Origin of the sequence: Microbacterium sp. USHLN186, from assembly GCF_037145155.1 — a bacterium.
GTDB lineage: Bacteria > Actinomycetota > Actinomycetes > Actinomycetales > Microbacteriaceae > Microbacterium.
The window spans coordinates 1-113788 of record NZ_JBBCYA010000006.1 but is presented as its reverse complement, the minus strand read 5'-3'; the positions used below and the strand labels follow the sequence as shown (position 1 = coordinate 113788).

Here is a 113788-nt window from a genome sequence, read left to right as displayed (position 1 = left end):
CGCGTCGAGCGAGCCGAATCCCTCGTCGATGAAGAGAGTGTCGAGCCGGATGCCGCCGGCGCGTGCGGTGACGACCTCTGCCAGCCCCAGCGCAAGGGCGAGCGACGACAGGAATGTCTCGCCGCCGGACAGTGACTTCGCGGGGCGCGTGTGCCCGGTGAAGGCGTCGAAGACGACGATGCCGAGCCCGGATGCCGCTCCGCGCGCCGCCAGCGCGTCCGAGTGCCGCAGCTGGTAGCGACCATCGGACATGGCTCCCAGCCGCTGATTGGCCGCCGCGACGATCTCCTCCAGCTCGGCAGCGAGCACGAACGTCTCGATGTTCATCTTCCGGGTGTTGCCGGCTCGCCCGGCCAGCGCATCCGCGAGCCCGCGCAGCACCTCGAACTGCGCCGCGTCCTCGGCCGACGCCGCGTGCACATCGACCGCCGCCTCGAGGGTGGCCGCCAGACTCTTCTGCACGGCGCGAGCCCGGCTGTCGGCGTCGACGGCGTCCTCCCAGTCCCGGCGCGCACGCTGTGCTGCCGCCGTGGCCGGTGCGAGATCGATGCGCTCCTCCGGCAGCATCCGCATCTCGAGATCCAGCAGCAGCGCACGCTCCTTTTCCCGCGCGACGGCGTGCGCGGTGACCCGCTGATCGAGCGCGGCGATGTCGGCGGCCGCGAGCATCGCCTGCTCGGCCTCCGATGCGTCGGCGAAAGGAGAGGCCGCGATCGCGGAGCGCATCTCGGCATCGGCTTCCGCAGCGGCACGCGCGCGTTCACGGCGCTCGTCGATCGCGTCGGCGGCGCGCACGGCCACCGTGATCTGCTGCTCGGCGCTCTCGAGCCGGGATGCCACGCTCTCGTGATCGCCGCGCGCACGGAGGATGGTCTGGTCGGCATCGGCGATGCGCTGCTCGATGAGCGAGAGGGTGGTGCGCGCCTCGGCGAGCGCCGCAATGGCCGCCGCGCGCTGCTCCACGAGTCCGGCGGCGGTCTGCTGCAGCTGCGCGACCTCGGCATCGAGCCGGATGGTGCGCGCGGCGGCGGCTTCGGCCGCCTTCTGCACGGCGAGCGCCTGCGTCAGCTCGCCCTCCGCCTGCACGCGGCTGCGCCCGTCGGCGCGTGCAGTCGCCGCCGCATGCGCGGCCGTATGCGCGGCGAGCGTGCGCGAGACGGTGCGTTCAGCGGCCGCGGCGGCGTCGCGGATGGCCTCGGCCGCGGCGATGTCGTCGGCCGAGACCGGATCGGTGTGCGCGGCGGGGGAAGGATGCCGCACAGAACCGCACACCGCGCAGGGCTCGCCGTCGACGAGCGCCGTGGCCAGCTCGCCGGCATAGCCGTCCAGGCGCCGCCGGCGCAGCGTGCTCAGGGCGTTCTGAGCACGGGTGTGCTCCTCACCGGCGTCGACCTCGGCGCGGGCTGCGGCGGCGACCTCCGCCTCGAGGCGCTCCGCCTCGCGCGCGCCGTCGAGGCGCTGACGGGTCGCATCGACGGCGTGGACGGCTGCGTCGACACGATCGCCTTCCCGTCGCGACGCGTCACGCTCGCCGATCAGCGCGGCGATGCGGTCGGGCAGCTGCTCCTGCTCGCCGGTGAGTTCGTCGACACGGGCGGATGCGGCCGCCATCGCCGCGACCGCGTCTGCACGCTCCCGCTCACGTGCAGGTGCGTCGGCTTCGAGCTGCGCGGCCTGCTGCCAGGCGCCGCTCTCACGGGTACGCGCTGCGGCGAAGGCGCGCAGCGCCTCCTCAGACGAGAACTCATCGACAGAACCCGCGAGGACGTCGCGGGCGGCGTCCAGCGTGCGGCGCTCGTCCAGTTCGGCAGTCGCAAGCGCCTGCGCGGCACGGGCGGCAGCGGTGAGCTGGCTGCGCAGCGCCTCCGCTGCCCGGCCGTGATCGCGCCGGGCGGCGGCATCCGCGATCTCCTCCGCCTGCGCGTCAAGCGCCCCCAGCGCTGTGCGGGCGCGGTCGCGGTCGGCCTGTGCGCGCTGCTGCTCGCTGAGCACGGTCAGTGCGGTGTCCGCCTCGGCCAGCGCGTGCTCGGCCCCGCCCCGTTCGGCTGCGCAGCGCTCGACCCGGTACCCCGCCCGCGCCACCGCACGGTCGATTCGGGCGATGCGGTCCTCCGTCGTGAGGGTCGCGGCATCCCGGCCGTCGGCCGCGGGCGCCGGATCTGCCGGGACGCTCCTTGCGCTCTCGGAATCCGTCGTCGCAGAGGACGCCGCGGCGGATGCTGCACTGTCGCCGAGCTCCGCGTCCGCGACGAGTCGCTCGGCCTCGTCCAAGCGGGCGTGGACGAGGGCCCGCCGTCCGCCCAGCGCCTGCTCGGCCTGGCGGCGGCGCTCATCGAAGCGGGCCTGATAGTCGGCGAAGCGCTCGGTGCCGAACAGCCGACGCAGCAGCGCCTGGCGCTCTTTGCTGTCGGCGAGCAGGAAGTCCGCGAATCGGTTCTGGGCGAGCAGGATGACCTGCAAGAACTGCTCCTGACTGAGCTGGAGGATCTCGGCCAGTTCGGTGGCGACGTCGACGACGCGCGCCGCGCGTCCCACCCACTGTCCGTCGACGAGTTCTTCCAGCAGTGCCGACGGCTGCTGGGTGGTCATCCCGCCGCCGCGCTTGGCCGGGCGCTCGTACGCCGGCGAACGGGTGACCCGGAAGCGCCCCGCGACAGTGCTGAACTCGACGACCACCTCGGTGATCTCATCGGGTTCGCAATGGTCGCTTCTCAGCCGCTTCTCACCGCCGTCGTAACGCGGAACACCCCCGTAGAGGCCGAAGCAGACCGCGTCGAGGATGCTCGACTTGCCCGCGCCGGTGCGGCCGCCGATGAGGAAGATGCCGTCGGTGGTGAACGCGTCGAAGTCCACCGACTGCCGCGTCCGGAACGGTCCGAAGCCCTCGACCTCGAGGCGGTGCAGCTGCATCAGACGAGCGCCTCCGCGCGCACCCGATCGTCGAGGACGTCGCCGATCAGCTCGGCCTCGCGCTCGTCGGCGCCGTGCCCGGCCCGCACATGCACGAGGAACGCCTCAATGCGCTCCACATCGGTGACTGCAGTGCGCAGGCGCTCGGCGTACGACTCGCTCTCGTCGGCATCCGTCCGCTCCGGCTGGTGCTGCACCAGCGCGCAGAACGGGAAGCGCTCGCGCAGGCGGCGCATCGGCTCGTGCTGGGGCACCGCGTCGGTGTACACCGCGCACACCCAGTCGTCGGCGTGCCGCGACACGTTGGGCTCGGCGAGGATCTCGTCCAGCGTGCCGGTGAGAGTGACCAGTGCCCTGGGTACGGGCAGCGCGAGCCACTGCACCTCGGCCAGGCCCGCGGCGTCGAGCTCGACCAGCCACGACCCGCGCTGCTTGTGCTGCTCGCCGAAGCTGTAGTGCAGCGGAGCGCCCGAGTAGCGCACGCGGTCGCTGAGCTGCTGTCGCCCGTGGATGTGGCCGAGCGCGACATAGTCGGGGCCGTCGAACGAGCTGAGCGGCACCACGTCGAGTCCGCCCTGGCGCACCTCGCGCTCGAGGCCGGCGGTGGGGTCGACGCCGGCGGCGAAGCAGTGCGCCACCGCGACCGACCGCCCCGGGTGCTGCGCGAGTCCGGCGCGCACCAGCTGCATGGCGTGGTCGGTGACCTGAGCCTGCGTGCGCAGCGCGGTGGCCGCGTCGGGCCAGTGCTGGCGCACGATCGCCGGCTCGAGGTAGGGGATGCCGAAGAAGTGCACCGGACCGTGCTCGTCGTGCACGGTGACCGGGGTCGCGACCGCACGAGGATCGGTGAGCACGTGGATGCCGTCGCGCAGCAGCCGGGAGTGGAAACCGAGCCGCGCGGCGGAATCGTGGTTGCCGCTGGTCATGATGACGGTGGCGCCGGCGTCGTGCAGTGCGAGGAGCGCGTCGTCGAGCAGGGTGTAGGCCGTCGCCGCGGGTGTCGCGGAATCGAACACGTCGCCCGAAATGACGACCACGTCGACCGCGTGCTCGCGCACCTGCGCGACCAGGGCGTCGAGCACCGCGGACAGCGCCGTCAGGGTGGCGTGCCCGTGGAAGGTGCGGCCGATGTGCCAGTCCGAGGTGTGCAGGATGCGCATGCTCACACGCTACGGAGCACCACCGACATCGCGTCCGAGGCGTGCCGCTCTCGCTCCACCCCGGCTGCTCAGGTGGGCCGGATCGCTGCCTTCCGCACTCCCACGCGAGCAGACCGGCCACACGAGCGCGCGCCCGCGCTGACGGTCAGCGTCGACGCAGCAGATGCTTCTTGTCGGGATGCGCGTCGAACCAGTCCGCGACGTACCAGCACACCGCGTCCACCGAACGGTCGCCGCGCGCCTCGAGGTCGGCCACGGCGCCCGCCACCACGCGCGCCGCATGGCCCTGACCGCGATGGGCCGGCACGGTGTACGCCCGTGTCATCGCGACCGTGTGCCCGTCGTCGCGGTAGTCGAGCACGCTCAGCAGCACGCCGCCGCGCGTGAGGGTGTAGCGCGAGGCGTCCTTCTCGTCGAGGAACACGAAATCGAGGTCGTCGGCAGTTGAGGTCACCCCACAACGTTACGCCGTGTTTCACGCCCGGGATTGTCACGTTTTGACATGAGGGGTCATCGTGGGAAATAATCGCCCCCATGACCACCAACGCAAGCCCTTTGTCCGCCCAGGAGGCGAACGGGACTGCCGGGATGATGATGCCCGGTCGCGTTGGCATGTGTTGCCGAATGTGTTGCTAAGGCGCAACCGCCCTGTCTGACTCGCTGATTTCTCCCGCCATCTGAGGGACGAGTCTCGGAGCGCCCACCCCTCGCGCTCATTCCCACCGGCTCCGCCCGGTCATTCATGCAACGCATCCAGAGCCCCTCCGGCTCAGCATCCGTGAAGGATCCATCATCATGTCGAACACCGCCCTCCTCGAGCGTCCCGTCACCGCCCCCGTCCGCGTCGTCTCTCCCGCTGACGCCGCCGCCGACCTTCCCTCCGTACGCTCGCCGCGCGGCTTCGCCCTGTACGTCGGCATCGACGAGATCAAGGCGGCATCCGCCGGGGTGAGCCTGCCCGTGCTCGTCGACGCCCTGCGCCGCACCCTCGCCGAGCTGGCCCCGAACGCCGAGACGCACGCCACCGTCGCCCTCGCTCCGCAGTCGGCCGGCGGCCGCGACCTCGACGTCGTGCGTCTCGCCCTGCACGAGCCCGGCGCGATCGCCCGCGCCAACGCTGCGGTCGAGGAGGAGAAGGACGAGGAGTCCGGCGTCGTCGTCGACATCTCCCGCAAGCGCGTGCTGCTCGACGGGGAGTCGGCCTCGTTCACCTACAAGGAGTTCGAGCTCCTGCAGTACCTCGTGCTGCGCGAGGGCCGCACGATCGAGCGCAGCGAGCTGGTCTCGGCGCTGTGGCAGGCGTCCTCCGATGAGGAGGCCCCCGGCGAGCGCACCATCGACGTGCACGTGCGCCGCCTGCGCGCCAAGCTCGGCCGCCACGAGGACATCGTGCGCACCGTCCGCGGCGTCGGGTACCGCTTCGACCGTCACGCCGACGTGTCGATCCGCTACGGCCACGGCACTCCTTCGCCCGACCGCTTCTGACCTCCCCTCTCCCTCTTTCGCCGAGACCCCCACTTCCCGCCGAGACCCCTGGGTACGGACGTATGCAGGTGGGGGTGTCGGCGACAGGTGGGGGTGTCGGCGGTCTGAGGACGCGTCCGAGAGGCGATGTCAGGGGCGGCGCGTAGGGTTTTCGCATGACCCTGACGACGGATGCCGCCGCGCACGCCGCTGTGGGGGCGCGCGAATCCGTCTACCGCCCCGCTCGCCCGGTGGATCTGATCCGAACGGTCGGGATGCTGCGCCGCGGCGGGAGCGATCCGACGGTGGTGATCGAGGCGGGCCGGATCTGGTTGGCGTTCCGCACGGATGCCGGTCTCGCGACGCTCTGTCTGCGGCGCGGCACGGACGGCATCCACGCCGCTGCGTGGGGACCAGGGGCCGAGGCGGCGCTCGACGCCGTGCCGCGGCTGTGCGGAGCCGACGACGATGACGACGGGTTCGTCATCGATCATCCGCGGCTCGAGGAGGTGGCGCGCCGGCATCCGGGCATCCGGATGGCCCGCACCGACCGTGTCTTCGACGCCCTCGTCTGCGCGATCATCGAGCAGAAGGTCACCGGCGTGCAGGCGTTCGGCGCGTGGCGGTATCTCGTCAGCCGCTTCGGCGAGCGTGCGCCGGGCCCGACCCCGCGGCCGATGTTCGCCTCGCCCTCGCACGAGGTGTGGCGCAGCATCCCGTCGTGGCAGTGGCACCGCGCTGCCGTCGAGCCGCCGCAGTCGCGCACCATCGTCACCGCGGCGCGACGCGGCGCAAGCGTCGAGCGCGCGGCTCTCGCCGCCGTCGACGGGACGGACCGGGATCGCGTGCTGACCAGCCTGCACGGCGTGGGCGTGTGGACCTCCGCCGAGACACGCATCCGCGCGCTCGGAGATCCTGATGCGGTGAGCGTGGGCGACTACCACCTCGCACACGAGGTCGGCTTCGCGCTCACCGGTCATCGCACCGACGACGACGGGATGCTGGAGCTGCTCGCCCCGTGGAGCGGGCACCGGCAACGCATCATCCGGCTGATCTGGGCATCCGGCTCCCGTGAGCCGCGGCGCGGCGCCCGCCTCGCCCCCGAGGATCACCGCGACCGCTGACGGCGCCCACCCCGCCCGCGCCCGCCCCTCGCCGCCGCCCCTCGCCGCTGAGAAACCACCTGCCGCATGAGAAACACGTGCACGCCGGGTTTCTCATGCGGAACGCGGTTTCTCACGCGCGACGCGATTTCTCACGCGGGATGCGAACGCGGCTCAGTAGTACACGGCGAGGGGGCCGTGCGGGCCGTCGATGACCTGCACGGGCGTCTCGAACACGCGGGTGAGCACCTCGTCGGTCATGATCTCGGCGGGCGCGCCGAACTCGACCACACGGCCGTCCTTCATGGCGCAGATGAGGTCGGCGTAGTGGCCGGCGAAGTTGATGTCGTGCAGCACGATGACGATTGTGCGACCGAGCTCGTCGGCGGCACGGCGCAGCTGCGCCATCATGGTGACCGCGTGCTTCATGTCGAGGTTGTTCAGCGGCTCGTCGAGCAGCACGACATCCGTGTCCTGGGCGAGCACCATCGCGACGTACGCGCGCTGACGCTGACCGCCGGAGAGCTCGTCGAGGTAGCGGTGCTCGAGCATCCCGAGGTCGAGGAAGTCGATCGAGCGGCTGATGACGTCCTCGTCCGCCCTGGTCAGCCGGCCCTTCGAGTGCGGGAAGCGCCCGAAGCCCACCAGCTGGCGCACCGTCAGCCGGGTGACGAAGTGGTTCTCCTGCCGCAGGATCGACACGACCTTGGCGAGGTCCGCCGATTTCGTCGATGCGACGTCGAGTCCGGCGATCGCGATGGAGCCGGCATCCATCCCCATCAGCCGCCCCACCATCGTGAGCAGCGTCGACTTGCCGGCGCCGTTCGGACCGATCAGCGCGGTGATGCCCCCCTCGGGGATGACGAGGTCCACCGGCCCGATCGCCACGTCGGCCGCGTAGTCGCGGCGCACCTTCTCGATGGTGATCACAGGCGGCCCTTTCTGAGGATGACGATGAGGAATACGAGGCCGCCGACCAGCTCGATGATGATCGAGACGACGCCCTGCGCGTAGAAGATGTTGCGCATCACGAAGTACGCGCCGGCGAGGATCGTGAACGCGGTGAGAACGGCGACGGGGAACACCAGCCGATGATCGTCCGACCCGGCGAACTGGTATGCGAGCGTCGCAACGAGGAATCCGAGGAAGGTCATCGGCCCGACCAGCGCCGTCGAGGTCGCCATCAGCACGGCGACGAGGAAGAGGGTGATCATCAGCTCGCGCCGGTGATTCACGCCGAGTGCGTTCGCCGTGTCGGCGCCCAGCGCCATCACGTTGAGCCGGCGGGCGCGCAGCCACAGCAGGGCGGATGCCACCGCGCACAGCGGAACGGCGACGGGAAGGTACGACGCGTCGGCGTTGGAGATGTTGCCGAACAGCCGCGCGGCGAGCACGTCGAACTCGCTGGGCGTGAGCAGTCGCTGCATGAAGGTGGCGATGGCGCCGAGGCCTCCGCCGATCACGATGCCGATCAGCAGCATGATCTGCAGGTTGGCGTAGCGTCCGGTGAGCAGCCAGCCGTAGAGCAGCATCGCGAGAGCGACCATGATCGCGATCTGGATGCCGAACTGCAGCAGCCCCTGCAGGGCGACGAGTCCCGCGACGCCGAACAGGTAGACCGACGAGGTCTGCACGGCCCGGTACAGCGACTCGAAGCCGAGGATCGACGGGGTCACGATGCGGTTCGTCGCGACGGTCTGAAAGCTCACGGTCGCAACGGCCTGGCAGACGGCGACGATGATCATCACGAGCACGTTGGTGAAGCGCAGTTCGGCGATTCGCCAGAAGCCGTCGGTGCCGAACGGCATCGGATTGTCCCAGGCGAGCAGCCCGATGCCGAAGCCGGTCGACAGCACGATCAGGATGGTGAGCGCGATCAGGTAGCGGCGCCGGGCACGGGCATCGGCGAACCAGCCCGCGGGCGTCCGCTGCGCCGGCGTCGGGTCGGCCGAGACGCCGGCTGTCGGCATCCGGTCGGTCAACGGCTGCGGCATCCGCTTCTCCACCCGCCTAAGCACGGCGACGCTGCCGCAGCAGGAGGAGAACGAACACGACCGCGCCGACGATGCCGAGGATGAGCGACACCGGCACCTCGAACGGCATCACGATCGTGCGGCCGATCAGGTCGCAGAGCGTGACGATGCCGACGCCGAGCAGGCACACCCAGGGCAGGTTGCTGCGCAGGTCGTCGCCGCGCAGCATCGAGACGATGTTGGGCACGATCAGGCCGAGGAACGGCAGGTTTCCGACGACCACGGTCACGACGCCCGTGACGACGGCGATCAGCGCGGTGCCGAGCAGCATGATGCGGTCGTAATCGAGGCCGACGTTGGTGGCGATCTCCTCGCCCAGCCCGGCGACGGTGAGCCGATCGGCGACGACGAAGACGATGATGCCGACGAGGGCGACGATCCACAGCATCTCGTACTGTCCGCGCAGGACCGAGGTGAAGCTGCCGGCGAACCAGACGCCGAGGCTCTGCAGCGTGCTGGTGGCGAGTGCGAGGTAGGTCGACACGGCCCCGACGACAGCGCCGAGCATGATGCCGACGATCGGCACGATGAGCGACGAGCGCAGCGACACCCTCTTGAGGAAGAGGAAGAAGATCATGGTGCCGATGAACGCCGCCACCACGGCGCCCGCCATGCGCAGCGGCAGCGAGGGGTGCGGCACGAGCACCATGATCGTCAGCAGGCCCAGGCCCGCCCATTCCGTGGTTCCGGTGGTGGTCGGCTCGACGAAGCGGTTCTGCGTGAGCAGCTGCATGACGAGGCCCGCCATGGCCATCGACGCTCCGGCGAGAACGAGCGCGATGGTGCGCGGGATGCGGGTGATCTGGAACATCTCGGCACCGTCGGCGGCGCCTGCGATGTCGTAGACGCCGGTGAACAGCGAGGCGACGAGCAGGGCGGCGACGACGACGAGGCCGATCATCAGCTTGGCGTCGAAGAGGCGTCCGTGGGTCGCCGCGCTTCCACGCCGGGCGGGTGCCGAAGCGGGCGCCGAGGGTCTAGCCGGAGTGGGTGCCGGAGTGGACTCGGACAGAGGAGGAGTGCGTGTCATGGTGCGGTGACGCGGTGGCATCCGGAATCAGCCGGATGCCACCGCGCGGGAATCACTTCGCGGACTTCTCGAGCCTGTTGGCGAAGTCGTTGAGGAACGTCGTGTACGTCTGGATGCCCTCGTTGAGGTAGGTGTCGGTGGGCATGTAGACGATCTGATCGTTCTTGACCGCGGTGACGGATGCCAGCGCCTCGGAGCCCTCGAGGATCTCGGCGGCCTGCACGTAGTCCGGCTCCCGGTCGGCGAACACCGCGTCGCGGTCCATGACGAGGATCCAGTCGGGGTCGGACTTCGCGATGGCTTCGACCGAGATGTCGTCGCCCTGGTGGTCGTCGGTGGCGCCCTCGACCTGCAGGGCCGGCGTCAGACCGGCGATGTCGAAGATGGGGCCGAGCGTGCGACCGACGTGGGGAGCGATGTAGCCGATCTGCCCACCGGAGGTGGTCACGGCCATCACCGAGTCGGCCTCGTCGTAGGCGTCCTTCACGCGCGCGATGGCGGCGTCGAAGTCGTCGACGAGCTTCTTGGCATCCTTCTGCTTGCCGAACACCTCGCCGAGCACGGTGACCTGACGCTTGAGCTCGTCGTCGAACGGCTCGCCCTCACGCGGGTCGAGCTCGAGGATGGTGGCTTCGGGCACGAGGGCGGCGAGCTTGTCGTGGTGCTGGGTGAAGCGCTGCCCGTTGACGATCAGGTCGGGCGCGACGGCGACGACCGACTCGAGGTCGGGCTCGTTGTGATTGCCGAGGTCGATGATGCTGCCGTCGGTCTTGTAGCCGACGGTCGCGGGCATGAGCGCGACGGCGCCGGCGCTGAGCTCGATGCCCCAGTCGCTGAGCGTCTGGAACGTGCGGTTGTCGGTCGCGACGACGGAGGCCGGCGGGGTGGAGATCTTGTGCGTGCCGTTGTTGTCCTCGATGGTCACGGTGCCGCTGGTGGGCGTGGGCGCTGGCTCTTCGGCTTCTGCTGCCGCGCCTGCGGAGCAGCCGGCGAGGGCGAGGATGCCGGCGAGACCGAGTGCGGTTGTGCCGAGGGTTCGGGGCATGGACATGGAGAATCTCCTGTTCTGCGGGGCGTGCGCGAGATGCGCGGGGCGAGCACGAGGTCGGCGTCGCCGGAACTTAGGTTAGCCTTACTTTATGAGCGATGTGAAATCCGGTTTCTCGATCGAACGAGAGGGACTCGACCTGCGCTTCCGCCCCGCCACCCTCGCCGAGCGGGAGTGGCTGGCCCCGAACTACGTCCGAGTCCGCCTGATCGGCGACCAGCTCTCCGGTTTCACGTCTCTCGGCGCCGACGACCACATGCGGCTGTTCTTCGCGGACGCGCCGACCGACTCCGTCGAGGAATTGCGCGCCGCGCCTAGCCGGGAGTACACCCCGCTCGCCTGGGGCGAGAGCTGGCTCGACGTCGAGTTCGCGGTGCACGGCGGCGAGGGCGTGGGAGCGCGCTGGGCGGCATCCGCTCCCCTCGGCTCGTTCGTCGGCGTCGGCGGACCGCGTGGTTCGGCCGTGCTGACCGGTGCGCCGGGATCGTGGCTGCTCGTCGGGGACGAGACGGCCATTCCGGCGATCCGCCGGTTCGCGGCGATGATCCCGTCGGGTGATCCCGCGCGCATCGCCATCGAGGTCGCGTCAGAGGTTGATCAGGTGACGCTCGATGCGCCCGTCGCCGTCGAGTGGCTGCACCGCGGGGATGCGCCGGCCGGATCATCACTGATCGCTTGCCTCGACAGCCTCGGAGAGACGGACGCCGTCGGCCCCGACCCCTTTGTGTTCATCGCCGCGGAGCAGTCGATCGTCAAGCCGGGCCGCGCACTGCTCACCCGCTGGGGCGTCGACGTGTCGAAGGCCGTGGTGAAGGGCTACTGGAAGCGCGACGAGACGGAATACCACGCGCCGCATTGAGCACGGGACCTCGCCGAGTGCACGGTGGCATCCGCCAGACTGTGGAAATGGCGACTTTCGATCACCTCGGCATCACCGTCGATGACGTGCCCTCGGCATCCGCGCAGTTCCATCCCGTGCTCGAGGCGCTGGGGTATCGGCGCGCTCACGATGCCGCCGATCACGCGTACTGGCTGCTCGACGATGAGCCCGAGATCCTCCTCTACGCGGCACGCGAGGAGGGCACCGGTCCGCACGAGCACGGCCGCGTCGGCTGGCAGCATCTGGCGTTCGCGGTCGACTCGCGCGACGAGGTCGAGCGCATCCAAGCGATCGCTCTCGACGCGGGATGGACCGAGGTGCGTGCACCCAAGGAGTATCCGCGCTTCACCGCCCGGTACTACGCGGGATTCGTGGAGGATGCCAACGGCATCCGGATCGAGATCATGCACAATCCGCCGCGCGAAGCCGACTGAACGCGCACCCCTTCTCGTCGCGGAGACCGGACGCGCCCTCGGCTCCGGGAGAATGGACTGGTGAGTCTGTTCGCCTTCGGTCCCTCCCGCGGCCCCCGCTGGCAGCTGGGGCTGCAGGCGGCGCTGGGTATCGCCGTGCCGATCGCCGTGATGACGGTGCTCGGCCAGCCGATGCTCGGCTACATCGCGGCATCCGGAGCGTTCACGGTGCTGTTCGCCGGATCTCTGCCGGTCGTCGAACGCGCCGTCATGCTGCCGTTCGTCGCGGCGGCGCTCATCGTCTGCGCGGCGCTGGGCGTCGCAGTCGCGCACGCTCCTCTGCTGATCAGCATCGGCATCGTGCTGGTGGCGACCGTGACTGCCGGGGCGGCCTTCGGGTTCCGGCTCGGTCCCCCCGGCCCGCTGTTCTTCGTGCTCGTGTTCGGCCTCTCCGCGACGGTGATGAGATCCGCGCCGATCACGCGGATCGGCTATGTCGCCGCGATCGCCGCCGGCTGCGCGTTCTCGTACCTGATCGCCGTGTCGCCGCTGGTGATAGCGCGGGTGCGCGCGCGGCACGCCCGCTCGCTGCGCGAGTTGTTCCCCGGCCCGTCGTGGGATGCCGATGAGCGGATGCTGGTGCTGCGCGTCGTGATCGTGAGCGTGCTCGGCGTGCTGGTGAGCCTCTTCCTCGACCCTGCGCGGGCCTACTGGATCGTCGGTGCCGCGGTCGCGGTGATCGGCATCGCGTCGAGCAGACGGGCGGCGCTGCAGCGTGCGATGCACCGGATGCTCGGCACGATCGCCGGCGCCGGCGTGTACGCGATGCTCGCGCTGCTGCATCCGAACGGACTGTGGCTGGCGGCGCTGCTGGGCGTGCTGCAGTTCACGATCGAACTGGTGGTCGTGCGCCACTACGCACTCGCGCTGACGCTCATCACGCCGCTGGTGCTGCTGCTGCTCGGCGCTGCGACGGGAAGCACGGGCGACATGTCGATCGCCCTGGAGCGAGTGATCGACACCCTTGCCGGCGCAGCGCTGGGTGCGCTCTCGGGTCTGCTGCATCCCCGCATCCAGCCCTCCGCCTGACCGACCGCCCCTGCCCCACACCAGAACCGCCACGCCCCACAGCAGAACCGCCCCTGCTTCCGGTATGACTTTCTGCCGCCCGAACGCCGATGAGGCAGCACGAACTCATACCGGAGCGAGAAGCGGTTCCGGGTTGGGCGGGGCGGGGGCGGCGGCGGGGCGGGGTCAGCGGAGGGCGTGCTCGGCGACGAAGGCGCGCAGCGCCTGCTCGTCGTCGGGCATTTCGGTCACGCGCTGCGGGGCGTCCATCATCGCGCGCAGCTCGGGTGAGAACTCCAGCTCGACGCCGATCGCCTCGGTGATCGTCTCGGCGAACTTCTGCGGCTTCGCCGTCTCCAGAACGAGCATCGGCACATCCGCCTCGACGTACTCGCGGGCCACCTTCACGCCGTCCGCGGTGTGCGGGTCGATGATCTCGCCGGTCTCCTCGTACACCGCGCGAATGGTCGCGAGCCGGTCGGTGTGAGTCGACGTGCCGCTGACGATGCCGAACTCGCTGTCGAAACGGGCGAGATCCGCCGAGAAGTCCACGAAGCCCTGCTCGTCGAGCTGCTGCCACGCCGCGACCACGCCCGCCGCATCGCGCCCGACGAGGTCGAAGATGAAGCGCTCGAGGTTCGAGGCCTTAGAGATGTCCATCGAGGGGCTCGAGGTGGCGTGGGTGTCCGCCGCGGAGCGCGGGCGGTAGATTCCGGTGCGGAAGAACTCGTCGAGCACGTTGTTCTCGTTCGCGGCGAGCACGAGCCGGCGGATCGGCACGCCCATGCCCTTCGCGAAGAACCCGGACAGGATGTTGCCGAAGTTGCCGGACGGCACCGTGAACGAGACGTCGAAGCCGGACCGGAACTCGGGCTCGACGGCATCCGTGACCCGCAGCCACGCCCAGAAGTAGTACACGACCTGCGCGGCGATGCGGCCCAGGTTGATCGAGTTGACGGCGCCGAGGTTCTGCGTCCGCTTGAACTCGAGGTCGCCGGCGAGCTTCTTGACCAGGTTCTGGCAGTCGTCGAAGACCCCGTCGACGGAGATGTTGTGCACGTTCTCGTCCTGCAGGGAGTACATCTGCGCGCGCTGGAAGGCGCTCATCCTGCCCTTCGGCGAGAGCATGAACACCGAGACCCGGTCCTTGCCGCGCAGCGCGTGCTCGGCCGCCGATCCGGTGTCGCCCGAGGTCGCGCCGACGATGTTCAGCACGCGATCCTTCTTCTCGAGCACGTATTCCAGCACCTGTCCGAGGAACTGCATGGCCATGTCCTTGAACGCCAGCGTGGGCCCCTCCGACAGGCCGACCAGGGTGAGGCCGCCGCCGATGGACCGCAGCGGCACGACCGCATCCGGGAAGTCCGCATACGCGGCCTGCGTCATCCGCGCGAGATCCTCGCGGGGGATGTCGGGGGCGAACAGCGAGAGCACCTCGGTGGCGAGCTGGGGATAGGTGAGCGCACGCCACCGCTCCAGCGTCTCGGCGTCGACCCGGGGCAGCTGCTCGGGCACGGCCAGACCGCCGTCGGGCGCGAGGCCTTCGAGCAGCGTCTCACTGAACGGCTGCGGCTGCATGCCGCCGCGGGTGGAGATGTACAGCACGAGGGCTCCTCGGGTCGTCGGATGCTCCATTCTCGCAGGACGGCCGGTGGCGCGAGGCCGGATGACGTCTGTCACACTTCCGCTCTCGTCGTCGACACAGAAGCAGAGGCGGATGCCCGGACGAGAGGAACACCATGACCAGGATCGACATGACCCGCACGAACAAGCTCGGCTACGCCGCGGTGATCGGGATGGAGGCGTATGCCAGCCGGTCGGTGGAGAAGCGCCTGTATGAGCTGATCAAGCTGCGCGCGTCGATCCTCAACGGCTGCGGCTTCTGCCTCGACATGCACGCCACCGCCGGCGCGCAGCACGGCATCCCGCAGCGCACCTTGCACGCCGTCGGCGCCTGGCAGCACGCGAAGAATCTCTTCGAGCCGAAGGAGCTCGCCGCTCTCGCGCTGACCGACGCGATCACGAAGCTCGGCCCCGACACGGTGACCGATGAGATCTGGGATGCCGCGGCCGCGCACTTCGACGACGCGCAGCTCGGTGCGATCGTGATGGCGATCTGCACGATCAACGTGTGGAACCGCATCGCGATCGCGACCGAGATGGCACCGCCGGTCGACGACAAGCACCCCGTCGTGTGAGCGGAACACCAGGTCGTGCGAGCGAGGCGCCAGACCGCGTGGATGCGGCAGCACTCGGCGAGCGCGGCGCGGTAGCGTGAAACACATGACCGCCGTCACCACCGCCGCGCGGGCATGGGAAGCCGAGCGCGGCCGGCTGATCGGCATCGCGTACCGCATGCTCGGCGACTTCGGCCACGCCGAGGATGTCGTCTCGGAAGTCGCGATCGAGGCGCTGAAGGCGGAGCGGGCGGATGCCGACGCCGTGCGCTCGTGGCCGGCGTGGCTCACGACGACCTGCGTGCGCCGATCCATCGATCGGGTGCGCGCTCTGGTCGCCGTGCGGGAGGAGTACACCGGGCACTGGCTACCCGAGCCGGTGGCCACGGAGCAGCTGCCAGAGGATGCGATCGCCGACCGCGAGCTGCTCTCACTGGCGCTGCTGCACCTCGCCGAGCAGCTCTCCCCCGAGGCGCGCGCGGCAGTTGTGCTGCACCGGGCCTACGCGATGACCGCGGTGGAGATCGGCGAGGTTCTCGAGAAGTCCCCGGCGGCAGTGCGCCAGCTGATCTCCCGCGGCGAACGCCGGCTGCAGATCGACGAGCACTCGCCCGCACCGCACGCGGCCGACCCGGCAGCCCTCGCGAGCCTGCTCAGCGCGGTGCAGAACGGCGACCTGGACGCCCTGCTCGACCTGCTGACCGACGAGAGCATCCTGTGGACCGACGGCGGCGGCGTGGTCGCCGCCACTCGCAACCCGATCTTCGGTGCTGACAAGGTGCACCGCTTCTACGTCGGGGTGCGCGAGAAGGCGCGGGCGTTCGACCCCCAGCATCCCTTCTCCGTCACGCCGATCGAGGTCAACGGCGAGTTCGCGCTGGCGCTGAGCCACAGCGGACGCACCGACGTGCTCACGCTCGAGTTCGATCGCGACGGCCGGATCCGCGGCATCCGCCAGGTCTGCAATCCGCACAAGCTGACTCACGCGTTCCCGCGGTCGCAGGCTTAGCCGAACGAGCCCAGCTCGCCGAACTAGCGCAGCTCGCCCCGCTCGCCCAGCTCGCCCAGCTCGCGCCACAGGTGCGCGATCGATGCGGCGCCGCGCTGCAGCATCCGCAGGTCGACGCTCTCGTCGCTGGAATGCCAGTGGTCTTCGGGCAGTGCCGTGCCGAGGAAGAGGATGGGCGCGTCGAAGGTGCGCGTGAGCAGGTCGGCGGGTCCGCCGCCCGCGTTGCCCATCCGTCCCCGCAGCGGCGTCGCATATCCCTTCTCGAGAGCCCGCTCGAGCGCCTCGAGAAGAGCACCGCGCGGGGTCTCGTACGGTTCCTGCCCGAGCGCCTCCTCGACGATGAAGCGGTACTCGGCTTCGGCGGGGATGACGGTGGCGAAGAAGCCGCGCAGCTGTTCCGCCACCGCCGCGATGCGCTGGTGCGCAGCGATTCGGATGCTCAGGCTCGCCGTCGCCTCGCGCGGGATGACCGAACGCGGCAGCCCGACGGGGTCGCCGGCCAGCAGCGACATCACCTCGATCGTCGGACGCGCCCATAACCGCTCCAGCGCGCTGTACCCCTCCTCACCGGTGACGACCCTCGTCTCGGTTCGGCTCGTCCATTCCTCCTCGTCGAACGGCAGGGCCGCGAACTCCGCCCGACGCTCGTCGGTGAGCGGCGCGACATCATCGTAGAAACCCGGTACCGCAATCCGACCCGCGTCGTCATGCAGCGCGGCGAGCGCGCGCGCAAGCGTGGTGGCGGGATTGACGGTGGCGCCTGCGACCACTCCGCTGTGCACGTCGCGGTCCGGGCCTCGCACGGTGAGCGTGGCGTTGACCGTGCCGCGCATCGACGTGACCGGTGCGGGGGCGTCCACGCGCCACTGGATGGTGTCCGAGAACACGATGACGTCGCAGGCCAGCCGGTCGGCGTGCGCGGCCAGCAGCGCGGCGAGGTGCGGCGAGCCCGCCTCCTCCTCCCCCTCGATGAGCAGCTTCACGGTGACCGGCACCCGGCCGTCGACGGCGATCAGCGCGCGCAGCGCCCAGACGTGTGCGAGTGCCTGCGCCTTGGCATCCGATGCCCCGCGGCCGTACAGGCGCCCATCCCGCTCGACCGGGACGAACGGCGCGGTCTCGCGCCACTCCTCGGGTTTCACCGCGCGCACGTCGTGGTGGCTGTACACCAGCACGGTGGGTGCGTCCGGTTCGCCGGCGAGCTCGCCCAGGACGGCCCAGGAATCCCCGGATGCCACGACCGACGCCTCAACACCGGCGTCGCGCATCTCGCCGGCGAGCCAATGCGCCGAGCGGGCGAGATCGGCCCGATACTCGGGGTCGCCTGCGATCGAGGGGATCGCCACCCACTCCTTGAGCCGGCCGGTCAGCTCACCGAGATGCTCGGCGAGGTGCGTGTTGATGGCGTCCATACCGGCGCTCCTGCGCTCACCGCTCGGCCGGCGGAGGATCGACGTCCGTCAGATCGCCCCTCTCCGGGTGCCCGCCGCGCGAGCCGAGTGAATCGCTCTCGGCGAGGTACGACAGTCGGCGCAGCGTCTCGCTGTTGCGCCAGCGGATCACCGGCGCGGTGAGGAAGGCCGGGATCGCCGCCCCGATGCCTCGCACCGGCGTCTCATGGATCGACACCAGGCAGCCGCCGGGTGCCGGCTCGACCTCGACCACCACGCGCGCCTCGCCGATCGGCCAGCCCTTCGCCTGCATCACCGCGCGGTGCGGCGGCGCCCACTCGACCGAGTCGGTCGTGCCGTTCAGCAGGAACGGCCAGGTGCCCACCGAGTGACTGAGCGTCGCGTCGGGGGCCGGCCAGGAGGCATCCACCTCGCGCATGCGCGCGGCCGCCACCACCCACGCCGGATACAGCCAGCCGTCGCCAAGCACGCGGAACACCGCCTCCGGTGCGCAGCGCAGATACCGTCGATTCGTCGCCATGATGCCCTCCTGTCGCAGGATTGTCGCAAACGCCGCTCCGGGCCGGAACCCCCTTGCCCCGCGAGCCGTCGCTGGGTTGTGATGGGGCTCTGTCGTGGGTGCGGAGGAGGTGATCGGGGTGGGTGAGAGGGCTTCGCTGCAGAGCATCCGCTCGTCGGTGCGAGGGGCGGTCGCGCGCGCCCGGCTGCTGTTCGCGTTCAAGACCGCGCTTGCGGTGGGCATCGCCTGGAGCATCGCCCCGCTCATGCCCGGCGCGGCCGATCAGTATCCCTACTACGCGCCGTTCGGCGCGCTGATCAGCATGTACCCGACGCTGATGTCATCGGCGCGTTCCAGCTTGCAGACGCTGCTCGGCCTCGGCGCGGGCGTCGGGCTGGCCGCGCTCGTGCTGCTGACGGTCGGCCCCAGCCTGTGGTCGATCGTCGCCGTGGTCGGGTTGGGCACGTTGATCTCGGGCACGGGATGGTTCGGCATCGGCAAGGAGTACATCCCGATGGCGGCGCTGTTCGTGCTGATCATCGGCGGATCGGATGCCGAGGACTACTCCTTCGGCTACGTGACACAGACCGCGGTGGGAGCCATGGTCGGGCTGGCCGTGAACCTCATCATCCCGCCGGCCCCGCTCGTGTCGGAAGCGGCCGCGCAGATCGACGCGTTCCAGCAGCGTCTCGCCGTGCATCTGCACGACATCGGCGACGCGCTGACGGAGTCGTGGCCGCCGACGCATGACGAGTGGATGCGGGATGCGAGCGCGCTCGCCGAGACCAGTCGATCGCTGCGCGGCGCGCTGTCGGAGGCCGATGAGAGCCGCCGCGGCAATCCGCGTGCCCGCCGGGGACGCGGCGACACCGAGCACGAGCACGCACGGCTGGAGATGCTCGACAGCATCGCCCATCAGATCCGCGACATCGCTGGCTGCCTCAGCGACACCATCTCGCAGCGTCCGGTGGCCTTCCCGCTCGACCCCGCACTCGAGCAGCCGCTCTCGCGGGCCTGCCATGCCGTGGCCGAGCTGCTCGACGCCGACGAGCACCCCGATGACCTCCACGCCGAGGCGTCGGTGGCCGTCGACGAGCTGCTGCGCACCGTGCACAGCCGTTCCATCGAGTCCGACTCGGTGCTCGGGCCGGGCGTGCTCAGCGCCATGCACCTGCAGCGCATCCTGCTGATGCTCGAGCCCGCCGAGGAAACCGCGGGAAAGGCCGTTGAGAAGACGGCGGAGAAGGGCGGCGAGGCGAGCTCTGAGGACCAGCGCAGCCCCTGATCCAGCGCCTAGTCCAGCCGGTAGTGCAGCAGCAGCTCGTCGCCCGCGCGCAGCACGCTCTGCAGTCGCGCACCCGTCGGCAGCGCGCCGGCGACCTCGCCGTGCACGATCCGCCCCGCCTCGCCGGCTTCCAGGCTGGGCGCGAGGGTGAGGTGCAGAGCGTCGACGACACCCGCCGCCAGCAGCGCGCCGAACACATGCGGGCCGCCCTCGGCATGCATGCGCCGCAGCCCCCTGGCACCGAGATCGTCGCGGATGCGACGCGGATCGGCATCCGTCTCGCCCACCACGACGACATCCGCGACGTCCTCGACCCTCGTGCGGGCGGCGTGCGAAGCGGATGCCGTGGTGTACACGATCGGACGCACGGGCGCGTCGGAGAACAGCCGTGACGCCGGGTCGAGGTCGAGACTGCGGCTGATCATCGCGAGCGTCGGATGCGCAGGCATGCCGGCATCCGTCCGCCACACGACCGACGCCTCATCGACGCGCAGACCGCCGTACTCCTCCTCGCGGAGGGTGCCCGCACCGACCAGCACGACGTCGGCGGCGCGGCGCAGCAGCGCGAACAGGCGCTGATCGGCGGCGTCGCCCAGCCCTTCCGAGACCCCGTCGCGGGTCGCGGCCCCGTCGATGCTCGAGACGAAGTTCGCCCGCATCCAGCTGCCCTCGGCGGGGAAGCACGTCGCCTCGAGCAGCGCGTCGTCATCGAGGTCGGTGGCGGGATCCGGCCACAGCCGGTCGATGGGGATGCGGTTCTCGGACACGGCTCTCTCAGACGTTGCGGGTGGGGTGGGTGTTGTGCTCCAGTCGCACCGGCGCGCGCCAGCCGAGGATCGCCTCCAGCATCCGCACCGCGTCGACGCTCTCGGCGACGTCGTGCATGCGCACGATTCGCGCGCCGGCGAGGATGCAGGCCGACATGGCCGCGAGCGAACCCGGCAGCCGACGGCCCTGCGGCCGATCGAGGGTCTCGCCGATGAAGTCCTTGTTCGACACCGCCGCGAGCAGCGGCACCCCCAGGGCGGCGATCTCACCGAGCCGGCGGGTGAGCTCCAGCGAGTGCAGGGTGTTCTTGTCGAGATCGTGCCCGGGGTCGACGATCATCCGCTCGCGCGGCACCCCGGCCCGCTCGGCGCGTGCCAGTCGCGCGGAAAGGAACTCGCGCACCTCGGTGACGACGTCGTGGAAGTGCGCGGCGGGCTTCTCCGCGCGCGGCGGTCCGACGCTGTGCGTGATGACGACGTGCGCGTCGCCGGCCGCGACGACCTCGGCCATGCGCGGATCGCCCAGCCCGCTGGTGTCGTTGATCACGGCCGCCCCGACGGCGAGCGCCCGCTCGGCGACCACCGCGCGGTTCGTGTCGACCGAGATGACCAGCTCGGGGCGCGCGGCGCTGATCGCGGCGACCACCGGCACCACTCGCTCGAGCTCCTCGGCGACGCCCACGGCGCGGCCACGGCCGAACGGCACCCCGCCGACGTCGACCCAGTCGGCCCCCTGGTCGGCGGCTCGCAGGGCGGCGGCGACAGCCTGATCGAGCGCGAAGGTGGCCCCGTGGTCGTAGAACGAGTCGGGTGTGCGGTTGATCACCGCCATCACCGCGACCTGCCGCGAGAAATCGAAGTCGCGCCGGCCGATGCGCCGCCGCAGCGAGGGATGAGCGACGCTGGAGCCCGCGGCAGGGGCGCCGACGTGTGCAGCGCCGGCAGCACCCGCGGCCGGCGCCCGCACGGCGGACGTACCCGTGGCCGGTGCGTGCAGGGCGCTCATCGTGCGGTGCCGACGCTGTCGCGCACCGCGTCGGAGGAGTCCCAGTCATTGGCGTGCATGGCCGCGCGGACGGTGCCGTCCTTCACCCAGTACGCCCGGAATGCTCCGCCGTGCGCGACGTCGGTGTCGCCATCGATGTCGACGCGGTCGTAGCCCTCGGGTCCGACGCTGCCGAAGTACTCCATGCCGAGATCGTACTGATCGGTGAAGAAGTAGGGCAGGTGCGTGTACGGCTCCTCTTCGCCCATCAGATTGCGGGCGGCGACCTTGGCCTGCTCGATCGCGGTGTCCCAGTGCTCGACGCGGATGCGTCGGCCCAGCACCGGATGCTGCTGGTTGGCCACATCGCCGATGGCCCAGACGTCGGGTGCGGAGGTGCGCAGCTGCTCGTCGACGAGCACGCCGTTGTCGACGTCGATCCCGCCCTGCTCGGCGAGCTCGGCCGTCGGGATCGCCCCGATGCCGACGACCACGACATCGGCATCCGCCAGTGCAGCCTCATCGACCGCCGTGCCGAGGCGCAGGTCGACGCCGTGCGCGCGGTGCAGGTCGGCGAACAGCCGGGCGACCTCGGGCCCGAGCACACCGACGAGCGGCAGGTCGCCGCGCTCGTACACGATGACCTCCGCGCCCTTCTGCCGTGCCGCGGATGCCACCTCCAGGCCGATCCACCCGGCGCCGACGATCACGACGTGCGCGTCCGGTCGCAGCGCGGCGCGCAGGCGCGCGTTGTCTTCCACGGTGCGCAGGTAGATCGGATCGGCCACCCGGTCGGCGACGTCGAAATGGCGCGCCGTCGCGCCGGTGGCCAGCAGCAGCCGGTCGTAGGAGTGCTCGGTGCTCGCGCCACCGGCGACGGGCTCGGCGCGCAGTGTGTGTGCTGCCGGGTCGATCGTCGTGACCTTCGTGCCGCGTTCCAGTCGCACCCGATGGGCGGCGTACCAGCCCTCGTCGTGCACGATCGCCGAGTCGATGTCCTTCTCGCCGAGCAGCACGGCCTTCGACAGCGGCGGGCGCTCGTAGGGCAGGTGGTCTTCTGCGGCGTAGATCACGACGTCGCCGTCGTATCCTCGCTCGCGCAGTTCCGCGGCTGCCGTGGCTGCGGCGAGTCCTCCGCCGACGATGGTGATGTTCATGGTGTTCCCTTCCGTCGACCTCTGTGGGGGGCGGCTTCTCGTGGATGCGAGTGCGACCGTTCAGCGTGCGCGGTCGGTGGTGAGCGCGAAGAACTCCGCCCGCGAGCGGGGGTCGTCGCGCAGCGCTCCGCGCAGGGCGGATGTGGTGGTGGCCGTGCCGACCGCTCGCGCACCGCGCAGGGTCATGCACGTGTGCGTCGCCTCGACGACGACGCCGATGCCGCGCGGCTGCAGCCGCACCGCCAGCGCGTCGGCGATCTGCACGGTGAGGCGCTCCTGTGTCTGCGGCCGACGTGCGTAGTGGTCGACCATGCGCGGGATCTTCGACAGCCCGACGACGCTGTCGCCGGGCAGATAGGCCACGTGCGCCACTCCGGTGAAGGGCAGGAGGTGGTGCTCGCACACCGAGTGCACCGGGATGTCGCGGATCAGCACGAGCTCGTCGTAGCCCTCGGCGTTGGCGAAAGTCGTGAAGTCGAAGGGCTCGGGCGAGAGCAGTTCGGCATAGGCCTCGGCGAAGCGCCGCGGCGTGCGCGCGAGGTCGGGGGCGTCCGGGGCATCCGGATCGATGCCGAGCGCCCGAAGGAACAGACGCCCGGCGTGCTCGGCGGCGGCGAGATCGACCGGCCGCGGCGCTGCCTCTATGCGAGTGCGCTGGGGTGCTCGGGGAAGGAGCACCGCGTCGACCGGGGACACCTGTGCAGGTTCCACCGCGCCATCAGTAACCGCTGTCATCGTCATGGCGACCTCCCGTGCGTCTCTCTTCCATGAGACACCCGGAACCGTCTAAAAGCAAGCATCATGTTTTTTAGAACCGACAGGACCTCTTGTCCAGAGGGGCTGTGGATGCTAGCCCCTGCGTCGCAGCATGACAATCCCGTGGCAGAACGGACTTCTTCCGTCGTAGCGTGGGCTTCATCAACAGCCAGAACGACCACTCCGGACGTGAGGCAGTCGAGACAGGAGCCGTCATGTCTGCCGCAGCCAGATCATCCCGGGGCACCCACGCGCCCACCACCCCGCGACGGGAGGCGACCTCCGCCCCCGCCCCCGCCGAGCCGCAGTACGAGCTGGTCGACATCGACCGGTACGTGGTCCTCTCCGACGGACCGGTCGGCTATGTCGAGGTGATCCCGCCGCTCTTCATCTGCTACTCCGGCCACCCCTACCCACGGGCGGTCGAAATCGCGCAGATGTTCGAATTCGAGCAGGCGGTGCGCCGCGTGCTCGACAGCGCCCCTCGCCATCAGGGCGCGGGACCGCACGGCTACGGACTCTCCGCAGCATGAATCTGGAGGTGTGGCCGGGATCCGCGCATCCCCTGGGCGCCACGTTCGACGGTCAGGGCACGAACTTCGCACTGTTCAGCGAGAGCGCCGAGCGCGTGCAGCTGTGCCTGTTCGACGAGGACGGCAACGAGCAGCAGGTCGATCTGGTCGAGGTGGACGCGTACGTGTGGCACGGCTATCTGCCCTCGGTGCAGCCCGGTCAGCTGTACGGCTACCGCGTGCACGGGCCGTACGACCCGTCCGAGGGCAAGCGCTTCAACCCCAGCAAGCTGCTGCTCGACCCCTATGCCAAGGCCGTCGCCGGCGAGGTGCAGTGGGGTCAGGCCGCGTTCTCGTACGACTTCGGCGACCCCGACTCGCACAACGTCGAGGACTCCGCCGCGATCATGCCCAAGAGCGTCGTCATCAATCCGTTCTTCGAGTGGGCCGGCGACCGCCAGCCCAAGACGCCCTACGCGCAGACCGTGATCTACGAAGCGCACGTCAAGGGGCTCAGCATCCGGCATCCCGAGGTCCCCGAAGAGCTGCGTGGCACGTACGCCGGAATCGCGCACCCGGCGATCGTCGATCACCTCACCCGTCTCGGCGTCACCGCGATCGAGCTCATGCCGGTGCATCAGTTCATCAACGACAGCGTGCTGCAGGACAAGGGGCTGTCGAACTACTGGGGCTACAACACGCTGTCGTTCTTCGCCCCGCAGAACACCTACTCCTCCAGCGGCGAGCACGGTCAGCAGGTGCAGGAGTTCAAGGCGATGGTGCGCGCGCTGCACGCGGCGGGCATCGAGGTCATCCTCGACGTGGTCTACAACCACACCGCAGAGGGCAACCACCTCGGACCCACCCTTTCGATGCGCGGCATCGACAACGAGGCCTACTACCGCCTCGAGGAGGACCGTCGGTACTACACCGACTACACCGGCACCGGCAACAGCCTCAACGTCGGCAATCCGCACGCGCTGCAGATGATCATGGACTCACTGCGGTACTGGGTGACCGAGATGCACGTCGACGGATTCCGCTTCGACCTGGCCTCCACGCTCGCCCGCGAATTCTACGACGTCGACCGCCTGGCGACCTTCTTCGAGCTGGTGCAGCAGGATCCGGTGGTCTCGCAGGTCAAGCTCATCGCCGAGCCGTGGGACATCGGCCCCGGCGGATATCAGGTCGGCAACTTCCCGCCGCAGTGGTCGGAGTGGAACGGCCGCTACCGCGACACCGTGCGCGACTTCTGGCGCGGCGAGCCGCAGGCGCTCGGCGAGTTCGCGTCGCGCCTGACCGGCTCGGCAGACCTGTACGAGCACTCCGGGCGCCGCCCGGTGGCATCCATCAACTTCATCACCGCGCACGACGGATTCACGCTGCGTGACCTCGTCAGCTATGCCGAGAAGCACAACGAGGACAACGGCGAGGACAACAACGACGGCGAATCGCACAATCGCTCCGACAACATGGGTGTCGAGGGCCCGACCGACGACCCCGACATCAACCGGCGCCGCGCCATGCGGCAGCGCAACATGCTCGCCACGCTGCTTCTGTCGCAGGGCGTGCCGATGATCTCGCACGGCGATGAGCTGGGACGCACGCAGCACGGCAACAACAACGGCTACGCCCAGGACAACGAGATCACCTGGATCGACTGGGAGTCGGCGGATGTGCCGCTGATCGAGTTCACCGCGGCGCTCACACGGCTGCGCGCTCTGCATCCGACGTTCCGGCGCAGCCGCTTCTTCGACGGCCGCCCAGTGCGCGTCGAGGACGGCGCGCACGTGCCCGACATCGAATGGCTGCGCCCGGACGGCGGCACCATGCAGCCCGAGGACTGGGAGTCCGGCTTCGGCCTGTCGATCGGCATGTTCCTCAACGGCCGCGGCATCCGCGAGCACGACCGGCGCGGTCGGCCGGTGTCGGATCTGAACTTCCTGGTGTACTTCAACAGCGGCGACGAGGGCGTCGACATCGTGCTGCCGGATGCCCGGCGCGGCGCCTCGTGGGATGCCGTCGTCGACACCGCCGGCGAGCTGACGCACGGCGAGCCCCTCGCGGCCGGAGCTGGGACACGGCTGGAGGCCGGCTCGATGCTGGTGCTGCGCGAGGTGGACGGCGAGGAGCAGCCCACGGACGACTCGGTGGAGGCGTCGCTGCGCATCCAGGTCGAGAACGCCGGCACCAGGGCGCCCGCACCCGCACCGGAGGCGCGGTCATGACCAGCCGCCCCGTGTCGACCTACCGGCTGCAGATCACCTCGCACTTCACGCTGGACGACGCGGCGAAGGTGAGCGGGTACCTGCACCGGCTGGGCGCCTCGTGGGCGTACCTCTCCCCGCTGCTGGCGGCGACCGACGGCTCGAATCACGGGTATGACGTGGTGGATCACGCCCACGTCGACGAGAGCCGTGGGGGCGAGGCGGGCCTCGCGCGCTTCGCCGCAGCGGCACGCGAAGCGGGCCTGGGCATCCTCGTCGACACCGTGCCGAATCACGTCGGGGTCAGCGCGATGCGCGAGAGCCGGTGGTGGTGGGACGTGCTGCGGCTGGGCCGCGCCTCCGCGCGCGCCGTGGCGTTCGACATCGAGTGGGACCGCGCCGATGACCGGGTGCGGCTGCCCGTCCTCGGCTCGAGCGTCGACGAGGTCCTCGCCCGCGGCGAGCTCGTCGTCGACCCCACTGCGGCCGAGGACGCTCCCGACGGCACACTGTCGTACTTCGAGCACGTGCTGCCCCTCGCGCCGGGGACGGCGGCGCTGCGCGACGACCTGCCGGCGCTGCTCGACGCGCAGCACTACGAGCTGCGCTACTGGGAGGACCAGAACGACGAGCTGAACTACCGGCGCTTCTTCGCCGTGTCCGAGCTCGCCGCGATCCGCGTCGAGCTGCCCGATGTGTTCGCGGATTCGCACGAGGAGATCGTGCGCTGGGTGCGCGAGGGCCTTGCCGACGGCATCCGCGTCGACCATCCCGACGGCCTCGACGACCCGGGCGGGTATCTCGAGCGGCTGGCGGATGCCACCGGCGGCGCCTACACGCTCATCGAGAAGATCCTCGAGCACGGCGAGCAGCTGCCGCCGTGGTGGCGCACGGACGGCACCACCGGCTACGACGCGCTGGCCGAGATCGACCGGGTGCTCATCGACCCGGACGGGGTCGCCGCTCTCGACGAGTTGGACCAGCGGCTGCGGCGCGAGACGCAGCTGCCGCCGGCGCCCGCCTGGCCGGATCTCGTGCACGACGCGAAGCGGATGATCGCCGACGGGCTGCTGCAGTCGGAGGTGCGCCGCCTGGTGCACGACCTGCCCTACGGCGTGGTCGGCGCCGCCGACGCGCTGGCCGAGCTGCTGGCCTGCTTCCCCGTCTACCGCTCCTACCTGCCCGCCGGCCGCGAGCACCTGCGTCACGCCGCGCAGGAGGCCGTCGCCCGTCGCCCCGATCTCGCCACCGCAATCGGCGAGCTCGAACCGCTGCTCGCCGACCCCGACCTGCCGGTCGCGCGGCGCTTCCAGCAGACCTCGGGCGCCGTGATGGCCAAGGGCGTCGAGGACACCGCCTTCTACCGGTGCACGCGGCTGGGCACGCTCACCGAGGTGGGCGGAGACCCCGCGGTCACGGCGCTCACCGTGGCTCAGTTCCACACGGCTCAGCAGCAGCGCCTGGCAGCGTGGCCGTTCTCGATGACGACGCTGTCGACCCACGACACCAAGCGCTCGGAGGATGTGCGCGCGCGGCTCAGCGTGCTCGCCGAGCTGCCGGAGCGCTGGGCCGAGGTACTCGGACAGCTGCGGAAGGTGGCGAGCACCGGTCACGGTCCCCTCGACAGCCTGCTGTGGCAGGCGGCGGTCGGCGCGTGGCCCATCTCGGCGGAGCGACTGACGGACTACGGCCGGAAGGCCGCCCGGGAGGCCGCAGAGGCGACCGGATGGCAGCATCCGGATGCCGATTTCGAGACGGGCCTGGAGGCGCTCGCCGTCGCGGCGACCGAGGGCGCAGCGGGCCCCATCGTCGAGGACTTCGTGAACGAGATCGTCGGGTTCGGGCGCTCGAACTCACTGTCGGCCAAGCTGCTGCAGCTCACCGGGCCCGGCGTGCCGGACGTGTACCAGGGCAGCGAGCTGTGGGATCTGTCGCTGGTGGACCCCGACAACCGACGCCCGGTGGACTTCGCCGAGCGGGAGCGGATGCTGCAGCGCCTGGACGAGGATGTGGCGCGCGGGGAGCTGCCGCCGATCGACGACTCCGGGCGGGCGAAGCTGCTGGTGACCTCGCGCGCGCTGCGGATGCGGCGCGATCACCCCGAGCTGTTCAGCACCTACCGCCCAGGCGTCGTGGTGGGTGAGCGGGCGGAGCATGCGATCGCGGTCGACCGCGGCGGCGTGATCGTGGTCGCCACGCGTCTGCCCGTCGGTCTGGCGCAGGCGGGCGGCTGGGGCGACACCCTGCTCATGAACTCGGAGCTGCCGATGGTCGACGTGTTCACCGGCCGGCGCTTCGGCGCGGGTCCGGTGCCCCTGGCCGAGCTGCTGGCCGAGTATCCCGTCGCGATGCTGGAGGAGCTGCGATGAGCGATTCTCAACCGGGCGGGGCCGCGCCCGTCGCACTGAGCTCGGCCGCGCCCGCCGCGCCGGTCGCGGTCGCGCCGAGCGCGGTGTGGGCGCCGCGCACCGAACGCGTGCGTCTGCGGCAGGTGGCGGATGACGGCACCGAGGTCCGTGATCACGAGATGAACGCCTGGCCGGAGCATCCGGGGTGGTGGCGGTCGGATGCCGTGCTCGCCGACGGCGAGCGCTACGGGTTCGTGCTCGGCGACGGCGACGAGCTGCGACCGGACCCCCGGTCGCGGCGCCAGCCCGACGGCGTGCACGCGGCATCCGCGGTGTTCGACGAGAGCTCGTTCGCGTGGACGGATGCCGGCTGGACCGGCCGCCCACTGGCCGGGGGCCTGATCTACGAGCTGCACATCGGCACGTTCACCCCGGAGGGCACCCTGGACGCCGCCGTCGAGCGGCTCGGGCACCTGGTCGAGCTGGGTGTGACGCACGTCGAGCTGCTGCCGATGAACGCGTTCAACGGGCAGTGGAACTGGGGCTACGACGGCGTGCTCTGGTACGCCGTGCACGAGGGGTACGGCGGCCCCGCGGCGTACCAGCGCTTCGTCGATGCGGCGCACGCGCACGGACTCGCGGTGATCCAGGACGTCGTCTACAACCACCTGGGACCCAGCGGCAACTACCTGCCGGAGTTCGGGCCCTACCTGCGCGAGGGCAGCCGCAACACGTGGGGCGACTCGATCGACCTCGATCAGGTCGACGTGCGCGAGTACATCATCGAGAACGCGCTGATGTGGCTGCGGGACCGGCATGTGGACGGGCTGCGGCTGGATGCCGTGCACGCGCTGCACGATGAGAGCCGCGTGCACATCCTCAAGGAGCTCGCCGAGCGCGTGGATGCGCTCGCGGCCCACCTCGGACGCCCGCTCACCCTCATCGCGGAGTCGGACCTGAACGATCCGACGCTGATCATGCCGCGCGAGGCAGGCGGGTACGGGCTCACCGCGCAGTGGTCGGACGACTGGCATCACGCGGTGCACGTCGCGCTCACCGGTGAGACCTCGGGCTACTACGCCGACTTCGCCGCACCGGATGCCATCGCGAAGGTCACCGACGGCGGCTTCTTCCACGACGGCACCTTCTCGTCGTTCCGCGACCGGGTGCACGGCTCGCCGATCCCGCACGAGGTGCCCGCCTGGCGACTGGTGACCTTCGCGCAGGATCACGACCAGATCGGCAACCGCGCCGCCGGCGATCGGCTCAGTGCCATCCTCTCGCCGGAGCGCCTCGCAGTGGCGGCCGTGCTGACGCTGACCGCACCTGGCACCCCCATGCTGTTCATGGGCGAGGAGTGGGGTGCGTCCACGCCGTGGCAGTTCTTCACCTCGCATCCCGAGCCGGAACTCGGCCGGGCCACCGCCGAGGGACGCGTCGCCGAGTTCGCGCGCATGGGCTGGGACCCCGCGCAGGTGCCGGATCCGCAGGACCCCGAGACGTTCACGCGGTCGAAGCTCGACTGGGCCGAGCTGTCGCAGCGTCGTCACGCCCGTCTGCACGAGCTCTACCGGCAGCTGGCCGCGCTGCGTCATGCGCGGACGGAGCTGACCGATCCCGGCCTGCGCAAGCCGTCGGTCGAGCTCGTCGTGGCGAGCGAGGACCCGGCGCAGCGGGCGTGGCGGATCGACCGCGGCGGTGTCAGCATCCTGGTCAACCTCACCGTCGAGGACGTCGAGTACGACCTCGGCGGGAAGGTCCTGCTCGCGACGCGAAAGGTGGACTCGTCCGCGGGGCGGACGACCCTGAGCCCGGAGACAGCGGCGGTCATCGAGCGCTGATCCGCCGCACGAAGCCGACCCCACGGCTCGCGTAACCGGGTACTGCCCGCGGCTCAGCGCCTCAGCGCCTCAGCGCCTCAGCGCCTCAGCGCCTCAGCGCGGAGGGTCTGGGCAGACCGAGCTCTTCGATCAGGTCCCCGAGCGCCCGATCGAGCTCGGCGCCGGCCTGGGTGATCTTGTTGACGCCGAACCCCGCGAGCTGAGCGCTGGGCACCTCGAAGCTCAGCGTCGTTCCCGGGCGTTTCGTGGTGTGCGCCTCTACGCGCAGCGGGGAGTAGAGCATCGCGCCGGGGTCGTGCCGGTACAGCCGGGCGGTGATCGCGTGATGCGAGATCATCCACACCACGCTGCGCGCGGCGCTGCCCGCGTGCTGCATCAGCTCGTCGGGACGCGAGGTCCACACCCGCACGAATCCGCTCGGGGCATCCCACTGCAGCCCGCGCACGAATCCGGCCCAGTCGCCGCCGCGAAGCTCGCCGAGGGCCTGCTCCTCGGACAGCGCGGGAACCGCCCGCTCGAACGCGGCCGTCACCGCGTCGAACTGCGCGTTCGTCTCCAGCCTCAAGCGGCGTCCGGCATGCTCGAAGAGCGTCTCCTCAGCGTCGTAGCTCACAAGAGCCATCCTCCCGCAGCCTTTGCAGTGCGGGATCGCTGCGTGCGGTCGGAGCCGATCTCATCGACGGCTCTCATCGGAGTCGGCAGTGAGTGAGACTGCGGACCGCTGAATCTCGCGGGTGACGGACCGCGCGTCTTCTATCCGTGGCGGTATGCGCACTACTCCGTCTAGTGCCGGTGATGGGAAAGCAGGTGGCGTAGAAGCTCGTCGGGGCGTTCTTCTGCGATGAAGTGACCGCAATCAGGAATTGCCTCTCCGAATGCGCGTGGCGCGTAGGGCATCCATGCTCCGATCACGTCGCCTCTGCTCGGGAGGCCCTTTTCGCCCCACAGCACCTGCACGGGGATGTCGATCACGTGGCCCGCGTCGTGATCTTCACGATCGTGAAGGAGGTCGGTTGGCGTGGCCCGGTAGTCATCGAAGCCCGCGCGTAGAGCCCCGGTGCGGCTGAATGCTTCGATGTACTCGGGAATCGCGTCGGCAAGACCTGCGTGGTTCACCGTCCAGGCGTCGAAGAAGTGGCCGAGGTAGCCCGCTATGTCAGGAGAAACCAGTCGCTCCGGCAGATCGGGCTGTTCGTGGAACAGCCAGTGCCAGTAGCCCACAGCCGCGCGCGAGCCACCGGCGCTCATGGTGTGCAACGTCGGGGCGATGTCGAGCATCGTCACATGCGTTACCCGCCCGGGGTGATCGAACAGGAGCCGGTGCGCGACGCGTGCGCCACGATCGTGGCCGACCAGGCCGAACTGAGAGTGTCCCAACGCGTCGGCGAGTTCAACGATGTCCTGCGCCATCCTGCGCTTCGTGTAGTCCCCGACGGGCTTATCAGACCTGCCGTACCCGCGCAGGTCCGGTGCCACTACTTCGAAATGCGCGCTCAGTGCGGGTGTCACGTGTCGCCAGCATGCAGATGTCTCCGGCCAGCCGTGCAGGAGGACGAGGAGCGGTCCGGAGCCGGCGCGCTCGTAGTGCATGGTCACTTCGGAGAGGTCGATGGAAGGCATGCAGAAAACTAACCACGTGAACAGGTTAGTTTCAACTCGCTCCCGGTATCCTTGAACCATGCGGGGTGTGGACTGGATCATGGATGGCGGCGCGCTGAGCGTCGACTTCGTGAATACCCTGCGCGATCGCTGGTCGGATGTCCCGCGCGAGACGCTTCCCACGAGTCGATCGATGATCGGTTGGATGCAGTCCGCGGGCGTCGCCGTCTCGTCCAGCGCTGATGCCGACTACTCCACAGCGCTCGCCCTTCGCGGAGCATTGGAAGCCCTATTCGAGCACCGCGCATCGGCCGCTGAGATCGCACTCATCAACGACCTGAGCCGTGACGCCCCACGCGCAACTCTCGTTGGAGCCGGCACGGACATCACCGCGAAGATCGACGCACCCGCTTCTTTCCGCGGCGCGCTCGGCCAGATCGCTGCTGACGCGGTCACACTGGCCACCAACGGCCTCCTGCCTCGCGTCACTGTCTGCCACCACGAGCGCTGCGGCCTGCTCTTCGTCGACACCTCCCGCGGCCGCCGACGGCAGTGGTGCTCCATGCAGCGCTGCGGGAACCGTGCGAAAGTTGCGCGCTTTCAGGAACGACACCGATAACATCCTCGTCCGGCAAGCCACATCGACCAGTCAGAGCGGGAATCACGCGACGAAATTCGTGACCAAACCGTTGCATTCGTTATCTCGCCGTTATACACTCATCGCACGGTGAATGTTTGCTGTGGCATCCACCGCATGTGATTGCAGGACACTCTTGGTGCAAGGGACAAGGGCCGGTCGGAAGCCTCTCCGACCGGCCCTTACTGCTGCCCCGCGAGCATCCACACCCGGACAGTACGCTGAGAACCATGACCGACCGCCAGCTCGCCCTGCAGGCCTGGGAGAGCCTCTTCCGCGCGCAGCACGAGCTCTTCGTCGAGATGGCATCCGACTTCGACGACGCCGAGATCACACAGGCCGAGTACGACGTGCTCCTGACCGTCACGCGCGCCGAGGCGATGACCGCACGACTCCGCGACATCACCGCCAATTCGCTCACGAGCCAGCCGAGCGTCTCCCGGCTCGTCGACCGTATGGTCACGCGCGGTCTGGTGAGCAAGCGCGTCGACCCCGATGACGGTCGCGGTGCGATCGTCACCGCGACGGATGCCGGCGCGCGCGCATTCCGCCAGATGGCCACCGTGCACGGGCGCACGATCGCCGAGCGCATGTCGCCGCTCTCAGACGACGAACTCGCGGCGCTTCTCGCGCTGACGGAGAAGCTGCGCGGCAGGCCATAGAGCGCCTTTCCCCGGATGCACGCTGCTGTTTCTGCACAGATCGAACGACTGGCGAGTTATCCACAATTATCGAAGATATGTTTGAATGTCGTTTCGTCTCGAAGTAAACTGAGTGAATGACGAACCACCTGAGCGGACTGCACGAGGCGATCGACCGCCTCGACGCGGCATGGTCGGGAGCCACCGATGCTTCCGGCATGACGCGGCAGCAGCTCGTCGAGGCGAATGCGGCCCTCGGCAGGCTCCGTCGTCTGGTCGATGCTCTGCACTCCGAGGTGGCCGCAGGCATCGCTCACGAGTCGCGGCCGGCACTCGGGCCGGACTCGCTCGCCAAGCAGCAGGGTTTCCGCAATCCCGCCCAGCTGATCGCCACCACTTCCGGCGCCACTGCCGGCGAGGCGACGCGGCTCGTCAAAGTGGGCGAGGCCACGGCGCCGCGCATCGACCTGCTCGGCGAGCGCCGTCCGGCGAAGTACCCGGCCGTGCAGGCAGCACTCGCCGCCGGTGCTCTCAGCACAGCGGTCGCGGGGCTGCTGATCGGCCTCCTCGACCGCGTGCGTCTGAAGGTCGATCCGCAGTCGCTCAGCGAAGCGGAGCGGATGCTCGCCGAGAAGGCCGTCGGCCTGTCTGCCGACGAGGTGCGCAAGCTGATCGCACATGCGGAAGCCTGGCTGGACCCCGACGGTGTCGCACCGCGCGAAGAGGAGATCCGGGCGCAGCGGTCGGTCACCCTCTTCGAGCGCGACGGCGCCGTGCACCTGAACGGCGTCTTCGACATCGAGACCGCCGCACCCATCCGGGCGGCGATCAACGGGTACGTCTCGGCCCAATTCGCCGCGCGGAAGAACGCGATCGACCCCGACGCTCCCGATGCCGATCACCGGTCGGTGCCGCAGCTGCAGGCGGATGCGCTGAGCGCCCTGTGCGCGCACGGGATCGGATGCGACAACGGCGCTCCTGCCCTCGCCGGCGCGACCGTGATCGTGCGGGTGAACCTGAACGACCTGAGCGCGGGTACGGGCTTCGGCACCGTCGACGGCTCCAACCAGCCCGTCAGCATCGGCGCGGTGCGGCGGATGGCCGCCTCGGGTGGTGTGATCCCCTGCGTCCTCGGCGCCGACAGCGAGATTCTCGACTGGGGCCGCCGGCGGCGCCTGTTCACCACCGCGCAGCGGCTGGCACTGGCCGAACGCGACGGCGGATGCGCGATGTGCGGACTGCCGCCCGAGATGACGCGGGCGCACCATATCGCGTGGTGGAGCCGCGACGCCGGCCCCACTGATCTGGCGAACGGCATCCTGCTCTGCGAGAGCTGCCACCATCGCATCCATGACAACGGCTGGGAGATCCGCATCGACGGCGGCGGCACGGCCGCGCGGGTGTGGTTCATCCCGCCGCCCTACGTCGACCCCACCGGCACCCCGCGTCCGGGTGGCGCGAGGCGATACTCCCTGGCCGCGTGACTGCCCGCACTGAAGGGCGAGGACTGTGCGCGCCGCGCCGCCCATCTGGCAGGGTGGTGAGCTGAGGCCCTTCAGGGGGGAAAGGAAGGTCGCCATGGAGATCGCCGGAGCAGTCGGCATCCTGGTCATCATCGGAATCGCGCTCGTCGCGGTCATCGTCGTCGCACTCGTCCTGCTGCTGTTCGCACGCAGCTGGATCAAGGTCGCCCGCGCCGACGAGGCGCTCGTGATCTCCGGTCGCAAACAGAAGGTGCAGCGCGCCGTCATCAACGCCGATGGCAGCACGAGCTCCGAACTCGGCGAGTCGCCGGTGACGGTGATCGTCAACGGCAAGTCGCTGGTCAACCCGATCACGCAGCGCCACGAGATCATCTCGCTGCGCTCGCGCCAGGTGCTGCTGAACGCCGAGGCGCAGTCGCTCGACAGCGTGACCCTGAACGTCGACGGCGTCGCGATCGTGAAGATCGGCTCCGACCCGCTGTACGTCCGCCGCGCCGCCGAGCGTTTCGCCTCGCAGGACAAGGCGATCGAGCAGTTCACCACCGAGCAGCTCGAGGGCGCGCTGCGCGGCATCGTCGCCACCCTGTCGGTCGTCGAGCTGATGCGCGAGCGCAAGAAGTTCTCCGACCAGATCGCGGCAGACGTCTCCAATGAGCTGGCCGATCAGGGACTGATCCTCGACTCCTTCCAGATCAAGGGCATCACCGACCGGGTCGGCTACATCCAGTCGCTCGGCGCACCCGAGATCCAGGCGAAGCGCCAGGCGGCCGAGATCTCGCAGACCAACGCCGACCGCGCGATCAACCAGAAGAACATCGCCAACCAGGAAGCGAACCTGATCGAGCAGACCGCGCTCGACACCAACACCGCCAACGCCAACGCCGGCATCGGCCGCGCCCGCGCCGAGGCCGAGCAGGCCGAGCAGCTCGCCCGCGCACAGGCCGAGCAGGCCGTTCTGCAGCAGCAGGCCGAGAACCGGCAGGCGCAGCTGGACGCCGACGTCAAGCGCGTCGCCGACGCCCAGCGCTACGAGGCCGAGACCCGCGCCCAGGCCGACCTGTTCACGCGCGAGAAGGCGGCCGAGGCCGCCGCGATCGAGCAGGTCAAGCAGGCCGAGGCCCGCACCCGCATCGCCGAGCAGCAGGCGCAGGCCGACCGGGCGCGCGCCGCCGGTGAAGCAGCCGCAGCCGAGGCGAAGGCCACCGGTGACGCCAACGCGCTGCGTGCGCAGGCTGAGGCCGAAGCCGAGGCGCGCCGCCTGCGCGCGAACGCCGAAGCCGAGGCGATCCGCGCCGAGGGTGAGGCGCGCGCGGCCGCCGTCGAGGCCGAGGCGAAGGCCATCGCCTCGAACCAGGAGGCGTTCCTGTCGCAGCGCGTGCTCGAGGTGCTCCCCCAGATCATGGCGGAGTTCGCCAAGGGCTACTCGACCATCGGCAACGTCTCGATCATCGGCGGCGCCGGCGAAGACGGTGCCTCCACGGTCGTGGGCGGCGACAACGCCAAGGCCATGCGATCGGTGTTCGACAGCGTCAGCGCGGCCACCGGCCTCGACCTCGCCGCGATCATCCAGGGCCAGGCGGTCGGTCGCGGCTTCGGCGCGGGGGTGGCGCAGGCGACGGATGCCTCGTCCGCGGCATCCGGTGACTCCCGCACCTCCACGGCGATCGTCGAGCGCACCCTCGCTGACGCCGACGAGCCCACCTCGGGCACCTGACCCCCGGCAGACTGGAAGCGTGAGCTCTCCCGCGTTCGACCTCGCCCGCATCGGGGCGGGACTGTCGTTCGCGGGGGCCCTCGCCGACGTGGATCGCGCCCTCGACGCGAGCACCGGGCTGGTCGTGAGCGCCCCGCCCGGCACCGGGAAGACGACGCTGGTGCCGCCGCTGCTCGCTTCTCGCGTGACCGGACGCGTGATCGTCACGCAGCCGCGACGGGTGGCCGCGCGCGCGGGCGCCCGACGTCTCGCCCAGCTCGACGGATCGCCGCTCGGCAGCCGCGTCGGCTTCACCGTGCGCGGTGAGCGACAGGTCGGCGTCGGCACCCGGGTGGAGTTCGTCACCGCCGGCGTGCTGCTGCGACGGATGCTCGACGACCCCGGCCTCGACGGCGTCGACGCCGTCATCCTCGACGAGGTGCACGAGCGCGCCCTCGACACCGACCTGCTCATCGGGCTGCTGGGCGAGGTCCGCCAGCTGCGCGACGACCTCACGCTCGTCGCGATGTCGGCGACGCTCGACGCCGACCGGGTCGCCGGTGTCATCGGCACGGATGCCGCGCCGGCGCCGATCATCGCCCACACCGTACCCGCGCATGCGCTGACCGAGCGGTGGGCGCCGAGCCCCGTTCCGCGGCTGGATGAGCGCGGGGTGACCCGGGGTTTCCTCGACCACCTCGCCGATACCGCGGCCTCCGCGGCGCGGGAGCTGCAGCGGGCCGATCCGGCGGGCGACGTCCTGGTCTTCGCCCCCGGTGCCCGCGAGGTCACCGAGATCGCCAGACGCCTGGCCTCGGCGATCCCGGATGCCGACGTGCGCGAGCTGCACGGGCAGCTGTCATCCGCGGCGCAGGACGCCGTGATCCGCGGTCGCGCACCCGGTGGTCCTCGGCGCGTCATCGTGAGCACGTCGCTCGCCGAGTCGTCGCTGACCGTTCCCGGGGTGCGCGTCGTCGTCGACAGCTGTCTTGCCCGGCGTCCGCAGCGCGACGCCGCACGCGGGATGACCGGCCTCGTCACCTCCGCCGCCTCGCGCGCGTCCTGCGTGCAACGCGCAGGACGCGCCACGCGCGAGGCGCCCGGCACCGTGATCCGCTGCGTCGACGAGCGCACCTATGCCGCAGCCCCCGCCCGCACCGCGCCCGAGATCGCCACCGCCGACCTCGCCGATGCGGCCCTGCTGCTCGCCTGCTGGGGCTCCCCCGGCGCGGCGGGACTGCGGCTGCTCGACCCTCCCCCGGCCGAGAGCATGCGCGACGCCGTGGCAGTCCTGCACGGGCTCGGTGCGGTCGACGACGAGGGGCGGGTCACCGATGCGGGTCGTGCCCTCGCGCACATCCCCGTGGACCCTCGACTGGCCCGAGCGCTGCGCGACGGTGCCGAGATCGCCGGCTCGCAGGTGGCCGCCGGGGTGGTCGCCCTGCTGAGTGCGGACATGCGGATGCCGGATGCCGACATCGCCGCGACTCTCAAAGCGCTGCGCCACCGCCGCGACCCCATAGCCGCAGCATGGCAGCGCGAGGTCGACCGGCTGCAGCGGCTCGTCCCCGCTCACCGGCCGACGACGGCAGGCACCGACGAGGTCGGGTTCATCGTCGCTCTCGCCCACCCGGCGCGGATCGCGCGGCGGGTGGAACGCAGCGCCGACGGCGCGACGTTCCTGCTGGCATCCGGCACCCGCGCCGGCATCCGCGGCCCCCTCGCCGACGCAGAATGGCTGGCCGTCGCCGACGTCGCCCGCGCCTCGGGTCGAGCCGCGGCCGGGTCGGGCGCGCTGATCCGCGCGGCGGCGCCGATCACCGAGGCGCAGCTCGAGCGCGCCGCCGATCATCTGCTGACCGATCGTGTGGAGGCGCGCTTCGACGGCGGCCGGGTCTCGGCCCGGCGCGAGCGTCGCGTGGGCGCCATCGTGCGCACGACGGTGCCGGTGCGCCCCACGCCGGAGGAGGCGGCGGACGCCGTGCGCCGCGCGGTGCAGGTCGAGGGGCTCGGCCTGTTCGACTGGTGTGCCGCCGCCAGCGCGCTGCGTCGACGGCTGGGGCTTCTGCACCGCGAGCTGGGCGAGCCGTGGCCGGAGATGTCGGATGCCGCTCTCGTCGCGCGACTGGATGACTGGCTCGCTCCGGAGCTGCGGGCACTGGCCAGCGGCATCCCGGCGGCGCGCGTCGACCTGGCCGCACCACTGCGCCGCCTGCTGCCCTGGCCGGCCGCCGCCGACCTCGACGCGCTCGCTCCGGAACGGCTGGAGGTGCCCAGCGGCTCGCACGTGCGCATCGCCTACCCGCCGCTGGACGAGCCCGATGCGCTGCCCGTGGTGGCGGTGAAGCTGCAGGAGTGCTTCGGCTGGGCCGACACTCCGCGACTGATCGGCGGGCGCGTCCCGGTGCTGTTCCATCTGCTCTCTCCGGCGGGCCGGCCCCTCGCCGTCACCGCCGACCTCGCCTCGTTCTGGTCGGGACCGTACGCGCAGGTGCGCGCCGAGATGCGCGGGCGCTACCCCAAGCACCCGTGGCCGGAGAACCCGTGGGCGGCGGCGCCCACCCGGCACACCACGCGCCGCGCGGCACGCGAGTGAGCACCGCTGCGGCCACGATCCGGCCACCCGTTCACGGTGTGCGGCGGCGCAGGGTGAGCGGGGCGAGGACCAGGCATCCCACCGCGAACGCGGCGACGATCAGCAGCGGCGCACCGACATCCCAGCCCTCCTCGCCCGCCGCGACGGCCTGGATCGCGTCGATGGCATGGCTCAGCGGCAGCCAGTCGGAGATGGCGTAGAGCACGTCGGGCATCTGATCGCGCGGCATGAACAGCCCGCCGAGGATGATCTGCGGAAACACCAGCACCGGCATGAACTGCACGGCCTGGAACTCGGTCTGCGCGAAGGCGCTGGCGAGCAACCCGAGGGCCGTGCCGAGCACGGCGTCGACGACCGCCACCGCGCCCAGCTGCCACAGCGGCCCTTCGACGTCGAGCCCGCACACATACACCGCGAACGCCACCGTGATGGCCGCTTGCACGAGCGCCACCAGCGCGAACGCCAGTGCATAGCCGATGAGGAAGTCGGCCTTCCCGAGCGGCGTCGTCATGAGCCGCTCCAGCGTGCCCGAACGGCGCTCGCGCAGCGTGGTGACGGAGGTCACCAGGAACATGACGATGAACGGGAACAGGGCCAGAATCGCGCCGCCGAAGCGGTCGAACACGCCCTCCTGATCGGCGAACAGCCATGCGAACAGCCCCACGAGCAGGCTCGGGGCGACGAGCATGAGCGCGATGGAGCGCGGGTCGTGTCGCAGCTGATGCAGCACCCGTCCGGCGGTCGCGAGGGTGCGCCGGACGTTCACGAGTCCCTCCTGCGCAGCGCCCGGCGCGTCGGCAGTCCCGGCTCGAGATCCGCACGGTGATCGCTCTCGCGTTCGACGTCGCGCTGGATGAGCACCAGGAACGCGTTCTCGGCGTCGGTCTGTCCGGTCTCGGCGAGCAGCTGTTCGGGGGTCGTGTCGGTGATGATCTTTCCGCTGCGCATGAGCAGCAGACGATCGCAGCGCAGCGCCTCGTCCATGACGTGGCTGGACACGAGCATGGTGGTGCCGGCATCGGCGATCTCGCGGAACAGCTGCCAGAGCTCGGCGCGCAGCACCGGGTCGAGGCCGACGGTCGGCTCGTCGAGGACGATCAGCTCGGGGCGCCCGAGCAGGGCCACGGCCAGTGACACCCGGTTCTGCTGCCCACCGCTGAGATCCGCCGCCTGCTGGCGCGCCTGCGCACGCAGCCCCACCTGCGAGAGCACTCGATCTACTTCCCCCGGCGGTGCCCCGAGCACTGACGCGAAATAGCGCAGGTTCTCTCGGACGCTGAGGTCGCCGTACACTGCGGCTCCCTGCGTTCCGTAGGCGATTCTCCCACGCAGACCGCGTGAGCCGGCCGGTTCGCCGAGCACGGAGATGCTGCCGCCCTCCACCCGCTGCACGCCGACGATGGCGCGCATCAGCGTGGTCTTGCCGCTACCCGAGGGCCCGAGCAGTCCGATCACCCGACCGCTCGGAACGCGCAGCGACAGCCCGTCGAGAACCGCTCGCCGTCCGCGCCGCACCCGCAGTTCGTCGACGACGACGGCATCCGCGCTGTCGGTCATGGCTTGATTATTCACCCGCGCACGGGCGTTGGCGAGACCCCGCTCATCGTGAAGAGAGCGCGCCGGTCAGCACTCGATGACGTTCACCGCGAGGCCGCCCTCGCTGGTCTCCTTGTACTTCGTCGACATGTCCAGACCGGTCTGGCGCATGGTCTCGACGACCGCGTCGAGCGAGACGTAGTGATGCCCGTCGCCGCGCAGGGCGAGCCGCGCGGCGGTGACGGCGGTGGAGGCGGCGATCGCGTTGCGCTCGATGCACGGGATCTGCACGAGGCCGCCGATCGGGTCGCAGGTGAGCCCGAGGTGGTGCTCCATCGCGATCTCGGCGGCGTTCTCGATCTGACGGACGGTGCCGCCCATCACCGCGGTGAGCCCGCCGGCGGCCATCGCGCACGCCGAGCCGACCTCGGCCTGGCATCCGCCCTCGGCCCCGGAGATCGACGCGTTGGCCTTGAACAGCGAGCCGAGCGCGGTGGCGGTGAGCAGGAAGCGCCGGATGCCGCGGCGCCGGTTCGCCTCCGCCACGGCGTCCTCGTCGACCAGTTCGCCCTTCGACAGGCTCATCACCGGCGTGCTGTCGGCCGCCCCGGACGGACGGTAGCCCAGCAGCGCACTGCCCACCAGCTCACCGTGCGGAGTCACCGCGTTGCCGACGCCCAATCCGGAATCCGCGAGGAAGCGCCACCAGTACATCGCGACGGCGGGCAGGATGCCGGCGGCGCCGTTCGTCGGCGCGGTGACCACACGTCCGCCGGCAGCGTTCTCCTCGTTGACCGCCAGCGCAAACGCACCGAGCCACTCGCCGGGCACCGCGACATGCCCCTCCGCCTCCGAGGTCTCCAGCTGCTCGCGGATGTCGCCGGCGCGGCGCTTGACCTTCAGGATGCCCGGCAGCGTGCCGCCGGCGTGCAGCCCGGCGTCGACGCAAGCCGCCATGGCGTCCCAGATCGCGTCCAGTCCCGCGGCGACCTCCTCCTCGCTGCGCTGCGCCATCTCGTTCGCGCGGGCGAGCTCGGCGATCGACATGCCCGTCTCGTCGCACAGTGCGAGCAGCTCCTCGGCGGTGTCGTACGGGAACGGCTGCGGCGCGGCCGCGACGCGCGGCTGCTCGCCGTCGCGGCGGATGAACCCGCCGCCGACGGAGTAGTAGGTCTGCTCGAGCACCGGGGCGCCATCGGCGTCCAGTGCGTGCAGCGTCATCGCGTTCGGGTGACCGGGCAGGCGGGTGCGCGGGACGAACGCGATGTCGTCCTTGGCGAACGGGATGCCGTGCTCCCCCGCCAGCAGCAGCTCGCGCCCTTCCGGCCAGGTGCTCCACAGCTCGCGCACATCGGCCGGCTCGCAGGTCTCGGGGCGCAGTCCCTGCAGGCCGGCGACGACGGCATCCGGGGTGCCATGGCCCAATCCGGTGGCGCCGAGAGAGCCGAACAGCTCGCAGCGCACGCGGGCGACGCGCTCGATCAGACCGTCGCCGCGCAGGCGATCCGCGAAGTCCAGACCGGCCCGCATCGGCCCCACGGTGTGGGAGCTCGAGGGTCCCACGCCGATGGAGAACAGGTCGAAAGCCGAGACGTACGCAGTCACGCCTCCAGCCTACGGCCGGCGCGACTTCTCCGGGCCGGTGCCGGTCGGCAGGAAAGGCGAAACCCCCGTCGCTTCCGCGACGGGGGTTTCGATACTGTCTCAACACAGTGCGCGCCCCGAGGGACTCGAACCCCCAACCTTCTGATCCGTAGTCAGATGCTCTATCCATTGAGCTAGGGGCGCACGGCCCGCTCAGCGGGCCAGGGAACAGCCTACAGCACGTTTCACCGAGAAGCGAAATCGGGCCGGGACGGGCTCAGGACCGTCGCGCCCAGGGCGCCTTGCGCGGCTCTTTCTCGGCACGCAGCGCCTCCCGCTCATCCGCCTTCTCCTCGGCCCTCTCCCGCTTGCGACGGGCGCGCTGGGCCGACGAGAGCGCCTGCAGGTCGACCAGCTTCAGCGCCTGCATGCGCGCCTCGCGCATGGTCTCGTACTCGGGGTCCTGATCGGCGCGCATGCCCTCCACGCGCAGGCGCCGGTCGAGGTTGCCGCGCACGTCGGCCCAGGCCGCTGCCCGTGCCTCTTCGACCAGGTCGCGCAGCGCCTCAGGATCGTCTGTCATGGCGCGCAGGTGCTCTGCCACACCGACGGACTGCTTGGCGCGGCGGCGGAGGTTCCGCACGTCGCGGTCGCGGTAGTCGTGCGTGCCGTGCGGGTCGGAGTGCCGCCCACGGGCGCGCTTGCGCAGCAGCGTCAGATGCTCGGCGGCCTGCTCGGATTCGTCGGCCATGGCGCGCAGGGCCGTGCGCGCCTCGTCCATGTAGTGCGCGATCTCGAATGCGCCGCCGCGCGCGATCGTGCCGACGAGGATCTGGTTCTTCACCGTCAGTCGCACGGCCGCCGTGGCGATCGCGACGCCCTCGGCGATGGCATCCGCTGTCCGTCCCACACGCACCTCCCGTTCCGAGCGTACCGGCACCCCACCGACAGCGGTGGGCGGGGTTCAGTCGGGCTCTTCCACCGATCCGAAGAGCCGCTCGCGGGTCACCGCACGCCCCTGCGCGAGGTGCTCCGGGATGAGTCGCTCGACAGCTTCGACGTCGCGATCGCGGATCGCCTCGAGGATCACGCGGTGGGTCGCCGCCATCCCGACGAGGTCCTCGTGCTGGCCGAACAGCCACCGCAGCCGGGTCACCAGCGAGTCCGCCAGCTCGATGAGCATGGCGTTCTCGGACAGACGCACCGCCGCCATGTGGAATGCGGCGGATGCCTCCAGGGCCGATTCGGTGTCGCCGAGCGCGGCCGCCGTCGCCTCCTGGGTGACGAGCGATTCGAGCAGAGCCAGCCCGACGTCGTCGATGCGCTTGGTGGTGAGGACGAAGGCGAGGGTCTCGACGGCTTCGCGCACCTCGGCGAAATCCTGCACGTCCTGCTCGGAGAACCGCCGGACGGTCGCCCAGCTGCGCGGGCGCGCGACGACGATCCCGTCGGCGACGAGGGCCTTGATCGCCTCGCGGACCGGCAGGCGCGAGACCTTCAGCTCGGCGGCGATGTCACGCTCCACCAGACGCGATCCCGGCGGGCGTCGTCCGAAGATGATGTCGTCGCGCAGGGAGTCGGCGACCCGCACCGACTCGAGGCCGGCACTGCGCTCCATCACCATGATCGGATTCAACCACCACGACGGCGATTCGGCCACTACTCCGTCAGGCGGAATCCGTCCGCACCGGCGCGCCGATCAGGGCCGGGTCACAGTTCGACGGGCGGGGAGGGTTCGTCGGCAGCGGCATCCGGATGCCGCGCGAGGTTGACGATGGCGGCGATGAGACCGCCCCACACCGTCACCATCGCGACGATCATCATGATCACAGCGGTCGTGGTCATGCGTGCTCTCCCTTCATCGTCGAGCCGACCCTGCCGGCGGCGGCCGGCACGGCGATGCTCGCCGTCTCGGCATCCGGGGCGTACTGCTCGGCCACGAGGAACTCGTCGTACTCGGGGTCGTCCTTGGCGTGCGAGCGGCGGCTCCAGGGCAGCAGCGAGAGCAGGATCGCGAGCACGACCAGCGCGATCACCATCCCCCAGCCGAAGATGGCGAGGAACCACAGCGGGTAGCCCCCGTAGGGCTGGCTGATCTTGGCGATGATCTCGCTCACGAACAGGTAGCCGAGCACGACCGGCGCAAGCGCGCCGACCAGCAGCATCCAGGTCCAGCCGAGGCGGAAGCTCGAGCGACGGTTCAGGTGCTCACGCAGCATCGGCAGGCGGTGCAGCAGCCAGGCCACCACGATCACGGCGACCAGCGCGACCGCCATGATGCCGAACGCGTTGATGAACGCGTCGGTCGCATCGAGCACGGCCAGCGCGGTCGTCGTGGAGAAGAACGCGATGGAGATCAGTGCGACGGGGATCGCGACGGTGAGGGTGGTGCGCACGCGGCCCCACCCGAGTTTGTCCTGCAGCGCGGCGACGACGACTTCGAGCACGGAGATGAGCGAGGTCACCCCGGCGAAGACCAGTGCGCCGAAGAACAGCACGCCGATGATCGAACCGCCCACCGCGTTCGAGACGATGGTCGGGAAGGCGACGAAGGCGAGGCCGATGCCGTTCGCGGCGACGTCGCCCACCTTCTCGCCCTGCGCCTGCGCCATGAAGCCCAGCGCGGCGAAGACACCGATGCCGGCAAGGATCTCGAACCCGGAGTTCGCGAAGCCGACCACGAGCCCCGAGCCGGTGAGGTCGGTCTTGCGCTTGAGGTACGAGGAGTAGGTGACCATGATGCCGAACGCCACCGACAGCGAGAAGAAGATGTGCCCGTAGGCCGACGCCCACACGCCGGGGTTCGCCAGCGCTGCCCAGTTCGGGGTGAAGAAGGCGTTGAGCCCGTCCATCGCCCCCGGCAGGAACAGCGACTGCACCACCAGCGCGGCGAACATCAGGGTCAGCAGCGGCATGAGCACCATGTTCGCCGCGCCGATCCCCCGCTTCACTCCGAGGGCCATGATGACGATCACGACCAGCCAGACGCCGATCAGCGGCAGGCCGACCTGCGGGACGAACTCCAGCGAGATGCCGTCCTTCACCTTGCCCATCTGCAGGAACTCCTTGAAGAAGAAGCCCTCCTCGTTGCCCTTGCCCCAGCTGATCTGCGCCGAGAACCAGGTGTACATCGCCGCCCAGGCGATGATCACCGCGTAGTAGGTCGCGATCACCACGCAGATGAGCACCTGCCACCACCCCAACGGCTCGACCGCGCGGTGCATGCGCCGGAAGGCGAGCGGCGCGGAGCCGCGGAAGCGATGGCCGATCGCGTAGTCGAAGAACAGCAGCGGGATGCCGGCGGTGAGCAGTGCGCACAGGTACGGGATCAGGAACGCGCCGCCGCCGCCCTCGTACGCGACGTACGGGAAGCGCCAGATGTTGCCGAGCCCGACGGCAGAGCCGATCGCGGAGAGGATGAAGACGTTGCGCGAGCCGAAGGCCTCGCGCCGTGGGGGCTGCGTCGCTGCGTTGGCCATGAGTTTCAGGGTAGTGGAGCGGATGCTGCCGGCGCGGTCGTGTCACGGCGCGGCCGTGTCACAGTCGCGTCATGTCACCCCTCCGCACCGCCTGTCAGCTCGCCCCGTCCGCGCCGTCGACGCCGGGGCCGGGTCCGGGGCGCACGGCCGCGGTCTCGGCGATGTCCACGCGGACGTTGCCGCCGTGCTCCGACACATCGATGCGCGGCGCCGCGTCGGCTTCAGTGGAGTGCTCGGCGCGCAGGAACTGGTCGCGCAGCTTCTGCTCGTGACTCATGTCGTCGACGCCCTCATCCTTCTCGCTCATGTCACGACCATCATGCACGCGGGCGGCGCGGGCGAGACCCTGGCCGCTGCGCGGCGGGCGTGATAGAGGTGCTCAGTCCAAGACCTGCTGCTCACCACCGCGGGTGGACATCCGCGCGGAACCGGCGGTCGTACAGATCGCGCACAGCGGAGGTGAAGTCCTCACCGAGCTCGGGAACCGACCCCGCCGCCGCGTTCGATTCCGCCTGCGCCACACTGCGGGCACCGGGGATCACGGACGAGACACCCGGGAGCTGAGACACCCACGCCAGAGCCGCCGTCGCGGGAGCGAGCCCCGCTTTCGCGGCGAGCGCGGAGAACTCCTGCGCCGCCTCCACGCCCTGTTCGTAGTCGACGCCCGAGAAGGTCTCGCCCTGGTCGAAGGCCTCGCCGTGCCGGTTGAAGCTGCGGTGATCGTTCGCGGCGAACTCCGTGTCGCGGGAGTAGCGTCCCGAGAGCAGCCCGCTCGCGAGCGGCACGCGTGCGATGATGCCGACCCCGGCGTCGATGGCTGCCGGCAGGACCTCGTCGAGCGGCTTCAGGCGGAAGGCGTTGAGGATGATCTGCACCGTCGCGACACCCGGGCGCCCGATGGCGGCGAGTGCCTGGGCGGTCGTCTCGACGCTCACGCCGTACGCGGCCACGATCTGTTCGGCGACGAGGGTGTCGAGTGCATCGAACACCGCGTCGTCGGAGTAGACCGCAGGGGGCGGGCAGTGCAGCTGCACGAGGTCGAGCGTGTCGACGCCGAGGTTCCGCCGGCTGCGGTCGGTCCAGGAGCGGAAGTTCTCGAGCACGTAGTTGGCGGGGATCTGCTCCACACGACGCCCCATCTTGGTGGCGACCATGAGCGGGGCGTCCGGGTTGTCGCGCCGCCACGCGCCGATCAGCGACTCGCTGCGTCCGTCGCCGTAGACGTCGGCGGTGTCGAAGAAGGTGACTCCGGCGGTAGCGCTCGCATCGAGCACGGCCCTGGCATCGGCTTCGCTCACATCACCCCAGTCCGCGCCGAGCTGCCACGTGCCGAGACCGATGACCGAGACGTCGCGACCAGTGCGACCCAGAGTGCGATGCTGCATGGCACCGAGCCTACGGTGCAGCGGGAGCGGGCGGCGCAGCGGCGGGGGATCGTGACTGGAATCGCCGACGGAGCGAAAAATCCGGCTCCCGAGGCTTCGTCCCGAGACCGGATTCTTGGCGGAGACGGAGGGATTTGAACCCTCGGTCCCCTTGCGAGGACTCCACCTTAGCAGGGTGGTGCACTAGGCCTGACTATGCGACGTCTCCAGTACCCGCCACGGCGAGCACGTCGTTCCATCATAACGGGTCACCCGCCCTGCTCGTGCACGCGGGCGCCACTTTCGGTGGCGCTCGACTCCCGCACCACGAGCTCCGGACGGAACCGCACCTGCCGCTCATGCTCGCCCCCGTCCGCCATCTCCTTGAGCAGCAGGTCCACGCCGGTCCATCCGATCAGCCGCGCCGGCTGACGCACGGAGCTCAGCGGAACGACTGTGGCGCTGGCGAAGTCGATGTCGTCGTAGCCGATCAGCGCGATGTCATCCGGGACGTCGACGCCGGAGCCGAAGCTGAACGCCTGCAGCAGACCCACCGCGAGCAGATCGTTGGCGGCGAACACCGCATCCGGTCGCAGAGCAGCGTCTCGCGCGACGATCTCCTCCCCCGCCGACCGACCCTGCAGCACCGTCAGCGCCGGCCGCTCGATGATCTCGATCCCGGCATCCGGATACTCCGCCACCGCGGACCGCGCACCCGTGAGACGGTCCGCCACCTGTCGCACGGATCGGGGGCCGCAGACGAACGCGAGGCGACGACGGCCGGACTGTAGCAGATGCTCGGCGGCCAGTCGCCCCCCTTCGACGTCGTCGACAGAGACGGAGGGGAACGAGTCGTCCGACCCCTCGCGGTCCACCAGGATCACCGGCACCCCGGCGGCTGAGAGAGCGTGCAGGCGGGTGAGGTCCTCTGATGCCGGCGTGACAAGCACCCCGTTCACCCGCTGCTCCAGGAACAGCGCGAGGTGCGAGTTCTGACGCTCGACTGCCTCGTCGCTGTTGCCGAGCAGGACGGTCATGCCGGCCTCCGCCGCGCGATCCTCGGCGCCGCGGACGATCTCCGCGAAGAAGGGGTTGCCGACGTCTGCGACCACCAGCCCGATGCTGCGGCTGCGACCTGCGCGCAGCTGGCGAGCGGCGTCATTGCGGACGAATCCCAGCCGCTCGATCGCGGTCTGCACGCGCTGAACCGTGGCCGACGACACCCGCTCGGGTCGGTTGAGCACGTTCGAGACCGTGCCCACCGACACCCCGGCCGCCGCGGCGACGTCCTTCACACCCACAGACATCGCTGTCTCCTCGCTCTTCGCAACGATCGACGGTGTCAGCCGAGTCGCACAGCGGCCCAGCTCACCGGCGGCAGCGTCATCCGCAGCACGCCGTCCTCGACACCGGCGTCCAACTCGCTGACCCCAACGCGCTCGGGATCCGCGAGCGTGTTCGCGGCATACATGTCCTCCTCGTGCAGGATATGCGCCTCCTGCACCCGCAGGCCCTTCGCCGCGCCGCCCGCCAGGCGCGAGACGTCCAGCTCGATCGGCGCCGTCTCGACCGTGGAGCGGTTCACCAGGAACAGCGTGGCGCCGTCGTCGTCCAGGGTTGCGACGGCGTTCACCGCCGCGACCTCCCCGAATCGGATGCTGGTGAACGTGCCGCACTCGATCGGAACCCGCACCGCCGTCGCACCCGCCAACCGCGACGTGATCGAGAACGGGAAGAACGTCGTCTGGCGCCACGCGATCCCGCCGGGCTCGGTCATGATCGGGGCGATCACGTTGACCAGCTGAGCGAGGGATGCCGAACGCACCCGGTCTGCATGCTGCAGCAGCGTGATCAGCAGGTCGCCGAACACCACCGCGTCCAGTGCGCTGTACTGATCCTCGAGCTGCCGGGGCGCGATCGGCCAGTCGTCCGGCCCATAGGTCTTGGCCTGCTCCTCCCAGCGGGACAGGTACCAGACGTTCCATTCGTCGAAGGCGATCTGGATGCGCTTGTCGCTCTTGCGTGCTGCGGCGACCTGATCGGCGGTCGCCACCACCTCGCTGATGAAGCGATCCATGTCGACCGCCGAGGCGAGGAACTCCTGGGCGTCCCCGTCACGCTCCTGGTAGTACGCGTGGCACGAGATGAAATCGACATCGTCGAAGGCCTGCTCGAGCACCTCGCGCTCCCAGCTGCCGAAGGTCGGCATGGTGCGTCCGGACGAGCCGCACGCCACCAGCTGCACCGTCGGATCCATCTGCCGCATCGCCTTGGCCGTGCGTGAGGCGAGCTTGCCGTAGTCGACGGCGTTGCGGTGGCCCAGCTGCCACGGCCCGTCCATCTCGTTGCCCAGGCACCACATGCGCACGCCGAACGGCTCCGCGCGGCCGTTGGCAGCGCGCCGCCGGGTCCACTCCGTCTCCACCGAGACGTTGGCGTACTCGAGAAGGTCCAGCGCTTCCTGGGTACCGCGCGTACCGAGGTTGACCGCCAGCATCAGTTCGCTGCCGACCTTCGCCAGCCACTCCGCGAACTCGTGCAGACCGACCTCGTTCGTCTCCGTGGCATGCCAGGCGAGGTCGAGCCGGCGAGGCCGCTGATCGCGCGGGCCGATGCCGTCCTCCCACCGGTAGCCCGAGACGAAGTTACCGCCTGGGTACCGTACGGTCGTCACACCCAGCTCTTGCACGAGGGCGACGACGTCGCCCCGGAAGCCGTCCTCATCCGCGGTGGGATGCCCCGGCTCGTGGATCCCGTCGTAGATGTGGCGGCCCAGGTGCTCTACGAACCCGCCGAAGATCCGGCGATCGATGTCGGCGATCGCGTCCGCGGGGTCGATGCGTCCGGTGATCATTCGAGAATGACTTCCGCCTCGTCGAAGAAGCGATCGACCGCCTCGTCGATGGTCGTCGTCCCCAGACCGATCTCCCGTCCCAGGTCCCAGAACTTCTGCTCGAGAGAGCCGTAGCCCACGACCGGCACAGGAGGCGTGTCACCGACGCGATCGGCGACGGATGCGATGTAGTCGGCGACCTGCTTGTCGATGCCCTCGAGAGCGGTGCCGGCAAGCTTGCTCGAGGACGCTGGGAAGCCCAGCGTGGTGCCGAAGATCCTACCGGCGTCCTCGCTGTTCACCACGAAGTCCAGGAACATGGCCGCGGCTTCCGGATGCTTGGTCTTCGGCGAGATGGCGATCTGCAGCCCGCCCTGCTGATACAGGTCCTTGGCGCCGGCGACCGAAGTGGGCGGCGCGATGATCGTCATCGACTTGGCCGTGGAATCCGCCAGATAGCTGCCGAGGAAATTGCTCCAGCTCATCTCGCTGGCGGTGAGCCGGCCGCCCAGACCCGACTTCGGACTGATCTCCTCCAGACGCTGCTGAGGCACGGCAGCGCCGCCGCGCAACTGGTCTCCGCTCGCCCAGTACTCGCGCAGCTCGTCCTTGGTGAAGCCGAGTTCGCCGTCATCCGTGTACAGGTTCTTGCCGTGCGCGCGCAGGACGAGCTCGAAACCCTGAATGCGCTGCGTGTAGTCCGTGCCACCGTAGACCTTCCCTGCGGACGCCTCGGTGAATGCGGCCATCCAGTCGTTGTACTCGGCAGGGGTGGATCCGCCCTCGGGCGCTGCCACTGCATACTCGTCGAGCAGGTCATCGTTCACGAAGTTCGCCCACATGCTGTATCCGGTGGGGAGGGAGTACTGCACATCATCGAGCCGACCGGTGCCGAGCAGAGAATCCTCGAAGGTGGAGAAATCGACGTACTCCGACACGGTGCCAAGGTCAAGCAGGTGCCCGCTCTCGGCGTATTGGCGCAGATAGCTGTCGGAGAACTGGAAGACGTCAGGCAGGCCTCCGCTCGCCGCTTCCGTCGCGCGCTTCTCCCAATAGCTGGGGAAGTCGGTGAACGTCGTCTTGATCTCGATATTCGGGTGTTCTTCGTTGAAGGCCTTGATCAGTGCGTTGTAGCGTTCGGCACGATCATCGTTGCCCCAGAAGGCGAAATCCAACGAGACGTCGGCATCGGGGTCGAATTCTGCAGCGGGCTCGGCGGCACCGCATCCGGAGAGCACCAAGCCTCCGGTAAGGATCGCAGCGGAGGCAGCGAGCATGCGTCCGAGCCGGTGGGAAGCAGCAGTCAAGTCAAACTCCTTGTTGAGTAACAGAACCAATCGACCAAAGAGAGTCCCGCTCAGCGCCGTCGGCGACGAGCAGGCACGGCGAGCACGGCGAGAGCAGCGCACCCGATCGCGGGAATGAACAGAGGCATGAGCGCCCAGGTGACCACGCCGACGAACACGACGGTCGCGGCGAGGAAGAGCGCGCCGACGGGATCGTGCAAGACCGCCCGCGGAACGCTGCGAACCGCGCGCCGCCACCCGGCCTCCGGTGACCACTGACCGGCGGCGACCAGAATCGCGACCGCGAGCACTGTCAACGCCGACCAGCCGAAGACCGACACGAACGCGCCGCCGGGCAGTGCGCCGGTGCCGGCGAGGTCGATGTCCAGCACCAGGATCGCCGCGAGAAGCGCGGCCACGGCTCCGCCGACGGCGCCGGCGCCCAGGCCTCGGCGGAAGTCCCCCCAGAACAGCGCGACGCTGGAACCCTCTGCCGCAGCGAAGCGCCGCAGATGACGCACACCCGCGGCGAGTGCCACCGGAAGCGTGACCACGGGAAGGCTCGCCACGGTGATGAGCAATCCGACGGTGAGAACCTCGCCGAACAGGCCGAACTTCGCCGTCGCCCCGGGATTCGGTCCCGGGTCGTAGGCCTCCGCGACCGGCCCCGCTCCCGAGCGCGCTTCGCGCATGGCGGCCCGACGCTGCGCCCCCACTGTCTCGCGCGCCATGTCAGCCCTTCAGTCCCTGGGTCGCCACGCCGTCGACCAGGAAGCGCTGGAACACGATGAAGAACAGCAGAATCGGCAGCAGTGCCACGAACGAGGCGGTCACCGTCGCGCCGTAGTCGCTCGTCGAGGTCTGGTCGTTGTACAGGCGCAGTGCGATCGGCAGTGGATAGTTCTCGGGGCTGGTCAGGTACAGCAGCGGGCTGAGGAAGTCATTCCAGGCCCAGATGAACGCGAAGATGGCGCACGTGATCAGCGCCGGCTTGATGAGCGGCAGGATGATCGACCAGAAGATCCGCATGTGACCGGCTCCGTCGATGCGCGCGGCTTCGTCCATGTCCCGAGGCATCTGGCGGATGAACTGCACGATGAGGAACACGAAGAACGCCTCCGTGGCGAGGAACTTCGGCAGGATCAGCGGGATGAACGTGTCCACCCAGCCGAGCTTGTTGAAGATGATGTACTGCGGGATGATCACGACGTGGAAGGGCAGCAGCAATGTGCCGATCATCGCAGCGAAGAGGATGCTCAAGCCCTTGAACTGCACGCGGGCGAAGGCGTACGCCGCGAGTGAGGACGAGATGACGGTGCCGACGACGGCGGACGCCGCGATGATGAACGAGTTCAGGAAGAACTTCCACATCGGCACGCCGGCGATGCCCTCCATCACCTTGCCGTAGTTACTGAAGGTGGGCGAGTTCGGCAGCAGTCCCGGGTTCGAGCCGAACTCGCCGTTCGGCTTGAAGGTGGCGAGGAACAGCCAGAGCAGCGGGTACAGCACGACCGCGGTGAGGACGATGAGCCCCACGAACCAGACGATGCTCTGCCAGGTCTTCCGCTTGATCCGCCGTCGCGGGGCAGCAGGGCCCGACGGGTATGTCTGCTGTGCCGCGAACGCGGCCGAGGTGGTGGAACCGGATATGGGCGCGGGGTTCGCCGTGGTCATTTGTCGTCTCCTGCGTAGTGCACCCAGGACTTCTGCGTGCGGAAGAGGATGAAGGCGAGGAGGGCGACCACGATCAGCAGCACCCACGCCATCGCTGCGGCGTAACCCATCTGGCCGTCGGAGAAGCCGCGCTTGTAGAGGTAGACCGTGATGAAATTCGTCATGCCCGCCGGACCGCCGGTGCCGTTGGAGATGATGTAGGCAGAGGCGAACACCTGGAAGGCGCCGATGAGCCCCAGCAGCAGGTTGAAGAACATCACCGGGGAGAGCATCGGGATCGTCACCGCCCGGAATCGGCGCCATGCTCCGGCGCCGTCCATCTCGGCAGCCTCGTACAGCTCCTTGGGGATCTGCTTGAGCCCGGCGAGGAAGATCACCATGGTCGAGCCGAACGTCCACACGTGCAGCAGGATCATCATCGGAAGCACCATCGAGGGGTTGCCGATCCAGCCGCCGAGGTTGATCCCGAACGTCTGCAGGCCCGCGTCGACCGGGCCGTCGGTGGCGAACATGGCGCGCCACACGATCGCCACCGAGACGGAGGCTCCGATGAGTGAGGGCGCGTAGAAGGCGGAGCGGAAGAAGCCCGCGCCCTTGTCGCGATAGTTCAGAAGCATGGCCACTCCGAGCGCGGCAGCCAGCGTGATCGGGGTTCCCACGAACACGTAGATCAGAGTGATCTCCGCGGACTGCAGGAAGACCGGGTCCTTCGAGAACAGCCGGATGTAGTTGTCCAGGCCGATCCAGCGCGGCGGCTGGAAGATGTTGTACCGCGTGAACGACAGGTACAGCGAGTACACCATCGGCACGGCGGTGAGGCCGAGGAAGCCGATCAGCCACGGGGTCAGGAACGCGTAACCGGCCGCCGTCTCTCGGCGAGCACGGGCGCGTTGACCGGCCCGAACGGGGTCGACCTCACGACGGCCCTTGCGCAGCAGATGCGTGCTGGGCCGGTCTTCGGTGACGATGACCCGTGTCGCGGTGGTGCTCATGGGCGATCCTTCCGGGAATGCAGTGCGGGGTGGAACAGGTGGAGGGCTGACGGGCCGGGACGTGTCCCGGCCCGTCAGTCGTCTCTCACTGGTTGAGGACGACGTCCATCTCGGAGAAGAACTGCTTCACCGCGTCGTCGACCGTGATGGTGCCGAAGTTCAGCTCGGTGCCGAGCTGACGGAACTTCTCCTCCAGGGTGCCGTATCCGACGATCGGGACCGGAGGGGCGTCGCCGAGGCGGTCCTGGATGGACTCCTCGTACTCCTTGATCTGGGTGCTCAGCGGGTCGAGATCGGCGGCCTCGAGGGCGGTGGTGGATGCCGGCAGACCACGGTTCGTGCCGAAGATCTTGCCCGACTCGGGCGAGTTGATGAGGAAGTTCACCAGCGTCGCCGCGGCCTCCGGGTGCTTGGTCTTCGCAGCGATGGCGTGCAGCATGGAGGGCTTCAGGTACAGGTCCTTGGCCCCCTTCTTGGTGACCGGCGGGGCCAGCAGGCCGAGCTCGGTGTAGCCCTCGCCGAGGTTGCCGAGGTAGCCGGCGCCGAAGTTGTCCCAGGTCAGCTCGCTCGCCGTCTTCGCCGAGTCGAACGCGCCGAGCGGGCTGAGTTCCTCGACCTGCTGCTGCGGGACGCCGATGCCGTCGCGGATGGGCGCGCCCTCCTCCCAGAACTCTGTCAGACGCTTCTCGTCGAAGCCGGGGGTGCCATCCTCGTTGAAGAGGTTCTTGCCCTCGCTGCGCAGCTGGAGCTCGAAGTTCTGGATGCGCCCGGTGTAGTCGCTGCCGCCGTAGAACTCGCCGCCGGCGGCGTCGGTGACCGTCTTCATCCACTCGGTGTAGTCGTCCCAGCTGCCGCCCTGGAACTCCTCCACGCCGGCGGTCTCGAGCAGCTTCGGATTGGTGAACAGGCCCCAGGCATTGGTGGAGGTCGGGATCGCGTACGTCGTGTCGTCGACGACGCCGATCTTGAGGATGTTGTCGGCGAGCGGCTTCTTCTCGATGATGCCGCCGATGTACGGGTCCAGGTCCAGCAGCAGGCCGTTCTGGGAGTACTGGCGCAGGTACGAGTAGTCGAACTGCATGACGTCGGGCAGACCGCCGCCGGCGGCCTCGGTCTGACGCTTCTCCCAGAACTCCGGGAAGCCGAGGAAGGTGGAGTTCACCTTGATGTTCGGGTACTCCTCGTTGAACGCCTCGATGGCCTGGTTGTACAGCTCGGCGCGCACATCGTTGCCCCAGAACGCGAGGTTCAGGGTCACCTTCTCGTCGGGGTTGTAGGTGCTGGCGGGCTGGGCAGAGCCACCGCCGCTGCAGCCGGCGAGGACCAGTGCGGCCCCCGTGGCGAGGGCGACTCCGGCCGCCAGACGCTTGCTGTTGAACATCTTCGTCCTCTCTGTGAACGTCCTCGTTCGGCAGAGCCGCGGAACGTCCCTGTCCGTGCGATTGCAGGTGCGCGATCCTCGGTGCTGGGAAAGCGCTTGCCATGAAAGCTAACCCAAATTGAAACGTTTCGCAAGAGGCAGCCGCGACCGCGCCGAGGCGCGCGCCGCGCGACTCATGCCGGCACCGCGACGAGCCGAGCGTCTTCGACCGCGAGCCGCACGCGTCGCACGGCCGATCGTCGCACCTCGCCGCTGCCGGCGTGCGGAGCGGCGGGAACGGCACGGCAGAAGTAGTAGAACCACATGTCCTCGCCGTGACGCACGTGCGCACCGTGATGCCCGTGTCCGCCGGCGGGGGTCGTGTCCAGGATGACATCATCCGCTCCGCCCTGGCGCTCCCATCGGATGCCGTCCGCAGAGCGATGCACACCCATCCCGCGCCACTCGTCGACGATCATCCACCACCACCCGCCGAGCTCGAACACGTCCGGACCCTCGTGCGCACGCCCGCCGACGGCGATGCCGTCCAGACGCCACGCGATCAAGTCGGTGGAGGAGGCGACCGTGGTCACCGAGCCGGCCGCCTCGTCCTTGCACCACAGTCGCCACAGGCCGTCCGTGGTGCGCGCGACCGCCGCGTCGATCACGCGGTCGCTGCTGAGCACCAGCGGTCCCGTCCTGCTCCAGCTGCGGAGATCGTCCGAGACGTACCCGACGATGTCGCGGGCGTGCCCCGGCCAGCGGTCGGGGATGCCGTCGATCTCGGTGAGGTACATGCGCCACTGCATGCCGTCCCAGACCACTTCCGGCGCCCACTGCGTGCGGTCGACGTGCGCAGGCGGTGGCCCTGGCTCCAGGAGCAGTCCGGAAGGTCCCGGCTCCAGCGTGCCCGCATAGCTCCAGCGGATGCCGTCGCCGGACACGGCGACGCCGATGCGGCTGCCGTGCACCCACGCGACTCCGGGCCCGGGGTGCGAAAGCGACGCGCGACGCTGGGTGTAGAACATCCACCAGCGGCCACCATCGTCGATGACCACCCGCGGGTCGGTGACCCCGTCGTAGACGGGGTCGCGGTACAGCTCGCTCATGCCCGCAGATCCACCACGGGACTGGCGAAGCTCGCGCGATGCGTGGGGTGCGCGGCGAGGATCTCCGGGGTGATGATGCCGCCGCCTGCGGCCGCGGAGGCGTAGATCGCCGCGACGAGCTCCAAGGAGCGGGCGGGCGCGTCGGCGGTCGAAGGCAGCGGCCTGCCGTCGAGCAGGGCGTCGAAGACGTCACGCAGCAGCGGCGCGTGGTCGCTGCGCACCTCGGCATCCGGAAACGCCCACCCGTCGGCCTCCGATTCGAAACCGGGGGCCGCGGTGATGCGCCAGTTCTCGTGCCCGTGCCCGTAGAGGTGATCGACCGTGACAGTCGCCTTCTGCGTGTCGATGCGGATCGAGCTGGTCTCGCGGGGGGAGACCGCGCTGGTGATGACCTGGGCGACGACCCCTGCCTCGAAGACGATCGTGGCGGTGGAGACGTCCTCCGTCTCGGTCTCCCGGTCCAGCCGGAACAGCCGCCCCTGCACACTCGACCAGTTCCCGAGCAGGTGCGCCAGAAGATCGATCTGGTGGATGCCGTGCCCCAGAGTCGTCCCGCCACCCTCGGTCTGCCACTTGCCACGCCAGGGCACGGCGAAGTAGTCCGCGTCGCGGAACCAGAGCGTCTGGCAGACGGCGACCAGGGGCCGTCCGAGCGCACCGCTGCTCAGCAGGCCCCGGACGTGCGCGGCGGCCGTACCGGTGCGCTGCTGGAACACCACGGCCAGCTGTCGCCCGGCGGCGTCCGCGGCGGCGCGCATCTCGTCCAGCTCGTCCAGCGACGGCGCCGGCGGCTTCTCGACGATCACGTGCGCACCCGCGGCGAACGCCGCGAGCGCCTGCACACGGTGCGGCCCCGGGGGCGTGCAGATGAGCACGACATCCGGGCGCTGCTCTTCGAGCATCTCGTCGTAATCGCCATACGACACGGCCACGTCGTACTGGGCCGCGAACGCCGCCGCACGATCGACGCTGATGTCGGCGACCGCGACGAGCTCCGCCCGCGAGTGCGCGGCCACGGCCTGCGCGTGCAGTCGGGCGACGGATCCGGTTCCGACGAGCACGCAGCGCAGCGTGCGCCGGGACTGGGGATGGGGCTTCATCGATCCTCCTCGGGGACGGATCGATCATAACGTTTCAAATCCGCCTGCCGTCGTCCGGCTCTCAGGTCAGGACCACTCCCAGGCGCGCAGCATTCCGCACATGCCGTGACCGCGCTCGGTGGACGTCGACGCGACGCGGGAGACCTGGGCGTCCGCCAAGGCGCGCTCGTCGCCGGACGCGAGCAGCGCGAGCCGCCGGGCAGTGCGCTCGGTCTCGGCGAGGACCGTGGAGCGCCAGAGCGTCTGCCAGCCTGCGACCTTCGGCTGCACGAGCTTCACCGCCTGGCGGTGAAGCTCGGAGACGGCATCCGGACCCGCGTCCCTGAGAGCGGCGAAGCCGCGCACGGCGAGATCCCGCCGGGCCCTGGCGGCCTCCGCCCGCTCGGCGCCGTCGGGCAGCCTCGCTGCCGCGGCGTAAGCGTCGGGATCGTCGAGCACATGAGGGGGGAAGGTCAGCACGGCATCGCCCGCTTCGGGAAGCCCGGCGTTGGACATGACCACGAGCAGCCGGAGGTCGCCGTCGTTGATCAGGCGGTGCACGGTGCCGGGAGTGAACCAGAGCACGTCGCCGGTGGCGAGCGGATGCTCGGCGAAGCCCGCGGCCGACAGGGTCTGCACGCCCCCCGTACCGCCGATGACGACGTAGCCCTCGCTGGAGGCGGTGTGCAGATGCGGGGAACCGCCCCGGCATCCGTCCTCCGCCTCCCAGTCGTAAACCTCCAGGTCGCTCAGGGCGACACCACCGGGGAAGACGCTCACAGCAGGCTCCGCAGTTCGCCAGCGATGCGCGCGGCGTCGCCGGCGTCCGCATCCGCGATCCCCACCGCGTAGCGGAACACCACGGTGTCACCGACCGCCACGTCCAGCTCCTCGCTGAAGAACGGCGCTGGGTTGAGGGCGGCGAACTCCTCGGAACGGGCGAACCACTGCGGCGGGTGATGCGGGTTGTCCACGGCGTCCGCCATCACGACCAGCGAGGTGGCGTCCACCACATCATGGCGTCCCTCGTAGGCCATCCACTCGTGCCGCTGGCCGCGCACATCCGCGCCGGTTCCGGTGCCGTCGGCGGTGACCAGGCGTCCATCCGTGAACGAGCGAGGTCCGCGCCAGAACAGGCCGCCGTAGCCGGCGTTCTCGCGGCCTTTCGTCGTGGGCGAGCCGATCGCGATCGTCGCGTCGGTCACGTTCGTCATCGCGGTCTGGAAGGTCAGCGCCCAGGCCGTGTCCTCGAGCACCCGGGCCGTCAGCGTGCGACGCTCGGTGAACATCCGGCGACCGTCCTGGGTGATCCATTCCAGGTCATGGCTGAACTTCGCCACGCCGTGCTCGATCGTGCAGTCGATCACCGCGACGTGGCTCTGCGTGCCGTCGTTCGGCAGTTGCAGGTAGCCCCGGTCGCCCACGTAGGTCGGCCCACCCCAGAAGTTCTCGTCATCGACCACGGGCAGCGACCAGGCGATGCCCTTGTGCCAGACGTGATCCCAGGGCCGGAACAGGCTCACCACCCGGCCTGCGCGAGTGCGGATGGGGTCGATGTACGGCTTCGGCGACTCGAGCTGCGGGGAGTCCGGGAGGATGACGTATCGGAACAGGTCGACGGCGCCGTCGGACACGACGATCTCCGTGTCGGTGCGGACCAGCTGCAGAGTCATCGGATGCTCTCCTCGTTCTTCACCGGATCGGTGACGTTCTTGATCGGATGCCAGGGCACGGCGTTCCCATCCATGGAGCGCCAGAACGGGTCTGGGTCGATGATCTCACCGGCGGCGACCGCCCGTCCCTGGAACGCGGAGGCGTAGACGGCGGCGGCGAATTCCAGCGTGCGCCGCGCATCGACCGCGCTCACGGCCGGCTCGTCCCCGGCGGCGAGCGCAGAGAGGATCGCGGCGATCTGGTCGCGGTGAGAACTGGCGGCTCCGGCCGTGGCATCCGCCTGCCACTGCTCGAGAAGCTCTTCGCGCCCCGGCACCGACGTGAAGCGCCAGTCGGCTTCGACATAGCCGTACAGATGCTCCACCTCGACCGTGGCGAACTCGAAGTCGAAGCGCAGCCGCGAGCTCTCCCGGGGCGAGACGATCGAGTTGACGACGGTGGCCAGCGCACCGCTGTCGAACTCCACCACGGCCATAGACACGTCTTCGGTGTCCGTCGGCAGCAGCTGCCTCGCAGCGAAGGCCGTCAGCCGCGACCAGGGGCCGAGCACGGCGAGCAGCAGATCGAACTGGTGGATGCCGTGGCCCACCGTGGGACCGCCGCCCTCGACGCTCCACAACCCGCGCCAGGGCAGGTCGAAGTACTCGGGTGTGCGATGCCAGAGGGTCTCGCAGGTCGCGACCAGCGGACGCCCCAGCTGTCCAGCCTTGCGCCATGCGCATGAGCCGCTGGGCCGGGGCGCCGAAGCGGTGCTGGTACACCGTGAGTGCAGGCACGCCGGTATCGCGCGAGACCCGCACGATCTCGTCCATCTCCGACAGACTCAGCGCCGTCGGCTTCTCCACGAGCACCGGCACGCCCGCGCGCATGGCCTGGATCGCCAACGGCGCGTGGGTCTTCGGGGGCGTGCACACGTGCACCAGGTCGATACCGCCTGCCGCGAACAGATCGTCAGAGGTCGCGAACACCTGGGTGGCGCCGAACCGTTCGGCGAACACCCGCGCGCGGTCCTGATCGAGGTCGGCGACGGCGACCAGCTCGATCCGGGGCGAGAGGTCGCGGATGGCCTGGGCGTGCGCGTGCGCGATGCCTCCGGTGCCGATGATCGCGGCGCGCAATGGCTGAGGGATGGTCATGATCCTCCTTCTTCGGCGGAACGGGATGTCTGAGGAAGCGGGATGGTGCCGGTGATCACGGGCGGCTCCCCGTTCTGCGCCTTGTGCAGCTGCACGTAGCGGCCATCCAGCGCCATCAGCTCGGCGTGCGAGCCCTGCTCGGCGATGCGGCCGCGCTCGAGCACGACGATGCGATCGGCCCGTCGAACGGTCGAGAGCCGGTGCGCGACGATGAGCGTGGTCCGGCCGTGCATGAGCCGCTCGAGCGCCTCCTTCACCAGGCCCTCGGACTCGGGGTCCAGCGCGCTGGTGGCCTCGTCGAGCAGCAGGATGCGCGGGTTGCGCACCAGGGCGCGGGCGATCGCCAGCCGCTGTCGCTGACCGCCGGACAGGCGTGCGCCGCGCTCCCCGACGACGGTGTCCCAGCCGTCGGGCTGCTCGCGCACGAACTCCCACGCGTTGGCGTCCCGCAGCGCCTTCTCGACGCGCTGCGGCGTGGCATCGGGAAGCCCGTACGCGACGTTGTCGAAGATCGAGCCCTCGAACAGCACCGACTCCTGCGGCACGACCGAGATCGACCGGCGCAGGGTGCGCACGTCCAGCTCCTGCAGATCCTGTCCGTCCACGAGGATGCGTCCGCCGGTGGGCCGCACGAAGCCGAGCACGAGGTTCAGCAGCGTCGACTTGCCCGACCCGGACGAGCCCACGAACGCCACCGTGTCGCCGGGAGCGATGCGCAGGTCGATCGCATGCAGGGCGTCGTCGCCGGCATCCGCGTAGCGATGGGTGACGGCGTCCAGCACGATCTCGCCGTTCACCTCCCGCACGACGCGCTTGCCGGAGTTGTGCTCGATGTCCGGCTCCTGCAGCACCTCCGCGATGGAGCGCACGGATTCCAGCCCGCGGGCGCCGACGGGGATGAGCATGAGCAGCTGCGTGAGCCCCCCGGTGAGCAGGGTGAAGTACGTGGAGAGCATCACGACCTCCCCGGGCGAGATGGGCAGCACGCCGGTGATCGCGAACACCGCAGCGAGCATGAGACACGCCACTCCCAGCAGCTGCATCGCCACCCAGGAGACGGAGGCGACTCGGCCGTTGAGAAGGTCGAGATCGAGTCCCGCGCGTCGCACACCGTCGGCGCCGTCGGCGACGCGGGTGATGGCTGTCTGCTCCAGGCCGTGCGCGCGGGTGACGGGGATCAGCGAGGCCATCTCGCCGACCCGGGCCGACAGCTTCTCGATCTCGCGGCGGAACGCCTCGTTGCGCCGTTGGGAGCGCTTGCGCATGCCGTAGCGGATGCCGATGGCGATGGGCACCGCGAGTGCGTACACGGGCAGGAACTGCGGGACCGTGATCGCCGTCATGCTGAGCGCGCCGAGCATGACCATGGTCGATGACAGCAGCGGATGCGTGACCTGCTGCAGCATCAGCTCGACGTTCTCGACGTCGCGCACCACCTTCGTCTGCACGATGGAGGCGCTCACCCGCGTGTGGTATCCGATCGACAGGCTCTGCAGGCGTGCGGTGAGGGCGTTGCGCAGGTCCGCCCCGAGATCGCGGACAACGGTCATGAAGTTGCGCGTGTAGAGGAGGTGGTTCGGATAGTTCTGCAGCAGAAGCAGCGCGGCGAGTGCGAACCACCACAGCACGCCGCTGACCGCGCCGCGCAAGGCGACGATGTCGATGATGGCGGCCGTGACCACCGGCAGGAACCAGACGGGGGTCTCCTTGACCGCGAACGCCAGGACAGCCGCCGTCAGTCGCCAGGGGCGGCGGGTGACCAGGCGCAGAACGGAGCGGGTCGGATACTGTCCGTCGATCAGCGCCGCCGGTTCGGAAAACGCTTTCTGAGCCATGGGCCCATCGTAGTGTCGCCTATGCTCGTTCGGAAGACGGGAGCACGGATGCCGAGGGCGAAGATCACCGAGGTCGCCCGCGAGGCGGGCGTCTCGCTGTCGACCGTCTCGCGCGTGATGAACGGCAATCCCACCGTCGACGCCGGGCTGGCGGAGCGCGTGCGGGAAGTGGCCGCTCGCCTCGGCTACTCGGCCAGCCCCCTCGCTCGCAGCCTGGTGCTCGGACGCACGCAGACCATCTCGGTCGTGATTCCCGACCTCGCGAATCCGACGTTCCAGGCGATCCTGCGCGGGCTGAGCCATGCGGCCGCGAAAGCCGGCTACCACGTGCTGATCTCGGACTCCGAGGAGCGGGTGGATGACGAAAGCGTGCTTGCGACGACGACCCGTCGACGCACCGACGGCGTGATCCTGTGCGCACCCCGCCTGCCGCAGAACGAGCTGAGCGCGCTACTGCCGGCGATCGGACCCGCCGTCGTCGTCAACCGTCCTCCGCAACCGCATGCACCGACAGTCTCCGCCGACTACGGGGCCGCCACCTCCGAGCTCATCGCCCACCTCCGATCACTCGGACATCGACGCCTCGCATTCCTCTCCGGCCCCGCGCACAGCGCATCGGGTGAGGCACGCCGACGCGCCATCGCCGCAGCATGCGCACGTGACCCGTTTCTGGAGGTGGTCGAGATCAGTGCCGGCGTCGACTTCGACAGCGGAGCGGCCGCCGCCGACGCCGTGCTCGCCAGCAGGGTGACGGCCGCACTCGCCTTCAACGACCTCGTCGCGATGGGATTGCTGTCGGCGGTGGCCTCCCGCGGCGTGCGCGTCCCGAAGGATCTGTCGATCGCGGGCTTCGATGACATCCCGTTCTCCGCCTACACGAGTCCACCGCTGACGACGGCATCCGTGCCCGCCGCCCAGATCGGCGAGTGCGCGTGGGCAGCGATGCACGCGCTGCTCTCGGGCGTCGAACCGGCGGCGAACGTCACTCTCGCGCCGCAGCTCGTTATCCGCGCGAGCACCGGACCCGCTCCCGGCTGACCCGCGCTGCGACCCGTGTATCGGTGCCGCGTGCTAGCCTGAGAAAACGTTTCCCGACGGACTGGAGTCACTGATGCGCCGCCTTCGCTACGCCCTCGCCGGAGCCGGTCACCGTGCACAGATGTACGTCGCCGCCATTCTCGACGAGCACCGCGAGCGCGCCCAGCTCGTCGCGATCTGCGAGCCGAACCCGGTGCGCGCCGACATCCACGCCCGCGCCGTGGTGGAGGGCGGCGAGCCCCGTCCGCGCATCGGCACACCGGACGAGCTCGAGCAGCTGATCACCGAGGAGGGGGTCGATCGCGTGATCATCACCGCGCGTGACGATCTGCACGCCGAGCTCATCGTGCGTGCGCTGGAGGCCGGCGCCGACGTCGTCGTCGAGAAGCCGCTCACCATCGACGCCCCCAGCGCCGCCCACATCGAGGATGCGGTGGCCCGCACCGGGCGCCGGGTGGTACTCACCTTCAACTACCGCTACTCCCCCCGCAACAGCGCGCTGCGGCAGGTCCTGCAGGACGGCGAGATCGGCGAGATCACGTCCATCGACTTCTCGTGGATGCTCGACACCAATCACGGCGCGGACTATTTCCGCCGCTGGCACCGGGAGAAGAAGAACTCCGGCGGCCTGCTCGTACACAAATCGAGCCACCACTTCGACCTGGTGAACTGGTGGCTGCGCTCGCAGCCGCGCCGGGTGTTCGCCTCGGGCGGCCTGCGGTTCTACGGCGCGCAGAACGCCGCCCGCCGCGGCCTGGGCATCCGGCCCGCCCGCGGGACGCACGACGGCGGCGACCTGTTCGAGCTCGACCTGCGCACCGACCCGCACCTGAAGGCGCTCTATCTCGATGCCGAGAAGCACGACGGCTATCTGCGCGACCGCGACGTGTTCAGTGAGGGCATCACCATCGAGGACAACCTCGCCTTGATCGTCGACTACGCCTCCGGGGCGACGCTGTCGTACTCGCTGAACGCGCACTCGCCCTGGGAGGGGTACCGAGTCGCCGTCAACGGCACACGGGGCCGCGCCGAGCTGGAGGTCGTCGAGCGCGGCGCGGTGCTGGCGGGCGAGGGACTGCACCCTGCCATCGATCCCAGCCTCGCCAATACCGACCGCACAGCCAGCCTGCGCCCCGAGGGCGAGCGCCTGATCGTGCAGAAGCACTGGGGCGAGGCGTACGAGGTGCCGATCCGCAGCGACGCCGGGGGACACGGGGGCGGAGATGTGCTGCTGCTGAACGATGTCTTCGAGGGGCCCGGAGAGGACCCGCTGTCGCGGCCCGCGGATTGGAGCGACGGCATCCGCTCGATCGCCGTCGGCATCGCGGGCAACCTCTCCCTGGAGAGCGGAATGCCGGTGCAGATCGCCGACCTCGGCATCCGCCTGCTCGAGGCTTCCGACGCGTCATGACCCGTATCGTCGTCACCGGCGGTGCCGGCCGGCTGGGGCGCAGCCTCGTCGCCGGTCTCGCCGAGCGCGGTCACGAGGTGCTCTCCCTCGACCGCGAGGTCTCCGCCGCCCCGCAGCTGGCGGACGCGCAGCAGGTGGCGATCGACCTCACCGATGCGGATGCCACCGCTGCCGCTCTCCTGGCTGCGAAGGCGGATGCGCTGATCCACCTCGCCGCGATCGCCGTGCCGTTCAGCGCCCCTGAGCACGTCATCCTCGGCGCCAATGCCGCCCTCGCGATGAGCGTGCTGGGCGGGGCGGTGCGGGCGGGCATCGGCCGCGTGGTCGCCGCATCCAGCCCGACCGTGCTCGGCTACGGCGCAGCCGGCTGGCTGCCGGACCGCCTGCCCCTCGACGAGGACAGCGCCCCACGACCCTGGCACGCGTATGGACTGTCGAAGCACCTCGTCGAGCAGACCGTCGACATGCTGCACCGGCAGCGCGACGACATCCGCTTCGCGGTCTTCCGGCCCTGCTACGTCATCGCCCCCGAGGAGTGGGCGGGCGTGCCCACCCAGCAGGGACACACCGTGCAGGAGCGGCTGGACGATCCCACACTGTCGGCGCCCGCGCTGTTCAATTACGTCGACGCCCGCGATGTGGCCGACTTCACCGACACCCTTCTGCGGGCCATGCCCGAGCTGCCCGGAGCGGAGACGTTCTTCGTCGGCGCCGACGACGCGCTGGCCCGCGAACCCCTGGCGACGCTCCTGCCCCGATTCGTGCCGGGTAGCGACGAGCTCTCGGCCGGCCTCACCGGCACCGCCCCCGCGTTCTCGAACGCCAAGGCCGCGCGGCTGCTCGGCTGGCGTCCGGGACGGTCCTGGCGCACCGAACTCGTCCCCCGCGCCCCTCAGCTGCAGACCGAGACCCAGGGAGCTCCGGCATGAACTTCGACGGCATCCTCTTCTTCCCCGTGACGCCCTACGGCGACGGAGGCACGATCGACCACGACATGCTCGGCCGGCATGTCGCCCGCGGCGTCGCGGCCGGTGCAGGCGGCGTCTTCCCGGCGTGCGGGACTGGAGAGTTCCACGCACTGTCCGCCACCGAGGCTGCGGACGTGGTGCGCACTGCCGTCACGGCGGTCGGGGGTCGGGTGCCGGTCATCGCGGGCGTCGGCGGCACATTCGGTCACGCCCTCGAGGTGGCGCGGGCCGCGGCCGATGCGGGGGCGGACGGCCTGCTCGTGCTGCCGCCGTACCTCGTCAGCGGCACACAGGAGGGCCTGGCCACCTACGTCGAGCGGATCGCGCACTCCTCCGGCCTGCCGGTGATCGTCTACCACCGCGGCATCGCCCAGTACTCGGTGCCGACGATGCGCCGCCTGGCGCAGAACCCCCGCGTGGTGGGCTTCAAGGACGGCACCGGCGACCTGGGCGCCGCCCAGCTCATCGTGCGCACCGTCGCCGAGGAGGGCCGCGACGACTTCGCCTTCTTCAACGGGCTGCTCACCGCGGAACTCACGCAGGGCGCCTACCGCGGCATCGGCATCCCGCTGTACTCCTCGGCCGCGTTCGCCATGATCCCCGAGGTGGCCAACGCGTACTATCGGGCCTACGTCGACGGCGATGAGGACCGACGGCTGCAGCTCCTGGACGGCTTCTACCGCCCCCTTGTCGCGCTCCGCGACGAGACCCCCGGGTTCGGGGTGTCGCTGATCAAGAGCGGCCTGCGCCTGCAGGGGATGCCGGTAGGGTCGGTGCGCCCGCCCCTGGTGGATCCCACCCCTGGGCAGGAGCAGCGCCTGGCGGCGATCCTCGAGGCGGGCCGCGCGCTGCTGTGAGCACCATCGCCCGCCTCGACACGCGGCTCCTGCGGGTGCCGTTGACCCGTCCGTGGGCAGCGGACGTCACAGCGGTGCGGGTGATCGCCACGCACGTGGTGCGCTCGGACGGCGCCGAGGGCTGGGGCTTGTCCTGGACCCCGCAGATCGGCGCGGAGGCGGTCCATGCCCTGCTCGCGCACGACATCGGCCGGGCGGCGGTGGGTCGGTCGGCCGTGCCGGGCGCGGAGTGGCAGGCGCTGTGGGAGCATCTGCACGAAGCCGGTGGCGGCGGCATCACGACGATCGCCCTGGCCGGGCTGGACCTCGCGCTGTGGGATGCCGAGGCGCGTGCGTCCGACCTGCCGGTCTCGCTGCTGCTGGGGCGCCGGCGCGACTCCGTGCGCGCCTACGGATCAGGGGTGAACCTGCACTACTCGCAGGAGGAGCTGGTCGCGCAGGTGCAGCGCTGGGTCGACGCGGGGTTCCCTGCCGTGAAGATCAAGGTCGGCAGGGCGGCCCTCGCCGAGGACGTCGCACGCGTCGCCGCCGTGCGCGAAGTGCTCGGACCCGGGCGGGAGCTGATGATCGACGCCAATCAGCGCTGGGACCTGGAGCGCGCCACCCGAGCCGTGCAGGCGCTCGCGCCGTTCCGGCCCGCCTGGATCGAGGAGCCGCTGCGGGCCGAGGACCTCGCCGGGCACGCCGAGCTCGCCCGCCGCATCGACGTGCCGATCGCGCTCGGCGAGAACCTGCACACCGTGCACCGCTTCGGAGAGTTCCTGCGCGCCGGCGCGGCACAGATCGTGCAGCCCAATATCGTCCGGGTCGGTGGGATCACGCCGTTCCTGCGGATCGCCGCGCTCGCCGAGGAGCACGGCGCGGCACTGCACCCGCATCTGCTGCCCGAGCTGTCGGGGCAGCTCGCACTCACCCTGTCAGGCAACGTGGCCGAACCGTGGGCCGAGGACGTGGAGGACGCCGGGTTCGGCGAGCTCGGCGTCCTCGCCGATCCTTCGCCCGTCGCCATCACCGACGGGCGCCTCACCGAGCTGCCCCATCACGGCCTCGGCATGCGATTCGCGGACGCGGCCGCCGTCAGAAAGCGCTTTCCGATACGCTGAGGGCCATGACCTCCCGCTTCGTGATCGGCGAGACCGACTTCCTCCTCGATGGTGCACCGCATCGCATCATCTCCGGCGCGATGCACTACCCGCGCGTGCACCCCGAACTCTGGCGCGATCGGGTCCGCAAAGCCCGGCTGATGGGCCTTAACGCGATCGAGACCTATGTCGCCTGGAACGCGCACGAACCGGTCAAGGGCGAATGGCGCGAGGACGGCGACGTGGATCTCGGCCGCTTCCTCGACATCATCGCCGAGGAGGGCATGCACGCCATCGTCCGGCCCGGCCCGTACGTCTGCGCCGAGTGGCACAACGGCGGACTGCCGACCTGGCTCACATCCGACCCGAACATGCGGCTGCGCAGCAGCGACCCGGCGTACCTCGCCGAGGTGTCGGCCTACCTGCAGAAGGTCAACGCCATCGTCGCTCCGCGTCAGATCGATCGAGGAGGCAGCGTCATCCTCGTCCAGATAGAGAACGAGTACGGCGCCTACGGCTCGGACAAGGAGTATCTGGATGCCCTCGTGCGGCTCACCAGGGCATCCGGCATCACCGTTCCGCTCACGCAGGTCGACCAGCCCATCCCGCACATGCTCGAGAACGGCGCGCATTCGGAGCTGCACAAGACCGGCTCCTTCGGCAGCCGGATCGACGAGCGCCTGGCCACCCTGCGAGAGCACCAGCCCACCGGCCCGCTCATGTGCATGGAGTTCTGGTGCGGCTGGTTCGACCACTGGGGCGAGAAGCACCACACGACGGCATTCGCCGACAGCGCCGCCGACCTCGACCGGCTGCTGACAGCCGGTGCGTCCGTGAACATCTACATGGTGCACGGCGGCACGAACTTCGGACTGACCGCCGGCGCCAACGACTCCGGCCGCTACCTGCCGATGGTCACCAGCTACGACTACGACTCCCCCGTCAGCGAGTCGGGCGACCTCACCGAGAAGTTCCACGCGTTCCGCGAAGTGATCGCCAGGCACGCACCGGTACCCGACCTGCCCGACGCCCAGCCGGCGCTCGCGCCGACACCGCACGCCGTGCTCGAGGCGGTCACGGACCCGCTCGCCCTGGTCGCCACCGACCTCGGCGAGTTCGAGACCCCGCCGACGATGGACGAGCTCGGCGCCGACATCGTGCTCGTCGAGTACGTGACCGACGCACGCGGTACGGGAGTGCTGGAAGCGGAGGTCCGCGACTACGCCTGGGTCGAGCGCGACGGCCGCCCGGTGGGACGGTTGCAGCGCACGCTCGGCGACGGCTCCCTCGCGCTCCCCGAAGGGCAGACGCTGCGCCTGCTCGTCGAAGAGACCGGCCGGGTGAACTACGACCAGGAGATCGGCGAGGCCAAGGGCCTCATCGGCACACCGCGCCTGGACGGCCGGGCACTCGACGGCCCGTGGCGGGTGCGCGCATTCGACGTGGCCGCGCTGGGGGCCGCCGTATCTGATGCCGCCCTCACCGCACCCGTCGAGTCCGGGCGCACCGTCGGCCCGGTCGGGCTGCGCGCGGCGTTCGAGCTCGACGAGGCCGCCGACCTGTTCCTCGACACCGCCGGCTGGGGCAAGGGCTACGCGTGGGTGAACGGCTTCTTCCTGGGCCGCTACTGGCGTCGCGGTCCGCAGCGCACCCTCTACGTGCCGGCGCCGGTCACACGCGCCGGCCGCAACGAGGTCGTCATCGTGGAGCTGGAGGCCGTGGCGGACGCCACCGCCCGGTTCCTGCCCCGACCCGACCTCGGCCACGAGGTGGAGTGATGGGCTTCGACTCCGCCTTCGACTGGGCCCGTAGTCACGTCGCCGAAGGCCGGCTGCCCACGGCCGTGCTCGGCGTGGCCACCGCCGACGGCACGGTCGCCCTCGACGGCTTCGGCACGGGCACGGATGCCTCGTACCCGCTGTTCTCCATCACCAAGGCGCTCATGGGTATCACTGCAGCCCGTGCGGTGGAACGTGGTCTGCTGACGGCGGAGACGCCGCTGACCGCGGCCGTGCCCGAGTTCGGCAGGAAGCGCGACGACATCGTGCAGCTGCGTCACCTCGTCAGCCACACCTCCGGCATCAGCGAGCCGCCCCTGGACACCGCCGTGCCGCTGCGCACAGAGCTCGTCGCTCAGGGGCGGGATTTCGCCGCCGGCACGGCGTCGCGGTACTCCACCCTCGCGTTCGAGGGCGTGGCCGCCCTCACCGAGCACGCGACCGGCGTGCCCTGGGACGAGGACACCCGGCGGTGGGCCGCATCCGTCGGCGCCGACGGACTCACCCTGGAGCACGACGGCGCGCTGGACGTGCCGGACGCCGCCGCGGGCGGTCTGGACATGACCCGGTTCCGCGCCACCCGGTCGCCGGGTGCCGGCCTGGTGGGCAGCGCGCAGGACCTGCTGCGGATCGGATCGGCGCTGCTGCGCATCCACGGCGGTGAGCAGGGCGGCATCCTCGCACCGGCGACGCTGCGGATGATGCTCCGGCCGCTCACCGGTGCCATCCCCCGTCTGGAGCCCTACCCCGCCGAGCGCGGTCAGGACTGGGGCTTCGCGTTCAACCTGCGCACGCGCGCCCCTGGCCTGATCGACCAGGACGTCTACGGCCACGGCGGCTGGGCAGGCACCGAGTTCTGGGTGCACCCCTCGGCCGGCCTGTGCTGGGTGCTGCTGACCAACCGTGCCGTGCGCGAGGGCGTCGACGCGGACGAGCTCGACAACGCCGTGGTGTCCGGTCGATGATCCACGTCGTCCGCCACCGGGGCTGGCTGATTCCCCCCGTGCCCAGCCGCCTGCCCGAGCCGGGCGACGCCGGGCGCGGCATCACCGTCACCGACCGTGCGCTGCTGCACGACGGCGCGCCCGTCGTGCCGGTGTCCGGTGAGATCCACTTCAGCCGCCTGCCGCGGGAACGGTGGGACGAGCGGCTGCGGCAGATGCGCGCCTCCGGCGTCACACTGGCATCCGCCTACGTACTGTGGCTGCACCACTCCCCCGAGCGCGGGGTGGCGCACTTCGACGGGGCGCGCGACGTCGGCGCCTTCATCGATGCCTGCGCGGCGGCCGGTCTGGACGTCGTGCTGCGCATCGGCCCATGGGCGCACGGCGAGGCCCGCAACGGCGGCTTCCCCGACTGGGTGCAGGCCGCGGACGTGGAGCATCGCAGCGACGATCCCCGCTACCTGGAGCTGGTCGCGCAGTGGTTCGCGCAGCTGGCGGCGAATCTCGACGGCCGTGCCCGCCCCGGTGGGCCGGTGATCGCGATCCAGCTGGAGAACGAGCTGTACGACCGGCCGGATCACCTGGTGACCCTGAAGCGGATGGCGAGGGATGCCGGGATGTCGGCGCCGCTGTGGACCGCGACAGCCTGGGGGGCGGCGAAGCTGCCGCTGGGCGAGGTCATGCCCCTGTTCGGCGGGTACGGCGACGGCTTCTGGGCCGACCCGGAGGACGACTGGGATCCGTCCTTCCGCGCGCACTACTTCCCCTCGCACACCTGGGACGACCCCGGGGTGGGCGCCGACGTGCGTGCGGCGCAGGGATTCGCCGAGGCGTCGTCCCCGGCATCCGATTGCACCCTGCTCGGCGGCTTCCCGCCGGCGACGTGCGAGCTCGGCGGCGGGATGGCGACCGCCTACCACCGCCGCCCAGTGCTCAGCGGCCGCGACGTGGCGGCGCTCGCACACGGGAAGATCGGCAACGGCTCGGCCTGGCAGGGGTACTACATGTACGTCGGCGGGCGCAATCCCGCGCCGGCCATGCAGGAGACCCAGGCGACCGGCTACCCGAACGACATGACGGAGTTCAGCTACGACTTCCACGCGCCGATCGGCCAGTCCGGCGACCTGCACGCGTCGGCCGCGCTGCTGCGCGCGCAGCATGCCTTCCTCGCCGCGTTCGGCCGCCGGCTGGGCGGGATGACCTCGAGCCTGCCCGACGTGCTGGCGAGCGGTCTCTACGACGCCGCGACACTGCGCTGGGCGCTGCGCTCCGACGGTTCGGAGGGGTTCTGCATCATCACGCACCACCAGCCGCACGTGCCGGTGCGCGCCGTTCCGCAGGTGCAGCTGCGCGTGGAGCTCGACGACGAGACTCTCATCCTGCCCCAGACGCCGGTCGACATCCCGCCCGGCACGCTCGCCCGGTGGCCGGTGAATCTGCGTATCGGTGATGCGCGGCTGCGGTGGGCGACGGCATCCGCGCTGACCGTCCTGCCCGGCGAGATCCTCGTGCTGGCCGCCGATCCCGGCGTCCCGGTGGAGGTCGCGGTCGAGGGCGCGGCACCCCGGCGCGTGCAGCCGGGGCTGCACGAGGTCGGCGGGATGGCCCTGCTCGTGCTGGACGACGCGACGGACGCCTGGGTGCTCGGCGACCAGCTGTGGCGCTGCGATGGTCAGCTGCTGTGGGACGGCACGCACGTCGAGGCCAGGGATGCCACGCGAGCGCGCCGCTTCGACCCTGCCGTGCGACGCTGGGTCGAAGTCGACGTGCCGCCGATGCGTTCGCTTCAGGCGGTCGGCGTGCGACGGATGCGCAGTGCCGGTGACCCGCCTGCCGACCACGGCTTCGAGGGGCGCCGCCACAGCGCGCCGACGCCGGACGTCTTCGACGAGCTGGCCGCGGTGTTCGCCCTCGACATGCCGGCCTGGACCGGTGACGCGCTGCTGGACATCGATTGGGCAGGCGACGTCGCGCAGCTGCGCGTGGACGGCACGACGGTCGACGACAGGTTCTGGGATTGGACTTGCTGGTCGGTGTCCCTGGCGGATGTAGGGGCCACCCCCGCCAGCACCCTCACCCTGCACGTGCTGCCGCTGTCCACGCGCAGCACGGTCCACCTGCCTGCGGCCACCCGGCCGCTACGGCAGGATGCCGCGCGAGGCGTCGTCGCCTCGGTGACGCTGCGCGAGCGCAGCGGCCGGCGGGTGTGAGCGCAATCCGTTGCCGACGCGCTCCGTAACGCCTCGGTGATGAATCGTTACAATCTCGTGACGGCACACTCTTCCACGCCGTGTCGCCACGTGCCACGATGGCCTCACGCCGGCACGACTGGTCTGCTCGAGCCACCGGCGACCATGAATGCGTCCGCGTGACGCTGTGATCCCGTGGGCCTCGCGCCCGCGGCCTCAACGAGGAGGTTGCATGAAGATCATCGGAAGGATCGTCGTGGCCACGGCGGTCGTCGCCCTCGCCGCCACCACCATGGCGGGCTGCACCCAGCGCGGAAGCGGGGGCGGCTCGTCGGAGTCACCGGGAGGCGGCGACAAGGAGGTCTCGGTCGCCTTCGTCCCCAAGCTGCAGGGCATCCCGTACTTCGAGGCCATGAACACCGGCGGCCAGGCGGCCGCCAAGGACCTCGGCCTGAAGTGGCTGTATCAGGGACCGACCTCCGCCGACGCCGCAGCGCAGGCCGACATCGTCCGCTCGTACATCCAGCAGAAGGTCGATGTGCTCTTCGTCGCACCCAACGACCCGAACTCGATGGCCCCCGTGCTCCAGCAGGCCAAGGACGCCGGCATCCATGTCGCCACCGCTGACACGGACGCCCCGGACTCGGTGCGCGAGCTGTTCGTCAACCAGGCCTCGACCGAGGGCATCGGGCAGACCCTGACCGATGAGCTCATGAAGGCCATGGGCGGCAAGGGCAAGTACGCCATCGTCTCGTGCGGCGAGACCGCCGAGAACCTGAACTCCTGGATCGCCGTGCAGAAGAAGTACACGGCCGAGAAGTACCCGGATGCCGAGATCGTCGACATCGTGTACGCCGGTGAGGACCAGGCCAAGGCCACTCAGATGGCCACCGATCTGATGAACGCCCACCCCGACCTCACCGGGCTCGTCGGCGAGTGCACGTCCAGTGCACCTGGCGTCGCGCAGGCCGTCGCGGATGCCGGCAAGGTCGGCACGGTGTTCACGGTCGGGCTCGGAACGCCGCAGGCGATGAAGCCCTACCTCGAGGCCGGTTCATCCAGCGCCTCGGTGCTGTGGGACGTCGAGGCGCTCGGCTATCTCACCGCCTGGGCCGGCCAGCAGCTGGCCGAGGGCAAGGAGATCCCCGCCAAGCCGGATGTGAAGGCCGCGCCGGAAGCGAGCTACGACTCCAGCACGAAGGTGCTGCTGCTCGGCCCGCCGCTGGTCATCACGAAGGACAACGCGGGCGACTTCTCGTACTGACGATCCACGTGGCGTGTGCCGTGCCCTCCGGGGTACGGCACACGCCACGACTGAACCCAGGAGCGTGGCGATGGTGCAACCCCGGCTCGAGATGCACGGGATATCCAAGAGGTACGGCGGCGTGCGTGCGATCCGCGAGGCCGACCTGGAGATCCCCGCCGGCTCCGTGCACGCGCTCGTCGGCGAGAACGGCGCGGGCAAGTCCACCCTCATCAAGATCCTCGCCGGCGCCGAGCAGGCCGATACCGGTTCCATCCGCATCGACGGCGCCCCGGTACGCATCGACAGCACCGGCGCGGCCATCGCCCTCGGCATCCAGACCGTCTACCAGGAGCCGCACCTGTTTCAGGACCTCTCCGTCGCGGAGAACTTCTTCGTGGGACGAGAGATCACCCGCGGGCCCGTGATCGACTGGGCCGCACAGGCGCCCCGCATGTTCGAGCTGCTCGAGCTGGTCGGGCTGGACACCGGCGTCGCCTCTCAGCCCGTGCGCTACCTCTCCATCGCCCAGCAGCAGCAGGTGTCGATCGCCAAGGCGCTGCTGGAGGACGCGAAGGTGCTGATCCTCGACGAGCCCAGCGCCATCCTCACCCAGAACGAGATCGACGTGCTGTTCGGCGTCGTGCGGCGCCTCGCCGCCGAGGGCGTCTCGATCATCTACATCTCCCACCGACTGGACGAGCTGTTCCAGATCGCCGACACCGTCACCGTGATGCGCGACGGCAGGACGGTGTCCACGGATGCTATCGACGCGCTCACCGTGCGCGACATCGCCGAGCGCATGGTCGGCGGCGAGCTGTCATCCGGCGTGCGCGAACCCGGCCCTGCCGGAGAGGCGGTGCTGTCTCTCGACGGGCTCACCCTCGACGGCGCCTTCACGGACGTCACCCTCCAGGTGCGGCGCAACGAGATCGTCGGCCTGTACGGGCTCGTGGGCTCGGGCGCCGGAGACGTCGGCGATGCCGTGTACGGAATGCGCCGTCCCGACTCCGGCACCATGCGCATCGCCGGCAGCACGCGCGCCGTGCGCAGTCCTCTGCACGCCAAAGCGCGCGGTGTGCGGATGCTGCCCGCCGACCGTTCCAGTCAGGGGACGTTCTCGTTCCAGTCGATCGCGTTCAACATCACCATCGGATCGCTCGATCTGCTCTCGCGCGTGCCCGGCTGGGTGAGCAGACGCCAGGAGAGCCGCACCGCGCAGGATCTCATCGACCGTCTCGCGGTGAAGACGCCGAGTTCGCGTCAGCCGGTGAGCGCCATGTCCGGCGGCAACGCGCAGAAGGTCGTCCTGGCGCGGCAGCTCGTGGAGCGCCCGGACCTCCTCGTGCTCGCCGAGCCCACCCAGGGCGTCGATGTGGGCGCCAAGGAAGAGATCCACCAGATCGTGTCGGACCTCGCGGATGCCGGGACGGCGGTGCTCGTGATCACCACCGATCTCGCCGAGGTGCTGCGCATCTCCGACCGCATCATCGTGTTCCGCGGCGGCCGTGTGGCCGCGGAGCTGCCGCCCACGGCGACCCAGCCCGAGGTGCTCGCCCTCGCCGCCGGGCACGAGGGCGCGCAGGCCGTGGAGCGACAGGCAGGCGACCACCAGGAAGGCGGTGCACGCGAATGACCACGCAGCTCGAGAAGCCCCAGGGAACCGTCTCCCTGCGGCGCATCCTGCCACCGGTGATCAGCGGCCAGGAGGTGGTGCTCATCGGCGTGATCGCCGTGCTGTGGGTGCTGCTGGGCGTCTTCACCCCTTCCTTCCTCTCCCCGGGCTCGGTGGGACCGCTGCTGGTCGCCGTCGCGCCCGTGGCGCTGATCGGGATCGGGATGACGTTCATCATCATCACCGGCGGCATCGACGTGTCGGTCGCCGGCATGACGATGGTGTGCGCGGTGGTCACCGCGCGTCTGCTGGTGTCCTTCGACATCCCGCTGATCCTCGCGGTGCTCGTCTCCATGGCCGTCGGCGCCCTGCTCGGGTCGGTGAACGGGTTCCTCGTGGCGTACGCCCGCGTGCATCCGATCATCATCACCTTCGGCACCTGGAACCTGTTCCTGTTCATCGGGTACCGGGTGTTCGACTCCTCCACCGTCAACGGCATCCCCCGCACCTTCGAGGTCTTCGGCAAGGGTGCCGCCGGCACGACCCTCGGAGTGCCGCACGCATTCGCGATCGTCGTCGTGCTGTTCGCCGTCGCATGGTGGTTCCTGCGCTACACGCGCGCCGGACGCAACCTGTACGCCATCGGCGGCAACGCCGAGGCCGCCCGCCTCACCGGCATCTCCGTCCAGCCCCGACTGGTGTGGGTGTACGCCATCACGGGCCTGCTGGTGGGGCTGGCCGCGTGCATCATCATCGCCTCCGGCACCTCCTCGCTGGATCAGTCGGTCGGCAACGGCAAGGAGCTCGAGGTCATCGCGGCCGTCGTCATCGGCGGCACCTCCATCATGGGCGGCCGTGGCTCGGTGGTCGGCACGCTGCTGGGCGCGCTGCTCGTGCAGACCGTGTCGGTCGGCGTCATCCAGCTCGGCTGGCCGTCGCAGCTGTCCCGGCTGTTCGTCGGGGCGTTCATCATCATCGCCGTCGGCACGGACATCGTGCGAGAGCGGGCGCGCCGCAACGCGGGGAGGAAATCATGATCGCCGACACCCCGCGCACCGAGCGCGTCTCCCGGCTGCGCTCGTGGTTCGCCGAGGGCGGTCTCAGCGACCGCCGCACCGTGCTCGTGCTGCTGCTCATCCTCCTCATGGCCGTGATGACGATCCTCGACCAGGCGGGCACCACGACGGCGTCGTTCAACTCGGACTACCTGTCCTCGGCGCTGATCAACCTCGTGCCCCTGGCGCTGCTGGCCATCGCCGAGCTGTTCGTCATCACCACCGGCAACGGCAGCATCGACCTGTCGGTGGGATCGATGGTGTCGCTCGTGGGCATGGTGTTCGGCATCCTCTACGGCGTCGCGGAGTGGAGTTTTCTGGGCGCCGCCACGGCGGCGCTGCTGCTCGGAATCCTGCTGGGTGCCGTCAACGGCGTGCTCACCGCCTACTTCGGGTACCCGGCGCTGATCACCACGCTCGCCACCTACTACGCGTTCGCCTCCATCGCCCTCGTCATCACGAACGCCTCGCCCATCTCGGGGACGCGCATCCAGGGACTGTACGGCGCTGCGCAGTCCATCGAGCTGCCGGTCATCGGCGGTTACCTCCCGCTCGTGCCGCTGGGTGTGTTCACGTTCCTCATCCCCGTCGTCGTGATCGCCTGGATCGTGCTCAACCGCACGACGTACGGGCGCGCACTGTATGCGGTCGGCACGAATGAGGTCGCCGCGCGGTGGACCGGCATCGACACCCGCCGCACCCAGCTGCTCGCCTTCATCGCGTCGGGACTCATCAGCGGGCTCGTCGCCATCTACACGGTGGCGCAGTTCGCGTCCGCCCGGCCCGACGCCGGCACGAGTGGAGCAGGCATGGCCCTGCCTGCCATCACCATCGCCGTGCTCGGCGGTGTGGCGATCACCGGTGGCCTCGGACGGGTCGGCGGGGTGGTGCTGGCCGCGCTGCTCATCGTATGGATGAACGCCTCGATCCTCATCGTCGTCCCGGGCAACACGGGCACGCAGCTGCAGTTCCTCGCGCTGGCCGTCGTGCTCATCGGCGCCTCCCTCATCGACGCCCGGCGAAACCGGCAGCGGCGCCAGCGGCGGGCGCCGTCAGCCGGCCGCACAGCATCCGCAGCGCCCACTTCCTGACATCCACGCCACGCCGGTCGCCGCTTGCGCGCGCCTCGCGCGCACGCTATCTTTGAAACGATTCATAGATTTACCGAGGAGACGTCGACGATGACCGCACCCCGCACGCGCGTGGCGTTCGAGCTGCGCATCCGGCCCGAGCTGCTGGCGGAGTACGTGGCCAGGCACACGCCGGTCTGGCCCGAGATGCTCGCAGAGATCGCAGCATCCGGCCGCCGCAACTACTCCCTCTTCCTCGCCGAGGGCGGGCGATTGCTTGGCTACTACGAGACCGACGACGACGCCGCGGCCCAGGCCTACCTCGCCGCGTCTCCCGTCGCCGCCCGCTGGGAGGCCGAGATGGGCCGGTTCTTCCTCGACCTCGACGGTCGGCCCGACCAGGCCGCGACTCCCCTCACCGAGATCTTCCACCTCGAGACTCAGCTCTCCGTAGCAGAAAGCACCGAATCATGAGCATCCTCTCCGCCGAGATCCTCTCCGAACTCGAGAAGCAGTCGATCGAGCTGCCCAGCTGGGCGTTCGGCAATTCCGGCACGCGATTCAAGGTGTTCGGCACCCCCGGCACGCCGCGTGACCCGTTCGAGAAGATCGCCGACGCCGCCCAGGTGAACCGGTACACCGCCCTCGCCCCCAGCGTGGCGCTGCACATCCCGTGGGATCTGTGCGACTTCGCCGATCTGCGCAAGTACGCCGAGGACCTGGGCGTGCAGCTGGGAACTGTCAACTCCAACACGTTCCAGGACGAGGACTACAAGTTCGGCGCCCTCACGCACGAGGACGCCGCGGTCCGGCAGAAGGCGATCGACCATCACCTCGCCTGCATCGACGTGATGGACGCCACCGGCAGTCGCGATCTGAAGATCTGGCTGGCCGAGGGCTCGAACTACCCGGGACAGGCCGACCTGCGCGGCCGGCAGGATCGGCTGCACGAGTCGCTGGAGAAGATCTACGCCCGCCTGGGCGAGGACCAGCGCCTCGTGCTGGAGTACAAGTTCTTCGAGCCGGCGTTCTACCACACGGACGTGCCGGACTGGGGCACCTCCTACGCCCAGGTGAGCGCACTGGGCGAGAAGGCGATGGTGTGCCTGGACACCGGGCACCACGCCCCCGGAACGAACATCGAGTTCATCGTCATGCAGCTGCTGCGCCTGGGCAAGCTCGGCTCGTTCGACTTCAACTCGCGCTTCTACGCCGACGACGACCTCATCGTCGGCGCCGCCGACCCGTTCCAGCTGTTCCGCATCCTTTTCGAGGTGGTCCGCGGCGGCGGCCTGAACAACCCCGACGTGGCGTTCATGCTCGACCAGTGCCACAACGTCGAGGACAAGATCCCCGGGCAGATCCGCTCGGTGCTGAACGTGCAGGAGATGACGGCCCGCGCCCTGCTTGTGGACCGCGATGCGCTGGTCGCCGCCCAGAAGTCCGGCGACGTACTGGCCGCGAACGCCGTCTTCATGGACGCGTTCTACACCGATGTGCGCCCCGCACTCGCCGAATGGCGCGAGAGCCGGGGGCTGGACGCAGACCCGATGGCCGCTTTCGCGGCATCCGGCTACCTCCAGACGATCGCCGACGAGCGCGTCGGCGGCGTGCAGGCCGGATGGGGCGCGTGAGCGCCGAGAACTCGACACCCCGACAAGGACACTGCAGATGACGAACTCCACCGCCGCTGACCTCATCGCCCGGTCGAACCGCCTGGGCGCCGATGCGAAGAACACCAACTACGCCGGAGGCAACACCTCGGCCAAGGGCACCGACACCGACCCCGTCACCGGTCAGCCGATCGAGCTGCTGTGGGTCAAGGGCTCGGGCGGCGACCTGGGCACGCTCACCGAGACCGGCCTCGCGGTGCTGCGCCTGGACCGCATGCGCGCCCTCGTCGACGTCTACCCCGGGGTCGAGCGCGAGGACGAGATGGTCGCCGCGTTCGACTACTGCCTGCACGGCAAGGGCGGCGCAGCGCCGTCGATCGACACCGCCATGCACGGCCTCGTCGACGCGGCGCACGTCGACCACCTGCACCCCGACTCGGGCATCGCCATCGCTACAGCGGCCGACGGACCGGAGCTCACGGCGAAGATCTTCGGCGACAAGGTCGTCTGGGTGCCGTGGCGCCGCCCTGGCTTCCAGCTCGGCCTGGACATCGCGGAGATCAAGAGACAGAACCCGGATGCCATCGGCTGCATCCTGGGCGGCCACGGCATCACCGCGTGGGGCGACACCAGCGAGGAGGCCGAGGCGAACTCCCTGTGGATCATCGACACCGCAGCCGCCTACATCGAGGCCAACGGGAAGACGCAGCCCTTCGGAAGCGCGCGGGAGGGCTTCGAGGCGCTCCCGCACGCGCAGCGGCGCGAGCGCGCTGCCGCGCTCGCCCCCACCATCCGCGGGATCGCCTCCCACGACAAGCCCATGGTGGGTCATTTCACCGACTCCGACGTGGTGCTGGAGTTCCTGGCATCCGAGAAGGCGCCCGCGCTGGCCGCTCTCGGCACCAGCTGCCCCGACCACTTCCTGCGCACCAAGGTCAAGCCGATGATCCTCGACCTGCCCGCGACGGCATCCGTCGAAGAGCAGCTGGCCCGCCTGCACGAACTGCACGAGCAGTACCGCGCCGACTACCAGGCGTACTACGACGCGCATGCTTCGACAGGCTCAGCGACCCAGCCGGCCAGCCCCGCCATCCGCGGCGCGGACCCGCTGATCGTGCTCGTGCCCGGCGTGGGCATGTTCTCGTACGGCGCCAACAAGCAGACCGCGCGGGTCGCCGGCGAGTTCTACGTGAACGCCATCAACGTGATGCGCGGGGCCGAAGCGCTCTCGACCTACTCCCCCATCTCGGATGTGGAGAAGTTCCGCATCGAGTACTGGGCGCTCGAGGAGGCCAAGCTGCAGCGGATGCCGAAGCCCAAGTCGCACCAGGGCCGCATCGCGTTCGTCACCGGCGCGGCATCCGGCATCGGCAAGGCCATCGCCACCCGTCTGGCTGCGGAGGGCGCCTGCGTCGTCGTGGCCGACCTCGATCTCGAGAAGGCGCAGGCCGCGGCGGCCGAGCTCGGCAACACAGACGTCGCCATCGGCGTGGCGGCGAACGTCGCCGATGCGGATGCCGTGCAGGCCGCGCTCGATGAGGCGGTGCTGGCGTTCGGTGGTGTCGACCTCGTGGTCAACAACGCGGGCCTGTCGCTGTCCAAGCCCCTGCTGGAGACCACCGAGAGGGACTGGGACCTGCAGCACGATGTGATGGCCAAGGGCTCCTTCCTCGTCTCGAAGGCCGCAGCGCGCGTGCTCATCGCGCAGAAGCTCGGCGGCGACATCATCTACATCTCCTCGAAGAACTCCGTCTTCGCGGGCCCCAACAACATCGCCTACTCGGCGACGAAGGCCGATCAGGCGCACCAGGTGCGGCTGCTCGCGGTCGAGCTGGGTGAGTACGGCATCCGCGTCAACGGCATCAACCCCGACGGTGTCGTGCGCGGATCGGGCATCTTCGCCTCGGGCTGGGGCGCGAACCGCGCCGCCACATACGGGGTGAAGGAAGAGGACCTGGGCCAGTTCTACGCGAACCGGACCATCCTCAAGCGCGAGGTCGTGCCCGAGAACGTGGCCGACGCCGTATACGTGCTCACCGGTCCCGAACTCAGCCGCACGACCGGCCTGCACGTCCCGGTCGACTCCGGGGTCGCCGCGGCGTTCCTGCGATGAGCGTGCGACCCTTCCCCTCCCCCTCCCGTCGAGAGCAGGGTACCTCGTCGAGTGCACCGCTTGTTCACGCGAAGAACCGGTGCGCTCGGCGACATGTGGTGCACTCGACGATCGGATGCCGGCCATGACGGTCCCCGGCTCGACCCGAGCCTTCGCCGCGGTCGACCTCGGCGCGACGAGCGGACGCGTCATGATCGGCCGCGTGGGTCCCGGGACGCTCGATCTCGAGCCGGTCGGGCGCTTCCCCAACGGGCCGGTCGAGCGCGCAGACGGCCTGCACTGGGACTTCCGCGCGCTGTTCGAGAACGTGGTGAGCGCGCTGGCGGCAGCGGTACGACGCGAGCCGGCGATCGAGAGCATCGGGATCGATTCCTGGGCTGTGGACTACGGCCTGCTGCGCAACGGCGAGCTGCTCGCCGAGCCGTTCCACTACCGAGACCGGCGCACTCAACGGGGCGTCGACGAGGTGCACGCGATCGTCCCGTTCGCCGAGCTGTATCAGCGCAACGGGCTCCAGCTCCTGCCCTTCAACACGCTGTACCAGTACCGCGTGGACCGACGAGTCGACGAGGCGGACGCCGCACTCCTGATCCCCGACCTCATCGCCTATCTGCTCACCGGCGAACAGATCGCCGAGCGCACCAACGCGTCGACCACCGGCCTTCTCGACGTGCAGAGCTCGCAGTGGGACCTCGAGCTGGCATCCCGACTCGAGATCCCGCACCATGTGCTGCCGAGGCTCGTCAGCGCCGGTGACACGATCGGTCGGCTGCGCAAGGATGTGGCCGCTCGGATAGGTGCTGATCTGCCGGTGATCGCGGTCGGCTCGCACGACACCGCCTCGGCCGTGGTCGCTGCGCCGCTGTCCTCCCCGCGTTCTGCGTACATCTCCTGCGGGACGTGGGGCCTCGTGGGCCTCGAGCTGCCTGCGCCGGTGGTGACGGATGCCGCGCGCGCGGCGAACTTCACCAACGAGCTCGGCGTGGACGGGCGCATCCGCTTCCTGCACAACGTCACCGGGCTCTGGCTGCTCAGCGAGACGATCCGCGAATGGGAGGCGCAGGACGGCGCCGCCGTCGACCTGCCGGCACTCCTCGACGCGGCGGCAGCGGTCGACGGGCGCATCCCGCTGTTCGATGCGAACGACGCGACGCTGAGCGCCCCCGGCGACATGGCCTCCCGCATCGCCTCGTTGCTCGGCGACGACGCTCCGGCGTCCCGTCCCGCGTTCGCCCGCAGCATCGTGGAGTCGATCGCCGCGGCGTTCGCGCGCGCAGTGCAGCAAGCCGCCGAACTATCCGGACAGCAGGTCGACAGCATCCATCTCGTCGGCGGCGGCTCCCTCAACCGCCTGCTCTGCCAGGCCACCGCCGACCGCTCCGGCCGGCCCGTGCTCGCCGGCCCCGTCGAGGCGACCGCGCTGGGCAATCTTCTGGTGCAGGCGCGTGCGAGCGGCGCCCTCGCCGGCGGGCTCGAGGAGCTGCGGGCCTCGGTGGCGGCGAGTCACGAGCCCGTGCGGTACGAGCCGCGTACGGAGAAGTCGCGTGCGTGACTGTGATTAAGCGGCAGCCGGCGCAGAGCCGACGCTAGGCGCTCAGCGCCGCACGTTGCCGTTCGAGCAGGTCTGCACCGCCGCGGAGTTGCCCTTGATCGTGTCCGGCAGCTGCGCCACGTCGCCCGATGCCGGCGGGGTCGGCGTCGCCGAATCCGTCGGCGGCTGCTCGCCCTCGGTCGCGGTGCCACCGGCAGGCGGCTCCTCGCCCTGCAAGACAACGCCGTCGTTCTCGGTGTTCTGGTGCGTGATCTGTAGCTGCTTGTTGGCTTTGATCGCGTCCCAGAGAACGGTCGCCGACTCGGTGTCGGGGATCACCTTGTTCGGGTTCGACGGGTCCTCGAGCGTGGGATACTGCACGAACACGATGTCCTCGAAGGGAACGCTCTTCACGGCGAGCGCGATCTGGACGATCTTCATCGGATCGGCCAGCGACGTGGAGGCCTCGAGGTTGTTCAGCCCGGTGTCGGCGAGTCGCAGCATGACCGGGACGTTGCCGAGCACCTCCCCGCTGATCATCTTGCGCGCGAGGCTCGACATGTACTGTTGCTGATTGCCGATGCGGCCGAGGTCGGATCCGTCTCCGACGCCGTGGCGGGTGCGCAGGAACTGCAGCGCCTGGATGCCCTGGATCGTGTGCGTGCCGGCGGCCATGTCCAGACCGGTGTAGCGGTCCTTGATGGGGTTGGCGAGACACACGTCGACGCCGCCGATGGCATCCGTGATCTCGATCACACCGCCGAACGTCACCTTCGCGGCGAACTCGATGTCCTCACCGGTGAGACCGGTGATGGTCTTCGCCACGCAGTTGAGACCGCCGTCCTCACCGCCGTGCTCGTACGCGATGTTCAGCGGCTGCCTGCTCATCGCCGGCGCGGTGGTCCCGCTCGAATCAGCGCACTCGGGAATCGGCACCATGAGGTCGCGCGGGAAGCTCACCGCGGTGATCCGACGCGGTTCGGCCGACACGTGCACCAGCAGGTTGACGTCATTGAGCGTGCTCTGCGAATCCTCGCCCGTGCAGCGCTCTCCGAAGAGATGCGCGTACTTCGGTTCGCAGGTGTCGACGCCGGTGAGCAGGATGTCGAACCCGCCCGGGTACGCGCCGATGTCGGGCGGCAGCTCCTTGCCTCCCTCGAGCTCGACGGCGTTCGCGTTGATCGTGCGGGTGAAGCCGCCCAAGATGTATCCCGCCACGCCGATGCCGCTCACCAGCACGACGGCGAGTGCGACACCGATGAGCTTGAGCAGCTGCGCCGTCGCGCTGGGCGTACGGAGCTGACCATGACGGGCGACCGGCTGGCGTCGTCTGACGGATCTGCTCACTCGCGGAGGCCTTTCGAGGAAACTGCGGAGGGTGTGGGATTCGAACCCACGGGACATTGCTGCCCACTGGTTTTCAAGACCAGGTCCATCGGCCGCTCGGACAACCCTCCCGAGTCCGGTTCGCACCGGACGGTCAGTCGTCGAGTCTAACGGCTCCGGGCGAAACCGCCGCGCGGACGACTCATTCTCGCCGGATGACCTGGGGAGAGGCTGGGCGGCGCGAGCGGCGCCCGGTCAGAGCAGGGTGCGCAGCGCGCTGCCGAGGCCGCCGTCCTCCACCGGCCCGGTGTGCTCGCCCGCGGCATCCCGCACCTCGTCCACAGCCTGGCCCATGGCCACCGCTCGGCCCCCGCCGCTGAGCGCCCACGAGAACATGCCCAGATCGTTGCGACCGTCGCCGGCGACCAGCACGTTCTCGCGCGGCACGTCGAGCTTCGCCCGCACCCGCTCGAGAGCGGTGCCCTTGTCGACGCCCTTGGGTGCGATGTCGAGCCAGGCCGTCCAGCCGATGGCGTACGAGACCTCGTTCAGCCCGACCTCGGCGACGATGCGCTGGAAGTCCTCCTCGTCGTGCTGCGGAGAGACGACGACCACGCGCGAGACCGGATGACGCATCAGCTCGTCGAAGTCGACCTCACGGCCGCCGTCGAGGGTCCAGTCGTCGAGCACGTCGGTGTACAGCCGCTGACCGGAGCCGAGCTCGACCATGTATCGCGCCTCAGGCAGGCTCTCGCGCAGCAGGTTCAGCACTGGAGCCGGGTCGAACACCTCGACGTGCCAGCGCTCCCACCCGTCGTGCACGCGCCGCATGGTGACCGCGCCGTTCGAGCACACCACGTAATCCGAGGTCAGCTCCAGCGCATCGACGTACCGCTCGGTGCCGCTCCAGCTGCGGCCGGTGGCGAGCATGACCTCGTAGCCGGCCTCGCGCACCTCGGCGACGGCGTCCACGACGCCGGGACTGAGCGTCTCGTCCTGCAGCAGGATGGTGCCGTCGATGTCGAGGCCGACGAGCCCGCGCCGACTCACTCCGCGCCCTGCGCGCTCGTCGACCCGGCGAGCCCGTCGACAGGCTGAGGGGTCCAGTCGGTGGGACGCAGCACGTCGAGACCGCCGAGGTAGGGCCGCAGCACCTCGGGCACGGTCACCGATCCGTCCGCCTGCTGGTGCGTCTCCAGCAGCGCGACGATCCAGCGCGTGGTGGCGAGGGTCCCGTTGAGGGTGGCGACGCTGCGCGTCTTCACCGCCGCATCCTGCTCCTGCGAGACCGGACGGTAGCGGATGTCGAGGCGCCGGGCCTGGTAGGTGGTGCAGTTCGAGGTGGAGGTGAGCTCGCGGAACGCCCCCTGCGTGGGCACCCACGCCTCGATGTCGAACTTGCGTGCGGCGCTGGAGCCCAGATCGCCCGCCGCCACGTCGATCACCCGGTAGGCCAGGCCGAGGGAGGTGAGCATCTCCTCCTGCAGCGCGACGAGGCGCTCGTGCTCGGCCTCGGCGTCCTCGGGCGTCGTGTACACGAACATCTCGAGCTTGTTGAACTGATGCACGCGGATGATGCCGCGGGTGTCCTTGCCGTACGAGCCGGCCTCGCTGCGGTAGCACGTCGACCAGCCCGCGTACCGACGCGCACCCCCGGTCAGATCGAGGATCTCGTCCTTGTGGTAGCCCGCCAGCGGCACCTCGCTGGTGCCCACCAGATAGAGGTCCTCCTTGCCGAGGTGGTAGACCTCGTCGGCGTGCTCGCCGAGGAATCCGGTGCCCTGCATGATCTCGGGCCGCACGAGGGTGGGCACGATCATCGGCGTGAAGCCGTTGGCCAGCGCCTTCTCGAGCGCGAGGTTCATCAGTGCGATCTCGAGACGCGCGCCGATGCCGGTGAGGAAGTAGAAGCGAGCACCCGAGACCTTGGCTCCGCGCTCCATGTCGATCGCGCCGAGCATCTCGCCCAGCTCGAGGTGATCACGCGGGGTGAAGTCGAACTCGGGCACCTCGCCGACGCGGCGCAGCTCGACGAAGTCCTCCTCGCCGCCGGCGGGCACACCGTCGATGATGACGTTCTCGATCCGATCGAGGGCGGATGCCGCGGCCTCGGCGGCCTCGTTGGCGCTCTGCTGCGCCGCCTTCACGCGTTCGGCGAGCTGCTTGGCCTCCGCCACGAGAGCGGCCTTGGCATCCTTCGGCGCCTGTGCCACCTTCTTGCCTAACGCGTTCTGCTCGGCACGCAGCGTCTCGAACGCGGTCAGCGTCTCGCGGCGGTTCCGGTCGGCCTCGATCGCCGCGTCCACGCTCTCCGGGGCGTTTCCGCGCGCGGTCTGAGAGCGCCGCACCAGCTCGGGGTCGTCGCGGAGAAGAGCGAGATCGATCATGCGCCCAGTCTATCGACGGCGCGCTCGGCGCCCCCTGCGCGCAGCCCAGGGGCAGCGCCGTCGTGCGGTGGATTCGGACGTAGAGTGGCGGCATGTCGGCATCCGGAGGCGAGCGCGCGCATGCGGCGCTCGTCCTCAACCCGGTGAAGGTGGATGCCAGGCGGCTGCGCCGCGCACTGACCGCCCTCTCCCGCCGGCACGGGTGGGCGCCGCCGCGGTTCTACGAGACGAGCATCGAGGACCCGGGACAGGGCGTCGCACGCGCCGCGATCGACGCGGGCGCGGCGGCCGTGCTGGCCGCAGGCGGCGACGGGACGATCCGCGCGGTGGCCGAGACCATGTGCGGCACCGGCGTGCCGTTCGCCGTGCTGCCCGGCGGCACCGGCAACCTCTTCGCCCGCAACCTCGGCCTGCCGCTGCTCGACGTCGAGCGCGTCATCGAGGGGGTGTTCACCGGCTTCACCCACCCGGTCGACATGGGCTGGGCCCGCCTGAGCCGGCCCGACGGCACGCAGACCGAGCACGGGTTCGTCGTGCTCGCCGGGATGGGGCTGGACGCCGACATGATCGCGAACACCCGCGCCGAGCTGAAGCGGACGGTGGGCTGGGTCGCCTACCTCGACGGCGCGGCGCGCTCGCTGCCCGGCGCGAAGCCGTTCCGGGTGGTCTATCAGATCGAGGACGGACGCCTGCACGCCGCACGTGTGCACAGCATGCTGTTCGCCAACTGCGGCGCTCTGCCGGCCGGCATCGCCCTGCTGCCGGACGCCTCGCTGGACGACGGCGCGATGGACATCGCCGTCATCCAGCCCACCGGTCCGCTGGGCTGGCTGGGCATCTGGCGCAAGGTGTGGTGGGACAACTCGGTGCTGCGGCGCACGAGGGCCGGTCGCCGAGTGCTCGAGCGCCGCGATCGCGACACCTCGATCCGCTACCTGCGCGGGGCGACGGCGGAGGCCGCGATGGTGGCGCCGACCTCGATCGAGCTCGACGGCGACGAGCTGGGCACGGCGGTGCGGATGGTGTGCCGCGTCGAGCGCGGCGGGCTGAGGATCGCCCTGCCCGCCGGGCACGACACGTCCCGGTTCTGAGCGTCGGCCCTACTCGACGCGCACCTTCGCATCGAGCCCGCCACCCGTGAGGGTCAGCGTGAAGGGGCGCCGGTCGCGCTCGACCTCGTCCGGCAGGATGATCGGCGTGGCCCGCGGGGCGAAGTCCATCGTGCAGACGCCGTCGACGTTCTGAAAGCTCACCCTCGCGCCGTCCGCGGCGGGCTCCACGCTCTCCACCACGGGTCGGCACGAGCTCGATCCCCACGTGAGCAGCACGATCCCGTCGTCCTCGAACCAGCCGGCGGATGCCTGCGGCTGCCCGTCGCGCTCCGGTGGCGTCTCGGCGAGCGCGTCGAGGTCGAGGTGGTCGGTGCGCGCACCGTGCGCGACGCGCAGCTCGACGTCCTTGCTCACGTCCACGCCGTCGGGCACATCGAGGTAGAGCGCGCGGGGCGCGAGGTCGTCCGTGCAGGCCTTCTCGGCACTGCCCGCGAGGGTGATGTCGATGCGCTGCTCGTTCGCCGAGACCTCGGCCACCTCGGGCGGGCACGAGGAGGAGCCCCACGTGACCACCGCGAGGCCGCGGCCGCCGTCGAGCCACACCGCCTCGATGTCCGAGAAGGCGCCCACGGCACCGTCTGCCGACGCGGTCACGCTGCTGCTCGGATCCGCCGAGCTGGTGGGCGCCTGCGCGCCCGGACCGGCCGCGCAGCCGGCTGTGAGCAGCGCGGCCGCCGTGAGAGCGAGCACGGCGGGGAGGGAGAGGAGTCTGGGCAGGCTCATAACCCGATAGTGTCACGCGCTGCACGATCGTCCCAAAGCGGCGACGACGGGTGAGGGCCGACGCCGCGCGCGGTTCACTGCAGCGCGGAGGTGAGCCGCGCGAGGTTGTCCAGCACCGTGGAGCGCAACGGCTGCTGCATCCACTCCTCGAGCGTCAGCTCGCGGCTCAACGCCCGGTAGGCGTCCTCGACGACCCGCATCTCCTCGACGAACTCCTCGCCGCGCACGAGCATCGAGACCTCCATGTTCAGACCGAACGAGCGCATGTCCATGTTGCTCGACCCGATCACGGCGACCTGGTCGTCGACGGTGAGGCTCTTGGTGTGCAGGATGTACGGCTTGGGGTACATCCAGATGCGGATGCCGGCGCGCAGCAGCGCCTCGTAGTAGCTGCGCTGCGCGTGGTAGACCATCGCCTGGTCGCCCTGCTCCGAGACGAACAGCTCGACCTGCACGCCGCGGTCGACGGCGGCGGTGACGGCGAGCAGCAGCGCTTCATCGGGCACGAAGTAGGGGCTGACGATCATGATCCGCTTGCGCGCGGCGTACAGCAGCGCGAGGAAGAGCCGCAGGTTGTTCTCGACCTCGAACCCCGGCCCCGACGGGACGATCTGACAGTCCAGATCACCCGCGCCCGTCTCGATGCGCGTGATGTCGATGCCCTCTGGCACCGTGTCGGTCTCGGCGTACCAGTCGCTGAGGAAGACGGCGTTGAGGCTGGCGACCACGGGCCCGTCGACGCGCACCATCAGGTCGACCCAGTGCAGTCCCAGCCGGACGTTCTTGGGCAGGTTGTACGAGGAGTCGGTGATGTTCTGAGAGCCGAGGAAGCCGACGATGCCGTCGACGACGAGCAGCTTGCGGTGGTTGCGCAGATCCGGACGCTGGATGCGGCCGCGCAGCGGCTGCACCGGCAGCATCAGCTGCCAGTCGGCGCCCATCGCGTCGAGCCGGCGCACCGTCTCGCGGTAGCGCGGCTTCCAGCGGTTCGCCCAGTAGTCGACGAGCACGCGCACCGGCACGCCGCGCGCGAGGGTCTCCTCCATCGCACGGAAGAAGTTGTCGGTCGAATCGTCGGCCTGCAGGATGTAGAACTCGACGTGCACGTAGTCCTGCGCGCCGCGGATCGCATCGGCCATGGCATCCAGCGACGTCTGGTAATCGCTGATCAGGTGTGCGCCGTTGTCACCCGAGAGCGGCAGCGCCCCCATCGCCTGGTTCATCGCGACCAGCGGCGGGAACCACTCCGGCGGGTCGGGGCGCAGCGATCCCAGGCGCAGATTGCGCGCGGTCTCGGCGATGTACTCGTTGATCTGCTCCTGCTTGCGCCGCCGCACGCGCGGCAGCTTCGGGTTGCCGATGAGCAGGAACAGCAGGATGCCGAGGACGGGGATGATGAAGATCGCCAGCAGCCAGGCCATCGCGGAGGTGGGCCGGCGGTTGCGCGGGACGACGATGATCGCGAAGGCCCGCACGCTGAGATCGACGAGGACGTAGACGACGACGGCCCACCAGGGCCAGTTGTTCACGTTGAACACCGCACCCCCTGTCCGATCGCGTCGGACTGTCCGATCCGCCTCGGATCAGCGTAGCCGGTGTCTCAGACGCGGGGAGGCAGGCCGCGCGCCGCGCGCTCCTCGGCCTCGATGCGGGCGTGCGCCCTGCGCTCAGTGCGGTCGGAGTGCAGGATGCCGCGCAGCACGATCACGAAGACCGCGCTCACGCCGATGGTCGGCAGAATCGCCCACGCCGCCGCCATCCAGAAGTTGTCCACCCCACCATCCTACCGCGCGTGGCGACATGCGGCCCGGGCCGTTGGGGGGCGGCGGTTCTTCTGCACAATCCCCGGTCCCACCGAGTTGTCCACCCCGACCGGAGCGCATTCCTCCTGCGGTGATATCCGCGAGTGACCGGCGCGCACACTCCCCTCATGACGACCATCATCCATGCCACCGATCCCGCCGAGTTCCTCGGCCTCGTCCCGGCCCTGGCCGGTTTCACCCCGCGGCACAGCGTCGTGCTGCTGCCCTTCCACGGCAAGCGCACGCAGGGCGCCATGCGCATCGACCTGCCGCCGGCGGACGTCGACGTCGACCTGTTCGCCGATCAGGCGCTGCGCACCCTGCTGCAGGTGCCGGACGCCGACGCGGTCGCCCTCGTGGTGTACTCAGACGACCCGGCGAGTGTCGTGCCGGACGGCACGCTGCTGCCGCACGCCACCCTCGCCGAGGCGCTCATCGCGGTGTGCGCGGACGCCGGTCTGCCCATGGTCGAGGCGCTGTGCGTGACGCCGGACGGGTGGAGCGACTATCTCGACGAGGCACCCGCGCTGAGACCGCTGCACGCGATCCCCGCGGCCCCCGCGGTGCCCGGCGTCGGCGATGTCAGCGGCGACCAGCTCGCCGGTGCGGCGCTGCCGCCGAGCGACCTCGTCGAGCGCGAGCGCGTGGGGCGTGCCCTGCGCGAGCTCGGCGAGGTCATCGAGCAAGGCGTGCACGGCGGCCTGCGTGGGAATGCCGACCCGCTCGCGTTGGTCACCGCCGAGATGATGCTCGACGATCTGCCCCTCTTCGTCGAATGCCTGCTGGATGACCCCTCCGGCGGCTCCGACCACCGCTGCGCGGGACTGCTGTGGTGCCTGAGCCGTCCGCCGCTGCGCGACGCGATCCTCGTGCAGTGGGCCACCGATCTCGCCTTCGGGTACCGCGCGTTCGACGCGCAGCTCGCCTTCTCGGCCGAGCGCGCCTCGATCCCGGATGCCGTCGGCGCGGTCTTCCTCGGCCAGGGCCCGCGGCCGGACTTCGACCGGCTCGGCTGCGCGCTGCAGGTGGTGCGCCACGCCGCTGCCCGCGCACCGCGCCATGCGAAGCCCGGCGTGCTCACTGCGGCCGCGTGGCTGTCGTGGGCGATGGGTCGCTCCTCGCACGCGGGCGCCTACGTCGACGAGGCGCTGCGGCTGGACCCCGAGCACAGCATGGCCGCGCTGATCGCGACCATGCTTTCGGCGGCGATGCTGCCGCAGTGGGCACTGCGACGCGGCTGAGCGCCTACTTCACGAGAGGGAACAGGATGGTCTCGCGGATGCCGAGCCCGGTGATCGCCATCAGGAGGCGATCGATGCCCATCCCCATGCCGCCCGAGGGCGGCATGCCGTGCTCGAGTGCGCGCAGGAACTCCTCGTCCACCCGCATCGCCTCGAGATCGCCGCCGGCGGCGAGCTTGGCCTGCTCGACGAAGCGCTCGCGCTGGATCACCGGATCGACGAGCTCCGAGTACCCGGTGGCGAGCTCGAAGCCGCGCACGTACAGATCCCACTTCTCGACGACCCCGGCGATCGACCGGTGCTCGCGCACCAGAGGAGAGGTGTCGACAGGGAAGTCCATGACGAAGGTCGGGCGCACCAGGTCGCCCTTCACGAAGTGCTCCCACAGCTCCTCGATGAGCTTGCCGTGAGTGGGGTGCGGGGGCACGTCGACGCCGTGTGCCTCGGCGAAGGCGATCAGCTCGGCCACGTCGTCGTCGGGGGTGAACTCGCGCCCGGCTGCCTGCGAGAGCGAGCCGTACATCGAGATGCGCTCCCACTCGCCGCCCAGGTCGTACTCGGTGCCGTCCGCCCAGGTGACCGTGGTCGAGCCCGCGACGGCGACGGCGGCGTTCTGCACCAGCTCCTGGGTCAGGTCGGCGATGCCGTTGTAGTCGCTGTAGGCCTGGTACGCCTCGAGCATCGCGAACTCGGGGCTGTGCGTGGAGTCCGCGCCCTCGTTGCGGAAGTTGCGGTTGATCTCGAACACCCGCTCGATGCCGCCCACGACGGCGCGCTTGAGGTACAGCTCGGGCGCGATGCGCAGGTACAGCTCGGTGTCGAACGCGTTGGAGTGGGTGATGAACGGCCGGGCCGAGGCACCGCCGTGCTGCACCTGCAGCATGGGGGTCTCGACCTCGAGGAAGTCGTGCGCGGTGAAGGTGGCGCGCAGGCTGGCATTCACCGCCGCGCGGGCGCGCACGGTGGTGCGGGCCTGCTCACGGACGATGAGGTCGAGGAAGCGGCTGCGGACGCGGCCCTCCTCGCTCAGCTCGGCGTAGGCGTTCGGCAGCGGCAGAATCGCCTTCGAGGCGATCTGCCAGCGGTCGGCCATGATCGACAGCTCGCCGCGTCGACTGGAGATGACCTCGCCGCCGACGAACACGTGATCGCCCAGATCGACGAGCGCCTTCCAGTCGGCCAGCGACTCCTCGCCGACGTTCGCCAGCGACACCATCGCCTGGATGCGCGAGCCGTCGCCGGCCTGCAGGGTGGCGAAGCAGAGCTTGCCGGTGTTGCGGCTGAACACCACGCGGCCGGCGACACCCGCGGTCACGCCGGTCGCGGTGTCCGGCTCGAGATCGCCGTACTCGACGCGCAGCGCCGGGATGGTGTGCGTGACGGGCACCGCGACAGGGAAGGCCCCGCCGCCGGCATCCGCTCGCCGCTCGATCAGCCGCTCGCGCTTGGCGAGCCGGACGGCCTTCTGCTCGAACGCTTCGGCGAGTTCCGCGTCGCGGACCTCGTCTTCAGTCGCGGAGCCGGCGGTGGGCTCGGCAGGGGCGGCGGTCGGCGCGGACGCGTCAGTCATGGGTGGGGCTCCTTGAAAGTCCCCGCCAGTCTACCGGCGCGCCCTCGCGCGCCCGCTGCTGCCGGCCTGCCCCGGGCTATCCTCGCTGCATGCCCGCTCGACCCGTCCGCGGCCGTTCGCGCGCCGTCCCCTGCACCCCTGCTCGCCCGCACGGCCTGCGTGCCGCTCTCGTTCTGCTGCCGATGCTGCTGCTCGGTCTGCTGGCCGCACTCGTCCCGGCAGCGCCGGCATCCGCCGACGTCGACGACTTCTCGTACTCGTCGTGGTCGTCGCAGTACGAGGTGTCGCTGGATGCCGAGGGGCGGGCTGTGGCGCGCATCACCGAGACCCTCGTCGCGGAATTCCCCGAGCAGGACCAGAACAAAGGGATCATCCGCGGCTACCCGCAGCGCTACCTGGGCGCGGGGCTCGACATCCGCATCGTCTCGGTCACCGACGACGCTGGCCGTCCGGTGCCGTTCGAGGTCGACACCGAGGACGACATGGTGCTCGTGCTCACCGGCACCGACGAGTACGTGCACGGCCGCACCACCTACGTGATCGAGTCCACCATGCGGGACTTCATGGTGCGCGGCACCGACACCGGTCGCGACGAGTTCTACTGGAACCTGCTGCCGTTGGACAGCACCCAGGACATCGCCCGCTTCGACGCGGAGATCACCTTCGCCCCTGACCTGGCGGCACAGCTCACCGGTGACGTCGCGTGCTATCAGGGCACCACCGGGCAGAAGAGCACCTGCCGGGTCGAGGGCCCCTCCTCCTCGGCGGAGGGCACGAGCTTCCGAATCGAGTCGGGCGAACGCCCGGCCGGTGACGGGGTCACCGTGGCGATCGGGTTCACACCCGGCGCCGTCACGCAGCCCGCTGCCCGGCGCCCCGACCCGGTGGCCGACTTCGCCGCTCCGATCAGCGCGGGGGCGGCGCTGGCGGCGGCGGCCGGGGTCTGGGTGGCGCTGGCCGTGCTCCGGCGGCGCCGGCGCACGGCGACCGGCATCATCGTCGCGCAGTTCGACGTGCCGGAGGAGCTGTCGCCGCTGGTGGCGGCGCCACTGATCGCCCGCAGCCAGGACCCGATCCCGGCGCAGATCGTGCATCTCGCTGTGCAGGGCGCGCTCCGTCTGGAAGAGGAGGAGGGCGGCGACCGCCCCGTGCTGCGCCTGCGTGCGCGCGACGCGGTGCGGCATCGGCTCGATCGTGCGACGCTCGACGCGCTGTTCCCAGGGGACCGGGTGGTGCGTCGCATCCCGAAGCGCAGCACCCGCTTCGCCAAGCGGATGCGGGGGCTCGCGACGAAGGGCGCCGCGCAGGCGAGGCGCAACGGGTGGCTGACGAAGGAGCGCAGCCGGGCCGCCATGGTCTTCAGCTGGGTGTCGATCGCGCTGCTCGCGATCACCGTCGTGCTGGTGGTGCTCGCGGCCCTGAAGGACCGGGACCTGCTGCCCCTGTCGGTCTTCGCCGCGATCGTCGCGGCGGTCGGCGTAGGGGTCTCGGCGATCAGCGCGTTCAGCCGGCACATCGTGCCGACCCGCGCCGGAGCCGAGCGGATCGAATACCTGCGCGGGGTGCACGAGTTCATTCGCGTGGCCGAGACCGACCGGCTGCGCATGCTGCAGTCGTACACCGGTGCCGAGCGGCGCGCCGACGGGTCAGTGGATGTCGTGCATCTCTACGAGAAGCTGCTGCCCTACGCGATGCTGCTCGGCGAGGAGCGCAGCTGGTCCAGGGTGCTCGAGACCCGCTACGCCGAGACCGCCGATGGTCCGGGATGGATGGACGTCGCCGCCGGTGTCGCGATCTCCTCGCGGCTGTCGTCGTACTCGTCGTCGATGCACAGCGCCGTCTCGTACACGCCCTCGAGCTCATCCTCGGGCGGCTCGACCGGCGGGGGCTTCTCGGGCGGCGGGGGCGGCGGCGGGTTCTCGGGCGGACGCTGAGGTCAGCCGGTCAGACCCGGTCGACGGTCAGAGCAGGGCCTGGGTGGGCGGGTCGCCGGCCTCACGCAGGGCGCGCTCGACGGTCGAGCCGACGAGCGCCGACAGGTAGCCGCCGGGGTTCTCCACGCCGATCGCGCGCAGCAGACCCGTCGCCTGCTGCACGATGGAGCGGGAGAACTCGGATGCCGTCACGATCGCCTCCGCGTAGGCGGCGCGGTCCTTCTCGGCGACGACCACCGGCTCGCAGCCCATCTCGACGGCGAGCGCCTGCGCGATCGGCAGCACGGCCGCCGGTGCGGTGACGGCAGCGAAGGCGACCTGCAGCTGACGCAGATCGATGCTCGTGCCCGTGAACGCGATCGCCGGATGCACGGCCAGCGGGATGGCGCCGCGTTCGGCGGCGGGCCGCAGTACCTCGATGCCGTAGGCGGGGTCGGTGTGCAGCACGAGCTGGCCCAGCTGCCATCCGCCGAGCTCGGCGATTCCGGCGACCAGGCCGGGCAGCTCGTCGTGCGGGACGGCGACGATCACCAGCTCGCTGCGCCGGACGACCTCCAGCGCGTCGAGTACCGGCACGTCCGGCAGCACGGCGGCGGCGCGATCGTCGTCGGAGCCGGAGGTGATACCGGTGATCGCGTGTCCCGCTCCCGCGAGAGCGGCTCCCACGACCGGACCGACGCGGCCCGCACCGAGGATTCCGACGCCCAGGCGTCCGTCGCGCGTCATGCGCCGCTCATCTCCTGCTCGCCCCAGCGGTGCGTGCGATCGCGCGTCGCAGCGAGCGCGGCCGCGCGACTGACTCCGTCGAGCAGCGCGATCGCATCGTCGCGTTCGAGCGCTGACAGGTTGCCGGTGATCGGCCCTGCCACCGAATGGATCTGTCCGCGCGCGACGCGCTGCAGCCGGTCGAGCGGACCCTGCGCGATCGAGACGCCCTGCAGGCGCGCGAGCGGGAAGACCGCGAGGCGGCGCCAGAGGAAGCCGCGGCGCAGCAGCACGGCGTGCTCGCTGAGCTGATATCCGTGCCGCCGCCATGAGAACGGCCGACGCCACGCCGCACGTCGCGGCATGGTGCGGTATGCGTCCGCGGCCGGTGCTCCCAGCACCCCGCTCTGCCAGATCTGCGCGATGCGCTCGGCGGAGAGCGCCGGCATCACCAGTCCGAGCACGCGCTCGACGTCGGCACGCCGGCCCACCGGCAGCACGATGTTGAACTGCTGGGCGCTGCCGGACTGCTGCTGTGCGGCGCTCTTGCCCGTCATCCGGTTGATCTTCACCGTCCACCATCCGAACGGGCGCCACAGCAGCGACTGCGACACCTCGACGGCGAAGATCCGCCCGGGCGGCAGCGTCTCGGTGACGGTGGTCAGGAGCCCGAAGGTGATGCGCACCCCGTCGGGCGTGGGAGCGATCGAGTAGCGCAACGACTTCGAGATCTGCGCCCAGGTGATGCCGACCACGGCGATGACGAGGGGGATGCCGATGCCGAAGGCCATTCCCGCCATGGCCAGGGCGATCGCGCCCGCGCTCTCGCCGTCGGCCGACATGCCGAGGAACAGCGCGATCACCGAGACGATGCAGATCGCGCCGAAGAAGAGCACCCATAGCACCGCCGAGACCAGCTGCGAGCCGATCAGGCGGCCGGTGGGGATCTTCACCACGCTCTCTGGGGCGACGTCTTCGAGGTCGACGCCCTCGATGAGGCCGGACACGCCGGCGTTCATCGAGCCGATGAGCTGGTCACGTCCGCTGCGGAAGGCCGCCCCGCCGGGCGCGTCGCCGGGCGCGGCCGCCGCCAGCCGCGCGTTGCGCGCTCCGGAGGCGAGGCGCAGGATGTCGGCGCGCACGGACTCGGCCTTGGGCGTGGAGAGGTATTCGAGGGGGACGTTCGCGTCGTTGCCCGCGCCGACGACCTCCAGCTTGGCGAGTCCGATGATGCGCGCGGGGAACGGCCGGGTGAGGTTGACGCCCTGCACGCGGTCGAGCGGCGCTCGCCGATGCGAGCGGAACAGCAGCCCCTTGCGCACCTCGACGTGCTCGCCGGTGATGCGGAACTGCTGGAAGCGCCACAGGAACCAGAAGACGCCGATCAGCACCAGGACGACGCCGAGCACCACCAGCAGCGCGACCAGGACGAGATCGTTGTCGAGCACCCAGTCGACGGGGTCGCCGCTCTGACCGATGTAGCCGCTCTCGGCCGGCGCGAAGGCGCCGACGATCCAGTTGATGAACTTGTCGCGCATGTTGGCGATGACGATGCCCGCGACCACCAGCAGGGCGAGGCCGCCCTTGAACAGCGGCGTGAGCGGGTGCATCCGGTGCCACTCTCCGTCGGCCAGCTCCGACGCGCCGCCATGCGGCAGGGTACCCGGGGTGACCGACGAGGGTGCGGGCGTGCTCACAGCCCGGTCCGCCGGTTCTCGGCCACCTCGATGAGCGTGTCGCGCAGCGCTTCGGCGGCGGGCTGGGCCAGCCCGGGGATCTGCACGCCGGTGCTCGCGGCGGCGGTGACCATCTTCAGCTGCGAGATGCCGAACAGGCGATCGAGCGGTCCCTGCGTGATGTCGACGAGCTGCATGCGGCCGTAGGGAACGGCGACCATTCGCTGCCACAGGATGCCGCGGCGGAACACCACGTCGTCGGCGCGCAGCATGTAGCCGAGGGCGCGCGCCTGCCGGGGCAGGATGATCAGAGTGATCAGGTCGAGGGCGATGACGAGTCCAGCCGGCACCCACACCCAGCTCTGCTCGAGCAGCGTGGTCAGCACGAGTGCCGCCACCGCGACGAGCGCGATCACGACGGCGTTCTGCACGAGCTGTGAGACGACGTAGCGCGGGGAGATCTGGTGCCAGCGTCCGTCGAGAGCGAGAGCGCCCGCACCGCGCGGCGTGCGCACGGCGGTGTAGGTGCCCGCGTCGAGCTGCGGGGGCGCCGGCGGCGCGGTGGCGACGGACGGCGCGGTGGTTGCAGGCGGCGCGGTGGTTGCAGGCGGCGCGGTGGTTGCGGCCGGCGCAGCGGCTGCGGGCGGCGCGGGGTGCGCGGCGGGGGGCGGCGGCGCCGTCGGGGGCGTGAACGGACCCGGCTCAGGGGGCATGTTCGTCGGGCTGTCGCTCATCGGGATCCTTCGGCAGAGTGCAGAACTGTTCGGCGATCAGTGCCACACCGACCAACACCGCAGCGCCGATGATGAGGGCGATCATCGCCACCACCGACCCTACCGGGGCCGGTACCGGCCGGGTGGAGAGGAACAGCAGCAGTCCCAGATCGAAGCCGGCCATGATGGCGCCGACAAGGCTGGACGCGCGGGCGAGCGTGGCCGCGCGCAGAGCCCGGAACGGGTCGATGCGGTGTCCGTCGCGCACGCTGCGGCGCACCGGCCAGGCGAGCAGGAACACCGCCAGCGCGATGAGCAGCAGCAGCACGGGCAGATACGCCGACGGGGTGAAGGTGGCCCGCCCGGTCACCGTGAGCATGTGATCGAACCCGAATCCGGCGCCGGTCGCGAGCAGGACCAGCACGAGCAGCACGCCCGGCGAGGTGCGCTTCACGACCTGTCCGCCGCCCGCAGGCCGCGCACCAGGTCGTCGACCCTGCCGTGACCGGGCAGCACGGCATCCGGATCGAGGCTCAGCCACGGTTCGAGCACGAACAGCCGCTCCGCAGCGCGCGGATGCGGCACCCGCAGATGCTCGGCGTCGCTGTGGAAGTCACCGTAGGCGATGAGATCGAGATCCAGCGTACGATCGCCCCACCGCTCCAGCCGTACTCGGCCCTGCTCCTCCTCGACCGCGTGCAGCATGCCCAGCAGCACCTGGGGAGCCAGCCGCGTGGTCATCAGCGCCACGGCGTTGAGGTACGGCGGCGCCTGCGGATCGGGCCCGTCCGGCTTGATCGCGACGGTCTCGATCGGGTCGGACATGACGAAGTCCGAGACCAACGGCAGCCGAGCCAGCCGCGCGCCGGCGGCGCGCAGCATCTCCCCGCGGTCGCCCTCGTTCGAGCCGAGCGCGATGACCGCGACCTCCGGCTCGCGCCCGGGGCGCGGGTCGGGCAGATCGGTGAGATGCGTGAGGCGGCGGTCCATCACGGCCGTCCACGGCGGATCGTGACCGCGACATCGCGGAAGCTCTGCGCGATCGGCGCGTGCGGCTTGTGCACGGTCACCGCGACGGTCCGCACACGCGGATCGGCGAGCGCGGCGTCGGCGACCCGCTGTGCGAGGGTCTCGACGAGATCCACCGGCTCGCCGGCGACGATCGCGGCCACCCGATCGGCGAGCTCGCCGTAGTGCACCGTGTCAGCAACGTCATCCGACACCGCCGCCGGTGCGAGGTCGAGGCCCAGCGTCAGATCGATCGTGAACTCCTGGCCGTCGCGGCGCTCGAAGTCGAAGACCCCGTGATGACCGAAGACGGTCAGCCCGGTGAGGGTGATCTCATCCAGTTCCTGCATCTCACTCGCCCTCCCACGCCGCGCAGACCGCCAGCGCATCGCGCGTCGCGGCGACGTCATGCACGCGCACCGCCCAGGCACCCGCGCGAGCGGCGAGTGCGCTGGTGACGGCGGTGGCGAGATCGCGGCGATGCTGGTCGACCTCGCCGCCGAGCGTGTCGGCGAGGAAGCGCTTGCGCGAGGTGCCGATCAGCACCCGGTGCCCGAGGCCGACGACCTCGTCGAGCCCGCGCAGCATCTCCCAGTTCTGCGGTCCGGACTTCGCGAAGCCGATCCCCGGGTCGAGGATCACGCGGGAGGGGGCGATGCCGGACTCGGCGGCGGCGGTCACCCGAGCGCGCAGCTCGGCGGCCACCTCGCGCGCGATCCGGACGTACTGCGCGCGGGCGTACATCTCGTCCGAGGGGCCGCGCCAGTGGCCGATCGCGATGTCGGCGTCGAGGTCGGCGACGACTGCCATCATCCGCTCGTCGGCGAGGCCGCCCGAAACGTCGTTGACGATGCGCGAGCCGGCGCGCACCGCGGCGGCGGCGGTGTCGGCGTTCAGCGTGTCGATGGAGGTCGGGATGCCGTCGGCGGTGAGCGCTTCGATCACCGGCAGGATCCGGCGCTGCTCCTCGGCGCTGCCGATCCGCTGCGCGCCGGGGCGGGTGGACTCACCGCCGACGTCGATGACGCTCGCGCCCTGCGCGCGCATCAGCCGCGCGCGCGCCACCGCGTCGTCGAGCGCGAGGTAGCGTCCGCCGTCGCTGAAGGAGTCGGGCGTGATGTTGAGGATGCCCCAGATGCCCGCCATCAGCCCTGGGCTCCTACGCCTGTCGAATGGGTCCCTGAGCCTGTCGAAGGGTGACCGATCAGCGCGATCAGCTCCGCGCGCGCCGCGGGTTCGGCGAGCTCGGCCCGGGCGGCGATCGTGAGCGTGGTCGAGACCGGCTGGGTCCCGCCGCGCATGGTCACGCAGCCGTGCGCGGCGTCGAGCACGACCAGGACGCCGCGCGTGTCGAGGTTCTCGGCGATGGCATCCGCAATCTGCTCGCCCAGCCGCTCCTGCACCTGCGGGCGGGCGGCGAGCGTCTCGACCACCTTCACCAGCGCGCCGAGGCCGACGACCTGTTCGCCGGGCAGGTAGGCGATGTGCGCGACGCCCGCGAAGGGCAGCAGGTGGTGCTCGCACACCGAGCGGAAGCGGATGTCACGCAGCAGCACCGCGCCCGAGGGCAGGGTGTCCGGGGCCGGGCCGCGCGACACACTGATGGTGCGGGCGAGATGGCCGGCGGGATCCTCGCCGACACCGGCGAAGAACTCGGTGTACAGCTGCGCCATCCGAGCGGGGGTCTGCGTGAGACCCGGTCGATCGGGATCCTCGCCGATCGCCTCGAGCAGCTCGCGGGTGAGCCGCTCGACACGCGCCCTGTCGACGCTCACGTCACGCCGTCGCCGGTCGGGCCTGTCCGCCGGTGGCGGGCGCCGCGGATGAGCGGACGATCCCCGTGTTGGCGGCGGTGGTGGCGGCGGCGGCATCCTCGATGCGCCGCGGCACCGCGATCGGGGGCAGGCTCGACACCGGACGCTCCTCGCTGGAGAGCCACTGCGGGCGCTCGGGCAGCTTGCGCACGTCGGTGAAGATCTCCGCGATGCGGTGGTGGTCGAGGGTCTCCTCCTCGAGCAGCGCCAGCGCGAGGCGGTCGAGGATGTCGCGATTCTCGCTGATCACCTTGTACGCCTCATTGTGCGCCTGCTCGATCAGCGCGCGCACCTCGGCGTCGACGCGCTCGGCGATCTTCTCGGAATACTCGCGTCCGCGACCCATGTCACGGCCGGCGAAGGGCTCGCCGCCCTCGGAGCCGAGCTTGACCGGGCCGAGCTGCGTGGTCATGCCGTACTCGATGACCATCTTGCGAGCGATGCTGGTGGCCTTCTCGATGTCGTTCGATGCGCCGGTGGTGGGGTCGTGGAAGACCAGCTCTTCGGCGACGCGACCGCCCATGGCGTAGGTCAGCTGATCCTGCAGCTCATTGCGGGTGACGGAGTACTTGTCGTCGAGTGGCATGACCATCGTGTACCCGAGCGCCTTGCCGCGCGGCAGGATCGTGATCTTCGTGACGGGGTCGGTGTAGTTCATCGCCGCCGCTGCGAGGGCGTGCCCGCCTTCGTGGTAGGCGGTGATGAGCTTCTCCTTGTCCTTCATGACGCGGGTGCGACGTTGCGGGCCGGCGATGACGCGGTCGATCGCCTCGTCGAGGGCGCGGTTGTCGATCAGCTGCGCGTTCGAGCGCGCGGTCAGCAGAGCAGCCTCGTTGAGGACGTTGGCGAGGTCAGCCCCGGTGAAGCCGGGCGTCTTGCGCGCGACGACCTCGAGGTCGACGGACTGCGCGAGCGGCTTGCCTTTCGCGTGCACCTCGAGGATCTGCTGGCGGCCCTTCATGTCGGGCGCGTCGACGCCGATCTGCCGGTCGAAGCGACCGGGGCGCAGCAGAGCGGGGTCGAGGATGTCGGGGCGGTTCGTGGCTGCGATGACGATGACGTTCGCGTTCGGATCGAAACCGTCCATCTCGACGAGCATCTGGTTCAGCGTCTGCTCGCGCTCGTCGTTGCCGCCGCCCATGCCGGCACCCCGGTGACGGCCGACGGCGTCGATCTCATCGATGAAGATGATGGCGGGAGCGTTTTCCTTGGCCTGGTTGAACAGGTCGCGCACGCGGGAGGCACCCACGCCCACGAACATCTCGACGAAGTCGGACCCGGAGATCGAGTAGAAGGGCGCTCCGGCCTCACCGGCCACCGCGCGGGCGAGCAGGGTCTTTCCCGTTCCGGGAGGGCCGTACAGCAGCACGCCCTTCGGGATGCGGGCTCCGATCGCCTGGAACTTGGCCGGATCCTGCAGGAACTCCTTGATCTCGTGCAGTTCCTCGATCGCCTCCTCGGCGCCGGCGACGTCGGCGAAGGTGACGGTCGGCGTCTCCTTGCTGACCAGCTTCGCCTTCGATTTGCCGAACTGCATGACCTTGCTGCCGCCGCCCTGCATCGACGACAGCAGCCACCAGAACAGCAGTCCCAGCAGCACCAGCGGCAGCAGCAGCGAGAGGAAGCCGTCGAACCAGGTGGCGCGCGGCACGACGTCGGTCGTGTCCTTCGCCTTGATCTTGGCGGAGTCGATGGCGTCGACGACCTGGTCGGCGCGGGCCTGGACGTAGTAGAACTGCACGTTCTTCGCACCCTCGAACTCCTTCGAGAGCGCGAGGTCGACCCGCTGGTCGCCGTCGGTGTTGACGGCCTTGGTCACGGTGTCGCCGTCGAGCAGCTCGAGGCCCTGCTGCACCGTGATCTGCTTGGGTGCCGACAGGTTCGAGATCAGCAGGAAACCGGCGAAGAGCAGCACGCCGATCAGCGCCACATAGATCAGCGGGTTGCGGGAGACCTTCTTGACATCCATGATGCGTTCAGCGTACCGCCCGGGCGTTAGGCGGCCGCTGTGCGTTCACCCATGGCGTACCCTTCGGCAGGCTCAGGGACCGCCCCTCGCGACGGGCCCTCAGCTGTACACGTGCGGGGCGAGCACCGCCACGTCGCGCAGGTTGCGGTAGCTCTCGGCGTAGTCGAGTCCGTATCCGACGACGAACTCGGTGGGGATGTCGAAGCCGACGTACTTGCAGTCGATGTGCACCTTGGCTGCGTCGGGCTTGCGCAGCATCGCCAGCACCTCGATCGAGGCCGCTCCGCGCGAGGCGAAGTTCTCCAGCAGCCAGCTCAGCGTGAGGCCGGAGTCGATGATGTCCTCGACGATCAGGACGTGGCGTCCGTGGAGGTCGGTGTCGAGGTCCTTGCGGATCTGCACCACTCCGCTCGACTTGGTGCTCGCGCCGTAGCTCGACACGGCCATCCAGTCCATCGGCGCGTCCATGGGCAGGCGGCGCGCGAAGTCGGCCATCACCATCACCGCGCCCTTGAGCACCCCCACCAGCAGCAGATCCTTGCCGGCGTAGTCGGTCGCCACGCGAGCGGCGAGCTCTTCGAGCTTCGCGTGGATCTCCTCCTCGGTGACGAGGATGTCGGTGAGGTCTTGCTCGATGTCAGCAGCGCGCATGCATCGATTTTAGGTCGATCGCCGAGGGCATCCGCACTACTGTGAGCGGGGAGCGGGTGCGCGCCCGCGGGGAAGGAACACATGAACCTCGACGAGATCCTCACCCAGGTGCCGATCGACGACATCGCCCAGCGCTTCGGCGTGAGCCACGAGGTGGCGCGGCAGGCGGTGCGCGAGGGCGGCGCCACGCTGCTCGGCGGCCTGTCGAAGAACGCCGAGACCGCGGGCGGTTCGGCTGCCATCGAGAAGGCGCTGCAGCGGCACGGCGGGTCCGCCGGTGCGCAGAAGGTCGACGACGTCGACGAAGCCGACGGCGAGAAGATCGTGAAGCACGTCCTGGGCGACCGCAAGGGCGAGGTGACCGAGAAGCTCAACACCTCCGAGAAGACCGCGGGCGGCATCGACTTCGGCAAGCTGCTGCCCATCCTCGCGCCCATCATCATGGGCATCCTCGCCAACCGCACCAAGAAGGGTGGCGGAGGGGGTCTGAGCGACATCCTCGGCGGGCTGCTGGGCGGTTCCGGTGGATCCTCGAGCGGTGGTCTGGGCGGCCTCGGCGACGTCCTGGGCGGACTTTTCGGCGGCCGCCGCTAGCGCTGCCGTCAGCGCTGCCGGGCAGCGAACACGATCCGCCCTCCCGCGCGGGTCGCCGTGCATCCGGGCAGGTCGATGGGTCCCTGCCCCGACCAGTCCGTTGCCAGCCGCGCCACCTCGAGGGTCTGCGTGCGCGTGAGGCCCACCCCGAACTCGCTGTCGACGACGAGGCGGATCACGCGATTGCGCAGCGCCGCCGGGTTCGCCGCCAGGGCGGCGGCGCTGACCGAGATCCCCGCCTCGGCGTGCTCGACGATGTCCTCGATCGTCTCGTGGATCATCTCGTCGAACGCCTCCGCGTCCTCGCGCAGCTGCTCCGCCGTGCGCGCCAGCGCTTCGGCGATGCCGGGCCCCAGCTCGGCCTCGAGCACGGGCAGCACGCGCCTGCGCGCACGCACCCGCGCGTAGCGGTCGTCGAGATTGTGCGGGTCGTCCCAGACGGGCAGGTCGGACGCCGCGCAGAACGCACGCGTGGTCTCCCGCCGCACCCCGAGCAGCGGCCGCACCCACTGCAGACCGCTCGCATCCGCTGACACCGCGGCCATGCCCTGCAGGCTGGCGGCGCCGGAGCCGCGGGCGAGGCCCAGCAGCACCGTCTCCGCCTGGTCGTCGAGGGTCTGCCCGAGCAGCACGGCGTTCGCGCCCTGCTCGCGCGCGACCGCCGCCAGCGCGCCGCGCCGGGCGTCGCGGGCGGCGGCCTCCGGCCCGTCCGGATGCCGGGCATCGACGTGCACCCGGCGCACGATGCCCTCGACACCGAGTGCGGCCGCCTGCTGCGCGGCGCGCGCCGCGACGGCATCCGATCCGTCCTGCAGTCCGTGATCGACGATGACCGCGACGACGCGGATGCCGAGCTTCGCCGCCTCGAACGCGGAGGCGGCGGTGAGCGCGAGAGAGTCCGCGCCGCCGGAGAGCCCCACGACGACGGGCTCTGCGATCAGCGGGGCCAGGGCGAGGCGGACGGCGCGGCGGACTTCGGCGACGGCGGGAGCGAGCGAGGGCACGTCCTTCACGCTACTTCAGCGCGCCGACCACCCGCCGTCCATCGTGTAGCTCGCCCCGGTCACCATGGCCGCCTCGTCCGAGGCGAGCCAGGCCACCAGCGATGCGACCTCGTCCGGCTCGACCAGGCGCTTGATCGCGCTCTCGGTGAGCATGACCTCGGCGAGCACCTCGTGCTCGGCGATGCCGTGCACGCGCGCCTGCTCGGCCACCTGGTGCTCGACCAGGGGGGTGCGCACGTACCCGGGGTTGACGCAGTTGCTGGTGACCCCGTGCGCGCCGCCCTCCAGAGCGGTGGCTTTCGAGAGCCCCTCCAGGCCGTGCTTCGCCGCCACGTACGCGGACTTGAACGGCGATGCGCGCAGCCCATGCACCGACGAGACGTTCACCACCCGGCCGTACTCGCGCCGGTACATGCCCGGCAGCGCGGCGCGGATCAGCAGGAACGGCACCTCGAGCATCAGGGTGAGCATGCGCCGGAACTGGGCGGGATCGAAGTCCTCGATCGGGCTGATGTGCTGCACGCCCGCGTTGTTGACGAGGATGTCGGTGCGCTCGAGCGCGTGCACGAGGTCCGGATGCGAAAGGGCGTCCGGTGCGAGCAGGTCGACGGCGATCGCGGAGCCGCTCACCGTGGTGGCCACCTGCTCGGCCGCCTCGGCGTCGCGGTCGACGACGGTCACGTGCGCACCGCGGGCGGCGAGCGCGGTGGCGATCGCCGCGCCGATGCCGCTGGCACCGCCGGTGACCAGCGCACGCCGCGCGGACAGACTTCCCCCGCTCATCGGCTCACCGTCACCGGCAGGCCGTGGCGGCGTGCATCGGCTTCGTCGACCTCGGTGAGCGAGATGCCGCGCGTCTCGCGCAGGGTGAGCACCGCGACGGCGGTGATCGCGCACGCGATCGCCACGTACACCGCGACCGGCAGCCACGAGCGGAACTCCTGCAGCAGAGCGGTCGCGATGATCGGGGCCAGCGAGCCGGCGATGATCGAGGTCACCTGGTAGCCCAGCGAGACGCCCGAGTAGCGCATCCGGGTCGGGAACATCTCGGCCATGATGGCGGGCTGGCCGGCGTACATCAGTGCGTGGAAGATCAGGCCGATGGTCACGGCGGCGATGATGACGAACGGGTTGAGCGTGTCGAACATCGGGAAGGCGAAGAAGGCCCAGGTCGCGCCGAGCACGGCACCGGCCAGGTACACCGGCTTGCGCCCGAGCGCGTCCGAGAGGCGTCCGACCTGTGGGATCACCAGGAAGTGCACCACGTGTGCGACGAGCAGGGCGAGCAGCAGCTGGCTGGTGTCGTAGTCGTGCACGCTCTTCAGGTAGACGATCGTGAAGGACACGATGATGTAGTAGATGATGTTCTCGGCGAAGCGCAGGCCCATCGCGCCGAAGATCCCGCGCGGGTACTTCTTCACGACCTCGAGTACGCCATAGCCGGCGGCCTTGTCTGCCTCGACCTGCGCGCGCGCTTCGAGGAAGATCGGCGCCTCGCTCACGTGCGTGCGGATGTAGTAGCCGATGACCACGACGATCGCCGAGGCCCAGAACGCCACGCGCCAGCCCCAGCCCTGGAACTGCTCGACCGGCAGCGCCCACGACATCCCCAGCAGGATCAGCGTCGCGAGCAGGTTGCCGACGGGCACCGCCGCCTGCGGCCAGCTCGACCAGAACCCTCGGGAGCGGTCGGGGCTGTGCTCGGCGACCAGCAGCACCGCCCCTCCCCACTCGCCGCCCACGGCGAAGCCCTGCACGAAGCGCAGGATCACCAGCAGTGCCGGCGCCCAGTAGCCGATGGCCGCGAAGCCGGGCAGGCAGCCCATCAGGAACGTTGCGACGCCGACCAGGATGATCGTGATCTGCAGCGTGTGCTTGCGGCCCAGGCGATCGCCGATCTGACCGAACACGATGCCGCCGAGCGGGCGGGCGAGGAAGCCGACCGCATAGGTGAGGAAGGCGGCGATGATGCCATCGAGCTCGGTACCGGCTTCGGGAAAGAAGAAGGTGCCGAAGATCAGGGACGCGGCCGTGGCGTAGAGGAAGAACTCGTACCACTCCACCACGGTGCCGACCATCGATGCGGCGACGATCTTCTTCAGACCGGTCGCCTCCGCCGCACGGGCGGGGTCGTTCGCATGCATGCTGCACTCCTTCGTTGCGCGTTGCGGGAGGTCGTCGTCGACCCCCGGATGCCGTCCAGCGGCGTGATCGCAGTCAGTATGCCCATCGCAGACGGTGTGCATCAATGACCAGAGCGGCAGAGGGGGTGTGCACAATTGCAGATATGGATGCCCGCACACCACCCCACATCGCATCGCCCGTCGCCGCACAGCCGAACCCGCACGACCTGCTGATCCTGCTGGCGGTCGCGCGGTCGGGTCGGTACACGGTCGCCGGTGAGAGCCTGGGGCTCAACCACACCACGGTGTCGCGGCGGATCGCCGCGCTCGAGCGCGCCCTCGGCGGGCGCGCGCTCGCTCGGGGCGCGGGCGGCTGGGAGCTGACCGACCTCGGCCGACGGGCGGCGCAGGTCGCCGAGGACGTGGAGGGCGCGCTGGCCGGCATCCACGGCGACCGCTCCCCCACCGACCAGGTCGCAGGGGTGGTGCGCATCTCCGCCACAGACGGGTTCAGCGCGTTCATCATCGCCCCCGCGGTGGCCGAGCTGCGCCGACAGCATCCGCAGCTCAGCGTCGAGATCGTCAACGTCACGCGCCGCGCCCTGCAGCACCGCTCGGGACTCGACCTGGAGGTGGTCGTCGGCGAGCCGCAGGTGCACCGCGCGGAGGCGCTGCGGCTCGGTCACTACATGCTGGGCATGTACGCCGCGCGCGGGTACATCGCGGAGTTCGGCATGCCGGGCGACATCGCCGAGGTGCGCGAGCACCCGCTGGTGTACTTCGTCGACTCGATGCTGCAGGTGGACGACCTCGACGCCCCGCGGCGACTCGTGCCCGGCATGCGCGACTCGCTCAGCTCGACCAACGTGTTCGTGCACGTCGAGGCGACCCGGGCCGGCGCCGGCATCGGATTCCTGCCCTGCTTCCTCGCCGACCGGCATCCCGACCTCGTGCGCGTGCTGCCGGAGGTCTTCGCCGAGCGCCTGCCGTACTGGCTGGTGGTGCGGCAGGACGCGCTGCGTCAGCCGGCGGTCGCCGCCGTGGCTGCCGCGCTGCGCGCGCGCACCGCGGCCATGCGCGATGTGCTGCTCGGCGTCGCCAAGTAGGCTGTCTTGCGGCATCCGACCGACATCCCCGAGGAGAACAGCACATGGGCGCACACGACGCCGTCATCGAGATCCCGCGCGGCAGCCGCGTGAAGTACGAGGTCGACCACGAGACCGGCCGGGTCCACCTCGACCGCGTGCTGTACACCACCTTCGGCTATCCGGCCGACTACGGCTACTTCGACAACACGCTCGGCGAGGACGGCGATCCGCTCGACGTGCTCGTGCTGCTCGACCACGCGATCTTCCCCGGTGTCGTCGTCAACGTGCGTCCCGTCGCAGTGCTGAAGATGAGCGATGAGGCCGGCGGAGACGACAAGCTCGTCGCCGTGCTGTCGAAGGACCCGCGCTGGGCCCACATCCAGGACATCGACGACCTGCCCGAGTACACCAAGAAGGAGATCGCGCACTTCTTCGAGCACTACAAGGATCTCGAGCCCAACAAGTGGGTCAAGGTCGACGCGTGGGGCGACGCCGCCGAGGCGCAGCGCATCCTCGACGAGGCCATCGAGCGCTTCGCCGGCGAGGATCACTGACCCACGCCATCCGGGCTTGGGCCCGGCTACCGCCCGGCGTCCGCCCGGACGCAGAAGAACCCCCGGTGGCAGTACCGGGGGTTCTTCTGTCTCGGGCGGGTCGTCAGATCGCGCCGCGAGCAGCCAGGAAGTTGTACGGGTTGGTCGTGCCGCCGCCGGTGTACACCTCGAAGTGCAGGTGGCATCCCTGGGATGCGCCGGTGTTGCCGGCGTACGCGATCACCTGGCCGGCACTGACGCGCTGGCCGCCGGAGACCGCGAAGCGGGCGATGTGCGCGTAACCCGTGGCGATGCCACCGCCGTGCTGGATGCGGATGTAGTTGCCGTAGCCGCCGTTGTAGAAGGCCGCGTCCACACGGCCGGAAGCGGCGGCGTAGATCGGCGCACCGCAGCCGTTGGCGAAGTCGGTGCCGCGGTGATAGGTCGAGCGCCAGACGCCGTTCTCGAAGCGGGGTGGGCGCGGACCGTAGTGCGAGCTGATGCCGCCGCCGTGCGGACGGCGCCAGCCGCTGCCGCCGCCTCCCCCGCCTCCGCCGGAGTTCCCTCCGCCGCCACCGCCGGAGTTCCCTCCGCCACCGCCGCCGGAGTTCCCGCCGCCGCCACCGCCGGAGTTCTGCGCTGCTTGCGCGGCTGCGGCAGCCGCCTCGCGGCGCCTGCGCTCCTCCTCCTCGCGGCGACGACGCTCCTCCTCCTCGCGGCGCTTGCGCTCGCCCTCCTGGTAGGCGGCGACCGTCGCGGTGGTCTCGTCCTTCAACGCGGCCAGCTGCGCCTGCAGGGTGAGGAGGTTGGACTGCTTCTGCTCGAGCGCGGCCTGGGCGGCATCCGCTGCCTGCTGCGCCTTGATCATCTTGTCTTCGGCGATCTTCTGCAGCCGGTCGCGCTCGTCTCGAGCGGCGGATGCCTGGTTGCTGAGCGACTGCGCGTTGTCGCGCGCGGATGCCGCGCGCTCGGCGACTGTCCGGTTGTACTCGACCAGCTTGTCCATGCTGCCGAGTCGGGCCAGCAGATCGTCCGCGCCGTTCGAGGACTCGGAGAGGAACAGCTCGAGTGCAGCCTCGTCGCCGCCGCTGCGGTAGAGCTGATTCGCGACCTGACCGGCCTTGCGGGCGCTGTCATCGGCGACCTTCGCCTGCTCGTCGGCCTGAGCCTGCAGCTCCTGCGCCTTGGTCGCCTGGTCGAGGTAGGCCTGCTGGGCGACGTAGAACTCCTCGCCCGCCTGTCGTGCCTGTGCCTCTGCTGCGGCGGCCTGCTCGGTCAGGCTCTGGATCAGCGCCTCGATGCGCGTGATCTCGGAGGCCTTGGCCGCCTCGCTCGCTTTGGCGCGCTGCACGTCGTCCCAGCTCGGGTAGTCCGCGGCGTGGGCGGATGACACCGTGCCGGTGACGCCGAAGGCGCTGAGCGCCACGACGCCGAGGGCTCCGGCCGTGATGGCGCTGCGACGGGTGACCTGCGAACGCGACCACATCGTCAGTCGCTCAGCGGCAGTCGGGGCGCAGCCGCAGTCTTCCGCGGCTCGGGCAGCCGCAAGACCTTCCTCGTTCACTCGGCTCCTTCCGCCGGTTTCACAGCTGTAACAGTAACAACATCTGTCACAGCTGCACCAGGTCTGCGGTGCGGAAGGGCATGGTCGTCACTCCCCCAGGTTCGCGAGACATCTCCATCGTCCACCCGAAACGCCCGGGAGGGAAGTGGGCGCGCCCTCGATTTCGTGTTTGCGCGATGCGTCCCTTATGCTTGAGCGTCGGCAAGGGAAACCCCCAAGGAATCTCTTCGGCCCCATCGTTTAGCGGCCTAGGACGCCGCCCTTTCACGGCGGTAGCACGGGTTCGAATCCCGTTGGGGTCACTCTTCCGATACAATTGAAAAGTTATGGCCCTGTAGCGCAGTTGGTTAGCGTGCCGCCCTGTCACGGCGGAGGTCGCGGGTTCAAGTCCCGTCAGGGTCGCTCCGAGCGATGAGCCTTCTTTCGAGGAGGCTCTTCGTCTAGGGCGCGGCAGATGTCAGATGTGCCACGCGGCTCTGTAGCTCAGTTGGTAGAGCGTTCGACTGAAAATCGAAAGGTCACCGGATCGATGCCGGTCGGAGCCACACGGATCATCATTACAGTGATCCCAGAAACCCTCGCCTAGCTTCTACATGGCGGGGGTTTTGCTTTGCCCTGGCGAGGCTCACACGCTGGGCGGGGGTGGGAATGCGTCCCATCCGTCGTCGACTGCGGCCGGCTCGTCGTTCATTGACCGGATGTACTCGCCGAGGTACGGCAAGGAGAACGCCACGTAGCCGTGACCGTCGCTTCTGACGTAGCCGGTGTCGATGAGCCGCTTCTTGTAGACCTGGACGTACTGCGCCGAGACATCCATGCGCTTGACGATGTCCGAGATCTTGCTGCGCCCGGAGTCCTGAGCCATCGCCTGCACGAACTCGCGGTCCTTCTCAGAGAGGTCTTGGTAGACCCGGCTGATCACTCGGCGCTGTACGGCGGTGATCGCCTTCTCGTGCGCGACGTCGGCCGCAGCCTGATCAATGACCGCAGACCGAGGGTTGTTGCGCCAGGCGTAGTCGCCGGCGAGCTGGATCAGATACGGATAGCCCTGGGAGACCGAGATCAGCTGGTTGAGTGCGTCATGCTCGATCCGGCGGCCGCCGATGCGGATGGATTCATCCAGCACATGCCGAGTCTCTCCGGGGGTCAGCCGGCGGAAGTCCAGCTGCCGTGACCGACGGAGGAACGTGGTGTGCTCCTGCTCGAGCAGCGCGTCCAGGTCGATCTTGATACCGGCGAAGACGATCATCACGTTCGCACCAGCTTGCAGCGCATGCGAGACCTCGAGCGCGAATCGCGACAGTTCCCGCAGGCGGATCTTGCCCGAGGACACCTCGTCGATGGTGATCAGGATCCCCGCGTCAGGGCCGATGTGCTCGGACAGAGCGATCAGATCTCGGCGAAGCAGCGGCTTCGTCTGGCGGTGTCGGTCGACGTACTCCAGCTGGGCGTTGATCTGCCAGATGCCCAGACTGCTCAACCGGGTGCGCGTTGCAGGCTCCAGCGTGTCTAGCATCGCGGGGATCGTGGTCTCCATAACCCGATCCATGAGCCCCGCGCTGGCGTCATCGCTGATGACCAGCCAGCCTTCTCGGCGAGCGGCGTCCTGCAGCATCATGAGCATGGAGGTCTTGCCGGCTCCGCGAAGGCCGGAGATCAGCACCGAGTGGTTCTCGCCGAAGTCGAGCGTCTGGAAGACTCGGGTGAGTTCGTCAAGCTCGTCCTCGTGGCCACCGAAGACGAGAGGAGCGCGCCCGTAGCCGGGGGTGAAAGGGCTGCCGGCATGCGCGGCGATGCCGTTCATCTCGGCGATCACCTCTCGTTTCGTATTTATTTCTATTTACTTGACGATACCGTATGTAATTCGCAGTGACGATGACGGCGTCCGCAAGCGTTCTTGCGATGGTCCGCGCGCCCTCCGGATAGAGATCTATCGGAGCGGGTGCATCCGGCTGTCAGAGCTCGCGGGGACGAGCGGTGCAGGATGTCAGACGCGCGGTGTGCGCACTCTCTGGGGGATCCCGTACTCAAGAAGGGCTCGTCCGCGCACGGAGTTCGTGGGTTCCACGGCATCCAGCACCCCATGGTCGATGCCCGAGCAGTTCAAGGACAGAGATGACGTTCTCGAAGCGGACGCTGCCTTCGCCGTTCTCGATGTTTCAAAGAGTGCCGCGAGTGATGCCCGCACGCATGGCGAAGATCTGGGTCGCGAGTCGCTGAGCTTTCCGCAATATCCGTAGACTCCCGCCTTTGCGGTCAGCATATCCACCACAGAAGCAGATAACGGTTGCTATACCAGTCATTACTGCAGTGGCCGAACGGCTCATCTCTAGGTACGAGTCCCCTGGCGTCAGGCACGGACGTCTTCGGCAGCGGCAGCGCACATCGGCTCTCTCATCAGCGCAGAGCGCAAGAAGTGCTCGATGCGTGTCGACGAGCTCGCCGTCGCCAGCAAGATCGACTCGTCGAACATCCGCGGCTACGAGGCCGGCCGAGCGATGATGAACGTGCACTCGCTCGTTCGGATCGCCGAGGCGCTAGGCGTCGATGCGGGCGTGCTGCTGGAGGGCGTCAGCTCAGCGATTTTCACTCAGGAGCGGTGAGCGCGGTCAGTCCTCTGTCCACCGGAGACCAAACCGGGCGAATGCGTCGAGCAGCTCGGGAAGTCCCGGGACAACACGGCGAGCAGTATCGGCTGGGCTGATCTTCCCGCTCTGAGGACCATCATCGGCACGCTCGAAGATGGCCCACACGCGGATGTCGTCTCCATGACGCGACTGGAACCTCACCCCGTGGACTGCAGGGCCGTCATTGACGTGAAGGTCGTAGAGCCACCTGGCGATCGAACGAGTCAGCTCGCGGTCGCGGGCATCTTTCAGCAACGCGGCGTCCATGTCGCTGGGCGAAAGGCCGTGGCGACCGAGCGGGTAGGACGTGATGAGGGCGGAGAGACTGCGCGAGTGCGTGATGAAGCAGTAGCGGCCCGTCTGTCTCGCGGAGCCGTACAGGCGCCCGTTCAACCAGGAGTATCCGACGACGCCCGCCGGCGCATTCGGGAACTGCTCGATCGTCCCGTCGTCTTCGATCTCGTCGAGCGCCGCCAGTACGACGGTGCTGGGGCGGAAACGGGCAAGCAGCTCGAGGAAACAACCCAAGAGGCTGTCGGCCGTATAGAGGGTCCGGAAGTGGCCGAGTTGATCATCCCAGCGACCTCCGAAGAGACCATTGTCGTCGGCGTACTGCCACGGTACCCACGACCACGCGCCGGGCTCATGACCCACATGCCAGACGTCGCCGAGACCGTCTGCGACCTCGATCTCGAGTTCGTCCAACGTCATCCGATGTACGCGAACGACTTCGCCGCGGCGATGACTTCGCGGGCATCCTTGAGAGGATCGCCCTCACGCAGCAGCTGGGCCGGAGCCTGGTCATTCAGAGCCGGGTTCATCCCCTTGAACCAGGACTGGACCGTGGAGGTGTCGTACCGCTCGCGCAGGAGAGCTGCTGCATAGAACGCGTGGCGCAGCCGCTCGCGGTCCACCTCTCCAGGCTCACCGGCACCGTCTGCCCACGACGTGACCGAACGTGCGGCCTTGACGCCTCCGATGTACGCAACCAGCCGAACGCCGATCAATTCCCGAAGCTGCACAATCAGCTCAGCGAAGGGAAGCCTGATCGAGTCTTCGTAAGCCCGCAGGCCAGGTCGCTGGTCGGAGGAGATCGCGGTGCTCATAAATCAACTCTACGCCGAAATGCGCTGTAAAGGTACGGTATAAATGCACCTAGAAATGCAGCAATGGTGGTGCCGATCAGCCACTGAACGAGTCGTCGACGAGCGCCTGAACCGCGTGGGAAACGTCAGTGAAGCGCCCCTCGCGGATCGCGTGCGTCGATCTTCCTGAGCCGAGGTCGATCACACGTCCAATGTTCCGGAGCCCCGCCTCAGCGGCGACGCGGTCTCGGCATCAGAGCGCCGCCAGATAGTCCTTGTGCACCCAGCCGGTCTTTCCGGCATACGTCACCTTGTGCCAAGAACCGCTCGAAGCGAGGATCTTGCCGACGCTCTTGCCCTTCGGAATCGTCAGCAAC

General features: G+C 69.9%; 104 protein-coding genes, 6 tRNA genes and 1 pseudogene (1 of these 111 cut by a window edge). 44 read left to right on the top strand and 67 right to left on the bottom strand.

The window, feature by feature from the left end:
• The 3 genes from WFG93_RS12330 to WFG93_RS12320 form a co-directional block, all read right to left on the bottom strand.
• Positions 1-2910 carry the 5' portion of an SMC family ATPase gene (locus tag WFG93_RS12330; RefSeq protein WP_336646629.1) on the bottom strand. The gene continues 180 nt to the left of window position 1, outside the view, so 2910 of the gene's 3090 nt are visible here — the first part of the coding sequence; it begins with the start codon at positions 2908-2910; its stop codon lies beyond the left edge, outside the window.
• Positions 2910-4070, bottom strand: coding sequence for an exonuclease SbcCD subunit D (locus WFG93_RS12325; RefSeq protein WP_336646628.1), 1161 nt, complete (start codon positions 4068-4070; stop codon positions 2910-2912). Before WFG93_RS12325 ends, WFG93_RS12330 begins: the two co-directional genes overlap by 1 nt.
• A gap of 145 nt (positions 4071-4215) precedes the next feature.
• Positions 4216-4524, bottom strand: a complete 309-nt coding sequence (locus tag WFG93_RS12320) for a GNAT family N-acetyltransferase (RefSeq protein WP_336646627.1) — start codon at positions 4522-4524, stop codon at positions 4216-4218.
• 341 nt (positions 4525-4865) lie between these two features.
• Between WFG93_RS12320 and WFG93_RS12315 the strand changes: the two genes are divergently transcribed.
• On the top strand, positions 4866-5555 hold the full coding sequence (locus tag WFG93_RS12315) for a winged helix-turn-helix domain-containing protein (protein WP_336646626.1): 690 nt from the start codon (positions 4866-4868) through the stop codon (positions 5553-5555).
• 155 nt (positions 5556-5710) lie between these two features.
• Complete coding sequence (locus WFG93_RS12310) at positions 5711-6658, top strand: DNA-3-methyladenine glycosylase family protein (protein ID WP_336646625.1); 948 nt, start codon at positions 5711-5713, stop codon at positions 6656-6658.
• A 153-nt stretch (positions 6659-6811) separates the two neighbouring features.
• Here WFG93_RS12310 and WFG93_RS12305 read toward each other — a convergent pair whose 3' ends face one another.
• The 4 genes from WFG93_RS12305 to WFG93_RS12290 all read right to left on the bottom strand — a co-directional run bounded on the left by WFG93_RS12305 (position 6812) and on the right by WFG93_RS12290 (position 10751).
• Positions 6812-7567: an iron ABC transporter ATP-binding protein gene (locus WFG93_RS12305; protein ID WP_336646624.1), complete on the bottom strand. Its 756-nt coding sequence runs from the start codon at positions 7565-7567 to the stop codon at positions 6812-6814.
• Complete coding sequence (locus WFG93_RS12300) at positions 7564-8607, bottom strand: iron chelate uptake ABC transporter family permease subunit (RefSeq protein ID WP_442928263.1); 1044 nt, start codon at positions 8605-8607, stop codon at positions 7564-7566. The genes WFG93_RS12305 and WFG93_RS12300 overlap by 4 nt, the downstream gene beginning before the upstream one ends.
• A gap of 40 nt (positions 8608-8647) precedes the next feature.
• Positions 8648-9571, bottom strand: coding sequence for an ABC transporter permease (locus tag WFG93_RS12295; protein WP_442928258.1), 924 nt, complete (start codon positions 9569-9571; stop codon positions 8648-8650).
• 181 nt (positions 9572-9752) lie between these two features.
• Positions 9753-10751, bottom strand: a complete 999-nt coding sequence (locus WFG93_RS12290) for a siderophore ABC transporter substrate-binding protein (RefSeq protein ID WP_336646622.1) — start codon at positions 10749-10751, stop codon at positions 9753-9755.
• An 88-nt stretch (positions 10752-10839) separates the two neighbouring features.
• On the opposite strand from WFG93_RS12290, the gene WFG93_RS12285 reads away from it, so the two are divergent.
• Genes WFG93_RS12285 through WFG93_RS12275 form a run of 3 tightly spaced genes read left to right on the top strand, consistent with a single transcriptional unit; the run spans position 10840 to position 13130 of the window.
• On the top strand, positions 10840-11607 hold the full coding sequence (locus WFG93_RS12285; RefSeq protein WP_336646621.1) for a siderophore-interacting protein: 768 nt from the start codon (positions 10840-10842) through the stop codon (positions 11605-11607).
• A gap of 47 nt (positions 11608-11654) precedes the next feature.
• A complete protein-coding gene (locus WFG93_RS12280) occupies positions 11655-12062 on the top strand; it encodes a VOC family protein (protein ID WP_336646620.1) in 408 nt (135 codons plus the stop codon).
• A 60-nt stretch (positions 12063-12122) separates the two neighbouring features.
• Positions 12123-13130, top strand: a complete 1008-nt coding sequence (locus WFG93_RS12275; protein ID WP_336646619.1) for an FUSC family protein — start codon at positions 12123-12125, stop codon at positions 13128-13130.
• A gap of 165 nt (positions 13131-13295) precedes the next feature.
• Here WFG93_RS12275 and thrC read toward each other — a convergent pair whose 3' ends face one another.
• Positions 13296-14714 carry a threonine synthase gene (thrC, locus tag WFG93_RS12270; RefSeq protein ID WP_336646618.1) on the bottom strand — a complete coding sequence of 473 codons (1419 nt, stop codon included), beginning with the start codon at positions 14712-14714 and terminating at the stop codon, positions 13296-13298.
• A gap of 134 nt (positions 14715-14848) precedes the next feature.
• Between thrC and WFG93_RS12265 the strand changes: the two genes are divergently transcribed.
• Both WFG93_RS12265 and WFG93_RS12260 read left to right on the top strand, forming a co-directional pair.
• Positions 14849-15307 (top strand): carboxymuconolactone decarboxylase family protein, encoded by a 459-nt coding sequence (locus WFG93_RS12265; RefSeq protein ID WP_336646617.1) that lies wholly within the window; start codon positions 14849-14851, stop codon positions 15305-15307.
• An 85-nt stretch (positions 15308-15392) separates the two neighbouring features.
• Positions 15393-16295, top strand: a complete 903-nt coding sequence (locus tag WFG93_RS12260; protein ID WP_336646616.1) for a sigma-70 family RNA polymerase sigma factor — start codon at positions 15393-15395, stop codon at positions 16293-16295.
• A gap of 23 nt (positions 16296-16318) precedes the next feature.
• Here WFG93_RS12260 and WFG93_RS12255 read toward each other — a convergent pair whose 3' ends face one another.
• On the bottom strand, positions 16319-17707 hold the full coding sequence (locus WFG93_RS12255) for a M20/M25/M40 family metallo-hydrolase (RefSeq protein WP_336646615.1): 1389 nt from the start codon (positions 17705-17707) through the stop codon (positions 16319-16321).
• A gap of 16 nt (positions 17708-17723) precedes the next feature.
• Positions 17724-18227, bottom strand: a complete 504-nt coding sequence (locus WFG93_RS12250; RefSeq protein WP_336646614.1) for an SRPBCC family protein — start codon at positions 18225-18227, stop codon at positions 17724-17726.
• Between the two features lie 118 nt (positions 18228-18345).
• On the opposite strand from WFG93_RS12250, the gene WFG93_RS12245 reads away from it, so the two are divergent.
• Entirely contained in the window at positions 18346-19491 is a 1146-nt protein-coding gene (locus WFG93_RS12245) for an FUSC family protein (protein WP_336646613.1), read from the top strand.
• Between the two features lie 8 nt (positions 19492-19499).
• Here WFG93_RS12245 and WFG93_RS12240 read toward each other — a convergent pair whose 3' ends face one another.
• The 4 genes from WFG93_RS12240 to folE (WFG93_RS12225) all read right to left on the bottom strand — a co-directional run bounded on the left by WFG93_RS12240 (position 19500) and on the right by folE (WFG93_RS12225) (position 23096).
• Entirely contained in the window at positions 19500-20258 is a 759-nt protein-coding gene (locus tag WFG93_RS12240) for a dihydrofolate reductase family protein (RefSeq protein WP_336646612.1), read from the bottom strand.
• A 7-nt stretch (positions 20259-20265) separates the two neighbouring features.
• Positions 20266-21090, bottom strand: coding sequence for a dihydropteroate synthase (folP, locus tag WFG93_RS12235; RefSeq protein WP_336646726.1), 825 nt, complete (start codon positions 21088-21090; stop codon positions 20266-20268).
• A 170-nt stretch (positions 21091-21260) separates the two neighbouring features.
• Positions 21261-22400 (bottom strand): NAD(P)/FAD-dependent oxidoreductase, encoded by a 1140-nt coding sequence (locus WFG93_RS12230; protein WP_336646611.1) that lies wholly within the window; start codon positions 22398-22400, stop codon positions 21261-21263.
• A 60-nt stretch (positions 22401-22460) separates the two neighbouring features.
• Positions 22461-23096: a GTP cyclohydrolase I gene (gene folE, locus WFG93_RS12225; RefSeq protein WP_336646610.1), complete on the bottom strand. Its 636-nt coding sequence runs from the start codon at positions 23094-23096 to the stop codon at positions 22461-22463.
• A gap of 275 nt (positions 23097-23371) precedes the next feature.
• Here folE (WFG93_RS12225) and WFG93_RS12220 point away from each other — a divergent pair, with 275 nt between their 5' ends.
• Genes WFG93_RS12220 through treZ form a run of 4 tightly spaced genes read left to right on the top strand, consistent with a single transcriptional unit; the run spans position 23372 to position 30064 of the window.
• A complete protein-coding gene (locus WFG93_RS12220) occupies positions 23372-23689 on the top strand; it encodes a hypothetical protein (protein WP_336646609.1) in 318 nt (105 codons plus the stop codon).
• Between the two features lie 2 nt (positions 23690-23691).
• Positions 23692-25896: a glycogen debranching protein GlgX gene (gene glgX / locus WFG93_RS12215; RefSeq protein WP_336646725.1), complete on the top strand. Its 2205-nt coding sequence runs from the start codon at positions 23692-23694 to the stop codon at positions 25894-25896.
• Positions 25893-28244: a malto-oligosyltrehalose synthase gene (treY, locus tag WFG93_RS12210; RefSeq protein ID WP_336646608.1), complete on the top strand. Its 2352-nt coding sequence runs from the start codon at positions 25893-25895 to the stop codon at positions 28242-28244. The genes glgX and treY overlap by 4 nt, the downstream gene beginning before the upstream one ends.
• Positions 28241-30064, top strand: a complete 1824-nt coding sequence (treZ, locus tag WFG93_RS12205) for a malto-oligosyltrehalose trehalohydrolase (RefSeq protein WP_336646607.1) — start codon at positions 28241-28243, stop codon at positions 30062-30064. The genes treY and treZ overlap by 4 nt, the downstream gene beginning before the upstream one ends.
• A gap of 85 nt (positions 30065-30149) precedes the next feature.
• Here the strand turns inward: treZ and WFG93_RS12200 are convergent, their stop codons facing one another.
• Positions 30150-30677: a hypothetical protein gene (locus WFG93_RS12200; protein WP_336646606.1), complete on the bottom strand. Its 528-nt coding sequence runs from the start codon at positions 30675-30677 to the stop codon at positions 30150-30152.
• Between the two features lie 170 nt (positions 30678-30847).
• A complete protein-coding gene (locus WFG93_RS12195; protein WP_336646605.1) occupies positions 30848-31684 on the bottom strand; it encodes an alpha/beta fold hydrolase in 837 nt (278 codons plus the stop codon).
• Positions 31685-31742: 58 nt separating this feature from the next.
• Here WFG93_RS12195 and WFG93_RS12190 point away from each other — a divergent pair, with 58 nt between their 5' ends.
• The 5 genes from WFG93_RS12190 to hrpB all read left to right on the top strand — a co-directional run bounded on the left by WFG93_RS12190 (position 31743) and on the right by hrpB (position 38714).
• Positions 31743-32282 (top strand): CGNR zinc finger domain-containing protein, encoded by a 540-nt coding sequence (locus tag WFG93_RS12190; RefSeq protein ID WP_336646604.1) that lies wholly within the window; start codon positions 31743-31745, stop codon positions 32280-32282.
• 248 nt (positions 32283-32530) lie between these two features.
• Positions 32531-32962, top strand: coding sequence for a MarR family winged helix-turn-helix transcriptional regulator (locus tag WFG93_RS12185; RefSeq protein ID WP_336646603.1), 432 nt, complete (start codon positions 32531-32533; stop codon positions 32960-32962).
• Between the two features lie 116 nt (positions 32963-33078).
• The gene (locus tag WFG93_RS12180; RefSeq protein ID WP_336646602.1) at positions 33079-34425 is read left to right on the top strand and encodes a DUF222 domain-containing protein; all 1347 of its coding nucleotides are present in this window, start codon (positions 33079-33081) and stop codon (positions 34423-34425) included.
• A gap of 94 nt (positions 34426-34519) precedes the next feature.
• Entirely contained in the window at positions 34520-36139 is a 1620-nt protein-coding gene (locus tag WFG93_RS12175) for an SPFH domain-containing protein (RefSeq protein WP_336646601.1), read from the top strand.
• A gap of 19 nt (positions 36140-36158) precedes the next feature.
• On the top strand, positions 36159-38714 hold the full coding sequence (gene hrpB, locus WFG93_RS12170; protein WP_336646600.1) for an ATP-dependent helicase HrpB: 2556 nt from the start codon (positions 36159-36161) through the stop codon (positions 38712-38714).
• A gap of 31 nt (positions 38715-38745) precedes the next feature.
• Here the strand turns inward: hrpB and WFG93_RS12165 are convergent, their stop codons facing one another.
• The 25 genes and pseudogenes from WFG93_RS12165 to WFG93_RS12045 form a co-directional block, all read right to left on the bottom strand.
• Positions 38746-39480 (bottom strand): ABC transporter permease, encoded by a 735-nt coding sequence (locus tag WFG93_RS12165; protein ID WP_336646599.1) that lies wholly within the window; start codon positions 39478-39480, stop codon positions 38746-38748.
• Positions 39477-40271: an ABC transporter ATP-binding protein gene (locus tag WFG93_RS12160; protein WP_336646598.1), complete on the bottom strand. Its 795-nt coding sequence runs from the start codon at positions 40269-40271 to the stop codon at positions 39477-39479. Before WFG93_RS12160 ends, WFG93_RS12165 begins: the two co-directional genes overlap by 4 nt.
• A 66-nt stretch (positions 40272-40337) precedes the next feature.
• Positions 40338-41855: an L-serine ammonia-lyase, iron-sulfur-dependent, subunit alpha gene (locus WFG93_RS12155; protein ID WP_336646597.1), complete on the bottom strand. Its 1518-nt coding sequence runs from the start codon at positions 41853-41855 to the stop codon at positions 40338-40340.
• Positions 41856-41965: 110 nt separating this feature from the next.
• Positions 41966-42038: transfer RNA gene (locus WFG93_RS12150), tRNA-Arg, on the bottom strand.
• A 73-nt stretch (positions 42039-42111) separates the two neighbouring features.
• Positions 42112-42750, bottom strand: a complete 639-nt coding sequence (locus tag WFG93_RS12145; RefSeq protein WP_336646596.1) for an asparagine synthase — start codon at positions 42748-42750, stop codon at positions 42112-42114.
• A 48-nt stretch (positions 42751-42798) separates the two neighbouring features.
• Positions 42799-43458, bottom strand: a complete 660-nt coding sequence (locus WFG93_RS12140; protein ID WP_336646595.1) for a GntR family transcriptional regulator — start codon at positions 43456-43458, stop codon at positions 42799-42801.
• 86 nt (positions 43459-43544) lie between these two features.
• Positions 43545-43679, bottom strand: coding sequence for a methionine/alanine import family NSS transporter small subunit (locus WFG93_RS12135; protein WP_336646594.1), 135 nt, complete (start codon positions 43677-43679; stop codon positions 43545-43547).
• Entirely contained in the window at positions 43676-45313 is a 1638-nt protein-coding gene (locus tag WFG93_RS12130) for a sodium-dependent transporter (RefSeq protein ID WP_336646593.1), read from the bottom strand. Before WFG93_RS12130 ends, WFG93_RS12135 begins: the two co-directional genes overlap by 4 nt.
• Before the next feature lie 94 nt (positions 45314-45407).
• Entirely contained in the window at positions 45408-45620 is a 213-nt protein-coding gene (locus WFG93_RS12125; protein ID WP_336646592.1) for a multidrug transporter, read from the bottom strand.
• 91 nt (positions 45621-45711) lie between these two features.
• Positions 45712-46698 (bottom strand): aldo/keto reductase, encoded by a 987-nt coding sequence (locus WFG93_RS12120; protein ID WP_336646591.1) that lies wholly within the window; start codon positions 46696-46698, stop codon positions 45712-45714.
• Positions 46699-46814: 116 nt separating this feature from the next.
• Positions 46815-46906: transfer RNA gene (locus tag WFG93_RS12115), tRNA-Ser, on the bottom strand.
• Positions 46907-46946: 40 nt separating this feature from the next.
• Complete coding sequence (locus WFG93_RS12110; RefSeq protein ID WP_336646590.1) at positions 46947-47984, bottom strand: LacI family DNA-binding transcriptional regulator; 1038 nt, start codon at positions 47982-47984, stop codon at positions 46947-46949.
• A 35-nt stretch (positions 47985-48019) separates the two neighbouring features.
• Positions 48020-49531, bottom strand: a complete 1512-nt coding sequence (arfA, locus tag WFG93_RS12105; RefSeq protein ID WP_336646589.1) for an arabinosylfuranosidase ArfA — start codon at positions 49529-49531, stop codon at positions 48020-48022.
• Positions 49528-50817 (bottom strand): ABC transporter substrate-binding protein, encoded by a 1290-nt coding sequence (locus WFG93_RS12100; protein WP_336646588.1) that lies wholly within the window; start codon positions 50815-50817, stop codon positions 49528-49530. Before WFG93_RS12100 ends, arfA begins: the two co-directional genes overlap by 4 nt.
• Positions 50818-50867: 50 nt before the next feature.
• Positions 50868-51527: a hypothetical protein gene (locus WFG93_RS12095; RefSeq protein ID WP_336646587.1), complete on the bottom strand. Its 660-nt coding sequence runs from the start codon at positions 51525-51527 to the stop codon at positions 50868-50870.
• A gap of 1 nt (position 51528) precedes the next feature.
• On the bottom strand, positions 51529-52470 hold the full coding sequence (locus tag WFG93_RS12090) for a carbohydrate ABC transporter permease (RefSeq protein ID WP_336646586.1): 942 nt from the start codon (positions 52468-52470) through the stop codon (positions 51529-51531).
• A complete protein-coding gene (locus WFG93_RS12085) occupies positions 52467-53462 on the bottom strand; it encodes a carbohydrate ABC transporter permease (RefSeq protein WP_336646585.1) in 996 nt (331 codons plus the stop codon). Before WFG93_RS12085 ends, WFG93_RS12090 begins: the two co-directional genes overlap by 4 nt.
• A gap of 85 nt (positions 53463-53547) precedes the next feature.
• Positions 53548-54843 (bottom strand): ABC transporter substrate-binding protein, encoded by a 1296-nt coding sequence (locus WFG93_RS12080; protein WP_336646584.1) that lies wholly within the window; start codon positions 54841-54843, stop codon positions 53548-53550.
• Positions 54844-55016: 173 nt separating this feature from the next.
• Complete coding sequence (locus WFG93_RS12075; RefSeq protein ID WP_336646583.1) at positions 55017-55931, bottom strand: hypothetical protein; 915 nt, start codon at positions 55929-55931, stop codon at positions 55017-55019.
• Positions 55928-57031 carry a Gfo/Idh/MocA family protein gene (locus WFG93_RS12070; protein WP_336646582.1) on the bottom strand — a complete coding sequence of 368 codons (1104 nt, stop codon included), beginning with the start codon at positions 57029-57031 and terminating at the stop codon, positions 55928-55930. Before WFG93_RS12070 ends, WFG93_RS12075 begins: the two co-directional genes overlap by 4 nt.
• A 66-nt stretch (positions 57032-57097) precedes the next feature.
• Positions 57098-57790 carry a cupin domain-containing protein gene (locus WFG93_RS12065; RefSeq protein WP_336646581.1) on the bottom strand — a complete coding sequence of 231 codons (693 nt, stop codon included), beginning with the start codon at positions 57788-57790 and terminating at the stop codon, positions 57098-57100.
• Entirely contained in the window at positions 57787-58683 is an 897-nt protein-coding gene (locus WFG93_RS12060) for a PmoA family protein (RefSeq protein WP_336646580.1), read from the bottom strand. The genes WFG93_RS12065 and WFG93_RS12060 overlap by 4 nt, the downstream gene beginning before the upstream one ends.
• Positions 58680-59369 (bottom strand): Gfo/Idh/MocA family protein, encoded by a 690-nt coding sequence (locus WFG93_RS12055; protein ID WP_336646724.1) that lies wholly within the window; start codon positions 59367-59369, stop codon positions 58680-58682. Before WFG93_RS12055 ends, WFG93_RS12060 begins: the two co-directional genes overlap by 4 nt.
• Before the next feature lie 145 nt (positions 59370-59514).
• Positions 59515-59820, bottom strand: a pseudogene (locus WFG93_RS12050) (Gfo/Idh/MocA family protein); the annotation flags it as partial.
• Positions 59817-61655, bottom strand: a complete 1839-nt coding sequence (locus WFG93_RS12045) for an ABC transporter ATP-binding protein (RefSeq protein ID WP_336646579.1) — start codon at positions 61653-61655, stop codon at positions 59817-59819. The pseudogene WFG93_RS12050 and the gene WFG93_RS12045, both read right to left, overlap by 4 nt.
• Positions 61656-61703: 48 nt before the next feature.
• On the opposite strand from WFG93_RS12045, the gene WFG93_RS12040 reads away from it, so the two are divergent.
• From WFG93_RS12040 to WFG93_RS11965, 16 genes are all read left to right on the top strand, one after another.
• Positions 61704-62693 (top strand): LacI family DNA-binding transcriptional regulator, encoded by a 990-nt coding sequence (locus tag WFG93_RS12040; protein WP_336646578.1) that lies wholly within the window; start codon positions 61704-61706, stop codon positions 62691-62693.
• A 73-nt stretch (positions 62694-62766) separates the two neighbouring features.
• A complete protein-coding gene (locus tag WFG93_RS12035) occupies positions 62767-64104 on the top strand; it encodes a Gfo/Idh/MocA family protein (protein ID WP_336646577.1) in 1338 nt (445 codons plus the stop codon).
• Positions 64101-65033, top strand: coding sequence for an NAD-dependent epimerase/dehydratase family protein (locus WFG93_RS12030; RefSeq protein ID WP_336646576.1), 933 nt, complete (start codon positions 64101-64103; stop codon positions 65031-65033). Before WFG93_RS12035 ends, WFG93_RS12030 begins: the two co-directional genes overlap by 4 nt.
• Positions 65030-65929, top strand: coding sequence for a 5-dehydro-4-deoxyglucarate dehydratase (locus WFG93_RS12025; protein WP_336646575.1), 900 nt, complete (start codon positions 65030-65032; stop codon positions 65927-65929). Before WFG93_RS12030 ends, WFG93_RS12025 begins: the two co-directional genes overlap by 4 nt.
• Positions 65926-67032, top strand: coding sequence for a mandelate racemase/muconate lactonizing enzyme family protein (locus tag WFG93_RS12020; protein ID WP_336646574.1), 1107 nt, complete (start codon positions 65926-65928; stop codon positions 67030-67032). The genes WFG93_RS12025 and WFG93_RS12020 overlap by 4 nt, the downstream gene beginning before the upstream one ends.
• A gap of 5 nt (positions 67033-67037) precedes the next feature.
• Positions 67038-68789 carry a glycoside hydrolase family 35 protein gene (locus WFG93_RS12015; RefSeq protein WP_336646573.1) on the top strand — a complete coding sequence of 584 codons (1752 nt, stop codon included), beginning with the start codon at positions 67038-67040 and terminating at the stop codon, positions 68787-68789.
• Positions 68789-69754 carry a serine hydrolase domain-containing protein gene (locus WFG93_RS12010; protein ID WP_336646572.1) on the top strand — a complete coding sequence of 322 codons (966 nt, stop codon included), beginning with the start codon at positions 68789-68791 and terminating at the stop codon, positions 69752-69754. Before WFG93_RS12015 ends, WFG93_RS12010 begins: the two co-directional genes overlap by 1 nt.
• Entirely contained in the window at positions 69751-71943 is a 2193-nt protein-coding gene (locus WFG93_RS12005; RefSeq protein WP_336646571.1) for a beta-galactosidase, read from the top strand. The genes WFG93_RS12010 and WFG93_RS12005 overlap by 4 nt, the downstream gene beginning before the upstream one ends.
• Before the next feature lie 211 nt (positions 71944-72154).
• Positions 72155-73186 carry an autoinducer 2 ABC transporter substrate-binding protein gene (locus tag WFG93_RS12000; RefSeq protein WP_336646570.1) on the top strand — a complete coding sequence of 344 codons (1032 nt, stop codon included), beginning with the start codon at positions 72155-72157 and terminating at the stop codon, positions 73184-73186.
• A 70-nt stretch (positions 73187-73256) separates the two neighbouring features.
• Positions 73257-74801 carry a sugar ABC transporter ATP-binding protein gene (locus WFG93_RS11995; protein ID WP_336646569.1) on the top strand — a complete coding sequence of 515 codons (1545 nt, stop codon included), beginning with the start codon at positions 73257-73259 and terminating at the stop codon, positions 74799-74801.
• Positions 74798-75817, top strand: a complete 1020-nt coding sequence (locus WFG93_RS11990; protein ID WP_336646568.1) for an ABC transporter permease — start codon at positions 74798-74800, stop codon at positions 75815-75817. The genes WFG93_RS11995 and WFG93_RS11990 overlap by 4 nt, the downstream gene beginning before the upstream one ends.
• The gene (locus tag WFG93_RS11985) at positions 75814-76926 is read left to right on the top strand and encodes an ABC transporter permease (protein WP_336646567.1); all 1113 of its coding nucleotides are present in this window, start codon (positions 75814-75816) and stop codon (positions 76924-76926) included. Before WFG93_RS11990 ends, WFG93_RS11985 begins: the two co-directional genes overlap by 4 nt.
• A 90-nt stretch (positions 76927-77016) precedes the next feature.
• A complete protein-coding gene (locus WFG93_RS11980; RefSeq protein ID WP_336646566.1) occupies positions 77017-77379 on the top strand; it encodes an L-rhamnose mutarotase in 363 nt (120 codons plus the stop codon).
• Positions 77376-78539 (top strand): L-rhamnose isomerase, encoded by a 1164-nt coding sequence (gene rhaI, locus WFG93_RS11975; RefSeq protein WP_336646565.1) that lies wholly within the window; start codon positions 77376-77378, stop codon positions 78537-78539. The genes WFG93_RS11980 and rhaI overlap by 4 nt, the downstream gene beginning before the upstream one ends.
• Before the next feature lie 37 nt (positions 78540-78576).
• The gene (locus tag WFG93_RS11970; protein WP_336646564.1) at positions 78577-80631 is read left to right on the top strand and encodes a bifunctional aldolase/short-chain dehydrogenase; all 2055 of its coding nucleotides are present in this window, start codon (positions 78577-78579) and stop codon (positions 80629-80631) included.
• 124 nt (positions 80632-80755) lie between these two features.
• Positions 80756-82183 (top strand): rhamnulokinase, encoded by a 1428-nt coding sequence (locus WFG93_RS11965; RefSeq protein WP_336646563.1) that lies wholly within the window; start codon positions 80756-80758, stop codon positions 82181-82183.
• A gap of 42 nt (positions 82184-82225) precedes the next feature.
• Here the strand turns inward: WFG93_RS11965 and WFG93_RS11960 are convergent, their stop codons facing one another.
• The 4 genes from WFG93_RS11960 to serS all read right to left on the bottom strand — a co-directional run bounded on the left by WFG93_RS11960 (position 82226) and on the right by serS (position 85875).
• On the bottom strand, positions 82226-83509 hold the full coding sequence (locus WFG93_RS11960; protein ID WP_336646562.1) for an LCP family protein: 1284 nt from the start codon (positions 83507-83509) through the stop codon (positions 82226-82228).
• A 25-nt stretch (positions 83510-83534) separates the two neighbouring features.
• Positions 83535-83619, bottom strand: a tRNA-Ser gene (locus tag WFG93_RS11955).
• 124 nt (positions 83620-83743) lie between these two features.
• Positions 83744-84538, bottom strand: a complete 795-nt coding sequence (locus WFG93_RS11950; protein WP_336646561.1) for an HAD family hydrolase — start codon at positions 84536-84538, stop codon at positions 83744-83746.
• Positions 84535-85875: a serine--tRNA ligase gene (gene serS / locus WFG93_RS11945; RefSeq protein WP_336646560.1), complete on the bottom strand. Its 1341-nt coding sequence runs from the start codon at positions 85873-85875 to the stop codon at positions 84535-84537. Before serS ends, WFG93_RS11950 begins: the two co-directional genes overlap by 4 nt.
• 92 nt (positions 85876-85967) lie before the next feature.
• On the opposite strand from serS, the gene WFG93_RS11940 reads away from it, so the two are divergent.
• Positions 85968-86966 carry a diacylglycerol/lipid kinase family protein gene (locus WFG93_RS11940; protein ID WP_336646559.1) on the top strand — a complete coding sequence of 333 codons (999 nt, stop codon included), beginning with the start codon at positions 85968-85970 and terminating at the stop codon, positions 86964-86966.
• Positions 86967-86975: 9 nt separating this feature from the next.
• Here the strand turns inward: WFG93_RS11940 and WFG93_RS11935 are convergent, their stop codons facing one another.
• From WFG93_RS11935 to WFG93_RS11925, 3 genes are all read right to left on the bottom strand, one after another.
• Entirely contained in the window at positions 86976-87710 is a 735-nt protein-coding gene (locus WFG93_RS11935; RefSeq protein ID WP_336646558.1) for a hypothetical protein, read from the bottom strand.
• A 74-nt stretch (positions 87711-87784) separates the two neighbouring features.
• Complete coding sequence (gene cls / locus WFG93_RS11930) at positions 87785-89239, bottom strand: cardiolipin synthase (protein ID WP_442928262.1); 1455 nt, start codon at positions 89237-89239, stop codon at positions 87785-87787.
• A gap of 71 nt (positions 89240-89310) precedes the next feature.
• Positions 89311-89484 carry a hypothetical protein gene (locus tag WFG93_RS11925; RefSeq protein ID WP_336646556.1) on the bottom strand — a complete coding sequence of 58 codons (174 nt, stop codon included), beginning with the start codon at positions 89482-89484 and terminating at the stop codon, positions 89311-89313.
• Between the two features lie 156 nt (positions 89485-89640).
• Between WFG93_RS11925 and WFG93_RS11920 the strand changes: the two genes are divergently transcribed.
• The gene (locus tag WFG93_RS11920; protein WP_336646555.1) at positions 89641-90753 is read left to right on the top strand and encodes a DUF4192 family protein; all 1113 of its coding nucleotides are present in this window, start codon (positions 89641-89643) and stop codon (positions 90751-90753) included.
• A gap of 4 nt (positions 90754-90757) precedes the next feature.
• Here the strand turns inward: WFG93_RS11920 and lysS are convergent, their stop codons facing one another.
• Complete coding sequence (gene lysS / locus WFG93_RS11915; protein ID WP_336646554.1) at positions 90758-92323, bottom strand: lysine--tRNA ligase; 1566 nt, start codon at positions 92321-92323, stop codon at positions 90758-90760.
• Between the two features lie 89 nt (positions 92324-92412).
• Between lysS and WFG93_RS11910 the strand changes: the two genes are divergently transcribed.
• The gene (locus WFG93_RS11910; protein ID WP_336646553.1) at positions 92413-94257 is read left to right on the top strand and encodes a DUF2207 domain-containing protein; all 1845 of its coding nucleotides are present in this window, start codon (positions 92413-92415) and stop codon (positions 94255-94257) included.
• 27 nt (positions 94258-94284) lie between these two features.
• On the opposite strand, the gene WFG93_RS11905 is transcribed toward WFG93_RS11910, so the two are convergent.
• The 10 genes from WFG93_RS11905 to hpt form a co-directional block, all read right to left on the bottom strand.
• The gene (locus tag WFG93_RS11905; protein ID WP_336646552.1) at positions 94285-94983 is read right to left on the bottom strand and encodes a DUF2520 domain-containing protein; all 699 of its coding nucleotides are present in this window, start codon (positions 94981-94983) and stop codon (positions 94285-94287) included.
• Positions 94980-96659, bottom strand: coding sequence for a PH domain-containing protein (locus tag WFG93_RS11900; protein ID WP_336646551.1), 1680 nt, complete (start codon positions 96657-96659; stop codon positions 94980-94982). The genes WFG93_RS11905 and WFG93_RS11900 overlap by 4 nt, the downstream gene beginning before the upstream one ends.
• A complete protein-coding gene (locus tag WFG93_RS11895; protein WP_336646723.1) occupies positions 96656-97153 on the bottom strand; it encodes a PH domain-containing protein in 498 nt (165 codons plus the stop codon). Before WFG93_RS11895 ends, WFG93_RS11900 begins: the two co-directional genes overlap by 4 nt.
• A gap of 187 nt (positions 97154-97340) precedes the next feature.
• The gene (locus WFG93_RS11890; RefSeq protein ID WP_336646550.1) at positions 97341-97805 is read right to left on the bottom strand and encodes a DUF3180 family protein; all 465 of its coding nucleotides are present in this window, start codon (positions 97803-97805) and stop codon (positions 97341-97343) included.
• Entirely contained in the window at positions 97802-98341 is a 540-nt protein-coding gene (gene folK / locus WFG93_RS11885) for a 2-amino-4-hydroxy-6-hydroxymethyldihydropteridine diphosphokinase (protein WP_336646549.1), read from the bottom strand. Before folK ends, WFG93_RS11890 begins: the two co-directional genes overlap by 4 nt.
• The gene (gene folB, locus WFG93_RS11880; protein WP_336646548.1) at positions 98341-98709 is read right to left on the bottom strand and encodes a dihydroneopterin aldolase; all 369 of its coding nucleotides are present in this window, start codon (positions 98707-98709) and stop codon (positions 98341-98343) included. The genes folK and folB overlap by 1 nt, the downstream gene beginning before the upstream one ends.
• A 1-nt stretch (position 98710) precedes the next feature.
• Entirely contained in the window at positions 98711-99505 is a 795-nt protein-coding gene (gene folP, locus WFG93_RS11875; protein WP_336646547.1) for a dihydropteroate synthase, read from the bottom strand.
• The gene (folE, locus tag WFG93_RS11870) at positions 99505-100134 is read right to left on the bottom strand and encodes a GTP cyclohydrolase I (protein WP_336646546.1); all 630 of its coding nucleotides are present in this window, start codon (positions 100132-100134) and stop codon (positions 99505-99507) included. The genes folP (WFG93_RS11875) and folE (WFG93_RS11870) overlap by 1 nt, the downstream gene beginning before the upstream one ends.
• A gap of 1 nt (position 100135) precedes the next feature.
• Positions 100136-102142, bottom strand: coding sequence for an ATP-dependent zinc metalloprotease FtsH (gene ftsH, locus WFG93_RS11865; protein ID WP_336646545.1), 2007 nt, complete (start codon positions 102140-102142; stop codon positions 100136-100138).
• Between the two features lie 99 nt (positions 102143-102241).
• Positions 102242-102793: a hypoxanthine phosphoribosyltransferase gene (gene hpt, locus WFG93_RS11860; RefSeq protein ID WP_336646544.1), complete on the bottom strand. Its 552-nt coding sequence runs from the start codon at positions 102791-102793 to the stop codon at positions 102242-102244.
• An 81-nt stretch (positions 102794-102874) separates the two neighbouring features.
• On the opposite strand from hpt, the gene WFG93_RS11855 reads away from it, so the two are divergent.
• Positions 102875-103387, top strand: coding sequence for a DUF937 domain-containing protein (locus WFG93_RS11855; RefSeq protein WP_336646543.1), 513 nt, complete (start codon positions 102875-102877; stop codon positions 103385-103387).
• 8 nt (positions 103388-103395) lie between these two features.
• On the opposite strand, the gene tilS is transcribed toward WFG93_RS11855, so the two are convergent.
• Genes tilS through WFG93_RS11840 form a run of 3 tightly spaced genes read right to left on the bottom strand, consistent with a single transcriptional unit; the run spans position 103396 to position 106535 of the window.
• Complete coding sequence (gene tilS / locus WFG93_RS11850; protein WP_336646542.1) at positions 103396-104391, bottom strand: tRNA lysidine(34) synthetase TilS; 996 nt, start codon at positions 104389-104391, stop codon at positions 103396-103398.
• A 15-nt stretch (positions 104392-104406) separates the two neighbouring features.
• A complete protein-coding gene (locus tag WFG93_RS11845) occupies positions 104407-105174 on the bottom strand; it encodes a 3-hydroxybutyrate dehydrogenase (RefSeq protein WP_336646541.1) in 768 nt (255 codons plus the stop codon).
• Positions 105171-106535: an MFS transporter gene (locus WFG93_RS11840; RefSeq protein ID WP_336646540.1), complete on the bottom strand. Its 1365-nt coding sequence runs from the start codon at positions 106533-106535 to the stop codon at positions 105171-105173. Before WFG93_RS11840 ends, WFG93_RS11845 begins: the two co-directional genes overlap by 4 nt.
• 143 nt (positions 106536-106678) lie before the next feature.
• On the opposite strand from WFG93_RS11840, the gene WFG93_RS11835 reads away from it, so the two are divergent.
• Both WFG93_RS11835 and ppa read left to right on the top strand, forming a co-directional pair.
• Positions 106679-107620 (top strand): LysR family transcriptional regulator, encoded by a 942-nt coding sequence (locus WFG93_RS11835; protein WP_336646539.1) that lies wholly within the window; start codon positions 106679-106681, stop codon positions 107618-107620.
• 44 nt (positions 107621-107664) lie between these two features.
• Positions 107665-108156, top strand: a complete 492-nt coding sequence (gene ppa, locus WFG93_RS11830; RefSeq protein ID WP_336646538.1) for an inorganic diphosphatase — start codon at positions 107665-107667, stop codon at positions 108154-108156.
• Positions 108157-108259: 103 nt separating this feature from the next.
• On the opposite strand, the gene WFG93_RS11825 is transcribed toward ppa, so the two are convergent.
• Positions 108260-109621, bottom strand: a complete 1362-nt coding sequence (locus WFG93_RS11825) for a M23 family metallopeptidase (RefSeq protein ID WP_336646537.1) — start codon at positions 109619-109621, stop codon at positions 108260-108262.
• Positions 109622-109928: 307 nt separating this feature from the next.
• Here WFG93_RS11825 and WFG93_RS11820 point away from each other — a divergent pair.
• From WFG93_RS11820 to WFG93_RS11810, 3 genes are all read left to right on the top strand, one after another.
• A tRNA-Glu gene (locus tag WFG93_RS11820) sits at positions 109929-110001 on the top strand.
• Positions 110002-110027: 26 nt separating this feature from the next.
• Positions 110028-110101, top strand: a tRNA-Asp gene (locus WFG93_RS11815).
• Positions 110102-110171: 70 nt separating this feature from the next.
• Positions 110172-110244 (top strand) — tRNA-Phe (locus WFG93_RS11810).
• A gap of 80 nt (positions 110245-110324) precedes the next feature.
• Here WFG93_RS11810 and WFG93_RS11805 read toward each other — a convergent pair.
• On the bottom strand, positions 110325-111515 hold the full coding sequence (locus tag WFG93_RS11805; RefSeq protein WP_336646536.1) for an ATP-binding protein: 1191 nt from the start codon (positions 111513-111515) through the stop codon (positions 110325-110327).
• Between the two features lie 274 nt (positions 111516-111789).
• Here WFG93_RS11805 and WFG93_RS11800 point away from each other — a divergent pair, with 274 nt between their 5' ends.
• Both WFG93_RS11800 and WFG93_RS11795 read left to right on the top strand, forming a co-directional pair.
• Complete coding sequence (locus WFG93_RS11800) at positions 111790-111939, top strand: hypothetical protein (protein WP_336646535.1); 150 nt, start codon at positions 111790-111792, stop codon at positions 111937-111939.
• Between the two features lie 144 nt (positions 111940-112083).
• On the top strand, positions 112084-112302 hold the full coding sequence (locus WFG93_RS11795; protein WP_336646722.1) for a helix-turn-helix domain-containing protein: 219 nt from the start codon (positions 112084-112086) through the stop codon (positions 112300-112302).
• A 6-nt stretch (positions 112303-112308) separates the two neighbouring features.
• Here WFG93_RS11795 and WFG93_RS11790 read toward each other — a convergent pair whose 3' ends face one another.
• The 3 genes from WFG93_RS11790 to WFG93_RS13995 form a co-directional block, all read right to left on the bottom strand.
• A complete protein-coding gene (locus WFG93_RS11790; protein WP_336646534.1) occupies positions 112309-113037 on the bottom strand; it encodes an RES domain-containing protein in 729 nt (242 codons plus the stop codon).
• A complete protein-coding gene (locus WFG93_RS11785) occupies positions 113034-113432 on the bottom strand; it encodes a hypothetical protein (RefSeq protein ID WP_336646533.1) in 399 nt (132 codons plus the stop codon). Before WFG93_RS11785 ends, WFG93_RS11790 begins: the two co-directional genes overlap by 4 nt.
• A gap of 232 nt (positions 113433-113664) precedes the next feature.
• Positions 113665-113787 (bottom strand): SH3 domain-containing protein, encoded by a 123-nt coding sequence (locus tag WFG93_RS13995; RefSeq protein WP_442928261.1) that lies wholly within the window; start codon positions 113785-113787, stop codon positions 113665-113667.
• Position 113788 lies beyond the last annotated feature (1 nt).

Coding starts and splice junctions, on each gene's coding strand:
- hpt (WP_336646544.1), bottom strand. CDS start 102,793: ATGCGCGCTGCTGACATCGAGCAAGACCTCACCGACATCCTCGTCACC.
- WFG93_RS12040 (WP_336646578.1), top strand. CDS start 61,704: ATGCCGAGGGCGAAGATCACCGAGGTCGCCCGCGAGGCGGGCGTCTCG.
- folP (WP_336646547.1), bottom strand. CDS start 99,505: ATGGCGGGCATCTGGGGCATCCTCAACATCACGCCCGACTCCTTCAGC.
- WFG93_RS12295 (WP_442928258.1), bottom strand. CDS start 9,571: ATGATCGGCCTCGTCGTCGTCGCCGCCCTGCTCGTCGCCTCGCTGTTC.
- WFG93_RS12250 (WP_336646614.1), bottom strand. CDS start 18,227: ATGGCGACGAATCGACGGTATCTGCGCTGCGCACCGGAGGCGGTGTTC.
- WFG93_RS12190 (WP_336646604.1), top strand. CDS start 31,743: ATGCGGGGTGTGGACTGGATCATGGATGGCGGCGCGCTGAGCGTCGAC.
- WFG93_RS12110 (WP_336646590.1), bottom strand. CDS start 47,984: ATGTCTGTGGGTGTGAAGGACGTCGCCGCGGCGGCCGGGGTGTCGGTG.
- folK (WP_336646549.1), bottom strand. CDS start 98,341: ATGGACCGCCGCCTCACGCATCTCACCGATCTGCCCGACCCGCGCCCC.
- serS (WP_336646560.1), bottom strand. CDS start 85,875: ATGATCGATCTCGCTCTTCTCCGCGACGACCCCGAGCTGGTGCGGCGC.
- rhaI (WP_336646565.1), top strand. CDS start 77,376: ATGAGCATCCTCTCCGCCGAGATCCTCTCCGAACTCGAGAAGCAGTCG.
- WFG93_RS11920 (WP_336646555.1), top strand. CDS start 89,641: ATGACGACCATCATCCATGCCACCGATCCCGCCGAGTTCCTCGGCCTC.
- WFG93_RS11835 (WP_336646539.1), top strand. CDS start 106,679: ATGGATGCCCGCACACCACCCCACATCGCATCGCCCGTCGCCGCACAG.
- WFG93_RS12185 (WP_336646603.1), top strand. CDS start 32,531: ATGACCGACCGCCAGCTCGCCCTGCAGGCCTGGGAGAGCCTCTTCCGC.
- lysS (WP_336646554.1), bottom strand. CDS start 92,323: ATGACTGACGCGTCCGCGCCGACCGCCGCCCCTGCCGAGCCCACCGCC.
- WFG93_RS12310 (WP_336646625.1), top strand. CDS start 5,711: ATGACCCTGACGACGGATGCCGCCGCGCACGCCGCTGTGGGGGCGCGC.
- folP (WP_336646726.1), bottom strand. CDS start 21,090: ATGGCGGTGATCAACCGCACACCCGACTCGTTCTACGACCACGGGGCC.
- WFG93_RS12085 (WP_336646585.1), bottom strand. CDS start 53,462: ATGAGCACCACCGCGACACGGGTCATCGTCACCGAAGACCGGCCCAGC.
- WFG93_RS12080 (WP_336646584.1), bottom strand. CDS start 54,843: ATGTTCAACAGCAAGCGTCTGGCGGCCGGAGTCGCCCTCGCCACGGGG.
- WFG93_RS11855 (WP_336646543.1), top strand. CDS start 102,875: ATGAACCTCGACGAGATCCTCACCCAGGTGCCGATCGACGACATCGCC.
- WFG93_RS11840 (WP_336646540.1), bottom strand. CDS start 106,535: ATGCATGCGAACGACCCCGCCCGTGCGGCGGAGGCGACCGGTCTGAAG.
- WFG93_RS11790 (WP_336646534.1), bottom strand. CDS start 113,037: ATGACGTTGGACGAACTCGAGATCGAGGTCGCAGACGGTCTCGGCGAC.
- arfA (WP_336646589.1), bottom strand. CDS start 49,531: ATGATCACCGGACGCATCGACCCCGCGGACGCGATCGCCGACATCGAT.
- WFG93_RS12255 (WP_336646615.1), bottom strand. CDS start 17,707: ATGGACGCCATCAACACGCACCTCGCCGAGCATCTCGGTGAGCTGACC.
- ftsH (WP_336646545.1), bottom strand. CDS start 102,142: ATGGATGTCAAGAAGGTCTCCCGCAACCCGCTGATCTATGTGGCGCTG.
- WFG93_RS12220 (WP_336646609.1), top strand. CDS start 23,372: ATGTCTGCCGCAGCCAGATCATCCCGGGGCACCCACGCGCCCACCACC.
- WFG93_RS11785 (WP_336646533.1), bottom strand. CDS start 113,432: ATGAGCACCGCGATCTCCTCCGACCAGCGACCTGGCCTGCGGGCTTAC.
- WFG93_RS11800 (WP_336646535.1), top strand. CDS start 111,790: ATGCCCGAGCAGTTCAAGGACAGAGATGACGTTCTCGAAGCGGACGCT.
- WFG93_RS12160 (WP_336646598.1), bottom strand. CDS start 40,271: ATGACCGACAGCGCGGATGCCGTCGTCGTCGACGAACTGCGGGTGCGG.
- treZ (WP_336646607.1), top strand. CDS start 28,241: ATGAGCGATTCTCAACCGGGCGGGGCCGCGCCCGTCGCACTGAGCTCG.
- folB (WP_336646548.1), bottom strand. CDS start 98,709: ATGCAGGAACTGGATGAGATCACCCTCACCGGGCTGACCGTCTTCGGT.
- WFG93_RS12130 (WP_336646593.1), bottom strand. CDS start 45,313: ATGGCCAACGCAGCGACGCAGCCCCCACGGCGCGAGGCCTTCGGCTCG.
- WFG93_RS12025 (WP_336646575.1), top strand. CDS start 65,030: ATGAACTTCGACGGCATCCTCTTCTTCCCCGTGACGCCCTACGGCGAC.
- WFG93_RS12135 (WP_336646594.1), bottom strand. CDS start 43,679: ATGACCACGACCGCTGTGATCATGATGATCGTCGCGATGGTGACGGTG.
- WFG93_RS12095 (WP_336646587.1), bottom strand. CDS start 51,527: ATGGCGCGCGAGACAGTGGGGGCGCAGCGTCGGGCCGCCATGCGCGAA.
- WFG93_RS11970 (WP_336646564.1), top strand. CDS start 78,577: ATGACGAACTCCACCGCCGCTGACCTCATCGCCCGGTCGAACCGCCTG.
- WFG93_RS12140 (WP_336646595.1), bottom strand. CDS start 43,458: ATGGTGATGGAGCGCAGTGCCGGCCTCGAGTCGGTGCGGGTCGCCGAC.
- ppa (WP_336646538.1), top strand. CDS start 107,665: ATGGGCGCACACGACGCCGTCATCGAGATCCCGCGCGGCAGCCGCGTG.
- WFG93_RS12120 (WP_336646591.1), bottom strand. CDS start 46,698: ATGCAGCATCGCACTCTGGGTCGCACTGGTCGCGACGTCTCGGTCATC.
- WFG93_RS11825 (WP_336646537.1), bottom strand. CDS start 109,621: ATGTGGTCGCGTTCGCAGGTCACCCGTCGCAGCGCCATCACGGCCGGA.
- WFG93_RS12005 (WP_336646571.1), top strand. CDS start 69,751: ATGATCCACGTCGTCCGCCACCGGGGCTGGCTGATTCCCCCCGTGCCC.
- WFG93_RS12075 (WP_336646583.1), bottom strand. CDS start 55,931: ATGAGCGAGCTGTACCGCGACCCCGTCTACGACGGGGTCACCGACCCG.
- WFG93_RS12045 (WP_336646579.1), bottom strand. CDS start 61,655: ATGGCTCAGAAAGCGTTTTCCGAACCGGCGGCGCTGATCGACGGACAG.
- WFG93_RS11990 (WP_336646568.1), top strand. CDS start 74,798: ATGACCACGCAGCTCGAGAAGCCCCAGGGAACCGTCTCCCTGCGGCGC.
- WFG93_RS12230 (WP_336646611.1), bottom strand. CDS start 22,400: ATGAACATCACCATCGTCGGCGGAGGACTCGCCGCAGCCACGGCAGCC.
- WFG93_RS12125 (WP_336646592.1), bottom strand. CDS start 45,620: ATGAGCGAGAAGGATGAGGGCGTCGACGACATGAGTCACGAGCAGAAG.
- WFG93_RS11995 (WP_336646569.1), top strand. CDS start 73,257: ATGGTGCAACCCCGGCTCGAGATGCACGGGATATCCAAGAGGTACGGC.
- WFG93_RS12070 (WP_336646582.1), bottom strand. CDS start 57,031: ATGAAGCCCCATCCCCAGTCCCGGCGCACGCTGCGCTGCGTGCTCGTC.
- WFG93_RS12290 (WP_336646622.1), bottom strand. CDS start 10,751: ATGTCCATGCCCCGAACCCTCGGCACAACCGCACTCGGTCTCGCCGGC.
- WFG93_RS12015 (WP_336646573.1), top strand. CDS start 67,038: ATGACCTCCCGCTTCGTGATCGGCGAGACCGACTTCCTCCTCGATGGT.
- WFG93_RS12195 (WP_336646605.1), bottom strand. CDS start 31,684: ATGCCTTCCATCGACCTCTCCGAAGTGACCATGCACTACGAGCGCGCC.
- WFG93_RS12280 (WP_336646620.1), top strand. CDS start 11,655: ATGGCGACTTTCGATCACCTCGGCATCACCGTCGATGACGTGCCCTCG.
- WFG93_RS12285 (WP_336646621.1), top strand. CDS start 10,840: ATGAGCGATGTGAAATCCGGTTTCTCGATCGAACGAGAGGGACTCGAC.
- WFG93_RS11940 (WP_336646559.1), top strand. CDS start 85,968: ATGTCGGCATCCGGAGGCGAGCGCGCGCATGCGGCGCTCGTCCTCAAC.
- WFG93_RS11905 (WP_336646552.1), bottom strand. CDS start 94,983: ATGACGCGCGACGGACGCCTGGGCGTCGGAATCCTCGGTGCGGGCCGC.
- WFG93_RS12090 (WP_336646586.1), bottom strand. CDS start 52,470: ATGACCACGGCGAACCCCGCGCCCATATCCGGTTCCACCACCTCGGCC.
- WFG93_RS11965 (WP_336646563.1), top strand. CDS start 80,756: ATGACGGTCCCCGGCTCGACCCGAGCCTTCGCCGCGGTCGACCTCGGC.
- WFG93_RS11985 (WP_336646567.1), top strand. CDS start 75,814: ATGATCGCCGACACCCCGCGCACCGAGCGCGTCTCCCGGCTGCGCTCG.
- WFG93_RS12315 (WP_336646626.1), top strand. CDS start 4,866: ATGTCGAACACCGCCCTCCTCGAGCGTCCCGTCACCGCCCCCGTCCGC.
- WFG93_RS11935 (WP_336646558.1), bottom strand. CDS start 87,710: ATGAGCCTGCCCAGACTCCTCTCCCTCCCCGCCGTGCTCGCTCTCACG.
- WFG93_RS11910 (WP_336646553.1), top strand. CDS start 92,413: ATGCCCGCTCGACCCGTCCGCGGCCGTTCGCGCGCCGTCCCCTGCACC.
- WFG93_RS11980 (WP_336646566.1), top strand. CDS start 77,017: ATGACCGCACCCCGCACGCGCGTGGCGTTCGAGCTGCGCATCCGGCCC.
- WFG93_RS12260 (WP_336646616.1), top strand. CDS start 15,393: ATGACCGCCGTCACCACCGCCGCGCGGGCATGGGAAGCCGAGCGCGGC.
- WFG93_RS12060 (WP_336646580.1), bottom strand. CDS start 58,683: ATGACTCTGCAGCTGGTCCGCACCGACACGGAGATCGTCGTGTCCGAC.
- WFG93_RS12030 (WP_336646576.1), top strand. CDS start 64,101: ATGACCCGTATCGTCGTCACCGGCGGTGCCGGCCGGCTGGGGCGCAGC.
- WFG93_RS12035 (WP_336646577.1), top strand. CDS start 62,767: ATGCGCCGCCTTCGCTACGCCCTCGCCGGAGCCGGTCACCGTGCACAG.
- WFG93_RS12010 (WP_336646572.1), top strand. CDS start 68,789: ATGGGCTTCGACTCCGCCTTCGACTGGGCCCGTAGTCACGTCGCCGAA.
- WFG93_RS12175 (WP_336646601.1), top strand. CDS start 34,520: ATGGAGATCGCCGGAGCAGTCGGCATCCTGGTCATCATCGGAATCGCG.
- WFG93_RS12180 (WP_336646602.1), top strand. CDS start 33,079: ATGACGAACCACCTGAGCGGACTGCACGAGGCGATCGACCGCCTCGAC.
- WFG93_RS11845 (WP_336646541.1), bottom strand. CDS start 105,174: ATGAGCGGGGGAAGTCTGTCCGCGCGGCGTGCGCTGGTCACCGGCGGT.
- treY (WP_336646608.1), top strand. CDS start 25,893: ATGACCAGCCGCCCCGTGTCGACCTACCGGCTGCAGATCACCTCGCAC.
- WFG93_RS12325 (WP_336646628.1), bottom strand. CDS start 4,070: ATGCGCATCCTGCACACCTCGGACTGGCACATCGGCCGCACCTTCCAC.
- WFG93_RS12300 (WP_442928263.1), bottom strand. CDS start 8,607: ATGCCGACAGCCGGCGTCTCGGCCGACCCGACGCCGGCGCAGCGGACG.
- WFG93_RS12265 (WP_336646617.1), top strand. CDS start 14,849: ATGACCAGGATCGACATGACCCGCACGAACAAGCTCGGCTACGCCGCG.
- WFG93_RS12000 (WP_336646570.1), top strand. CDS start 72,155: ATGAAGATCATCGGAAGGATCGTCGTGGCCACGGCGGTCGTCGCCCTC.